Here is a 114435-nt window from a genome sequence, read left to right on the forward strand (position 1 = left end):
AAAAAAAGCCCGCTGCGGCAGCGGGCTGAATCTATCCTTGGAGGAGAATAGAGGAGACAGGTTCATAATGCTGCATCGCAAAAAAGAAATCCAATTTAGATTTTCAATATCCGCCATTGCTTTTATAAATGACTCAACAGTGTCCATCTCAATCGGGACGCTCTTGGTGCAAAAAAGAAAATGTTCTACGATAGCAAAATGTTTAAAGACGCCTTGCTGTCGTTTACGTTCTTTCCGAATTTTCCATCCACGCGGGCCTGCCGCGCGTTGCCATTGTCGACCTTCCCCGGCTATCATCCCGGTGGCGGACGCCGGCCATGTGCGGCGCCGCCGGCGCGGCGTGTGCGATCCGGCCGTTTCGTAGGGTGCGCCCTGCCAACGTTCACTGCCCTGGGTTTGCCTACCGGCCGATGCATCTTCCATTGAACCGATCCACGAACCACGGCCTGCGCCGGACGGTCGCCGTCTGGATGCTGGCCTGCGTGGCCGCGCTGTGCGCGGGCAGGGCGCTCGTGCCGCCCGCGCGCGCGCAAAGCGCCGTACCCGCCGTGCCGCTGGAGCGGCGCGTGAAGGCGGCCTTCCTGTATAAATTCCTCGGCTACACGGAGTTTCCCGCCACCGCCTTCGCCGACGCGGCCGCGCCGCTGACGATCGGCGTGATCGGCGCGGACGACCTGGCCGTCGAGCTGGCGCGCGTCGTGGCCGGGCGCACCGTCAACAACCGACCCATCGAGGTGCGCGAGCTGCGCGAAGCCGACGTGGGCGCGCGCGTGCACCTGCTGTTCGTGGGTGGTGGCGACGCGCAGCGCGTGGGACGCATCGTGCGCCAGGCGAGCGCCGCGATGCTCGTGGTGACCGAGTGCGAGAACGGCTTGCAGCTCGGCAGTGTGATCAATTTCCGCATCGTCGACGAGCGCGTCCGCTTCGACGTCTCCCTCGATGCGGCGGAACGTAATGGCATCAAGCTCAGTTCGCGCCTGCTGACAGTGGCGAACCGGGTGCAGAAAGGAGCGCAGTGATGGTGGTGCGCGACGGCGGCACGGTCCGCGGCAAACTCATATTGATGGCGGTGGCGACCACGTTCGTCGCCTTGCTGGCGGCATCCGTCGCGATGCTGCTGTTCGACCTGCGGGCGTTCCAGCGCTACTGGACGGACGACCTGATGACGCAGGCCGACATCATGGCGCGCGTGACGGCGCCCGCGCTCGCGTTCAACGACGAGGAGACGGCACGCCAGAACCTGGCCGTACTGCGGGTGCGTCCGCAGATCCTCGCGGCCGCGGTCTACACGAGCGATGGCACGCGCTTCGCCACGTATGCGTCCGCGCCGAACCAGACGATCCCCGCGCGGCCGGCGCCGTCCGGGTACCGCATCGAGGCGGGCGAAGTGGCCGTGTTCCGCAACATCGTGGAAAACGGCGAGATGGTGGGCACCGTGTACCTGCGCTCGCGCTACGGCCTGTTCGACCGCCTCGTGAGCTATGGCGCGATCCTCGGCGCCGTGATGCTGGGCGCGCTGCTGATCGCGGGCCTCGTCGCGTCGCGGCTGCAGGCGGCCATCACGCGGCCGCTCGCCGCTGTGACGAACGTCGCGCGCCAGGTGGTGCAGCGGCGCGATTTCACGCTGCGCGTACCCGGCAACGACAGCGGCGAGATCGGCGTGCTCGTTGCCGCGTTCAACGACATGCTGGCCGAGATCGGCCGCCGCTCGCACGCGCTGCAGGAAGCCAACGCGACCTTGGAGCACGAGATGCAGGTGCGCCAGCGCGCGGAAGAGGCGCTGCGCCTGGCCGACCGCCGCAAGGACGAATTCCTCGCCACCCTGGCGCATGAATTGCGCAACCCGCTCGCGCCCATCCGCACGGGCCTGGACATCCTCCGGCTGCGCAGCGGCGACGCCCAGGCCACCCAGCGAGCCACGGACATCATGGAGCGCCAGCTGCGCCAGATGGTGCGCCTCGTCGACGACCTGCTGGACGTCTCGCGCATCAACACGGGCAAGTTCACGATCAAGAGCGGTCGCGTGGAACTGAAGGCCGTCGTCAACGACGCGCTCGAAGTCGTGCGTCCGTACATCGAACTGCACGGCCACGAGCTGACCATCGACCTGCCGGACCGTCCAGTGTTCCTGAACGGCGACGCGACGCGCCTCGCGCAGATCCTGTCGAACCTGCTGAACAACGCCGCCAAGTACACGAACCGCGGCGGCCGCGTGGGGCTGAAGGCGACGGTGGACGACCGCACCTTGAACCTGGTCGTGTCCGACACGGGCATCGGCATCGCGCCCGACATGCTGGACACGGTGTTCGAGATGTTCGTGCAGGTCGATTCCACCTTGGAGCGGTCGAACGCGGGTCTCGGTGTCGGGCTGTCGCTGGCGAGAAAGCTCGTCGAGCTGCACGGCGGCACCATCGAGGCGCACAGCGCCGGCGTCGGTCACGGCAGCCAGTTCGTCGTGCGCCTGCCGATCGTCGTCGAGCCGGAGCTGCCGGCGAAGCCGACGCCGATGTCGTTCATCAGCGCCGAGACGTACCGCATCCTGCTGGCCGACGACAACGTCGACTTCGTCAACAGCATCGGCGCGCTGCTGACGGCGATGGGGCACAGCGTCGTCATCACGCACAACGGCCCCGACGCGCTGGCCGCCGCCAAGCGCTTCTGTCCGGACTACGCCTTCCTCGACATCGGCCTGCCGCAGATGTCCGGTTACGACCTGGCGCGCGGCATCCGCGACCTGTCGTGCTGCACGATGACGGTGATGGTCGCCGTCACGGGGTGGGGCCAGGAAAAGGACCGCCAGCTGGCGTTCGAGGCCGGCTTCGACCACCATATGGTCAAGCCCGTGCGCTTCGAGCAGATCGAGGAAATCCTGGGGAATCGCAGCATTATCAAGAAGCTGCGCACGTGAGCGGCCGGCGCCGCCAATGAAAAAAGGCTCATGAACCGCTTTCGCGTGTCATGAGCCTTTTGTCTGAAAAAGTTGGTGCGGCTGGCAGGAATCGAACCCACGACCCCTTGGTTCGTAGCCAAGTACTCTATCCAGCTGAGCTACAGCCGCCCGAGGCACGCATTATAGCGGGGCTTTGCCGTTTGGAAAAGGTCAATTTGGCTTCCTGGCCAGTGCGATGCGTGCCGGAAAGAATGAAAAAAGGCTCATGAACCGCTTGCACGTGTCATGAGCCTTTTGTCTGAAACAGTTGGTGCGGCTGGCAGGAATCGAACCCACGACCCCTTGGTTCGTAGCCAAGTACTCTATCCAGCTGAGCTACAGCCGCCCGAGGCACGCATTATAGCGGCATTCCGATATTTGGCAAGTCTCGCTTGTGTCTCCGCTTACTTCGACGTGACGACGACCGACGTCGTGCTCGGGTTGCCGCCTTTTGGTAAAAAACGGATGGGCGGATTGATCGGATGAGAAACGGGTTTCCGAAAGAAAAAAGCTCATGAGCGCTTGCGCATTCATGAGCCTTGATCGTGAAACGTTGGTGCGGCTGGCAGGAATCGAACCCACGACCCCTTGGTTCGTAGCCAAGTACTCTATCCAGCTGAGCTACAGCCGCCCGAGCCCTGCATTATAGCAGCCCGTATCTCGAATGGCAAAAGACCAAGGATCACGCGACCATGCATGGCGCATTGACAACACTCGAAGGTGATCCTAAAGTGATATCACTTTCATATAACAACGGGAACCAGCATGTCCACACATACTCGTCAGGAAGCGCAATTCACGTCGATGAACGGTTATGCGGCGTTTGCCTGCGGCCTGCTCGCGGTGCTGGCCGGCGCGTGGATCCTCCACGCCGCCAATATGGGCTCGGCGTCGGGTGGGGCGGCGGTCGGCGGCATCGCGCTCGCCATCGCCGGGCTGTTCGTGTGCGCGGGCGTCTACATGCTCCAGCCCAACGAGACGGCCGTGCTGACCTTGTTCGGACGCTATGTCGGCACGGACCGCGGCGAGGGCCTGCGCTGGGCGTTCCCGCTGTATCGCAAGCGCAAGCTGACGGTGCGGGCGCGCAACCTCAATATGTCGACGCTGAAGGTCAACGACAAGCGGGGCAATCCGGTGGAGCTGGCCGCGGCCGTCGTGTGGCGCGTGCGCGATACGGCGCAGGCGCTGTTCGAAGTCGACGATTTCGAGCGCTACGTCAGCGTGCAGGCCGAGGCCGCACTGCGCCACCTGGCCGCGCAATACGCGTACGACGAAGGCGAGGACCTGGCACCCGGCGAAATGACCTTGCGCGGCGGCGCGAGCGAGGTGGCGCTGGCGCTCAGCGACGAGCTCACGGCGCGCTTCGAGGCGGCCGGCGTGGAAACGCTGGACGCGAAGCTGACGCACCTCGCGTACGCCCCCGAGATCGCCCAGGTGATGCTGCGCCGCCAGCAGGCCCAGGCCATCATCAGCGCCCGGGCCCGCATCGTGCACGGTGCCGTCACGATGGTCGAGGATGCGTTGAAAGGGCTGGCCGAGCGCCAGATCGTCGAGCTGGATGCGGAGCGCAAGGCGTCGATGGTCAGCAACTTGCTGGTGGTGCTGTGCTCCGACCGCGACGCGCAGCCCATCATCAACGCGGGCACGCTGTATAACTGACGCGCGTCGATGGCGAGCCCGGGGAAAAAGTCGTATCCGCTGCGTATCGATCCCGCGCTGTGGGAGCAGTTGCAGCGGCTGGCCGCGAACGATTTGCGCAGCGTGAACGCCGAGATCGAATTCCTGCTGCGCGAGGCGCTGGCGCGGCGCGGCATCCGTGTGGCGTCGGTGCGGGAGGACGGGGAAGGGGGCGATACGCCCTGACGCAATGAAAAAGGCTCATGAGCGCTTGCGCGTCTCATGAGCCTTTTATCGCAATACATTGGTGCGGCTGGCAGGAATCGAACCCACGACCCCTTGGTTCGTAGCCAAGTACTCTATCCAGCTGAGCTACAGCCGCCCGAGCCACGCATTATAGCAGCGGTTTCATGAATGGCAAAGTGCGGCCGGCGCGGTGTTCACAGCTCGTGCGTGTAGACGATGAAGCCCAGGTGCCGGGCGACCTTGTCGTACAGCGCCCGGCCCGCCGCGTTGGTGGTGTGCGTCTGCCAGTACACGCGCGAACTGCCGGCGGCCCGCGCCGCCGCGTACACGCCCTCGATCAGTTGCCGCCCGACGCCGCGGCCGCGCAGCGCCGGTACGGTGAACAGGTCTTGCAGGTAGCAGACGTCGTGCAGCCGCGTCGTGCTGCGATGGAAGAGGTAGTGCGCAAGGCCGACGATGCGGCCGTCTTCCTCGGCCACGAGCGCGTGGACGGGTTCGGCCGGATCGAAGAACCGGTGCCACGTCGCTTGCGTGATGGCGTCGGGAAGGGCCGTCGGGCCGCTGCGCTCGTAAAACGCGTTATAGCCATCCCACAGCGGGCGCCACTGGTCATGGTCGGCGGGGGCGAGTGGGCGAATGATGGGTTGGCTCGGCATGGCGGCGCGTGTTATGGATGAGCAACCGGAGCGGCAATGAAAAAGGCCAGATCTTGCGATCTGGCCTTCCGAAAAACTTGGTGCGGCTGGCAGGAATCGAACCCACGACCCCTTGGTTCGTAGCCAAGTACTCTATCCAGCTGAGCTACAGCCGCCCGATGCACGCATTATAGCAGCGGCATGCCGAATGCGGAAGTCTTAATTTCTCTCAACATTTTCGGGCATTCTGGTAGATTAGGACCTGTGTCCTGGAAACCCGAAATGATGCCGCGCCGCAATCGAGCGCCCCGTTTGCCGGCGCTGTTGCGCATGGCCTGCTGCCTGTTGCTGGCGTGCCTGTGCTCGGCGGCGCTGGCCGCTGCGCCGCGCAGCCTGCGCTTCGAACGCATCGGGCTCGAAGAAGGGTTGTCGCAGGAGTCCGTCCTCGCCATGCTGCAGGACCGCGACGGCTTCATGTGGTTCGGTACGCAGGCGGGCCTGAACCGCTTCGACGGCTACCGCACCCAGGTGTTCCGCAACGATCCCAACGATCCGGCCAGCCTGGCCGACAATTACGTCCGCGCCGCGTACGAGGATGGCCAGGGCCGCTTGTGGTTCGGCACGCGCGGCGGCCTCGCGCGCTTCGATGCCGCCACCCGCACGTTCATCCGCCAGCCCCTGCAGGCCGCCGGCGCGCGCGATACCCGCACGAGCGCCGTCACGGCGATCATCGGCGACGGCGCCGACGGCCTGTGGGTGGGCACCAGCGACGGGATCGTGCACGTCGATCCGGCCACGGGCGGCGTCCTCAAGCTGCGCCACGACAGCCGGGACCCCGGCAGCCTGCGCGACGACCGCGTCACGGCGCTCGCCCTCGATCCGCACGGCGGCCTGTGGGTCGGCAGCGGCGTCGGCCTCGACCACCTGCCGGTGGGCGGCGTCCGCTTCGAGCATGTCGACATCGAGGCCGGCAACGGCAAGCGCAACACGGTTGGCGCGCTGTCGATGGGACCGCGCGACACCTTGTGGATCGGCACCGACGCGGGCCTCGAAGCGTGGCGCATCGGCGACGGTCCGCCGCAGCGCCATCACGTCGGCGCCGACGAGGGCATGGGCGAAGGCCGGGTGCGCGCCTTGTATCACGACCAGGGCAGCAACCTGTGGGTGGGTACGGAACTCGACGGCCTCAAATGGCGCGACCCGGCCAGCGGCCGCTTCGTCGGCTATGTCAGCCAGCCGCTCGACCGCCACTCGCTGTCCGACAACCAGGTCACGTCGGTCTGGGTCGACCGCACGGGGACGCTGTGGGCCGGCACGATGTTCGGCGGCGTCAACCGCGCCGACCTGGCGAGCGGCGGCTTTGCCCGCTTCTCCATGCTGCCGGGCGAAGCGGCCGACCTGCGCAGTGCGCGCAAGATCCGCACGATCGCCATCGGCGCCGACGGCCGCCTGTGGCTCGGCACCACTGCCGGCGGCATCGTGCACTTCGACCCCAACAGCGGCCATGCCGACGTGCTGCGCCACGATCCGGCGAATCCCGCGAGCCTGCCGGACGACATGGTGAACCGCGTGCTGCCGGGGCGCGGCCGCCTGTGGGTGGGCTCCCCCAGCGGCCTGTCATGGCGCGACCCGGCGACGGGCCGGTTCACGCAGGTGCCGCTGGGCCGCGAGGCCGGCGCCAACTGGGTGCAGGACTTGATGCTCGACCGCGCCGGGGCGCTGTGGATCGTCACCCGCGGCGGCCTGTTCATGCTGGCGCCGGACGGCCACACGATGCGCGGCTGGCGCCACGATCCGGCCGTTCCGGGCAGTCTCGGCGAGAACTACGGCTTCGCCGTGCTCGAGGACCGCGCGGGCGCCATCTGGATCGGCACGGAGAATGGCCTCGACCGCTACGACCGCGCGACCGGCCTCTTCACGCACTACCGCCACGATCCGGCCGACCCCACGAGCCTGGGCCACAACCGCGTCTACTACCTGTACGAATCGGCGCGTGGCGACCTCTGGGTCGGTACGGCGGGCGGCCTGCACCGCGTGGAGCGGGGCGCCGGGGGCAACGTCACGTTCCGGCCGTTCCCCGTGACGACCGCGCGCGACCAGGTGCCGATCGGCGGCATCCTCGAGGACGGCAACGGGCAGATCTGGGTCAGCACGACGGTCGGCCTGACCCGCGTCGACCCGGACACGGGGCGCTACAAGAACTACACGGCGAAGGACGGCCTCACGGACGGCTCGTACTTCGTCGGCTCGGCCGCGCGGGGCGCCGACGGCGAGCTGCACTTCGGCGGCATCAGCGGCATGACGTCGTTCCAGCCCGAGGACATCCACGACAATCCGTTCCCGCCTGCCGTCGCCATCACTGATTTCCTCGTGTTCAACCGGCCGCGCGCGCTGCCGGCCGCCATCGAGCGCCTGCGCGACGTGCGCCTCTCCCACCGCGAGTCCGTATTTACCCTGGAATTCGCGGCGCTGCACTACGCCGACCCGCAGGCGAATCGCTACGCCTACCGCCTGCGCGGCTTCGACCAGGACTGGACCGAGACGGACGCCGCCAAGCGCTTCGCCACGTACACGAACCTCGATCCGGGCGACTATGTGTTCGAGGTGCGGGCCGCCAACAAGGACGGCGTGTGGAGCGAGAAGCCGGCCACGCTCGGCATCTCGATCACGCCGCCGTTCTGGATGACGTGGTGGTTCCGCCTGGCCGTGGCGAGCGTGCTGGCGGCGACCGTCGTCGCGCTGTACCGCCTGCGCGTGCGCGTGCTCGTGCAGCAGACCGAGCGTCTCGAGCACCAGGTGGGCGCGCGCACCGCGGAACTCGTGCTGCAGAAGGAGCAGGCCGAACGCCGCAAGCAGGAAGCCGAGGCGCAGAAGGAAGCCGTGGAGCAGGCGCGCCGCAACATCGCCCTGTTGTCCGACATCGGCCGCGAGCTGACGGCGAACCTGGACGGCGAGGCGATCATGGCCAATGTGTACGGCCAGGTGCGCCAGCTGATGGACGCGCCGCTGTTCGCGATCGGTCTCGCGCACGCGGACGGCCTGCTTGCGTATCCGTACGTCGTCGCGGACGGCCGCCGCGTGCCCGAAGCGGGACTGTTCCCCGCGCGCGTGCGCGGGCTTGGCGCGTACTGCCAGGCGACGGGCGAGGAAATCCTGATCGGCGACCTCGCGCGCGACTACGCCCGCTTTGCGGGCCTCGTGCGCGACGTGCTCGGCACGGATCCCGCCGACGCCGACGCGGGCGCGCTGCCGCCACTGCGCTCGCTGCTGTTCGTGCCGATCCTCGTCGGCAGCCGCGTGCTGGGCGTGATCACGGTGCAGAGCGGACGTCCGGGTGCGTACCACAACGTGCAGCTCGACATGCTCAGCACCCTCGCATCGTACGTCGGCGTCGCGCTCGACAACGCGGACGCCTACCGTCAACTGAAGGAAACGCAGGCGCAGCTGGCGGCGCGTGAAAAGCTCGCGTCGCTCGGTTCCCTCGTCGCCGGCGTCGCGCACGAATTGAATACGCCGATCGGCAACAGCCTGCTGATGGCCAGCACCTTGCAGGAAAAGACGGACGCGCTGGCCGACCGGTTCGCGCACAACGCCTTGAAGAAATCGGACCTGGAGACATGGATCGCGGCCGCGCGCGAGGCGGGGAGCCTCATCGTGCGCAGCCTGAACGCGGCGGCGGACCTCGTGAACAGCTTCAAGCAGGTGTCCGTCGACCAGGCCAGCACGCAGCGGCGCCGCTTCGACCTGGGCCAGGCCTGCCACGAGATCGCCGCCACGATGATGAACCAGGTGCGCCGCGCCGGCCACACGCTCGAACTGCGCGTGCCGCCGGGGATCGCGATGGACAGTTATCCGGGGCCGTTCGGCCAGGTCGTCATCAACTTCATCAACAACGCGCTGCTGCACGCGTTCGACGCCCCGGGCGGCCGGATGGTGCTCACGGCCACGCCGATCGACGGCGGCCGCGTGCGCATCGAATTTTCCGACGACGGCCGCGGCATCGCGCCGGAACATTTGTCGCGCATCTTCGACCCGTTCTTCACGACCCGCATGGGGCAGGGCGGCACGGGACTCGGGATGAACATCGCGTACAACCTCGTGACGACCGTGCTGCAGGGGACGATCCGCGTGGAGAGCAGGCCGGACGCGGGTACGGCGTTCATCCTCGAGTTGCCACTGCGGGCGGTGGAGGCGCCCGTACCCGTGCGGGCGGACGGCTAGGCCGCGCGGCTCACACGACGTTGGTCGGCTTCCCCGCCACCCACGCCTCGAGATTGTCGACCAACATATCGGCCAAGGTCTGCATCGCGCCGCCGCTGGCCCACGCCACGTGCGGCGTCAGCACGAAGTTCGGCAGCCGCAGCTGCAGCAGCGGATTGTCGGCGGCGGGCGGCTCCTTGCTCAACACGTCGAAGCCGGCACCGGCGATCGTGCCGTCGGTGAGCGCCTGCGCCAGCGCCGCTTCGTCGACGAGGCCGCCGCGCGCCGTGTTGATCAGGATGGCGTTCTTTTTCATCGCCGCCAGCTCGCGCGCGCCGATCATGTGGCGCGTCGCGTCCGTGAGCGGCAGGTGCAGGCTGACGACGTCCGACGTGGCCAGCAGGTCGTCCAGCGGGAGCGTGGTGACGTCGGTGTCCGCGGCGGGGGAGCGCGACGTGACGGCGACGTCCATCCCGAACGCGCGCCCGATCTGTGCGACGCGCCGGCCCAGCGCACCGTAGCCGACGATGCCCAGGCGGCTGCCCGCGAGGTCGCCGATCGGGTGGTCGAGCAGGCAGAAACGCGTCGACCGTTCCCAGCGGCCCGCTTCGACGTCGACGACGTAGGCGCGCAGGTTGCGGCGCACGGCGAGGATCAGCGCGAAGCAGTGCTCGGGCACGGAGACGAGCGAGTAGTTACGGATGTTGGCGACGACGATGCCGCGCGCGCGGCAGGCGGCGAGATCCACGTTGTCCATGCCGGTGGCGGCCACGGCGACCATCTTCAGGTCGGGCAGTTGCGCGATGGTGTCCGCGCGCAGCGGCACCTTGTTCGTGATGGCGATCGTCGCGCCGCGCAGGCGTTCCACGACCTCGTCCGGCTGCGTGGCCCCGTGGTCGGTCCACGTGTGCGCGAACGCGGGCGTGCGGATGTCGGCGATCAGGCTGTCGCGGTCGAGGAAGACGATCTTGTGCTGAGCAATGTCGTGCATGGCTGTCCCGGGCAAAGAAGGACTGCCATTGTAGAGCGCGGACGAAAAAAAGACAGGGCGGACCCTGTCTTTCGAGGATGGAGGGGCTTGAGCCGGTTCGCGGCGCCTTACTTGGCGGCGTCGGCCTTCTGGTCTGCGTGTGCCTCGGCCTTCTCGGCTGCGGCTTCCGCCTTGGCTTTGGCGGCTTTCTTGTGTGCTTTGGCTTTCTTCTTCGTGGCGTCGGCTTTCGCGACGGCGACGTCTGCATTCGCTTCCGCGGCTTTCTTCTCCAGCTTCGCATCGGCCTTCACGTCGGCCTTTTCTTCCTTGGCTTCGGCTTTCGCGGCTTTCTTGTCTGCCTTGATCTCGGCTTTGGCGGCCGGCGTCGTCGTGGCCGGGGTGGTGGCCGTCTGCGCGAACGCCGCGGTGGCGAACAGGCCTGCGATCAGGGTAGCGACGATTTTGCTCATGGCGATGTTTCCTTCAGGTGTCGTTGAGAGGCGGGAAGATTCCCGAGCTACTGGGCCACAAACGCTGCCGCCGTGCGTCCGGTTGACGGCTCTTTACATCCCGTTACAACTACTTATGCGACCGTGCGGTGTTTGACAGTGGAAATTATTCGAACGATACTCTGGCGGCACTCCCGGCCTACCCGGCCAACACCACAACATCGACACTACCGAGATCGCCCGTGAGAACACCAACCTCCACCCTCCGTACCACCCTGACCGCCATCGCACTCGCCACCGCGGCGCTGGCCGCACAGGCCGCAGACACCGTCCACATCGATACGCAGCGCCTGTCGCAGGACGTCAAGGTGCTGTCGTCCGACGCGTTCGAAGGCCGCGGCCCGAACACGCCCGGCGAAACGAAGACCGTGAACTACCTGATCGAGCAGTTCAAGCTCGCGGGCCTGCAGCCTGGCGGCGACCTCGTCGACGGCAAGCGCGGCTGGACCCAGGACGTGCCGCTGGGCCGCTTCGAGATCCAGGGCCCGGTCGACGTGACGGTGTCCGAGGGCGGCACGACGAAAAAGTTCACGCAAGGCAACGAGATCGCGATCCGCGCGGCCATGACGGGCGCGAAGGCGGTCGACTTCAAGAACGCGCCGCTCGTCTTCGTCGGCTACGGCGTCACCGCGCCGGAGCGCAAGTGGGACGATTTCAAGGGCCAGGATCTGAAGGGCAAGCTGGCCGTCGTGCTGATCAACGACCCGGACTTCGAGACGGGCAAGGGCGACTTCGGCGGCAAGGCCATGACCTACTACGGCCGCTGGACCTATAAATACGAGGAAATGGCACGCCGCGGCGCGATCGGCACGTTGATCGTCCACGAGACGGCACCCGCGTCGTACGGCTGGGCCACGGTGAAGAACTCGAACACGAACGTGCAATACGACATCGTGCGCAAGAATCCGCTGGAATCGCATGCGCCGGTCGAAGCGTGGATCCAGCGCGACGTCGCCGTCGACCTGTTCAAGCATGCGGGCCTCGACTTCGACAAGCTCAAGAAGCAGGCGCAAACGCGCGCGTTCAAGCCCGTCGCGCTGAAGGGCGTGACGATGTCGGCGCACTACGGCGTCGACGCCAAGGTCATCACGTCGAAGAACGTGCTGGCCATCCGTCCGGGCAGCGCGCATCCGGACCAGGTCGTGATGTACAGCGGCCACTGGGACCACCTCGGCGTCGGCGAGCCGGACGCCAAGGGCGACAAGATCTACAACGGCGCCATCGACAACGGCACGGGCATCGCCGCGCTGCTGGAACTGGGCCGCGCCTTCGCGAACGCGCCTGCGCCCAAGCGCAGCGTCGTGTTCCTCGCCGTGACGGCGGAAGAGAAGGGCCTGCTGGGTTCCGAATACTATGCGAGCAATCCCGTCTATCCGCTGGCGAAGACGGTGGGCGTCATCAATATGGACGCGCTGAGCCCGTACGGCCCGGCGCACGACTTCTCGATCTCCGGCAGCGCCAAGCTCGACCTGCTGGACGAGCTGATCGCGAAGGCGAAGCAGGGCGGCCTGCGCTTCTCGCCGGATCCGAAACCGGAGGCGGGCCACTTCTTCCGTTCCGACCACTTCTCGTTCGCCAAGCACGGCGTGCCGGCGGTGTCGTTCGAGTCGGGCCAGGACTGGGAGCAGGGCGGCGTCGCGGCCGGCAAGGCGTCTGAAGAAAAATACGTGAACAACGCCTACCACCAGCCCGCCGACGAGTGGAGCGCGTCGTGGCCGTTCACGGGCATGGCGCATGACCTCGGCATCCTGTACGCGCTGGGGCGCGACCTCGCCGATTCGTCCGTGTGGCCGAACTGGGCGAAGGATTCCGAGTTCCGCGCCGCGCGCGACGCGACGGCGGCCGAGCGCAAGTAACACGCGACGGGTGGCGCGCACCATGCGCGCCACCCACGGTTAGGTGGCGAACAGTCGCGCCCGCACCGCCTGCCTACACTGAGGCAAATCGATGCGGAGGTGATGCCATGCCGGACCCGTTGAAGCTGTACAAGGCCAAGCGCGACTTCCAGATCACGGCCGAGCCCGAAGAAGGCGGCGAAGCGAGCAAGGATGCGCTGACGTTCGTGATCCAGAAGCACTGGGCCACCCGCCTGCACTACGATTTCCGTCTGGAACTGGACGGCGTCATGAAGAGCTGGGCCGTGCCGAAAGGCCCCAGCTACGACACCCACGACCGCCGCATGGCCGTGCACGTGGAAGACCATCCCATCTCGTATTCCGATTTCGAAGGGACGATCCCGCCGCACCAGTACGGCGCCGGCAAGGTCATCATCTGGGACAAGGGCACGTGGGAACCCGTCGGCGATCCGCGCCAGGGCTATAAAAAGGGCGAGATCAAGTTCGAGATGCATGGCCACAAGATGCACGGGCGCTGGGTGCTCGTGCGCCTGCGCGGCCACGACGACGACAAGCAGGAGCCCTGGCTCCTCATCAAGGAAACCGACGAGTACGCGAAGCCGGCAAGCGAATTCTCCGTCGTCGACGAATTTCCCGACAGCGTGAAGGACTTGCCGATGCCCGAGCGGGGCGCGGCCGCGAAGGTGGCGGAATTGAAGGCCGAACGCGACGGCGCGGTGGCCAAGCCCGCGCGCAAATCCGCGGCAAAGACGGCGACAAAGACGGCGACCGCGACCGCGAAGCCGAAGCGCGGCGCCATGCCGGAGGGCGCCGTCAAGGCCGACCTGCCGGAAACGTTGACACCGGAACTGGCGACCCTCGTCGACGGTCCGCCGGCCGATCCGGAAAACTACATCTACGAGATCAAGTTCGACGGCTACCGCATGCTCGCGCGCGTGGAGGGCAAGGACGTCCGCCTCATCACCCGCAACGGCAACGACTGGACGGACAAGCTCGGCCCCCTGCAGCAGGAAATCCGGCGGATGAAGCTGCCGGACGGCTGGTACGACGGCGAGATCGTCGTGCACGACGAGAACGGCAAGCCGAACTTCAATCTGCTGCAGCTCGCGTTCGATGGCTCCAACACGGCGAAGATCGTCTACTTCGTGTTCGACGCGCCGTACTGCAAGGGTTACGACTTGCGCGACGTGCGCCTCGACGCGCGGCGCCCGTTTCTGCAGCAGGTGCTGGAGGATCGGCCGTCCGAGGTCGTGCGGTTCTCCGCCGAGTTCGGGACCGACCCGGCGCAGCTCGTCGACGCGGCGTGCCAGATCGGGCTCGAAGGCGTGATCGGCAAACGGCGCGATTCGCGCTACGTGACGCGCCGCTCGCCCGAGTGGATCAAGCTGAAATGCGGCCTGCGCCAGGAATTCGTCATCGGCGGCTACACCGATCCGCAAGGCTCGCGCACGGGCATCGGCTCGCTGCTGCTGGGCTACCACGACAAGGACGGCGTGCTGCGCTATGCGGGCAACTGCGGCAGCGGCTTCAACGGCGCGTCGCTGCGCCACATGCGCGAGGTGCTCGAAGAGATCGAGACCGACAAGAACCCGTTCCCGCCGCGCGCCGTGCCCGGTCGCACGAACCATTGGGTGAAGCCCGTCCTCGTCGCGGAAGTCAGCTTCTCGGAATGGACGGCGACGGATTCGGTCCGCCACCCCGTGTTCCAGGGCCTGCGCAAGGACAAGCCGGCGAAGAGCGTCGTGCGCGAGCTGCCGAAGCATATGCAGCCTGCGGAGGCTGACGGCGACGCGACACCTGCCGCGAAGCCTGCGCGCAAAACCGCCGCCAAGCGCGCGGCGGCGAAGACCCCGGCGCCGGCGGCGGTGGAGGGCACGCTGCCCGCCACGTTCAAGGTCACGCACGGCGAGCGCGTGGTGGATGCGGAAAGCGGCGTCACGAAGGTCGAGATGGTGCGTTATTACGCGCTGGTCGGCGAACTGATGATGGAACACCTGAAGGGCCGCCCCGTCTCGCTCGTGCGCGCGCCCGAGGGCGTGGGCGGTGAGCTGTTCTTCCAGAAGCACGTCGTCGACACGGCGAAGATGCCCGGCGTCGCGCAGATGGACCAGGCGCTCGACCCGGACCATCCGCGCATGACGCAGATCGCGACGGTCGAGGGGCTGCTGTCGAGTGCGCAGTGGAACGTCGTCGAGATCCACAGCCAGAACGCGACGGCGAAGCACTACGATACGCCGGACCGCATGGTGTTCGACCTCGACCCGGGCGAGGGCATCGACTGGCCCCAGGTGCAGGAGGCCGCCCAGATCATGCGTGTCTTCCTGGAGGAGCTGGGCCTGAAGCCGTTCCTCAAGACGAGCGGCGGCAAGGGGCTGCACGTCGTCGTGCCGCTGAAGCCGAAGCTCGACTGGGACACGGTGAAGGATTTTTCGCGCGCCATCGTGAACCACTTGTCGAAGACGCTGCCGGACCGCTTTTCCGCCAAGAGCGGCGCGAAGAACCGCGTGGGCCGCATCTTCATCGACTACCTGCGCAACGGCCGCGGCGCGACGACCGTCGCCGCATGGTCGGCCCGCGTGCGCCCCGGCCTCGGCATCTCGGTTCCGGTGCGGTGGGAAGAGCTGCCGAAGCTGAAGTCGGGCAGTCACTGGACCGTCAAGACCGTGCACACGCGCCTCGACGAAGGCAACGCGCCGTGGGCCGACTACGACAAGAGCGCCACGACGCTCACGAAGGCGATGAAGGCGCTGGGGTACAAGCCGGGAGACAAGTAAGCGGGCGGCGCAAGCGACGCACGCCGTTCACGTCGACTGTTGTCCGGGGTGGACGCCGTCGTCCGGCGCCGGATCGCCCCGTTCATTGCGGAAAATGGCGCGGACGTTCATCGCGGCGAGCCCCGCCTGCAGCGCGATCAGCGCCCACGCGCCGTCGTGCACGCCCCACACGATCCACAACGCGTTGCTGGCGATGAAGGTCCAGAAGCCGACGATGCGTTTCTTCGCATGGCGGGCACCGACGAGGAACGCGGCCACGAGCGTCACGGCCATCGCGGGCCATTGCAGCAGATCCAGCAGCGTGTCGAGATCCACTCAGGCGGCCTTCCTGCGCCGCGCCGGCGCCGCTTTCGCGGCCGGCTTGGCGGCCGCCTTCGTCGCCGTCTTGGCGCTCGTCGACTTCGCGGCCGTCGTGCGCTTCGCGCTCGCGTGCGTGGCCGCGTGCGCGGGCGCCTTGCGTGCGCGCGGCGCCGGGGTCTCGTCGCTGTCGTCGTCGTCCGCGTGACGCGCAGGTTTGGCGGACTTGCCCGGCGGCGGTTCGTCGTCGTCGTCGTCCGCGGCAGCCTTCGCGGCGGGCTTCTTGCCCAGGCTTGCCTGCAGCAGCGACACGAGGTCGATGACGTTCGCCTTCGCCGGCTTCTCTTCCTCCGGCTCCGGTTCCGTGAGGGTCTTGGTCTGGTTCGCCGCGACCTTCTTCTTGATCAGCGCGAGCACGTCCTCGCGATACGTGTCGTGGTACTGCTGCGGCTTCCATTTCTCGCTCATGCCTTCCACGAGCGCTTTCGCCATCTGCAATTCCTTGTCCGTGACCTGCGCGGCCTTCGAGTCGGCCGCCGGGATCTTGAGCTCGTCGACGGGGCGGATCTCGTCCGGATAGCGCAAGGTGTTCAGCACGATCGTGTCGCCCACGCAGACGAGGGCGGCCAGGTGCTGCTTGACGCGGATGACGACGTTCGCGATGCCGATCTTGCCGACCTCGCGCAACGTCTCGCGCAGCAGCGCATACACCTTGTCGCCGCCCTTGCCGGGCGCGAGGTAGTAGGGCTGCTCGTAGTAGATCAGCGGGACCTGCTCTGCGTTCACGAACGCGAGGATGTCGATGCTCTGCGTCGCTTCCGGGTTCGCGCGGCGCAGGTCCTCGTCGGTCAGCACGACGTATTCGCCGTCGCGGTATTCGTAGCCCTTGACGATGTCGTCCCACGACACTTCCTTGCCGGTCGCCTTGTTGTAGCGCTTGAAGCCGATCGGCGCGAAGTCGCGCCGGTCGAGCATCGTCAGGTCGAGCCCCTGGTCGCTCGCCGCCGGATACATCTCGACCGGGATGTGCACCAGCCCGAAGCTGATCGCACCCTTCCACATGCTTCTCGCCATGATCAGCTCCCCGGTTTATTCGCCGACCGATCCTGTGATCGGCAGCACGACGCCCGTCACGTAACCCGAACAGACGTTGGAGGCCAGGTAGACATAGGCAGGCGACATCTCTTCGGGCTGCGCGGGCCGGCCGAACGTCGTGCTCTGGCCGAATTTCGTGATGTCTTCCGGCGACTGGTCGGCCGGGTTCAGTGGCGTCCACACGGGGCCCGGCGCGACGGCGTTGACGCGGATGCCCTGGTCCAGCAGGTTCGCCGCCAGCGACATCGTGAAGGCGTGAATGGCGCCCTTCGTCGTCGAATAGTCGAGCAGTTTCTTCGAGCCCTTCAGGCCCGTCACGGAACCCGTGTTGATGATGGCCGCGCCCCGCTTCATGTAGGGCAGGCAGGCCTTCGCCATGTGGAAGTAGCCGTAGATATTCGTGCGCATCGTTTCGTCGAAGCGGTCTTCCGTCAGGTCGAGCAGCGATTCGGCGTGCTCCTGGAACGCGGCGTTATTCACGAGCACGTCGAGCCGGCCCCATTTCGCGACGACCTGGTCGACCGCCTGCTGGCAGAATTCCATGTCCTTCACGTCGCCGGCGATGGTGATGCATTTCTGGCCTTCGGCTTCGATGTAGCGCTGGGTCTCGGCCGCGTCCTCGTGCTCGTTCAGGTACAGGATCGCGACGTCGGCGCCTTCGCGCGCGAACAGGATCGCGACCGCGCGCCCGATGCCGGAATCGCCACCCGTCACGATGGCGACCTGGCCTGCCAGCTTGCCGCTGCCCTTGTACTGCTCGGCCATGAACTTGGGCTTGAGCTCCATCTGCGCTTCCAGGCCCGGCTTGGCCAGGTGCTGGGCGGGAAAGTCGCCGCTGGGCTGCTGGACGCCCGTCTGCGCCGCGCCACCTCCGCTGCCCTGGTCACCCTTCTGCATGCTCGCGTCCCGCTGGTCCTGACGGTTCTGGATCGCCTTCTGCTTGTTCGCCGCATCGTCCTGTGTTGCCATGGTGCCCTCCTTGTGCATGATCCCGCCAGTATTCCCGCGTGTGGCGGCCGCTGACGGTGCGGTCCCACACATTGCGTGCATTTGCTGGCCGTTGCAGGTGCTTTGTGGCAAACTTGTCGGCGGAACAAAGCAATGTCGAGGTGAGGATGGCGCAGCAGGCGGGGCAGGAAGCAGGGCGGACGGGCATCTATCTGAGTCCGATGGCGCAGCGGCGCGCGGATTTTTCCGACGCGTGCGCGTCCCTGTTCGCGCGCCTGGATCTCGCCGACAGTGCGGACGTCGCCGCGAGCCTGATGGCGCGCGCGCAGCCCGACCTGCTCATCATCGACCTCGACCGTTTCGAGCCGAGCATCGATCTCGATGCGCTGGCCGACCTCGTCGCCCGCCGCGCCGGTGCGCCCGTGCTGCTGCTGTGTCCCTTCGCGGGCGTCGCCTGGCTGCCCGCGCTGATGGCGTCCGGGCCGCTGCGCTATGCCGTCACGCCGCTGGACGGGGCGGCACTGCGTACGATGGTCGAGACGACGCTCGCCCAGCCGGGCGCCCCGACATGCGATGCGGCCGGCCTGCGCGCCTTGCTCGACCTGCGTACCCGCGTGCAGGCCGCGCTGGACGACGCGGAGGATGCGCACACCTTGGCAGAAAGCCTGTGCGCCGCGCTGTGTGCGTGGCCCGGCGTGCTGCACGCGGGCCTGTTCCTGCTGAGGGAAGGCAACGACCTGCAACTGGTCGCGCAGCAGGGCCCGGACGGCTTGCTGTTGGGCGCGCTGCTGCAGCGCACGGACCGGCTGCTGCAGGCGCCGCTGCGCCACGCGTTCCCCGGCCTGCTGGCGGCCGCCGGCGGGACCGCGGCCCTCATCGAGGCCCCTGAGCAGCCGGGCGAGCCGGCGCTGGCCGACGGCTTGCTCGCGCATGGCGTCGCGATGGCGCTGGGCGTGCCGATTCCGGCGGACGGGCCCGGCGCGCCGCGCGGCGCCTTGTCGCTGCTGTTCGATGCGCCGCGCGCCTTCTCGCTCGACGAGTGGAACACCCTGGCCGACGTGGCCCGCCTGGCCGCCTTCGGCCTGCGGCTCGCGGCGATCGGCCAGGAAAACGAGCACCTGCTCGTGCGCCTGACGTACATCTCGACGATGGACGCGCTGACGGGCGTCGCGAACCGCCGTCACGGCGAGGAATTGCTGGACAAGGAGATCAAGCGCGCCCGCCGCTACCGCGTGCCGCTGGCGCTGCTCGCGTTCGACATCGACCGTTTCAAGGCCGTCAACGACACGTACGGCTATCCGGTCGGCGACGTGGCGCTGCGCACCGTGGCCGACACGGCGCGCGCCGTGCTGCGCGCCAGCGACGTGCTCGTGCGCTCGGGCGGCGAGGAATTCCACATCATCGCGCCGCACACGAGCGCCATCGACGGCCTGCGCATGGCGGAAAAGGTGCGGGTGGCGATCGAGCAGGCGCAGATCCCCGGCTGCGACCACGTGACGGTGAGTCTCGGCGTCGCGCAGCTGGGCGAGCAGGAGAGTGGCGACTCCCTGACGCAGCGCACCGACGCCGCCCTCGCGCGCGCGAAGCGGGCCGGTCGCAATTGCGTCGAGCTGGCGATGCAGTGAGCACGGCCGTCTCTTTTTCAGCACAGCAACCACGCGGATTGTTGACGCACGGCACGGCGTTCGATTGCAAGCGCATCCCAGCTGTGGCAGGATGGAACCACGGTATTAGAGAAAAGGTGGATATCATGCCTCGCCCGAGCACTATCGTTATTCTGTTGTCAACCGTCGTCCTCGTAGTCCTCGGTTTCGCTGCCGCCGCCCCGGCCGGCATCGCCCTGGCCCTGACATTCGAACTGGTCGCATCGAAGCAGGCCGCCGACCGCGAGCGCGCCCTGCGCACCGCCCGCGTGGCCCGGCCGCTGCGCCGCCGCCGCTGACCGGTCCCGGTCGCCATTCGCATGCTTGACCGGCTGTGCGGCCGGCCGAGCGCGCGTCTTCTCCGAGCCGCTTTCCAGCGGCCGTCCGCTTCACCCCTCCGCTTCGCATTCCGGCGCGCACCGCGCTCGTCCCTGACCCCGTCGCGTCCGCACCGTTGCGGTGCCGCCCGTGCCGTACTGGTGCGCGTCATCCCGCGCGGGTAGCGCATGCCCCGGGGCGGTGCCCCGCGCGCACCCGTTTGCAACTGGCATGCATCGTGCTAACTCATCCGGCATGCGCGACTGCACTGCCGACGATCCTCAATCCACTACCTCCTGGCACGCGAGCCTGCACCTGGGCTTTGCGCGCGACGGCGCCTGCACGCGCCTCGTGCGGCGCGAGCACCGCGGGCCGCTGCGCGTTCAGAAGGCGCTGTATCCGGAAGGGCCGGGCGCCTGCCACGTGATCGTCGTGCATCCGCCCGGCGGCATCGTCGGCGGCGACCGCCTCGACATCGCGCTCGATGCGCAGGAAGGCTGCCACGTGCTCGCCACGTCGCCCGGTGCCGCCAAATGGTATCGGGCGAACGGGCGCATGGCGCGCCAGGACGTGCGCCTCGTTGCCGCAGCGGGCGCCGCCATCGAGTGGCTGCCGCAGGAAACGATTTTCTACGACGGCGCCGACGTCGCGCTCGCGCACGACGTGGACCTCGCGCCGGGCGCCGTCTACGTCGGCAGCGAAGTGCTGTGCTTCGGGAGGCAGGCGTCCGGCGAGCGTTTTACGCACGGCCGCGTCGTGCAGCGGACACGCATCCGCATCGCCGGCCGGCCCGTGTGGTGGGAGCAGGGCGCCGTGACGGCGGAAACGCTCGCCAGCCCGCTGGGTATGCAGGGCTGCAGCGTGTGCGCCACGCTGCTCGCCATCGGCAAGCCCGTGCCCGCCGCGCTGCAGAACGTCGTGCGCAGTGTCGACCCGGACCTGGCCGTCAGCCAGGTGAAGCAGGTGTTCGTGGCCCGCTTCCTCGGCGACGACGGCGAACGGGCGCGCGCCGCGCTTGCGCTCGCGTGGCAGGCGCTGCGTCCGCACCTGCTCGACCGGCCGGCGACGCCGCCGCGCATCTGGAACACCTAACGGGAACGCCATGGACCTGACCCCACGCGAAAAAGACAAACTGCTGATCTTCACGGCCGCGCTGCTGGCCGAACGCCGCCGCGCGCGCGGCCTCAAGCTGAACTACCCGGAAGCCGTCGCGCTGATCGCGGCCGCGATCATGGAAGGCGCGCGCGACGGCAGGAGTGTAGCGGAGCTGATGAGCGAGGGCACGGCCGTCCTCGCGCGCGCCGACGTGATGGACGGCGTGCCGGAGATGATCCCGGAAATCCAGGTCGAAGCCACTTTCCCCGACGGCACCAAGCTCGTCACCGTCCACAACCCGATCCCGTGACCCCGCCATGAAAATCCTCCTCCTCGATGCCCAGGCTTGCGCCGTCATGCGCGTCAAGCTGGCCGACCTCCTGCTGGACGCCGTGGCGCACGGCGCGTCACCCGACCCCGCCGCCATCCCCCACGGCCGCCACGTGCAGCGCTACTGGGAAGACGTGGGCGCGGCCATCGCCGCGGGCACGCGCGTGCTGCTGGCGGCCGCGCACGATGGCGCGCTGCTGGGCACCGTGCAGCTGGACCTGTGCCAGCGCCCGGATGACCACCATCTCGCCTTCGTCCGGGCGCTGACGGTACACAGCCGCGCGCGCCGGCGCGGCATCGGCGGGGTGCTGCTGCGTGCGGTCGAAGCGGAGGCGCGCGCGCTGGGGCGCGGCGAATTGCGGCTCGTCGCGCTGGCCGGCACCGGTGCCGAGACGTTGATCCGCGACCTCGGCTACGCGCGCGCGGGCGACGCATCCAGCGCGATGGCCGAGTACACGAAAACCCTGTCGATGCCGGAGGCCGCATGATCCCGGGCGAATACTTCTTGGGCGACGGCGACGTCGTGCTCAACGCGGGCCGGCGCACAGTCACGCTCGTCGTCGCGAACGCGGGCGACCGGCCCGTGCAGGTCGGCTCGCACTATCACTTCCACGAGGCGAACGACGCGCTGCAATTCGACCGCGCCCTGGCCCGCGGCATGCGCCTGAACATTGCGGCCGGCACCGCCGTGCGCTTCGAGCCGGGCCAGCGCCGCACCGTCGAACTGGTCGATCTCGCGGGCGACCGCATCGTGCATGGTTTCCAGGGCCGTATCGGCGGCCCGCTCGACGGAGGCGCGTAAATGGTGACGATCAGCCGCCAGGCCTATGCCGACATGTACGGCCCCACGACGGGCGACCGCATCCGCCTCGCGGACACGGACCTCGTCATCGAGATCGAGAAGGACTACGCCATCTACGGCGAGGAGGTGAAGTTCGGGGGCGGGAAGGTGATCCGCGACGGCATGGGCCAGTCGCAGCGCGTGCGCGCGGACGTGATGGACACGGTGATCACGAACGCCGTCATCGTCGACCACTGGGGCATCGTCAAGGCCGACATCGGCATCAAGGATGGCGTGATCGCCGCCATCGGCAAGGCGGGCAACCCGGACATCCAGCCGGGCGTGACGATCGCCATCGGCGGCGCGACGGAGATCATCGCGGGCGAGGGCATGATCGTCACGGCCGGCGGCGTCGACACGCACATCCATTTCATCTGCCCGCAGCAGATCGAGGACGCGCTGATGTCCGGCATCACGACGATGCTGGGCGGCGGCACGGGCCCGGCCGTCGGCACCGCGGCGACGACGTGCACGCCCGGCGCGTGGCACATCGAGTCCATGCTGCGTGCGGCCGACGCGTTCCCGATGAACCTGGGCTTCTTCGGCAAGGGCAACGTGAGCGCCGCGCGTCCGCTGGAAGAACAGATCGAAGCGGGCGCCGTGGGCCTGAAGCTGCACGAGGACTGGGGCAGCACGCCGGCCGCCATCGACAGCTGCCTGTCCGTGGCCGAGCGCATGGACATCCAGGTCGCCCTGCATTCGGACACGCTGAACGAGGCCGGCTTCCTCGAGTCCACGCTGGCCGCGTTCAAGGACCGCACGATCCACACGTTCCACACGGAAGGCGCGGGCGGCGGGCACGCGCCGGACATCATCGCCGCCGTCGGCCGCGACAACGTCCTGCCGTCGTCGACGAACCCCACGCGCCCGTACACGGTGAACACGCTGGACGAGCACCTGGACATGCTGATGGTGTGCCACCACCTCGACCCGGCGATCGCGGAAGACGTGGCGTTCGCGGAATCGCGCATCCGCCGCGAGACCATCGCCGCCGAGGACATCCTGCACGATATCGGCGCCATCTCGATGATGTCGTCCGACTCGCAGGCGATGGGCCGCGTGGGCGAGACGATCACGCGCACGTGGCAGACGGCGCACAAGATGAAGGTGCAGCGCGGCCCGCTCGACGGCGATTCCTCGCGCAGCGACAACGCGCGCGTAAAACGCTATGTGGCGAAGTACACGATCAATCCCGCCATCACGCACGGCATCGCGCACGCCGTCGGCTCGCTGGAACCGGGCAAGATCGCCGACATCGTGCTGTGGCGACCCGCGTTCTTCGGCGTCAAGCCATCGATGATCCTGAAAGGCGGGATGATCGCCGCGAGCCTGATGGGCGACCCGAATGCGTCGATTCCCACGCCGCAGCCCGTGCATTACCGGCCCATGTTCGGCGCGTTCGGCGGCGGGCTGCGGACGTCGTTCACGTTCGTGTCGCAGGCCGCGTTCGACCTCGGCGTCGCGCAGCGGTTGGCGCTTGCCAAGACCGTGATCCCCGTGCGCGCGACGCGCGGGCTGCGCAAGCGCGACATGATCCACAACGGGGCGGCGCCGCATATGGAAGTCGATCCGGAAACGTACGAGGTGCGCGCGGACGGGCGGCTGCTCGTGTGCGAACCGGCCGCCGTGCTGCCGCTGGCGCAGCGCTACTTTTTGTTTTGATTTCACGTAGGGTGGACAGGTTTCCTGTCCACGCGGTGATCGTTGGCGGTAACCGGACCGCGCACGATACCGGAGCCGTTGGCTATCACCGCGTGGACGGCAAGCCGTCCACCCTACGGATGATTGGAGAAGACATGCTGTCACTGCATACGAAGATCGCACACGCCGACGTCGTCCACGACGAGCTCGTGCTGCCGTACGACCAGCGCGAGCGCTGCCGCCAGCGGGCGCGCCTCGCGTCCGGCGAGGAAGTCGCGCTGTTCCTCGTGCGCGGCACCGTGCTGCGCGACGGCGAGCTGCTGACGGGCGAGGGCGGGCGCGTCGTGCGCGTCGTCGCGGCGCTCGAACCCACGTACGTCGTGCGCTGCGAGACGCCCACGCTGCTCGCGCGCTGCGCGTTCCACCTGGGGAACCGCCACACGCAGGTGCAGGTGGGGCCGGACTGGCTGCGCATCCGCGTCGATCCTGTGCTGAAGGAGATGGTGCTGGGCCTCGGCGCGCGCGTCGACGAGGAATTGGCGAAGTTCGAGCCGGAGCCGGGTGCCTATGCGGGCCACGGACATGGCCACGATGGTCACCACGGCCACGGCGGCGTCCTGCTGGCGCCCGTCCCGGTACGCCAGAAGATCCACCGCCCGGCCGACCTGGCAACGGACGCATGAACGCGGCGAGCCTCCTGCACCTGCTGCAGTTCGCGAGCCCCGCGTTGCCGATCGGCGGCTACAGCTATTCGCAAGGCCTCGAGGCCGCGATCGAGGCCGGCAGCGTGCACGATGCCGCCAGCGCGCACGCGTGGCTCGTGCGCTGCCTCGACGAGGTGCAGGCCCGCTGGGACGGTCCGCTGCTGTGGCGCCTGATGCAGGCATTCGCCGCGCGCGACATGCCCGCCGTCGCCGACTGGAGCGCCTGCTATCTCGCGTCGCGCGACACTGCCGAGCTGCGCGCGGAGACCGTGCAAATGGGCTATTCGCTCACGCGGCTGCTCGCGGACCTGGGTGTCGCGGACGTCGGTCTGCCGGGCGGCGAGGTGCCGCTGCCGGCCGCCTACGCGTGCGCGGTGTGCGCGCTCGGCATCCCGCACGAGGAGGCGCTGCTGGCGCTGCTGTTCGCATGGGCCGAGAACCAGGTGCTCGTGTGCGTGAAGTCCGTGCCGCTGGGGCAGGTGGCGGGACAGCGCCTGCTGCTGGCGCTGCGCCCGGAGCTGGAGCGCGCGGCCGCCACGGCGCGCGGCTTGCCCGACGAGGCGCTGTCGAACTGGGCCCCCGGCCTGTCCGTGCTGTCGATGCGGCACGAGGTGCAGCATGGGCGGTTGTATCGATCCTAAGGAGGCAACATCATGACATCGAATCCCCTGCGCGTGGGCATCGGCGGCCCCGTCGGCTCCGGCAAGACTGCGCTGTGCGAACTGCTGTGCCGGCGCATGCGCGCGCACTACGACATGGCCGTCATCACCAACGACATCTATACGCGCGAAGACATGGAAATTCTGCTGCGCGCCGAGGCGCTGCCGCCGGAGCGGCTGATGGGTGTGGAGACGGGCGGCTGTCCGCACACGGCGATCCGCGAGGATGCGTCGATCAACCTGGAAGCCATCGCCCGGCTGCAGGCCGAGTTTCCGGCGCTGGAACTGGTGCTCGTGGAGTCCGGCGGCGACAACCTGGCCGCCACGTTCAGCCCCGAGCTGTCGGACCTCACGTTGTACGTGATCGACGTGGCCGGTGGCGAGAAGATCCCGCGCAAGGGCGGGCCCGGCATCACTCGCTCCGACCTCCTCATCATCAACAAGACGGACCTGGCGCCGCACGTGGGCGCGAACCTGGACGTGATGGCGGCCGACGCGCGCCGCCAGCGCGGCGAGCGGCCGTTCGTGTTCACGAATCTGCGCACGGGCGACGGCGTGGACGACGTCGTGAAGTTCATCCGCGAGCAGGGATTGCTCGACCAATGACACTGCCATCCATCGAAAGGAACATCATGAACTGGAATCACGACACGGGCCGCAGGGCGGCTGCCACGGCGATCCTGCTCGCGGGCCTGGCCGTCGCGCTGCCCGCCGCGGCGCATCCGGGCCATGCGGAGACCGGCTTCGCGGCCGGCGTGCTGCATCCGCTGACGGGCCTCGATCACCTGCTGGCGCTGCTGGCCGTCGGCTTGTGGAGCCGCACGCAGCGCCATGGGGCCGTCCTGCCGGCCGTATTCCTCGCGCTGATGGCGACGGGTGCGGCGTGCGCGGGCGCCGGCTTCGTGCTGCCGGCGCTGGAGACGTCGATTGCCGCCACGGTGCTGTTGCTGGGCGGGCTGGCCGCGTGCGCGCCCAACTGGCAGCGGCGCATGCCGCCGCAACTGGCGGTCGTCGTCGTGGGAAGCTGTGCCGTGCTGCACGGTCTGGCGCATGGCCGCGAGCTGGCGGGGATGGCGAGCGGCGCCGGCTTCCTGCTCGCGAGCGGCGCGTTGATGCTGGTCGGGGCGTTGCCGGGCGCGCGCGTGCGGCGCTGGGCCGGCGCCGCGATCGGTGCGGCGGGCTTATGCCTGCTGGCGGGACTCGTCTGACGGACTCGCCGGGTCGGCCAGCCGGATAGGCGCGGCCTTCTGCGGATACAGCGCGCGTACGCCTTCGTACGCCTGCGCGACGGCGGCCATGTCGGCCGCTTCGTCGCCCGTCAGCGTCAGGGTGTGCGTGACGTCGACGACTTTCTTGCCGTAGTCCAGTGCGACGAGCAGCACGGGCACGTCGGCGGCCAGCGCGATGCGGTAGAAGCCGCTCTTCCAGTGCGGGCGGTAGCTGCGCGTGCCTTCCGGTGTGATGGCGAGCCAGAACCACGGCGCCGCCCGCATCGTCTGCGCGAGGCGCACGATCGCGCCCTGCGGCGCGCTGCGGTCGACGGCCACGCCGCCCCAGTAGCGCATCAGGGCGCCCATCGGACCGCGGAACAGCGAATCCTTCGCGAGCCAGCGGAATTGCACGCCCACGGCCCACTTGGCCACCAGGCCGATGGGGAAATCCCAGTTCGACGTGTGCGGATACACGACGACGACGCCGTGCGGGCCGGGCAGCGGTTTGAACCGCAGGTTCCAGCCGAGCGCGTTCAGGAGGCGCAGCGCCGCGCGCTGGCCCCAGGTCGGCAGCGCCGCGGGGCGCATCAGGTAGTCGTCCATGTTCTCGTTTCTCAGCAATATCCGTTGTGCCCTGGCAAGCAAACCGGGCATTTTATAGCGCTGCCGGAAGGGGGACAAGCGAAAAAACTGGAAGCGTTGCGGTCCCGTCGGTATCATCCTTGCCTCTCGAACAAGGATTTTCAAGATGGACATCACGATTTTTCACAATACGCGCTGCGGTACCTCGCGCACCACCCTGGACACGATCCGCGCGGCCGGCGTCGAACCGCGCGTCGTCGACTACCTCGCGCAGCCGCCGTCGCGCGACGAATTGAAGGACCTCATCGCGCGCGCGGGCCTGTCCGTGCGCGACGCCGTGCGCAGCAAGGAAGCGCTGTTCGCGGAGCTGGGCCTGGACGATCCGGCCGCGACGGACGACGCGCTGCTGGACGCGATGGTCGCCCATCCGATCCTGATCAACCGGCCGTTCGTCGTGACGCCGAAAGGCGTGCGCCTGTGCCGGCCCGCCGACCTGGTGCGCGAGATCCTCTAGGCCGCGCAGAAAGGAAGAGGGCGGCCGCAGCCGCCCTCGCGCCCGCGCCGTGCTGCGCGGGCGATGCGCGATCAGCCGACCTTAGTTGGAGTACAGCAGGCCGCGGGCCGCACCGGCAACATAGATCCTGCCATAGGTGTTCTGGTCCGCCGCCACGAGGCCGATGCCGCCGAACTGGTGGCTGTCGTCATTGAAACGGATCCAGCTGGCGCCGGCATCGTCGGATTCCCACACGCCCCACTGGCCATTGATCACACCCACGACGTAGACGGCGGCCGAGTACGAGGCGCCGGCGGGTGCCTTGCCGAGCGCGACGACGCTGGCGCCCTGCACGTCGGGCCACGAGTTGGTGCCCCAGATCGACGAGAAGTTGCCGAGCTTGGTCCAGGTGGTGCCGGAGTTGGTCGAGTGGTACACGGCGTTGCCGTCCGCCAGCCAGACGTCACCCTCGACGTTCGGGTTCACTGCCAGCGAGGTGGCGTGGAACGGATTCGGTGCCAGCCCTGCCGACACCGAGCCCTGGCTCAGCGTGAACGTGTGACCGCCGTCCGTCGAGACATAGACCTTGCCCGCGGAACCGCTCCACCATGCGCCACCCGAATCGTAGGCATAGACTTTGTTCGCGTTCTTGCGGTCCGCCGCGAGCCGGTAGCTGCGCGGGACGCCGCCGATCGCCGTCAGCGCGGGCAGGTTCGTCGCAGTCCAGGTCGTCCCGCTGTCGGTGGTGTACGACGGTACGCCATCGGCCGGCGCCCACACTGCCTTGTTGCGCGCGGTGACGGCGATGTTGGACGCGTCGGCGGGGTTCGTGCCGCCGGTCGGCGTCTTGGCGAACTTCGTCCACGTGTTGCCGCTGTCGCCCGACCAGTAGCCATAGCCCGTGTTGTTCGATTCCCCGATGATGGCGATGTAGGTCGAATCAGACCAGGCCACGTCGGCCGAATTGCCGTTGCTGAAGCCCGTCGACGGGCCCTTGGTCGGGGACGTCGTGAGGTCGGTGTGGACCCAGGTGCCGACGTCGCCCGAGCTGTTGACCAGCTTGTACGATGCGCCGGCGGGCGGGGTGACGATGGCCAGCGGGGCGGTCTCCTCGATGTTGTTCACCTTCAGGGTCCAGCTGGGCGAGGCCGCCGACGCGGTCCACGTCTCCCAGATGCCGCCGCCGTACACGTGCATGATGTGGTCACGGTTGCTCGGATCGATCTCGACGTCGTCGATCCAGCCCCAGTACTCGCCGTTGGACGGCGTATGCGGCTTCTGCGACACGATTTCGCGCCAGGTGGTGCCGCCGTCGTCGGACAGCTTCATGATGTTCTGGCCGGCGAAATCGCCCCAGGTGCCGCTCACGCCCAGCGCGATGCGCGTGGTCGAGCCGGTGCCGTAGACCGACAGGCCGCTGTAGCCGCCCCAGCTGTTGGCCGACGTGTTGAGCAGGGTCCAGCTGCCGCCATCGTTATTGCCGCCGAACCGGTACAGGTAGCCGGGACCGCCGGCGCCCGGGCCGGCGTCCTTGTTGAACGCGATGTAGTAATAGCCGTCGGCGGCGCGCACGATGTGCGGGATGTGGTACCCGGTCACGGCGGACGGCACCGGGATCGCCGTCCAGCTGTTGCCGCCGTCGTTGGACTTGAAGAAGGTCGACGTCAGGCCCGCCGCGCTGGCGTAGTCCGGCGCGACGGCCGCGAACATGACCCACGTGCCCTGCGTGCCGCCCGATGTCCCCGTTTCGAACATCAGATGCTCGACGCCAATCGCGCTGGCGGTCATATGGGTGGACGACAGCCCGGTCCTCTGGTACCAGGTCTTGCCCGCGTCCCAGCTGCCCCACAGGCCGTCCCGGCGCGAGGCGTAGAACATCGTCGACGGATTGTGCGGGTCGACCTTCAGGCGCTCGCCGATCGCGCGACCGGAATCGTTGCCGCTCACGACGAACGGCAGGGCGTAATAGTTCCAGCTGTTGCCGCGGTCGGTGGAATAGTACAGCCGGCCGTTGCCGCTCGCGCCGGCGACCATGTAGACCTTCTGGTCGTTTTGCGGATCGAGCGCGATGCTTTCGACAGCGTGGAAGCTGCCGTCGGCCGCACCGAAACCTTTTCCATCGGTGATGGGCACCCACGCCGACGTGGCCGAGTTCCAGCGGTAGGCGCCGCCGACGTCGGTGCGGGCGTACAGGACGTTCGCGGACGTCGGATGATAGATCAGCCCGGTGACATAGCCGACGCCGCCGAATTTCACGCTGTTCCACGTGGTTGCCGCGGACCCGACGGTTGCCAGTAACCGGCTGGTGCCGTTCTGCGCCGGAGTGCTGTCCGACGCCCCGCCACAGGCCGCCACGAGTGCTGCGGCGCCGACGGAAAGCAGGGCGATTCTCGTCCTGAATGCTCTCATACGTGGTTCCTCCAAAAAGAATGCTGTGATTGATATGTAGTCGTGACTTCCGCCTTGCGACCGTCATCGGCCGGACCGGTGCGATCGGCCGCGCCTCTCCGTGCGCCGGGTCATTCTGCGAGCAGCATCGCGCTTCGTTCAATTGCGAAGATCGTCGGCTCGCCAAGAAAATCGCGTGACAATTCGAGAGAATTGTTTGTTCGGAGCAGCAATAGTCGATGCCGGGAAAGCACGCCGTGGGTGCGAGCACCTTTCGTGGGAGGAAGCCGCCGAGCCGGTTTGACACTGCCAAATCCTGAGTGATATAGTCGTCCGATCGCGATTGGGAACGTTTCCAATTCCGCGCACACAACGACGGGAGACACGATGACGACGAGACGGGACGCAATGCGGCTGCTGGGTGCCGCCACCTTCGTGGGCGGGCAGATGGCCGCGGCGGGCCGGTCCGCGGCCGCGCCGGCGGGACAGCAGGGCGCGGCCAGGAAGGACACGGCGTGGCAAGTCGTCACGTCCGCGCCGGGCGCCGAGCGCTTCATGGCGCGTCCGCTCGACGCATTCCAGCCGGCCGCCCAGCCGCCCGAGACGGACATCGACGTGTTCGTGGACACGACCAGGCGCTTCCAGGAAGTGTTCGGCTTCGGCGGCGCCGTCACGGATGCCGTGGCCGAAGTCCACGCGACCCTCGCACCCAGCGCCCAGCAGGCGTTCCTGACCGCGTATTTCGATCCGCGCGCGGGCCTCGGCTACAGCGTGCTGCGCACGACGATCCACAGTTCCGATTTCGGCAGCCGCAGCTACACGTACGTGCGCGACGACGACACGGCGCTCGCATCGTTCAGCATCGCACCGGACTTGCAGCTGCGCGTGCCGCTGCTGCGCGCGGCACTGGCGGCCGGGCGGGCGCACGGCACGGACGTACGCGTGTTCGCGAGCCCGTGGAGCGCGCCCGCATGGATGAAGTCGAACGGCAGCATGGTCGGCGGCGGCACCTTGCTGCCCGCGTATCGCGACACGTGGGCGCGCTACGTCGTGAAATTCGTGCAGGCCTACGAAGGGGCGGGCGTGCCGTTGTGGGGCCTCTCCGTGCAGAACGAGCCGATGGCGAAGCAGACGTGGGAATCGATGGTCTTCACCGCGGAGGACGAGACTCGCTTCCTCGCCGACCACCTGGGACCTGCGCTGCGTGCGGCGGGCCTGGGCAGCCGCAAGATCATCGTGTGGGACCACAACCGCGACCTGCTGCCGCAGCGCGCCGCGCACCTCCTGTCCGACCCGAAGGCGCGGCCGTATGTGTGGGGCGTGGGCTATCACTGGTACGAGACGTGGGCAGGCGGGGAGCCGATGCACGCCAACGTCGCCGCCGTGCACGAGGCGTGGCCGGACGTGAACCTGCTGATGACGGAAGGCTGCATCGAGAAATTCGACGCGGCGCGCCTGCAGGACTGGGCCAACGGCGAGCGCTACGCGAGCCAGATGATCGCCGACCTGAACGCGGGCGCCTGCGGCTGGGTCGACTGGAACATGCTGCTCGACAGCCGCGGCGGCCCGAACCACAAGGACAATTACTGCTTCGCCCCGCTGCACGCGAGTGCCGACGGCCAGCTCGTGTTCACGCCCATCTACACGGCGATCGGCCACTTCAGCCGCTACATCCGCCCGCGCGCGCGCCGCGTGAGCGCCGCCACGAGCCGCAGCACACTGGCCGCGACGGCGTTCCGCAACGCCGACGGCACGCTCGCCGTCGTCGTCATGAACCGCAGCGACGCGCCGCAGCGCTACCGCCTGTTCATCGACCGGCGCGAGGCCGCTGTCGAGATCCCGCCCCGGGCATTCCAGACCGTCGTCGGCTGAGCGGCGATCCATCCTCCGCGCATATTCCTGCCAACGCCTGCACGAAAGCCGCACTTCAGTTACATTGTGCGGCGAGACCCATGCCGGAAGATCGGGCCACGAAAGGCCGGGTCGGCTCTGCCGGCCTTGAAAATATGGGTATATACACTTACATTGGCGTTCCGTATCCACAGGAGATAGCGATGAGCCGTAAGACCCCCATCGAGCGTTACCGCAACATCGGCATCAGTGCCCACATCGATGCCGGCAAAACCACGACCACGGAGCGCATCCTGTTCTACACCGGTGTCAACCACAAGATCGGCGAGGTGCACAACGGCGCGGCGACGATGGACTGGATGGAGCAGGAGCAGGAACGCGGCATCACGATCACGTCGGCCGCGACGACCGCGTTCTGGAAGGGCATGGGCGGCAATTTCGCCGAGCATCGCATCAACATCATCGACACGCCGGGCCACGTCGACTTCACGATCGAGGTCGAGCGCTCGATGCGCGTGCTCGACGGCGCCGTCATGGTCTACGATTCCGTGGGCGGCGTGCAGCCGCAGTCGGAAACCGTGTGGCGCCAGGCGAACAAGTACAAGGTGCCGCGCATCGCGTTCGTCAACAAGATGGACCGCGTGGGCGCCGACTTCTTTCGCGTCCAGCAGCAGATCAAGGACCGCCTGAAGGGCAACGCCGTGCCGATCCAGATCCCGCTCGGCGCGGAAGAGCACTTCGAGGGCGTGATCGACCTCGTCAAGATGCGCGCCATCCGCTGGGACGACGCGAGCCAGGGCGTGCGCTTCACCTATGAAGACATCCCGGCCGACCTGCTTGGGCTGGCGCAGACGTGGCGCGACCACATGATCGAGGCGGCGGCCGACGCGACACCCGAGCTGACGGAGAAGTACCTGAACGGCGAGGAACTCTCGGAAGACGAGATCAAGGCCGCGCTGCGCGCGCGCACGATCGCGGGCGAGATCGTCCCGATGCTGGCCGGCTCCGCCTTCAAGAACAAGGGCGTGCAGGCGATGCTGGACGCCGTCGTCGAATACCTGCCGTCCCCGGTGGACGTGCCGGCGATCGCGGGCCACGACGAGGACGACAACCCGCTGGAGCGGCATCCGTCCGACGACGAGCCGTTCTCCGCGCTCGCCTTCAAGATCATGACCGACCCGTTCGTCGGCCAGCTGACGTTCTTCCGCGTGTACTCGGGCGTCGTGAATTCCGGCGACACCGTCTACAACCCGACCAAGGGCCAGAAGGAGCGCCTGGGCCGCATCCTGCAGATGCACGCGAACGAGCGCAAGGAGATCAAGGAGGTGTTCGCGGGCGACATCGCGGCGGCCGTCGGCCTGAAGGGCGTGACGACGGGCGACACGCTGTCCGATCCGGACAAGGTCATCGTGCTGGAAAAGATGTCGTTCCCGGAACCCGTGATCTCGCAGGCCGTCGAGCCGAAGACGAAGGCCGACCAGGAAAAGATGGGCATCGCCCTGTCGCGCCTCGCGCAGGAAGACCCGTCGTTCCGCGTGCGCACGGACGAGGAATCGGGCCAGACGATCATGTCCGGCATGGGCGAGCTGCACCTGGAGATCCTCGTCGACCGCATGAAGCGCGAGTTCGGCGTCGAGGCGACCGTCGGCAAGCCGCAGGTGGCGTACCGTGAGACGATCCAGAAAACCGTCGAGAACATCGAGGGCAAGTTCGTCAAGCAGTCGGGCGGCAAGGGCCAGTATGGCCACGTGGTGCTGAAGCTCGAACCGATGGAGCCGGGCAAGGGTTACGAGTTCGTCGACGCCATCAAGGGCGGCGTCGTGCCGCGCGAGTACATCCCCGCGGTCGACAAGGGCATCCAGGAGACCTTGCAGGCCGGCGTGTTGGCCGGCTACCCTGTCGTGGACGTGCGCGCGACGCTGACCTTCGGTTCCTACCACGACGTCGACTCGAACGAGAACGCGTTCCGCGTGGCGGCGTCGATGGCGTTCAAGGACGGCATGCGCAAGGCGGCGCCGGAGCTGCTCGAGCCGATGATGCAGGTCGAGGTCGAGACGCCGGAGGAATTCACGGGCAACGTGATGGGCGACTTGTCGACGCGGCGCGGCGTCGTGCAGGGCATGGACGAGATCCCGGGCGGCGGCGGGAAGCTGATCGACGCCGTCGTGCCGCTGGCGGAGATGTTCGGCTACTCGACCACGTTGCGCTCGCTGACGCAGGGCCGCGCCACGTACACGATGGAGTTCAAGCATTACGCGGCGGTGCCCAAGCACATCCTCGATCAGATCGCGACGGCGCGCGCCGCAAAATAGCGGTAGGGTGGACGGCTCCGCCGTCCACCCTACGTTTGCATATATGGAGACGTTGATGAAGACACTGTCACTGCCATCCGGCCGCGCGATCCCCGTCCTCGGCCAGGGCACGTGGAACATGGGCGAAGACCCGTCCGCGCGCCCGGCCGAAGTCGCCGCGCTGCGGCTCGGCCTGGACCTCGGCATGACGCTCGTCGACACGGCCGAGATGTACGGCGAGGGCGGCGCCGAGGAGGTGGTCGGCGAAGCGATCGCCGGCCGGCGCGACGAGGTGTTCCTGGTGAGTAAAGTGTATCCGCACAACGCCTCGCGCGCAGGCGTGCGCGCCGCGTGCGAGCGCAGCCTGCGCCGGCTGCGCACGGACCACCTCGACCTGTACCTGCTGCACTGGCGCGGCGGCGTGCCGCTGGCGGAGACGCTGGAGGCGTTCGGCCGCCTGCGGGATGAGGGCAAGATCCGCGACTACGGCGTCTCGAACTTCGACACGGACGACATGCTGGAAGCGGCGGCGCTGCCGGAAGGAGAAAGGATCGCCGCAAACCAGGTGCTGTACAACCTCGTCAAGCGCGGGATCGAATGGGATCTGCTGCCGTGGTGCCGCGACCGGGGCATCCCGGTGATGGCCTACTCGCCGCTGGAATCGACGCCGGCGGAGCAGCGCGCGCTGCTGGGGCATCCGCAGCTGGCCGAGGTGGCGCGCCGCCACGATGCGACGCCGGCCCAGGTGGCGCTGGCGTGGCTGCTGCGCCAGGACGGCGTCGTCACGATTCCGAAAGCCGTGCAGCCGGCCCACGTGCGCGCCAACCGCGCCGCGCTGGACCTCGCGCCGCGCCTCGGCCCGGACGATCTCGCATTGTTGGACGCGGCCTTTCCGCCGCCGGGACGCCGCCGTCCGCTGGCGATGCGCTGAACGCGGCGTGCGCCGGTCAGTGCGGCGCGCGGCCCGGCGCCCGCGTACCCGCGGCGGGGTCGTCGCGATGGCCGCCCAGCCACACGAGCAGGTCGGGTGATGCGAGCGGGCGGCTGAACAGATAGCCTTGTCCCTTCGCGCACGCCTGCGCGCGCACGGCGGCGGCCTGCGCCTCCGTCTCGATGCCTTCGGCCACCGTGTTCATGCCGAGGCTTTGCGCCACCTTCACGGTCGCCTCGATCAGCACGCGGTGGTGGTGGCTCGTGTCGGCCTGGGCGACGAACGAGCGGTCGATCTTGACCGTGTCGACGGGGAGGAGGTGCAGGCTTGAGAGCGACGAATACCCGGTGCCGAAATCGTCCAGCGCCAACGTGACGCCGATCGCCTTCAGTTCGTGCAACCGCTGCTGCACGTGCTGGTCCTGCGCCGCGAGGCTCTCCGTCACTTCCAGCTGCAGCTGTTCCGGCCTCATGCCGTTCTGCGCGAGCACGTCGCGCACGATCTGCGCGAAACCCGGCTCCGCGAGCTGGGCGCGCGACAGATTCACGGCCAGCAGCCGCGGCGCCTCCTCGCCCAGGGCGCGCTGCCATGCTGCGAAGTCGCTGCAGGCGCGCCGCAGCACGAAGTCGCCCAGCGGGCCGATGAGGCCCGACTCTTCCGCGACGGGGATGAATTCGAACGGCGGCACGACGCCCCGGACCGGGTGCTGCCAGCGCACCAGCGCCTCGACGCCGGCGGCGATGTCGGTGGCGCCGTCCGCACGCAGGCCGACGACCGGCTGGTAGACGACGAACAGCTGGTCTTCCAGCAGCGCGAGGCGCAGTTCCGACTCGATGTCGGCGCGGCGCGCGGCCTTCTCGCGCATCGCCGTCTCGAACGCAACCCAGCGGGCGCCGCCCACGCGCTTCGCTTCGACCATCGCGATGCTGGCGTCGCGCAGCATTTCGCCGGCACCGGCGCCGGCGTCGCCGCTCCACACGAGGCCCATGCTCAGCTTGCACGTGACGTGCTGGCCCGCCAGCGCGTGCGGCCGCGCGAGCGCGTCGAGCAGGCGCGTGGCCACGCGTTCGGCGTCCGCGCGGGCGCGCAGGCCGTCCAGCACGACGGCGAATTCGTCGGCGCCGACGCGGGCCGCCATCTGGCCGCCGGCCGCGTGCGGGTCGATGCGGTCGCTCGGCGGGCGCAAGGTGGCGCGGATGCGTTCGCCGATCTGCACGAGCAGGGCGTCGCCGGTCTCCTGGCCGAGTGCGTCGTTGATCTGGCGGAAGCGGTCGCAATTGAGGAACAGCAGGGCGAAGCCCGCGCCGGCCGCGGCGGGCCGGTCGAGCATCTGCTGCAGCTGTTCCAGCATGGCTTCGCGGTTCGGCATGCGCGTCAGCGCGTCCGTGCGGGCCTGGCGTTCCAGGCGGCGCGCCAACCGGGACTGCTCGCGCCGCATGTCGGCGGTGGCGTCGGTGACGGTCGCCATCAACCGCGTGCCGTCGAGCTTCAGGACGCTGAGCGCCAGCACCTGCGGCCCGCCTTCGACGGCGGCGCTGCCCAGCGCCACGCGCAGGCCGTCGCACACGATGCCGGACGGCTGGTCGAACGCTTCCGTCATCGCGCGAAGTTGCGGAGCCACGTCCTGCAGCACGGTGAACAGGTTGTCCAGGCTGCCGTCGCGCGCGAGCGGCATCAGGAGGTTCGACGACATCGGGTTCAGCATGTCGACCGTGCCGTCCAGGCCCGTCTGCACGAGGCCGATGGGTGCGCGGTACAGGAACTGGACGAGGGCCTCGTAGGCGTCGGATTTGTGCGTATCCATCATGGGGTCGCGGCGTGGGTACGGTGGGTAGGAGGCGAGCCGTCCGCCTGCGCCTTCGTGTCGGCCGCCGTCATTGCTTGCGCTGCACGAGGACGTAACGGACGGGGACGTCCGGCGCGGCCAGCAGCCGCAAGGCCACCTTCACGGGACGCATGCGCAAGGTGAGCACGTAGGCGATCGTGTCGTCGAGCGCCGTGCCGTCGTCCTCGGCATCCTCGAAGCGCTGCGCCACCATGAAATTGTTCAGGCACGGCGCGACGTTCGTGAACAGCGGCTGGCCCAGCACGCGCTCGGGGGCGAGGCCGGCGGCTTCGGCCTCGAAGCGGTTGTAGCGGCAGACGCGGGTCGTGTCGTCGAACCCGATGACGCCGAAGTCCAGGCGGTCGAGGTCGTCCGCGGACAGCGGCGCGAGGCGGGTGAGCAGGTCCGGCGTGGCGAAGGTCAATTCGGTGGCGGTCATCGGGACTCCGCAGACTGTGTCATTGGTGTTGCAAACAAGAAATGCATAGTGACATGGCGTCATGTCTCTGTCAAATCAATCGCATGCATATGTGACATTCGTGCCGCGTTTGACAGGTGAGGCGGCGCCCGTCAAAGTCTGCGCTGACGCCACATCGCGAGACACCATGTCCGAACGAGATCATTCTGCAACAAATCATGCCGGGAGCGGCGCATGGTGGACGCGCGGAAATTTCCTTCAGCGCGTCGTGACGGACTTGCTCGCTGCCGAACTGGGCCGGATGCGGCCCGGCCGCCCGCCGCCGCCCGCACCGTGGGCGCCGGTTGTCGAGTTCGTGCGCGACCTCGGTACCGATTCGCTGGAGCTGATGGGCCTCGGCACGGCGCTGGTCGAAGCGCTGCACCTGGATTCAGGCATCGACGATCGACTGCTGGCGCGGCCTTGCCTTGCCGACTGGGTCGAAAGCGCGCGTGCCGCGCTGGACGCGTCCGACCTTGCGCTGACCTTCCGGACATCCGGCAGCAGCGGCGATCCGAAGCGCTGCACGCACGCGCTCGCGACCTTGGCGCAGGAAGCGGACGCACTGGTCGCGCTCGTGCAGGGCCGGCGCCGCGTCCTCAGCGCCGTGTCCAGCCACCACATCTACGGCTTCCTGTTCACGGTGCTGTTGCCGCAGCGCCTCGGCGGCGGGGTGGACGTGATCGACGTCCGCCAGGCCGCACCGTCCGCACTGGCAGGCCTCGTGCGCGCCGGCGACCTGGTCGTCGCGCATCCGCTGTGGTGGGAAGCGGCCGCGCGGTGCGCGCCCGCGTTCGCGGCGGACGTCGCCGGCGTGACGTCGACGGCGCCGTGTCCGGACGCGCTCGCCGATGCGCTGGCGGCGGCGGGCCTGCGCCTGTTGCAGGTGTACGGCAGCTCGGAAACGGCCGGCGTGGGGTGGCGCGACCGGGCCGACACGCCGTTCGCATTGCTGCCGCACTGGACGCGCGCGGACGAGCCCAATGCCCTGCTGCGCACGCTGCCCGATGGGTCGACGCGCTCCTATCCTCTGCAGGACCGCCTGGATTGGATGGACGGGCGCCACTTCCTGCCGGCCGGCCGCATCGACGCCGCCGTGCAGGTGGGCGGCACGAACGTGTTCCCGGCCTATGTCGCGGACGTGCTGGCGCAGCATCCGCACGTGCGCGAGGCCGCGGTGCGCCTGATGCGGCCGGACGAGGGACGGCGGCTGAAAGCCTATGTCGCGGCTCGACCCGATGCGGACCTCGACGCCTTGCGCGCCGAGCTGCCGGCGTGGGCCGCGCAACGCCTGGCGCCGGCCGAACGGCCCGCCGCGTGGACGTTCGGCCCGCGCCTGCCGCGCCAGGCCAGCGGCAAGCTGGCCGACTGGATCATCGACGCGGAGCCGTGACGGGGACGACGGCCGCCATGTACGCGTCGAGGAAAGCCTGCGGCATGCGGCGCGGGCGGCCGCTGGAGAGTTCGATGCACACGAGATCCCAGCGGCCGCGCAGCACCGTCGCGCCATCGGATTCGCGCACCAGCTGGAAGCGGCGTTCCATGGCGAGCTTGCCGTCGCCCGCGACGAGCCACGTACCCAGCACGAGCGCTTCGCCGGCGAACGTCGGCAGCAGGTAATCGTATTCGCCGCGCCGGATCGCCATCGCGCGGTCCAGCCGGCGGTAGTCGTCCAACGTGAGGCCCAGCGCCTCCGAATGCGCCCATCCCGCCTGTTCGCACCAGCGCACGTAGACGGCGTTGTTCGTGTGATTCAGGCCGTCGATGTCGTCCGCGTGCGGCACGCGGGGCAGCGTGAACGGCTGCGGGTGATCCCAATCCAAGAGGTGTCCTTTCAATCAGGGCGCGTCGCGGTTCCACTCGACGCCTTTCGGGCAGTCGACGTTCATCGCCGCCGGTGCGTCCGGCATGCCTTGCAACAGGATGCCGACGCCGCCCGCGCGGCGGCAGCGCGCCCCGTTCGCCGTGCGGTAGCGGTACATGACGACGCCGTCCGGCGATGTGTAGGTGTCCGTCTGGATCGTCATCGAGCGGTCGACGTGGGCCGATTCGAGACCCCGCCGGAAGCGCGCCGAGGCCGTATCGGCTTCGGTGGGCACACCCGGCTTGCCGTTGCGCAGCTCGCGGTCGATGCGGCCCGCCTGGCGCGCCGCGAGACTGTACGTGAAGCCGCCAGGCGGCGTCCCTTCGCCAGGCGCGGGCGTGTTCGCGGTGGCGCCGGCCGGCACGTCCGTCGGCGCGTCCGGCGCGGCGGCCGAGGCAGTGGACGGCGGCGTGTCGGGCAGGGCTGCAGCCGGTGGGTGCGGCCGCGGCGGGGGCATCACCGGTACGGGGATCCCCGGGGGGAGCGACGACTCGGCCATGGACGTCGCCCGTGCGCCATCCGCTTGCAGCAGGATCGTCACGACGCGCGCCGGCGATGCAGGCGGCGCCTGGCGCCGAGCCTGCGCCCACAGCAACAGCACCAGCAGGTGGACGGCGCACGTGGCGGCGAGCACGGCGCGCCGGTGCGCATCGCGGCCCGTTCGCAGCACGCCCGTGTTCATGCGCGGGAGCTCCCGTGCATCCGTGGTGCCGGCCTGTTGCCCATTGCGGTCAGTGCGCCGTCATGGCCTGCCGGATCGCCACGCAGCGCTGGTCTTCCTGCAGCGTGTCGAGCAGTGCGCGGCGGGTGCCGGCCGACAGGTCCTTGCCGGCATCGGCCGCCGCCTGCAGGCGCTTGACGCGGTCGGCCGTGCAGCCGCCGGGGATCAACGTTGGCCCGTAGGCGCGCATGTACACGGGGCCCGCGGCCTTGTCGAGCTGCGGCAGTCCCGCGAGGCGCGCGGCGGCCGTCTGCTCGCTCAGCAGCCGCTGCTCGGCCGGGTACAGATGCTCCATCGCCGTGCGTACTTTCGAGAACGGCAGCTTCGTCTGCAGGTCGTGCACGGTGTTCAACCATTCCGTCTTGACGGCGGGGTCGGGACGGCTGACGACGGCGGACAGCGCGGCGGCCTGGCCCGAGTCCGACTTGTCGCGCGCCTGCTCGGCTTCGACGAGGGCGGCGGCGCCGGGATAGCCGTAGCGGTTCAGGCGGCCGATGATGGACCAGCGCAGGTCCTGGTTGATCGTCAGGCCGTCGACTTTCTCCTTGCCGTCGAGGAGGGCGGCCAAGCGGTCCAGCGCGGGACGCGAGCTGGCGACCGCGACATAGGCCCCGAACCAGCGGCGCTGGAAGTTGTCGTCGCCCTTGTTCGCCTCCGTGGCGGTCCACGCCATGTCTTCCAGCTGGCGCGTGACGGCCTGCGCGTACGGCGCCTGCGGATCCATCAGGTCGAGGTAGCGCTTCGAGGCGGCGACCTTGCCCAGCACGTCGCCGAGCAGCGTGTAGTCCTTCTCCTGCGGCGCGTTGTTGAGCGCCGTGGCCAGGAAGTCGTTCAGCGGCAGCTTGGCGTCGCGCACGCCGTCCCACAGGCTTTGCCACAGCATCGCGCGCAGCAGCGGGTCGTCGACGGCGGCCAGATGCGTGCGCGCGCTGTCGAACGAGCGCGGATCGAGCTGCACCTTCACGAAGCCCCAGTCGCCGTAGTTCGGGTAGACGAGGTCCGGACACGCGGCACCGTTCATCGCCGGCACGGCCGTTTGGGCGCCCTTGTACGTGACGGCGACGTTGCGTTCGAGCTTGTACGCGTTGCCGTCCAGGCGGAACGCGGCCACCTGCACGCGCTGTTCGCGCAACGTGGGCAGCGCCTTGCTCTGCGCCGTCTGGGTCAACGTAAAGCCGGCGATCTTGCCGCCCTTGCACGTGTAGTTCGCGGCGATCGTATTCACGCCCGGCTCGTACAGCCATTCGCGCGTCCATCCCGTGAGGTCGCGGCCGGCGGCCTGGCCGAGGCTCTTGATGAAGTCGTCCAGCTTCGCGTTGCGGTACTGGTACTTCACGAGATAGTTGTGCACGCCCTTGCGGAATACGTCGGCCCCGAGCAGGTGGCGCAGCTGCATCAAGGTGGAGGCGCCCTTCGAATACGTGATGGCGTCGATGTTGTCGAACGCGTTGCGCGTGGACGGCACCGGCACTTCGATCGGGTGCGTCGTCGTGCGCTGGTCCTGGTTGTACGCGTTCTGCTTGCCCTCGGAGTAAAAGGCGCGCCAGGCGTCCTTGAATTCCGTCGACTCCGCCGTCGCGAGCGTGCCCATGAACGACGCGAAGCTCTCGTTCAGCCACAGGCCGTTCCACCACTGCATCGTGACGAGGTCGCCGAACCACTGGTGGGCCATCTCGTGCATGATGACGTAGGCGAGGCGCGCGCGCTGCTCCGCCGTCATGTCGGCCTTGTACATGAAGCCGCGCTCCGCGAACGTGATCGCGGCCGCGTTTTCCATCGCGCCGTAGAGGAAGTCGGGCACGAGCACCTGGTCGTATTTCTCGAACTGGTAAGGGATGCCGAAGTAATCGTCGAAGAACGCGAGGCCCGCCTTCGTGTACTTGAACCATTCGGCGGGCTTGATCTGCGCCGCGACCGACTGGCGCGCGAACAGGCGCATCGGGTACTTGCCGCTCTTGTCTTCCCACATCGTGTAGGGACCGGCGTGCATCGAGAAGTTATAGGGGCTCAGCTTCCTGGTGCGGGCGAAGGTCCAGCGGCGCAGGTCGCCGGCCGGGGCCACGTTCGTCTCGCGCGTCGTCGAGATCACTTGCCAGTCGGCGGGGACGCTCACCGTGACCTGGTACGTCGCCTTCAGGTCGGGCTGGTCGAACACGGCGAACATCTGGTGCGCGGCGGCCGGTTCGAAATGCGAATACGTGTAGACGCGGCCGTCGACGGGGTCGACCATGCGGTGCAGGCCTTCGCCGTTCGTGCTGTGCAAGCGTTCGTACGCGACGACGACCGTGTTGCGGCCTTTCGCGAGGGCCTGCGCGGGCAGTGTGATGAACCAGCCGTTGTACTGCGGTGCGACCGCCTTGCCGTTGACGCTCAAGGACTTGATCGTGGCCTTGTCCAGGTCGACGGTCAGCGGGCTGTCCGCGTCCTTCAGGTCGAACGTGAGCGTCGTCGTGCCGTTGAACGTTTCCTTGCCGGTCAGCGTGAAGTCGAGCTGGTAGTCGACGTCGGACACGCGCGCGGCGCGGGCGGCCGCATCGGCCTGCGACAGGAAGGCATTCTCGGCGCGCGCCGCGGGTGTGGCGGCCACGGCGTTGGCGGTGGTGGAGGCAAGCGCCAGCGCGGTGGCGATGGCGAGCGGCAGCAGGCGGGGTATGCAGGTCTTCACGGGACTCCTTGCGACGATGAACGAAGGCGGAAGCTCGTGACCTCCGCCCGGTAGGAATCTCGCAAGAATATCATGTCAGCAATAGCATTCGTGCCCGATCGGGACGAAAGGAAGTGATTTTTTACCTGGATATATGCATGAGAGAGGCTGGCGATGCTTCGCACCGCCCGCCGCGTGCATACGCCCGAAGCGGGACGTATGCACGGGACGATGGTGTCAGCCGTTGGCCTGCAGTGCGGGGTAGTCCGTATAGCCTTCGGCGGTGGGCGAGTAGAACTTGTCCGGACGGGCTTCGTTGAGCGGCGCGTTGCGCTTCAGGCGCTCCGGCAGGTCGGGGTTCGCGATGAACCACTGGCCGAATGCGACGGCATCCGCGTCGCCGCTCGTCAGCAGCTGCGCGGCGCTCTCCTTCGTCATCTTTTCGTTGGCGATGTAGACGCCGCCGAAGATGCGCTTGAGTCGTGGGCCCAGGCGATCATCGCCGATCGCTTCGCGCGCGCAGATGAAGGCGATGCCGCGCTTGCCCAGTTCGCGCGCGACGTAGCCGAACGTCTCCAGCGGCGTGGAGTCGCCCATGTCGTGCGCGTCGCGGCGCGGCGCCAGGTGCATGCCGACGCGGTCGGCGCCCCAGACGTCGATGCACGTGTCGGTCACTTCCAGCATCAGGCGTGCGCGGTTCTCGATCGAGCCGCCGTACGCGTCCGTGCGCCGGTTCGTGCCGTCCTGCAGGAACTGGTCGAGCAGATAGCCATTGGCGCCGTGGATTTCCACGCCGTCGAAGCCGGCTTTCTTCGCATTCTCCGCGCCCTTGCGGAAGGCGGCGACGATCCCGGGGATTTCCTCGAGGGCCAGCGCGCGCGGCGTGACGTACGGCTTCGCGGGACGCACGAGACTCACATGGCCCTTCGGTTGCACGGCCGACGGCGCGACGGGCAGGTCGCCATCGAGGAACAGCGGGTCGGAAATCCGCCCCACGTGCCACAGCTGCAGGAAGATGCGGCCGCCGGCCAGGTGCACGGCGTCGGTGACCTGCTTCCAGCCTGCGACCTGTTCGTCGGACCAGATGCCCGGGGTGTCGGCATAGCCCACGCCCATCGGCGTCACCGAGGTCGCTTCCGACAGGATCAGACCGGCCGAGGCACGTTGTGCGTAGTATTCGGCCATCAGGGCATTCGGCACGCGGCCTGCGCCCACGGCGCGCGAGCGGGTCAGCGGCGCCATGATGATACGGTTCGGCAGCTCGAGGCCACCGACCTTGATCGGGTCAAACAAAGTCGTCATCGGTACTCCTGTTTTCAATGATCCGCCGCGGTCTTGCGGCGGAGAGAGGCCATCTTAAAACAGGGTGCGAATTCCTGCAGAGGACGCCCCGATTTCGGCGCGAGCGTGCGGCGCGCTCACGGCGCGTCCGACCAGCGCGCATAGATACGATCGAGCTCGCCGCTGGCCTTCAGCTTGTCCAGCGCGGCGCCCAGCAGCGGCGCGAGCGCGGGATCGGCCTTGTGTCCGACCCAGAAATACGTCGGTTCGTCGCCCAGCACGACGGGCAGCACGCGTACGCGGTCCTGCCAGCCTTCCGTGCGGATCAGGTAGCGCAACGTGAGGTCGTTGACGTAGGCGAAGCGGCCATGGCCGGCGAGGATCTTGCGCACGTTGACGCGGTTGTCGTCCGTCGCGTCGTCGATGCGCACGCCGGCCTCGCGCAGGCGTTCCGTGAACACGGACGCGCGCTGCGTCGTCACGAGGTCGCCCAGCCGTGCGAGGTCGGCCTCCGATTCGATCGTCACGGGGTCGTTGCGGCGCACGGCGAGGTAGTGGCGGACGGGATAGAGCGGCTTGCCGACGGGCTGGCCGATGGCGAGCCGGCGCGGCGACGACACGAGACCGCAGGCGGCGTCCAGCGCGCCCGTGTCCAGCCCGGTCTCGATGGCCGACAGGGAGCGGCTGGCGCGGTGAAAGCCCGTGAAGTGCAGGCGCGGCTCGACCCGTTCGATGGCGGCCATCACGTCGGGACAGATGCCGGTGAGGCGTTCGCCGTCGTGGATCCATTTCGGCTCCAGCGTTTCCTGCGCGGCGACGCGCACGTCGAGCGCCTGCGCGTGCGCGTACGCGCCCGTCAGCGCGCACGCGAGCAGCGCGGCGCGCAGGGCGCACGGCAACGCGGTTGCGTGTTTCCTCATTGGTGTCGGTCGTTCTTATTCGTGTCGTCCGTGCGAACAGCGCGATTGTCGCACGAACCGGCCCCGATTTTGCAAGCCGCGCAGCCGGGTCTTACTCGCGGCCGAACGCGGGGTTCGGACGCGTGAGGTAGTACCACTCGTGGTTCGGCGCCGCGTTCGCGTCCGGGAAGAGGATGCGGCCCGCGAATTCCGCAACGACGGGGGTGCCGTCCGCGCGCACGCCGATCTGCTCGCCCTCCGCGACGGGGTCGAAGCTGGCCCACTGGCGCGTGAAGCGGTCGCCGTCCGCCAGCTTGTCGTGCACGACGACCATCTGCAGCGCTTCCATCTCGTCGAACGGCACGGGCTCCGGCTCCGGTGCGTCGATGATCTTGAGGAAGGCGAGCGTATTCATGATGGCCGTGTACGCGACTTCCGGCGCGCGCGGATCGAGGTGCTGGCCGCATTCGAGGGTCAGCGCGTAGCCGCCCGTGCTGCGCATGTATTCCGTCGTGCCGACGCCGTAGCGCAGCACGGTTTCCAGTTCCTGCGCGTTGCCGCGCGAGCGGCGCTGCACGCCGCCGCCGTACGCGGCCATCCAGCCCGTCACGAAGCGGCGCACGCCCAGGCGGCGCGCGAGCGCGCGCTCCTTGCGCATGTGCGCGAACGGTTCCAGCGGGCCGTCGTTGTCGACCGGGCCCACCATCACGAACGGCTCGCCGTGCGCCGCGTTGAACGAGTGCAGGTCGAGCAGCACGTCGTGCCTGGCCAGCAGGGGGCACAGCCAGTTGGCGACGCGGTCTTCGAAGTCGTGCGGCTCGGCTTTCGGGAACAGGTCGCGGTTCAGGTTGCGGTCGCCCGAGCGCGTGTTTTTCGCGTACGCAAGCGGATTGACGATGGGGACGAACGTCACGCCGCCGTTCACGATTGCGAGCTTGCCCGCGTCGATCTCCGCCATCACTCGCTGGATCGCCTGCGTGCCGCAGATCTCGTTGCCGTGCGTGGCGCCCATGATGATGACGTTGGGGCCCTGGCCCTGGCCGGTGTAATTGACGGACTTGAAATGCAGCTGGTTGGCGGGAATCATGCGGCTATCCAAAAATAAGAAGTGCCGGCATTGTAGCGGAAACGACGGGTGCGCCCGGCGTGCCGCTCAGCCCCGCACGCGCACCGGCGCCTCGATGACGTCGAACGCGGCCGGCATGTCGGCCAGCCAGGCCTGCAGGTGCGCGATGCGCATCGACGGGTCGTAGCCTTCCGTCGACGCCAGCGCGGCGCGCAGGCCGGGTACCGCTTCCGGCGTGCGCGCGTCGTCGCAGGCGTCGATGAGCATGGCGACGAGGTCCGTCGGCGCGGTGCTCCCGCGGCGCAGGCGCGCGTGGATCACGCCCAGCAAGGTGCGCTGCATGCGCGGCGTCGGATGCGTGATGTGGGCGAATACGGCGGGCGTGTTGGCGATGGCGTCGCAGATCGCCGTCTCCATCTGATCCGGCTTCAGGTCGGATGCGATGTCGAAATAGGCGCGGTCCCAGCGGGTGCGCGGGTACTGGTGGCCGGGCGGGAAGGCGTCGACGCTTTCCAGGCCGAGTGCGCGGCTGGCACGCGAGAGCAGGGACGACAGGATGGGGAGCAGCGGCATCGTGGCAGACAACGGAGTGCGATGGCCGCTAGTGTAGACCAAGACGGCGAAACGCGCGGGGGGCTCGCCTGGAAAGGCCGCCCGCCCGCGCGGAAGACGATGCGATTACACGGTCGCCGCGGCCGTGCTGTCCGTGAACTTCCCGTTGCGGAAGTCCTCGACGGCCTGGAAGATCTCGGCCTGCGTGTTCATCACGAACGGGCCGTATTGCGCGATCGGCTCGTTCAGCGGCCGGCCCGCGATGAGCAGCAGGCGCGCAGGAGCGGCCGCCTTGATGCGCACGCCGTCGGCTTGCGGGGCGTTGTCGAGGATCGCCATGCGTCCTTGCGGCACGGCCTTGCCTTCGACGACGACGTCGCCCCGGAACACGTACAGGAAGGCGTTGTGCCCGGCCGGCAGCGGCTGGTCGAACGTGGCGCCGGCGGGCAGCTCGATGTCCAGGTACAGCGGTGCCGTCACGGCGCGCTGTACGGCGCCGTCGATGCCGTGCGTGCTGCCCGCGATCACCTGCACGGTCGCGCCGGCGTCCGTCGTAAAGCGCGGCACGGCGTCGGCCGGGATGTCGCGGTACCAGGGCGCCGTCATCTTGTCCTGCGCGGGCAGGTTGAGCCACAGCTGGAAACCTTCCATCAGGCCCTCGTTCTGTTCCGGCATCTCCGAGTGCACGACGCCGCGGCCCGCCGTCATCCACTGCACGCCGCCGTTCGTGATGAAGCCTTCGTGGCCGGCGCTGTCGCGGTGGCGCATCTTCCCCGTCAACATATACGTGACGGTCTCGAAACCGCGGTGCGGGTGCTCGGGGAAGCCGGCGATGTAGTCGCCCGCCTTGTCGCTGCCGAATGCGTCGAGCATGAGGAACGGGTCGAGGCGGCGCTGCAGCGGCTGCGTCAGCACGCGGTTGATCTTGACGCCCGCGCCGTCCATCACGAACTGGCCGCCGACGAGGCGTTCGACGCCGCGGCTCGTGGCCACGGCCTGTGTTTGCACTTGCTGGGTCATGATCTTCTCCTTACGGTGCCGCCCCGGGACCGTTCCCGGGACGTGTATTGCGACGATTACGCCGGTGTTACGCCAGTTCGGCCACGGCGGCATCCGCCTCGGCCTGGCCCTGCGCGGCCGCTTCCGGCCCCATGGACTGGGCTGCCGAATAGATGAACGTGTGGTCGGTCAGGCCGAGGAAGTTCAGCAAGGTGCGGATGTGCGGCACTTGCGGATCGGCGTCGGCCGGGTAGATGCCGCCGCGCGCCGCGGCCACGATCACCTGCTTGTCCTTCAGCAGGCCTTCCGGACCGTTGGCCGTGTAGCGGAACGTCACGCCGGCACGGGCGATGGCGTCGAACCAGGCCTTCAGCTGGATCGGCATGCCGAAGTTGTACATCGGGGCGCCCAGCACGATCACGTCGGCGGCCTGCGCTTCGGCGATCAGCGTGTCGTCCAGGGCCATGCGGGCTGCCTGCTCGGCCGTGCGCTGGTCGGCTGGGGTGAACAGGGCGCCCAGCGCCGCTTCGTCCAGCACCGGATGCGGGTTCGCGCCCAGGTCGCGCACCGTGACGGTCGCGCCCGGATTGGCGGCGGCCAGTTTCGCGACGACTGCGTTGGCCACGCGGCTCGATTCCGATTGGGTGCCGCGTACGCTCGAGTTGATTTGCAGGATGTTCATGGCGTCTTCCTTCCTTGTCCGTTTGCGTTTCGATGTAGACACTTTAACGGTTCCAAATATCGTTCGGAAGGCAGTAGAATGGATAACATTATTCAACTGATGGAACAATCTATGGACGTCGAACCGAATGATCTGCTGCTGTTCGCGCGCATCGTCGAGGCCGGCAGTTTCAGCAGCGCCGCGCAGCGGCTCGACTTGCCGAAGTCGACCGTGTCGCGCCGTATCGCGCTGCTGGAGGCGAGCGTGGGCGAACGGCTGCTGCAGCGCACGACGCGGCGCCTGATGCTGACGGAGTTCGGCGCGATCTTGCTGGAGCATGCGCGCAAGGTGGCGGAAGAAGTGGAAGCGGCCGGCGCGCTGGCCCAGCACCGCCAGGCCGAGCCGAGCGGCAAGCTGCGCATCTCGATGCCGCAGGATTTCGCCAACGTCGTCATGGCGGACATGATTCCGCGTTTCATGGAGCGCTATCCGGCCGTGTCGCTGGAAATGGATTTGTCGCCGCGCCGCGTGGACCTCGTCGCGGAAAACTTCGACATCGCGATCCGCATGGGCGACCTGCCGGAAGACTCCACCCTGGCCGCGCGCCGCGTGGCCATCCAGCAATTCGGCCTGTATGCGGCGCCGTCCTACCTCGCGCAGCGCGGCTTGCCGGAACAGCCGGACGACCTGCTGCGGCACGACCTGCTGTGCGTCCTCAGCCGAGCGGGCGGGGCGGTGCCGTGGGTCCTGCAGCGAGGCAAGGTGCGCTGGGAAAAGGCGCTGACGGCACGCCTGACGGCGAATTCGCCCCAGCTGCTGGCGCGCATCGCGTGCAGCGGCGCGGGCATCGCGGCGAGCACGGATTTCATCGTCGCGAAGCACGTTGCGCGCGGCCAGCTCGTGCGCGTACTGCCGGAGTGGGAGATGCCCGTCGCGACCGGCTGGGCTGTCTTCCCGGGCCGGCGCCTGATGCCCGCCAAGACACGGGCGTTCCTCGACATGCTGGACGAGATGTTTTGCAAGGACCGGGACAAGGCCGCGTGAGCGGTCAGGCGGAGGCGGGGGTGGCGGCTCGCGCGTTGCGCAGGCCTGCGGCCAGGATGCCGCCGAATGTGATTTCGATGACGGCCCCCGTGAACGCGCCGACGAACGGCGCCGCGTGGCGCGCTGCCAGCAGATAGCCGGCCAGCCCGAGCACGGCGCCGCACACCCGGAACAGCTTCCGGCCGAACAGCGTGGCGAACGTCAGGTAGCGCCCGCCGATCACGAACAGCATGGCGGGGAAGAACAGCTCGATGCGCCACAGAGAAATCCCGTAGGCGAGGGGCAGTATCATGATCATCCAGATCGTCGTCGCGAGCGCCAGCGTGCCGAGCGGATTACCGGCCGCGTGACGGCCCGAGCTGCCCAGCAGGCGGGTCAGCAGGCCGGCGACCGGATGGATCAGCGCGCCGCCGACGTACAGCGCCCAGACGGCCGTTTGCGGCGAGCGCATCAGGCAAACGACGCCCGCGATGGCCCAGACGAAGCCGGACACGAACAAGCCGGGCGCGCCGCCCAGGTAGGCGGTGCGCATGTCCTGCTGTGCGGCGGCGATGGTCGGCGATGCGGAAGATGTTGTGTCGAGCATGGTTGCCTCCGTGAAAGGATGCGCCATGCTGACACGAAATACTTGTCAGTACAATATCTTTTTGACGGGTCAGGCCGGCCGGTTGCCCATCATCTCGCCGAGGCGTACCGAACGTTCCGGCGCCCAGTCCGGGTTGAAGCGGATCGTGCCAGGGCGGAACAGCATGACGATCGTCGAGCCGAGCAGGAAGCGGCCCATCTCCTCGCCTTTCTTGAGGAGGATGTCGCGGTCGGCGTACGTCCATTCCGTCACTTTTTCCAGACGCGGCGGATTGACGACGCCGTGCCAGACGGTCGCCATGCTGCCGACGATCGTGGCGCCCACGAGCACCATCACGAACGTCCCGTGCTCCGGGGATTCGAACACGCAGACGACGCGCTCGTTGCGCGCGAACAGGTTCGGCACGCCGCGCGCCGTCGTCGGGTTGACGGAGAACAGGGCGCCCGGCACGTAGATCATTCTCGTGAGCTTGCCGTCGCACGGCATGTGCAGGCGGTGGTAATCCTTCGGCGACAGATACAGGTTCGCGAAGCCGCCGTGCTGGAATTGCGCGGCTAGCGCGGCGTCGCCGCCGACCAGCTCCGTCGTCGTGAAGCGGTGGCCCTTCGCCTGCAGGATGTGGTGGTCGTCGATGGCGCCGAACTGGCTGATGGCACCGTCGACGGGGCAGACGAAGTCGGCGTCGGCCAGCGGGCGGACGCCGGCTTTCAGCGGGCGTGTGAAGAAGTCGTTGAAGCTCTTGTAGCTGGCGATGTCGGCATTTTCGGCCTCCGCCATGTTGACGCCGTATTTCGCGACGAACCAGCGGATCAGGCGCGTCGTGATCGTGCCACCCTTGGCACCGGCGACGCGGCCGGCGAAGGTTGTCAGGCGCCGCTTCGGCAGCAGATACTGGGGCAGGACTTTAAGGCGATCGGACACGGTGAACCTCGATAGGAAGACGCGCAATTATAGCGGCACGGCCATGCGCGGAAATGGTTTTGCTTAAAAGCATTTATTCTTCGGCAAAACTGCCAAAATCTTCACGTTTTTTGTGTGTTTCCTCTGCGGCAACGGCCCGTCCGCGATGTCCGGAACAATGGTACCTGTGCCATTTTTGCCATTCTGGCATGGGTGAGCGAGGACGCCAATCCGATTGGCGGGCGCCGCCGCCGGCACATCAGCGAAGGCGACCGGCCCGATAGCCGTTCCGATGTCGACCGACTCGCGGTTGTTTTCGAATTCTGCCGTCCGTGATGGTTCGTGATATTTCCAAGGCGGCAAGCTGGTATGCTGCTGATCAGGCCGGGTTGGGCGGGCAAGGGCCCTTATGCCGTCATTCGACTCATCGGTTTTGGAGTTTATAAATGCGTTTAAAATTAGTTACTTGTTTTGCACTGATTGCAACATTGCTTGGTGGTTGTGCCACTCGATCGATTTCCGATTCGGGCTACGCCAAGGAGTCGTACTACGGCGCCAAAACTTCCACTAATCCTTTGTACAAAGGCGAATTGAGCGAGTTTGAAGTGCTGGGGATCGACGCGCAGGCAAAGGTTACAACAGAAGAGATTGCCAAGGCTTTCGAGCAAAAACAGGTACTCAAGCTATCTAAGGGCTCATCCATCATGCTGGTGCAATCCGGCGCGTTGATTCCGGACGAGCCGATGGTCAAGGCTCTCGAAAAGTACTACAACGTTTCGGTTTTTTCGGGCGTCCCGACGTCGGGAGGCACCGCCAACTACTCGATGCCTCTCCGCCTTGCCGCGGCAAAGGGCGGGTTTGAAAAAATCGTCGTTTGTTGGGGCTTGCTGGAAACGGCGCAGAAGGGGCTGGGATCGAAAGCGGTCTCGTGGGTGCCGTTTGTCGGCGGTAACATCCGGGACGAATCGCAGGAAATGCGAGTCCGCCTGAAAGTCGCTGTCGTCGACGTCAAGACGGGACAGTGGGATATGTTTTCGCCGGAGCCGTTCCAGGACACCGCGACGAGCGCTCGCTATAGCCGGGAATCCTCTGACCAGGCGCAAGTCGCAGTGTTGAAGATGAAATCGTATGAGGCCGCCGCTGAAGACCTGGTCAAGCGGTACTCGCGGTGACAGCCGTAAAGGAAGCGCATGACTAGCGAATTCATCACCTCTGTTCCATACCTTCACACGCAGCGGCTCGCGCTTCGCGCATATCGACCGGAGGACTTCGACGCATTCGCAGCGCATTTGGCCGACCCCGTCAGTTCGGCTCATCTGGCCTCCGCCGACCGCCAGACCGCATGGCGAATCTTCTGTTCACAAGCGGGACAATGGCTCATTTACGGCGCCGGTTGGTGGGCGGTCGAAGAAAAGGAGACGGGGCAACTCGTCGGGAACGTGGGCGCGTTCTTTCGCGAGGAATCCACTGTGATGGAGTTAGGCTGGAATACCTATCGCGCCTTTTGGGGCAAGGGATTCGCAAACGAAGCGGCCGCGGCAGTCCTGCACCATGCGTTCGAGATTCGACGCGAACCGAAAGTCCGGGCCCTGATCGCTTCAGCCAATGAATCGTCGCTGCGCGTGGCCAGGCGCCTTGGCCTGACTTATGAAGCGGAAACCGAGATATACGGAAAAGCAGCCGGCATTTATACGCGCGTGCGGACCTGACACTGGTCGTTTGTATCGGCGTCTATGTATCGGCGTCTATTGTTCAAGACTGGCCAACGCCCAGCACTGAGTCCAGGAAAAGATCGCGTGCCGCTGCTCGTCGCTGAGTCCGTCGACGAGGATATCGCTCAAGAATTTCGCGACGTGAAGGCGGACGGTACGCGGCAGGAAAGCGGCCGTCGCGACCGAAGATTCGACGTCGGGGTGCACGCTCGACATGACAATATGCACGATAAGCTCGGCCTGCTCGGTCCATCCAGCATCGTCAACGTAGGCCATCAGCGTCACAACGCTGTCGGGAAGGTGTATTTGGTCTCGCACGGGCAGAGCATTCGTCGGGGTCTCGAAGTCATCGAGAATACAGTAGCCGCGTCACCACCGGACAAAATCTTGAACATCGGCGCTCATCGATGATAAGCCTGACAACGACAGCGTGGCGCGGCTGGTACACCGATGGTTTTGAAGCAATCAAATAGCCTGAAGCGATCGTGTCGATTCTGCCGTTCCCCGCACGTCGTATGGCAATAACACCATTTCTTCATGAGCGCAGGAGATTCAAATGGCTGCATCCGTACTATTCATGTCGATGTCGCTCGACGGCTATATTGCTGGTCCGAACGACGAAGTCGGCAATCCCGGCGGCGATGCCATCGACCGGCTGCACGACTGGTATGGGGACTTCTCCCGGCCGCCCGGGGCCGTCGGAGAATTGTGGGACGAGTGGAACACGCCCGGCTCGATATTGGCCGGTCGGCGGACCGTGGAGCAAATCGACCACTGGGGCGGTGACAATCACGGTGTCCCGATCTTCGTACCGAGCCACCGGCCGCCTGGCCCATCCGTCGCGAACTATCCGTCAGTGACGTATGTGCGCGACGGCATCGAGAACGCGATGGCGCAGGCGAAGGCCGCCGCCGGCAACCTGAACGTGCTGGTGCTGGGGGCGTACACGGCTCAACGGGCACTCGAGGCCGGTGTGCTGGATGAGTTGCAGATCCATCAGATCCCGGTGCTGTTCGGTGGCGGACGTCGGCTGTTCGAGGTGTTGCCTGCGCGGATCGAGCTGGAGATCGTTCGGGTGATCGACACACCGGATGCCACGCACATCCGCTATCGCGTTCGACGCTGAGCGGGTCGACAGCCTGCGGCCGATCACGTCCTGGCGGCTGACCGATCGCGTGCGCCCGGCGACGCCGGTGCCGGGTCCGCCCCGCCGCCCGCCTGCTCCATCAGTGAGAGCAGCAACTGGTGGTAGCTGCGCGGCGACTCCTTCTTCAACCGCGTGAGCGCGTCCGTCGCGTCGGCGAGGGCGCTCGACGCATGAATGGCCTTCAGCGCTTCGACCTGCCGGACGGTCTCGCGCATGCGGCCGACCGTGGCCGCGTCAGGCGTCCTCTCCTCGGCCAGTGCCAGCACGACGTCGTTGAGCCAGCCGATCTGCCGGCCATAGCTGGCCACGCTTTCGACGACCTGTTTCTCGATCGTGGCATTGCCCGCGAAATTGTAGGTGACGGCCGGCGAGAACCAGTGATCCAGCAAGTCCTGGGTGACGGGGCCGGACCACGGCAGCGGGAAGAACGAGAACGGATTGTTCGGCATGATCGGCCTCGGCAGTGAGCGGGCTGCAGGAACTTCGTACTCTAGCTTTGATAAAAATCAAAGGACACTAGCAGTTCAGGGAGTCGCATCATGCGAGTCGCATCGCGATGGCGCCGCAGGCGATCATCACGACGGCTGCGATGCGCGTGGGCCCGATCCGTTCGCGCAGCACGAAAGCGGCAATGGCCGTCGCGAACAGTATCGACGTCTCGCGCAGCGCGGCGACGGCCGCGACCGGAGCTAGCGTCATCGCCCACAACGCGATGCCGTACGAACCGGCCGACGCCAGCCCGCCGAGCGGCGCCACGAGCGGGTGCGCGCGCGCGAATGCGGCCAGCGCCCGCACGCGGCCGCGCACGGTGCACGCGCAGACGGCGAGCCCGGTCAGCAGGAAGATCCACAACGTGTAGGCGGCCGGGGCGCCGGACCGGCGCACGCCCTGGCCGTCGATCAGCGTGTAGGCCGCGATGACGCCCGCCGTCAGCAGCGCGAAGCCGGTCGTGCGGCGCGCGCCGGCGCCGGGTGTCGCGAGCCACTGCCCGAGCATGCCGCCGCAGATCAGCAGCATGCCGGTCCACTGGCCGGGGCTCAGCCGGTCGCCCGTCAACGGACCGCTCGCCAGCGCGACGATGAGGGGCGCGCAGCCGCGCATCAGCGGATAGGCGTGGCTGATCTCCCCATCACGGTACGTCGCGATGAGCAGCAGGTAATAGTTCGTCTGCACGACGCTCGATGCGGCGATATAGCCCCAGCTCGCGCGCGCGGGCGCGGGCAGGAAGGGCAGCAGCACGGCGGCCACGCAGGCCGAGCCGGCCACGACGAGGACGGCCGCGAGCAGCGGTTCGCCGCGCCGCTTGAGCAGGGCGTTCCAGCTCGCGTGCAGCAGCGCGGCGCCCAGCACCGCGAGCAGCACGGGCGGGGTGATGGCGCTGCCGGGTGTCACGCCTGTTCGGCGGCCGGCGCCGTCTCCGGGATGCCGTGGCTGCGGAAATAGCGGTGGGCGACGAAGAGGGCGGTGGCTTGCATCGCGGCGCACACGAAGAACGGCCCGCCCACGCGCCAGTCCAGCGGGGGCAAATGGCTGGTGGCGCGCAACAGCTCCCCGCCGATCATGGGCATGATGACGAAGCCGATGCTGCTGGCCGATTGCAGCGAGCCCATCAGCTCGCCCTGTTCGCGGCTGGACGACGATTTCGAGAGGATGCCCTGCAGCGCCGGCCCGGCCGCGAACGACAGCAGGTTGCACAGGATGAACACGTACATCATCCAGCCGTGCGTCGCGAGCGCGTACAGGAAATAGGTCACGGCGCCCGAGGCGATGCCGATCAGCGACAGCCGCACTTCGCCGAAGCGCTTGATCAGCCGCGGGAGCAGCCCGGCCTGCACGACGATCGAGCACACGCCCACGCAGAACAGGGCGATGCCGTTGTCACGCGGCGTCCAGTCGAAGCGGAACGTCGTGAACAGCACCCACGTCGTCTGCAGCATCATCTGTGCGAACGACACGAGCATGTAGACGACGATGAGGCCGCGGATGTCGCCCCGCCGCGCCAGGCGCAGCAGCGCGCCGAACGGGTTGACGCGGTTCCACTTGAACGGCGTGCGGCGCTCGCGGGGCAGCGATTCCGGCACGGCGACGTAGCCGTACACGAAATTCGCCGCGGACAGCGTGCCCGCCACGTAGAACGGCAGGTGCAGGCCCACATTGCCCAGCAGGCCGCCGAGGACGGGGCCGCACACGAAGCCGAAGCCGAACGCGGCGCCGATCTTGCCGAAGCTTTTCGCGCGGTTCTCCGGCGTCGACACGTCGGATGCATACGCCGCCGCCACCGACATGCTGGCCGACGACGCCCCGCCGACCACACGCCCGATGAACAGGCAGGCGAGGTTCGGGGCCCACGCCGTCGCGAGGAAGTTGATGCACATGCCGCCCATCGAATACAGCAGCACGGGACGGCGCCCGATGCGGTCGGAGATCGCGCCGACCATCGGCATGAACAGGAATTGCATCAGGCCGAACGTGGCGCTCAGCAGGCTGTACCAGTGCGCTTGTTGTCCGGGGTCGGTGACGAATTCCCCCACGAGGCCCGGCAGCACGGGCACGATCAGGCCGATGCCGAGCATGTCGACGAAGACGCTGATGAGGACGAAATTCAGATTGCCGGCTCGGGGTTTGGCAAGCGTGGCACTCGTGGTCATGGGTTTCCCGTGAAGAGGCGGAAAACTTCTATGGTAGCACTAGTGCCGTGGTGACAACAGTGACGCCAGCCTTCAGTCCGTCCCGGTCCACTCGGCGGCAAACGCGGCGCGAAAATCCGTCAGCGTGGCGAGCCGCTGCTCCGCCAGCGCGCGGCCGGCGTCCGTCTGCATCATGCCGGGCAGGCGCGCCAGCTTGGCGTCGATGTGGTCGAGCGCATACGTCTTGTCGTCCAGCGGGCGCGCGCGCGCGAGCGGGTCGAGGCCGTGGGCGAGGGCGCTGCCCATGCGGCCCGCGATGTAGAACATGCGGGCGAGGCCCACGGCGCCGAGGCCGTCGAGACGGTCGGCGTCCTGGACGATGCGCGCTTCCACCGTGGTCGCGGGCACGGCGGCGGAAAAGCTGTGCGCCTCGATCGCGTGCGCAACGCCGGCCAGCTTGTCCGTGGGGAAGTCGAGCGCGGCAAGGCGTTCGCGCGCCAGTTCGGCGGACAGGCGCGACGCGCTGCTGCGGCGCGCGTCGTCCTTCGGCACGTTGACGAGGTCGTGCAGATAGCACGCGGCCAGCACGACGAGCGGGTCCGCTTGCGGGTAATCCACGAGCAGGGCCTGGGCGTTGCGCCACACGCGGTCGAAGTGGTTCAGGTCGTGGGCGCCGTCGGGGCCTTGTTCGGCGAGCGCGGCGGCGGCGAGTTGGGCGAGGCGCGGGCGCCAGGCGTCGAGTTCAGGAGGCAGGGATCGTGTCGTTGCTTGCATCGGTGTGGTCGAGAGGGAGGGCGCCGAGCGCGCGTTGCGACAGCGCATCGGCGTCAAGATTCTTGTGACGCGGCACCCAGCGCAGGCGCACGTCGGGCAGGAGCGCGAGCAGCGCCAGGACGCGGGCGCGGTACGGAGCGAGCGCCGGTGCGGCGTGCAGGTCGGGGCCGTTGACGTCGTCGATGACGACGCGACTGTCGCCGTACAGCGTGAGGTCGTGCGCGCCATGGGTGACGGCCGCTTCCAGCACGGCGATCAGCGCGCGGTACTCCGCCTCGCTGCTGTTGCCGTGGCCGGCCGGCTGTGCGATTTCGACCCGTACGCCGTCCGGTCCGCTGAGCAGGGCGCCGATGCCGCAGCGGCCCGGGTTCGGCCGCGCCGAGCCGTCGAACCAGCCGCGCCAGGCGCTGGGCCGGCCGTCGTGGCGGGCGGCACGGCGCGCGTTCGCCGCCGCTTGCTCGGCGGCTCTGGCCAGGTCGCGCGCCGCTTGCGCGGCCAGTTGGCTGGAGCGGGCCGCGACGAGAGCATCGAGGCCTTGCGTGCCGGCTGCCAGCGCGAGGGTGCGGCGCAGCGCGTCTTCGGCGGACAGTCCTTCGTTGCGCACGAGGCGGCGGCTGGCGGCGCGCTCGGCCTTGTAGGCGATGCGGTCCAGGTCGGGGAAGTCGTTCATGCCGTCAGGATACCCGCTTTTGGCTGGCGCTGTAGCCGCAAAGAAAAACAGCGCCGGGTGCGGCGCTGTCGTTGTGCGGTTAGCGGCGGTACGGATTGTCCGGCCGGCGATCCCACCGGTTCGGCACACCGTCGCCGTCGCGGTCGCGGTCGTAGCGGTTCGGGATGCCGTCGCGATCCTCGTCCCAGCGGCGATGGCCGTGTTCGTAGCGGTCGGGGATGCCGTCGCGGTCGCGGTCGCGGTAGTACGGACGTTCGCCATACCCGCCGCGCTCGTACTGGCGCTCGCGATACCCGTCGCGCTCGTATTGGCGCTCATAGCGCGCCGGACCGTACGGCGTCCAGGCGGCGGGCTGCAGATACCAGCCGCCGTTGCCCTGGTACCAGGCAGGGGCGCGGTAGACGAACCCCGGGCGCTCGGCCATCCAGTAGCCGGGTGCCCACACGTGGCGATAACCATCCCATTCCCAGTGGCCGGGCGCCCACACATAGCCGTAGCGTGGCGACGGGACACGTTCGTACAGGGGAGCAGGCGGCGCGGTCCTGATGACCACGCTGACATTGCTGTAAGCCATGGAAGGCAGGGGTGCGGCGGCGCCGAGGGCGATCAAAGCGGCAAGGGCGAGGTGTTTCATGTCGGTCTCCAAAATCCGGACTGCGGATGGGACCAATATAGCGCGGGCCGTTCGTGGATTCAGCAGTTGAAGCAGACTCTTACATGTGAAACAAATTACGTCGAGAAATGACTCGGAAGTCGACGCTTGGACGGCAGCACGCGTGCAGCCGTCCGCGGCGCATCATGCGCGGCTCCGCACGCGCTCCAGCGCCAGCATCTGCTGTTTCTCGGCCGGCGTCAGGCGCTTCGCGGTGACGTGCACGACGGGGATGCCGGCCGTCGTGGCGAGGGCTTGCGTCGTGGCCTGCGCGGGCTGCATGCGGTCGACGGCGACGCTCGAGACGGCGGCCAGGCTCAGTGCGACCAGGAAGGCGGCTTCCATGTGTTTGATGACGTTCATGATGTTCTCCTCGGGTTGGTGTCCTGACCGCTTCACCGTGAAGCGTTCGTCGATGTGTGTACTGTAGTCGCGGCCCGCGCACGTCTCCACCGGTGTGCGACGGACCGCGCAAAACGCGGGACGAAGCGCATAAAACCGCGACCGGCGCACGCTTTCCGCCGCCCCCCGCTAGGTGTGCGCGGACACCCACGCAAAGAGGACAGGATGATCGGAGTGCTCGTCGAGGCCGTTGCGGCCAACCGGACGCGCCTGCGGCGCGCGCGCAACCTGCGGGCCGGCACGCGCACGCGGCCGTCCGCGCCCGCGCACGTGCGGGGGCTGGCGCCGCTGCGCTGGCTGACGGCCGGCTGCGTACTGCTGGCCGGCGCGGGCGCCGCGCTCATCGTCGTGCACGCGCGCTGGCTCGCTGCGGACGCCGACGTGCCGGCAGGCGACGGCGCCGTACGCCTGCAGGCCGTCGTGCCGGGCCTCGCGTTCACGGTGCCGGACTCGCCCGGCGCGACCGTGGTCACGCAGGGTGGCGCGGCCGTGCTCGTGCTGTCGGGACTGCGCGCCGGCGTCGTGCATCACGTCGACTTGTGCGACCAGCTCGCCGACCGGGCGCGGCCGGATCGCCTGCTGCCGCTGCGCATCGGCTGGACGTTCGCCGACGTCGCGCGCCTTGATGGGCCGCGCAATGTGCTTCTGGCCGAGCAGGCGATGCCGCGCGTGCGCATCGACGGCCGCGTTGCGTCGGACCTTGGCGTGCGCTGGGAGGGCGAAGCGCGCTGGACGGCCGCAGGTACGTCGCAAGTGGCGCGCAACGACGGCGCGGCCACGCTGCGCGGCGAGGGATGGCTGACGTGGCCCGGCGGTGCGTTGCGCCTCGTGCGCCGGCCGGCTGCTGCGTGTCCAGCCGTGGGTGAACTCGCCGTGCAGCTGTACCAGCCCGCGCCCGTATCGCGCGCGCTCGCCGTCGCGCTGCCGGCGCAAGGCCCGAGCGTCGAGGCGTTGTTGGCGCCGGGCGCCTACCGCGTGCCGGCCAACGGGGCGCCCGCGCTGGAGGACGAGCAGCTGTTCGATCAGTTGCAGGCACGGGGCCTCGTGCGCTTGGGCACGAACGGCCTGGCCGAGCTTGCCCCGCCGGATCTCGCCGCGTGGCGCGCGGCCGGCAAGACGCCGTGGGATGCCGTCGTGCTCGACGGCGATGCGCTGCGCCTGCTCGAGCGCCTGTACCGCCGCGCCGACGGCGATTTCGTGCGCGAGCAGGTGCGCATCTTCAATGCCGAGCGCCGGCTGCTCGCGTGGCGCGTCGGCACCGGCACCGCGGGCACGTGGCACGCCGAGGCGCTGCTGGACGGCGGCACCGCGCCGGTGCCGCTGGCGGACGACATGCCGCCCGCCGGCGCCCGGCTGTTCGCCCACCTGCCGCAGGGCTGGGCGCCGTGGCAGCGCATCGGTGCGTGGCCGGATGGCGGCGGCGCCGCGCGGCTGCACTTGCGCCTCGTGGCGCCGCTGCGGGACGGGGCCACCGTCAAGCTCATGGTCGCGGGACGCGTGCAGCGCGTCAGCGGCGCGCAGCTCGTCCGCGCACCGCAGCCCGCCTGCGATGGCCGCGCGTGCCGCGCCGCCGACGAGGTGCAGATACTCGAGCTGCTGCCCGACCGCGCCGCGCCGGAGATCGTGCTGGACGCGGCGCCGCTGAGCACCGACGCGCTGGCGACGCCGGGCGACGCGCGCTACCGTCACCTCGTCGTGCGCGACGGCCGGCTCGCGTGGCAGGCGTTGGGCCCGTCCACGGCGCGGCCGGCGGCGCCGCTGGGCGACGTCGTGCTGGCCGACCGTACCGGCATACCGCTGTGGCGCGACGGCGCCCCGACGGAGGCGGCGCGCGCGGCCGGTCTCGCCACGTTGCTGGGCGTGCGCGCGAACCAGGCCGGCAGCGTGGCCGCGATGCTGGGCAGGCTGCCCGGCGCCAGCCACGCGGCGCGGCTCACGCTGGACCTGGGCCTGCAGGCGACCGCACAGGCGGCGCTCGATTGCATCGCCATGCGCCGCGGCCGCTGGGACGGCACGGCGTGCAGCGGCGGCACGCCCGCGCCGGCGGGACGCCAGGCCGGCGTCGTGCTGCTGGACACGGAGACGGGCGCCATCCTCGCGGCAGCCGGCGCGGGCATGCCGGCCGTCGATGCGGCCAACTGGCGCGAGGCGCGCGACGCCGACCGCATCGACCCGGCCGCGAGCCCCTTGCGCCTGCCGGCGCTGCAGCACGACGGCGGCGCGGAACGGGCGCCGGGGTCGACGTTCAAGATCGTCAGCGCCCTCGGCCTGGAACGGGCGGCGCAATCCGACCGCCAGCTGGATGCGTTGCTGGACGGCTTGCCGCTGGCGGCCATCAACGCGCAGGCGTCGGCGCGCGGCTTTGCATTCCGCACGGATGCGGCGACTTACCCCGTCGACGCGCGCGCCCGCATCACGAATTTCCGCGACCAGGGCCTGGACCGGCGCGCCCAGGATGGCCGCCTGGGCCTCGCGCAGGCACTGACGTACAGCCTGAACACGTGGTTCGCGTGGACCGGGGAGCTGTCCGACGAGAGCCTCCTCGGCCGTCCCGAGGGCGGCGTGCCGGACCTGCAGCCGCTGGAACCGGGCGCGCTCGACGCCGTGCGTCCGATCGTCGCGATGGCGCGCCGGCTCGGCTTCGGCACGGCGCTGCGCCTCGACGGCGGCCTGCTGCCGGCGGATTATCCGTGGTCGACGTGGGACGCGCTGCAAGCCACGCCGGCCGGCATCGACCCCGTCCATACGCGCCACGAACTGCGCCAGATGGCGATCGGGCTGCGCATGCAGGCGACGCCGCTGCAGATGGCCCTCGTGGCGGGCGCCGTCGGCCAGGGGCGCGTGATCGTGCCGCATCTGCTGGCGGAACTGGACGGCAGGGCAGCCGCGCCTGCGGCCGGCCCGGTGCTGGGCGTGCGCCTGGACCGCATCCGCGCCGGCATGAAGGGCGTCGTCGATGTGGGCACGGCGTCCGCCGCGTTCCGCGCGCCGGCGCTCGCCGGCATCCGGCGGGGCCTGTCCGGCAAGACGGGGACGGCGCCGACCGGCGACGGGACTCGGGCCACCGTCTGGTTCACGGGGTGGCTGGAGCCGCACAGCGTGCCGGGGCAGGACCACCGGCTGGCCGTCGCCGTCTTCGCCAGCCGCTCGGAGGCGACGGGCGGCGAGCATGCGGCACCCGTCGCTGCCGCCGTGCTGGAAGCGGTCGCCCGGCGCGGCGCCGCCAACGCGTCGAATTGAGGGGTGTTTTCCGCTCAGCTGCGCGCCTCCGCGATGTGTTTCTATGGCATGATCTGTTACGGTCCTGTCATTGTGGACCAGCCATCGAAGAGGATTTATGCGTTTGCCGGGAACCCGGTACCAGGAACCGGGGTGGGAGGAAGTGCGCAAGCTGCTGGGACAGTGCTCGCTCGCCGCGCTGCGCGGCGCCGCTGGCGCTGCCGCTGCTGTGCGCCCCGGTCCCGACGCCCTGGAAGACTACGTCGACCGCATGGCCGCGCTGCTGCTGGCCCAGCGGCACGGCGCGCGCGCCCGCGCGGCCGGCAACGGCTATGGCGACACCGTGTACGAGCTGGCCGTGGCCCTCGTCGTGGAATTGCGCGTGCGGCCGGCCGACTGGGACGCGTTCTGCGCGGCGGTGGCGTCGGGTCCCGCAGGGGACGCGCTGCTGCGCAAGAAGGTGAATGACATGTACGCCGTGCTGCGCGACCGCGTCGACGCCGACAATTACCAGGCCGCCTGCGGCCGCCCGTGCAGCCCGAACCGCATTTACGCCTATCGCATGCTGGACACCGCGTACCACGACGTGGCGCGCCTGTTCGGCAACTGGCGCGCGCACCGGGAGCAGGTCGGCGCGATCCTCGGGCGCGCCATCGACGACGGCGCCGCGCCCATCGAAGTGCGCCAGTTGCGCACGATCGGGGACTGTCGCCCGGAGTGGATCCTGCGCTGGAGCGCGTCGCTCGAGTCGTTCGGCGGCGGCCCGGGCCCGCTGCACACGCGCTCGAAACGCTTCGCGGGCTTGAAGGACAGTCCGGACAAGATCGGCGCCATGCTGCGTGAGATCGGCGATTACGAACAACTGTCCGGCAACCGCGACGAAGACTGGCTGCAGGACCAGGACGACGCGTCGGCCTGGGTCGAGGATTACTGGCGCGTACTGCAGGAATCGGAACTGGCTGCGACGCCGGGCCCGGACCGCATCCTGGAAGCGCGCGAGGATGCCCTCGACGCCGAGGCGCAGGAACCGGATGACGTACCGGCCGAGGATTGGAACGACCCGCGGCTGGAAGCGCTGGCGCTGGCTGTTTCACTGCCCCCCGGCTATGCAAGGGAAGCGGCGGCGGCCGACCCGGCGGACGGCAAGGTTGCGCGCCTGCTGGCGCACGACGGGCTGCCCGTGCGGCTGGCCGTGTACGCGCGGCTGCTCGGGCAGGACGACGACACGTATCCGGACGCCTGGCGCGACCCGGCCACCGGTGCGCTGCCGACGATGCACCAGCTGGCGGCGCTGGCCGAGGTCTCGCTGCCGACGTTGCGCCGGCGGCGCGACGCCGCGATCGCCCGGCTGGGTGAGGCCTTCAACGACAAGCGAGGAAGCGATGCATAGCGACGACACGACGTTCCGACGGCTGCAGGAAGCCCGATTGCTCGACGCCCGCACGCCGGGCGACCGGCTGATGCTGGACGACGCCACGCTGGCCGCCGCGCTGAACGGCAGCCGGCCGCTGACGGCGGGCGAACGGGCCGCACTGCAAGCGTCGCCGCTGACCGTACGCCGGCTGCGCCACCTGGCGCTCGAGCGGCGCGCGGCGACCGCCCCATGGCGCGGTAGCCGCGGCGTGCTGCGCGCCGCCAGCAGCGGAACGCTCGACGCCGTCGTCACGGAAGACGGCTGGTGGACCTTGCACTTCGTCGCCGCGGACGGCAACTGGCGCGCCGTGTTGCAACTGGCGCCGCAAGCGCCGTTCGCGCCCGCGCTGCTCGCGGCGCGCGCGCCGCTGCGCGTGCTGGACGGCGCCGGCGCCGAGATCCTCGCCGGCCAACTCGATGCCGATGGCGAATGCGAGGCCGCCTGGCCCTTCGCGGCCGCCCCCGGCGCACACCTGCAGGCGCACGGCGCCCGCTTCACCGTCGAACCGCGGGAGACCGGTACGCCATGATGGGATTTTTTAAGCGCCCCGCGCCCGCCACCGACGCCTGCGCCCTGGGCAGCACCGCCGTCGCCGTGCCCCTGCAGCCGGACTGCGGCGTGCCGCCGGGCTGCCCCGTCGTCATCGTCGACGGCGACGGCCGTCCGCGCCGCGCCACGACGCCGGCCGGGCGCAAGGTCGAGCTGCGTCCGGGCGAACTGGCCTGGGCCTTCCACCCGGGGCCGTACACGATCACGATCGTCCCGTATGCGCAGGCGCCGGAGATCGGCCTGCGCACGACGTTCGCCATCGACCCGCTCGACCCGGCGCCGGCCGGCAAGCGCTTCGACCTGTACCTGGCCGCCGAAGGGGAAGGCCGCATCGACGTGGGCCTGCTCGCGGCCGCCGTGCAGGACGCCGTGCGCGCGGCGCTCGCACAGGGCTCGCTGGACTTGCCGCCGTGCTGCGGCATCGACGAGTGGAATGCGTTCCGCCTGGGCTTGAACCAGTTGCTGTACCTGCGCTTCGGCCTGACGGTGGACGATTGCGTGCCCGCGGAGCTGGACGACGTCGACTACGCGGCCCAACTGGCTGCCCGCGCGTCCGGGACGTCGGTGCTCGCAGCGCAGCCGGCCGCCGTCGAAGCGGTGGAACCCGCGCTGGCGGACGCGAAGGCGCTGCGCCGTCTGTTCCTGGAACTGCCGTGCGTGATGTGTGGCCTGCGCCTCGGCGCGCTGCCGTCCGGCCAGGACCAGTTCCGCCGTCAGCAGGCCTTGTTGCAGCGCCTGGACCGCGTGTCCGTCGAGATCACGACGATGCCCGCGCTCGTGCTGGCGGCGCCGGGCCAGCCGCTGGCGGCCGACGAGCAACTGCGCCGCATGCGCCACAGCCGGCGCGCCGCGGCCGCACTGGACGAAGCGTGGGCCCTGCTGGCCCGCCTCGACGGCGCGGACGACGACAAACTGGCGGCGCTGTACGACGAGGCCGAGCGCATCGTCGCGAACCTCGAAGCGGAGTGCGCCGGCCGGCGTGCCGCCGCCGTTGCGCGGGAGGCGGCATGACGGCCCCGCAGCAGGCGATCCGCCGCAGCCGCCTGCCGGACGGCACGCTGCTCACGGTGACGGCGACGCGGCGCGAGCGCGCGGGCCGCGCGGACGTCAAGTGCACGGTGCCTGGCGACCCGGGCTGCGCCGAGCGCATGCAGCAGGTCGTGCGCCTCGCGCGCCACACGGAAGCGACGCTCGACAGCCGCGATCAGGTGGTGCTGAGTGTCGACCGGACACCCGCCGGACGCGATTGGGAACTGGCCGCCGTGCTGGCCGACCGCATCGTGCGCGGCGTGTGGCACGGGCGCGGCGACGTCGTCGCCAACGGGTGGTCCGATGCGTGGCAGCTTGGACGTGTGGACGGCCACGACGTGGCGGACGCGTCGCCGGACGCCTTGCTGGGCGGGCCGGACGGCCTCGCGCACCTGGGTCAACTGGATGGCCATCCGGACCCCGGCGCGCGCGTGTCCAGCGCGCGCGCATGGTTCCCGCTGCACGGCGGCGGCGCGGACGACGGTCTCGGCTGGGTCGAGGTGAGCGTCCATCCGCTCGCGCCGGACGCCGCGCCCGTCGACGAGGAACAGACGATCGCCGTGCCGGGCGCGGACGCGGCGCGCCAGCTCGCCGTCCGTCAGGCGCTGGCCGGCGCACGCCATTTCGACGGCCGGGCCTTGGGCCGCTGGCGCACGACGGTGAAGTTCAGCGAGGCCGCGTTCGCGGGCCGCTCGTACGAGCTGGCGCTCGTACTGGCGGACCGCATCGCGCGCGGCCGCGAATTCCTGCCCCGCGCGCGCCTGTTCGCGACCGGGTCATCGGACGCTTGGCACACGGGCCGTGTCGACGCCGTCGACGGCATCGTCCCGAAATGCGCGCTGCTGCTGCGCGAGATCGGGCCGGGCGACCGCATCGTGCTGCCGCAGGCGTGGCAGGCCGGGTTGCCGGAGGGGTTCGTGGACGAGGTCCGGGCGCGTGGCGCGAGTGTCGCCTGCGTCGAGCGGATCGGGATCATTTGAGGTAGGCTTTGGGAACTGGGAAGGAGTCGACGATGTTGCGGATGTTCGGCACGAAAGAGGCACGCTGCCCGCGCTGCGCGCACGCGTATGCGGCCGCCGACGGCTATTGCGCCGCCTGCGGGTTGATGCTGGGGACGCCGCGTCATGCCCCGGTACTGGTCGAGAACCGCTGGGTGCCCGGCCCGGACGAACTCGCGGTGTTCTTCGGCGTGCGCGCGCTGTCCGGCGTGTTCGTCAAGACCCTGCGCGTACCCGCCACGGCGCGCGCCTACATCCTGCAGGGCGACCAGGCCACAGAAGTGCCGCAGGGCGAATACGAGATCGAGGGTTTCTTCACGCGGCTGAATCACCTGCTGCGCGACCAGCACGCGGAAATCCTCGTCACGCGCAGCGGCGCGCTGCCGGTGGAATTCGCGCTGGACGGCCTCGCGAGCAGCGAGCACCTTGCCGTGTCGGCGCAGCTCGTGCTGTCCGTGCGCATCGAGAGCGTGCCCGCGTTCGCGCGCCATTTCATGACGATGCCCGGCACCGTCAAGGCGGAGCACCTGCGCGAGCTGCTGCAGGAACCCGTGCGCCAGCTCGCCGCCGAATTCGTCGCCGCGCGCTCCCTGCGCGAGATGGCGGGCCGGCGCGAACTGCGGCCGGAGCTCGACCAGCATCTGCAGGGCGGCCTCGCCGCGTTGCTGGCCGAGTATGGCCTCGCGATCGTGCGCGTGGACACGCTCGCGCTCCGGCACGACCGTTTCGACGCGAACCGCACGCGTCTGGGTACCCTGTGGCTCGCCGCGGACGAGCAGCGGGTGAAGGTCGAGCATGCGCGCCAGCTGGACGAGTTGTACACGGCGGACGAGTGGCGCCGCATCGCCCGCGAGGAAAGCGACGCGCGCGTTGCCAACCGGCGCGCCGCGCTGCGCCAGGAAGCTGGGCTGGAGCGTGCGGAGACGACGTTGCAGAACGCCGAGCGTGCGCACGCGCTGCGCGCGCGAGAGATCGAGCTGTATGGCCGCATCGTGGAGTCGCGCACGCGCAAGCAGGCGATCGAGCGCGGCGCGCAAGACCTCGTCGCGGAACTCGAGCACGAACTGGCGGCCAAGCGTGGCGCCCGTGCGGACAAGGACGCGGAATGGGCCCACCTGCGCGAACTGGCGGCCGTGCGCATGCAGGAGGAAGTGGCCGTCGCGCGCGAGGACGCCGCGCAGGCGCGCACCGTGGCGGCGCAGCGCTTCGCGCACCAGCTGCTGCAGCAGCAGATCCGCAACAAGATCGAGCAGGCCCGCGGCATCGAGGACGCGGCGCGCCAGCGTGCGGAACTGGCACGGCTGCACCTGGTCGAGGAAGACGCGGCCCGGCGCGCGCGCGAGATCGATGCGGAGGAACACGCGGGCCGCTTGCGACTCCTCGAACTGGCGAATGCGGCCCGCCGCCGCAGCGCGGAACGGTCGCTCGAATGGGACGACGCGCAGGGCGCGGCGCGCATAGGCTCCCTGCGCCGCGAAGGGGACCAGGCCGACGCGCTGGCCCAGCACCAGAAACTGCTGCGCACGATCGAGGCCGACGCCGCGCTGGCGCGCTCGCACCAGCAGGTCGCGCTGGAAGGCGAGGAGGCGCGGGCCGAATTGGACGCCGCGCGCCTGGCCGCCGAGCGCGCGCACGAGCTGCGCCGCATGGAGGCTCTGGGCGCCGTCGACGACGCGGCGAAGCTCGTGCTGGCGCCGGCACCGAATGCGGCGCTGCTGGCCGACGTGCTGAAGGTCCGTACGCAGGCCGACATGAGCGCGGACCAGCTGGCCGCGCAGGCGTCGATGTCGCCGCAGGAGGCGCTGCGGCTGGCCGAGGACCACGTGGCGCGCGAACGCGAGCGCCGCGACGCCGAGCTGGAACGGGAACGCCGCCACCAGCTCGACCTGCTCACGTTGCAGAACGACGTCAACAAGACGGCGCTGGCCACGCAGGCGCAGCTCGGCACTAGCCTCGTCGCGGGCGCGGCCGCGCTGGCGGCGGGACAATCATGCCGGCATGCGGACGCCCAGCCGGGCGACCGCTTCTGCGGCACCTGCGGCGCGCCGCTGCCGGCGCGGGGATGATGCACACGGCGATCGACAAGCTGCGCGAACTGCGCGCGCTGCACGAGGACGGCCTGCTGAGCCGCCAGGAGTTCGACAGCCGCAAGAACGCGATCCTCGACGTCGCCTATCCGGCCGACGCGCCGGTGGACACCGCCACCCCCGCGCGCGCCGGCACGGAAATCGGCCTGATGGCCACGCAGGAAGTGGGACCGGCGCATCGGCGCTACCGGCTGGAACGCCTGATCGCGCAGGGTGGCATGGGCGAGGTGTGGCAGGCGACGGACCTCGCCACGCACGCCGAACTGGGCCACAGCGCGCAGGTGGCGCTGAAGATCCTGCCGCCGCGGTTCACGGAAAATGCGCTGCACGCGAAGCTCTTGATCGAGGAGGCGGCGCGCGCGCGCCAGCTCGCGCACCAGCACATCGTGCGTGTCTACGACTGGGCGCAGGACCCTGCGACGGGCAGCTATTTCATCATCATGGAATGCCTCGACGGCGAGGACCTCGACACGGTGCTTGCACGCGAAGGGCCGCTGGAACTCGGCCGGGCGCTCGCCGTGCTGACACCGGTCGCATCCGCGCTCGACTACGCGTGGGAACGGCACGGCCTCGTGCACCGCGACATCAAGCCTGCCAACGTCTTCGTCGCGCGCGGCGGCGACGTCAAGCTGCTGGACTTCGGCATCGCGGCGCGGGCGCGGGCGGGCGGCGCCGCGCTGGAGGCGCCCGCGACGTCCGGCACGGCGGGCTATCGCGCACCGGAGGCCGGCGGCGGCGCACCGACGCGGGGGCTCGACGTGTACGCCGTCGCCGTGATGCTGTACCGGATGCTGACGGGCGCGCTGCCCGACGCCGCGCCGGCGCGGCCGGATGCATTGAACGCGGCCCAGTGGGGCGTGCTGCGGGCCGGGTTCGCGGCGCGGCCCGACGACCGTCCCGCCAGCGTGACGGAACTGCTGTCCCGGCTCCGTGCGGCGCAGGGACCGAGCGCGGACGAGATGCGTGCGCAGGCCGAGGCGGCGCAACGGGCGGAAGCGGATGCGGCCCGTGCACGCGCCGAGCAGGCCACGCGCGACGCACAGGCACGCAAGGTCGCGCAAGCGCAGGCGGAGCAGCGCGCACGGCTCGATGCGGCGGCCAAGGCGGAGCTGGAACGCCAGCGCCGTGAACAGGAACGGGCGGCGAAGGCGGAGGCCGAGGCGGCGCGGGCGGCCCGCAAGGAAGCGCTGCGCCGGCAATTGCTGGAACGGCGCGCGGCCGAAGTCGAGAAGGCGCGGCTGGAACGGGAAGAGGAACAGCGCAAGGTCGCGCAGGCCAAGGCCGCCGCCGCGTACATCGCGGAACAGAAGCGCGCGCGCCAGGAACAGGCGGCGCGCGCGCAGGCCGAGCTCACGCAGCTGATGCCCACACCCGCGAGTCCCGTGGCCGACACGGACGGCGTGCTGCGCGACCGCTTCGGCGACGCCGGGCAGAAGGGGCCGGAACTCGTGCTGCTGCCGACGGGACGCTTCCAGATGGGTTCTCCCGAGCACGAGCGCAAGATCGCGATGGCGGCGGGCTCCCAGCCGGCGTGGCTCGCACGCGAGCTGCCGCAGCACTGGGTCGGCATCGAGAAGCCCATCGCGATGGGCCGCTATCCCGTCACGGTGGGCGAGTGGCGCCTGTTCGTCGCCGCGACGGGCTGGCGCTCGAGCGGGGAAGTCGACTGGGACGCGCCCGGCTTCGCGCAGACGGACCGGCATCCCGTCGTCGGCGTCAACTGGTTCGACGCGATCCGCTACGTGCGCTGGTTGTCGGAGGTGACGGGCAAGTCGTACCGGCTGCCCAGCGAGGCCGAGTGGGAATACGCGTGCCGCGCCGGGACGAAGACGGCGTTTTCGTTCGGCGACACGATCGCGCCGGACCAGGCCAACTACGACGGCAACTTCACGTACAACGGCGGCCCGCGCGGCGAGTACCGCCGCGGCACGACGCCGGTCGGGGCGTTCGCCGCGAATCCGTGGGGCCTGTTCGACATGCACGGCAATGTGTGGGAATGGGTGCAGGACGTCGTGCACGACAATTACGACGGTGCGCCGCTGGACGGCAGCGCGTGGGAAGACGGCGGCGACCAGGCGCGCCGCGTGCTGCGCGGCGGCTCGTGGCTGTACACGCCGCGCTACCTGCGCTCGGCATTGCGCAACGGCTTTTCGGCCGCGTTGTCGAACGACATCGTGGGCTTCCGGGTCGTGCGCGACCTGATGTAGCGGCGGCGCACGATACACGCGCACAAGGCCGGGCACGGGCGCATAATGCCGATGTGGCGCCGCGGCGTCGCGGCGCCGCGCCATTCAGGAGGCTGTCATGCGTATCCCGAAGGACATCCAGATCCCGTTCATCGTGCTGTCGCTGGAAGCGGTGCTGCTGACCGGCGCGGCCCTGATCTTCCTGATCCTGCGCCCGGGTTGATCCGGGCAAGCGTGATCCGATCGTTCAGGACGCGGCCAGGCGGGCCGCCGCGCGGCGGCGCTCGCCCGCGCGGCGTTGCGCCGTTGCGTCTTCGGGGCGCGGCTCGGCAGTGAATCGCACGCGGCCCGTGAAGCGGGCGAGGCGCTCGAGCGCCGTCGCCGGGCTCAGTGCGCTCTGCTGGCCGCTGGCCGGGTCGATGTGCCAGAAGCCGCCGTCGCGGTGGAACAGCATGGGCATGCCGGCCGCGCGCGGCAGCGTACCGCCCGTGCCGACCGGCGCCGGCGCCACGCCGGGCGCCAGCAGCACGAAGCATTCGGCGGCGCCGCCCGCGTCCACCCGGTGCAAGGTCACGGCATGCGGGTACAGCGCCGTGACGACGAACGTCGCGACACCGCGTATGCTGGCCGTCAACTCGATGCGCATGCCGAGCCTGAGCGGCACGGGCACGTGCTTGCCGGGCCAGACGCCGTCCAGCAGCAGGCCATAGCGCGACACGTCCTCGATGTCGAAGCCGCCGCGCGCCGGGCGGATGATGGCGTGACGCGCGGACAGGCGGCGCGTGAGGCCGTCCCGCTCGGGACCGTGCTCGCCATAGTGTTCCAGCAGCAAGTCTGCCTCGGCCCCGGACGGTTCCCAGCGTCCGAGCACGCACTCGTCCAGCGCGAACAGGCGCACGTGCCGCTGCGCACCGGCATCCGGTTCCGCGTACACGAGGCAGGCGGCGCTAGCGGGGCAAGGATGCGTCGCGCGCTCGGCGGGGATGTCGATTTCGATCAGGTCCTCGTCCCACGCGATCGTCGGCAGCGCGACGGCGACCTTGCCGCCGGCCGCCGCGTCCAGGTGCAGCTGGGCGATCGACCCATTGCGCGCGTGGATGTCGATGTCCATCGCGCCGCCGCCGGCCAGGCCGTGCACGCGGGCGATGGCGGCGTCGTCGGCGCTGATGCGCACGTTCTTGTGCGTGGCGAGATAGGTCTGGTGGATTTCGCCCAGCGACGCGTCCGGGCGCGGCACCAGCAGTACGAGCGTCGCCACCCACGTCCGCGCGAGCGCCGGCTGTTCCGGATGGCGCGCGTGCAGCTCGACGTCGACGCGGTACTGGCCGTGCTCGCGGCCGCGCGACGAGAATTCCACGAACACGGGCCGCCAGTCGCCGCGGAGTGTCCGGTGGAATTGCAGGCGGCCGCCGTCGTCCGGCAACAGTTTCGAGTCGAGCAGCACCGTCAGTTGTGGGGGCACGTCGTCCGGCATGCCGCGCAATTCCAGCTTGATGGCCTGGCGGCCGCCGGCCGCGCGCGGGTCGAAGCCGCTGACGTGCAGGTGCGGGCGCGGCGCCGTGCGCGGCACTTCCGGCGTAACCACGGACGGATGGGCGGTGCGCACCCGTTGCAGCAGGTCGTAGCTGGAGCCGAGCAGGTCGATCGCGCCCGCGTGCTGCCGGTGACCGTGCGCGCACGTGGCGTCGCCAGGGGCGACCCAGACGGTGCAATGCGGATGGTCGGGACTGCTGCAACGCTTCATGGGCTTATTGGCTCAACAGTAAAGGGATGCCGTGGACGGTGGTGGCGGCGCCAGCTTACGCGATTGTAGCCGAGCGCGGCGCGCGGAATTCAGTTTCTGGCAAGACTTTTTTCCTATATGCATCATTTGCAACGATCAGGTGGCCGGCAATGCCGTCTCGTCATGCGGGTGGGCGGCGCCCGGAACCCGCAGCAGGATCGCCGTCACGTTGTCCGGATAAAAGAACGCGGCCGGATGGGCGTCATAGGCCGCCAGCAGTGCCCGCAGCATCGTCGCCGCGTCGGTGCTGCCTTCCAGCAGCTGCGGCCATTGTCCGACCCAGCCCCACGGGTCGGAACACGACCATAACCCGTCCGTCGCCAGCAGGTACGAGCAGCCGGGGCGCAGTTCGATGGGGCGGCGGTCCGCGAGGCGGCACAGCCAGGACGGCAGGTTCAGCGGCGACAATTCGAACAGCGGGTCGTTCAGCCGCGAGGGATCGGCGAACGCATTCCCGAGCAGGAAGGCTTGCGCGACCTGCGGCCGGTGTTCGCCGTGCACTTGCTGCCACCAGTCGGCTTCGCCCACGAGGCCCGCCATCGCGTAGGCGGTGGCCGGCACGTGGTCGACCGTCAGCGGCGTGGCCCGTGCCGGCGTGATCTCGTACAGGCGCGAATCGCCCACGTGGTACAGCAGCGGCGGCGCGTCCGGACGGCATTCCAGCAAGGTCAGCGTGGTGCCGGGACGGGGACCGGGCGCGTCGGCGAAATGGCGCTGCAGGTCGGCGTGCAGGGCGTCCAGTCGCCGCGCGAGGTCGGCACCGTCCGCGCATGGCGGCATCGCGAGCAGGCCCGCGACGACGGCTTCCGCCGCCTCGCGCCCGTGGCCATGGCCGCCCATCCCGTCCAGCACGGCGAGCCGCGCGTGGCCGGCGCGCCAGCCGGGCAGGCGGCGCCGCTGCGGGACCTGGTCGTGCAGCCATGCGGCCTGGCCGTCGACGTCGATCAGCAGCAGGTTGTCCTGGTTTTCCGCGCGCAGGCGGGGGCCCGCGCCCAGGCGCGAGCAGGCGGCCACGTCGAGGCCGGGAAAGCGCAGGCCGGTGATCCAGGCGGGGACGGAAACGGAAGGGGACGATGTCGGCATGCCGCTAGTTTAACCGGACATGCCATTTCGCTAAGCATCGATTAGATGGAGTTTTTGCGTCCACCCGTGAGTAATACGGCCGCGTTCACGAGCACGCAGGCGCCCGCCGCCGCCATGGCGAAGCGCACGCCCATCGCGTCCGCGATGCGGCCCCAGACCAGGCTGCCGGCCGTGTAGCCGCCCGCCATCACGACGAGGTAGATGGCCAGGGTGCGGGCCCGCACGGCGACCGGGAACGACAACTGCGCGGCGGCGTTCAACGTCGAGACGACGGCGGACCAGGCCATGCCCCCGGCCACGATCAGCGGCACGAGCAGCGCGAGCGTGTGCAGGAACGGCATCGCGGCCAGCATCGTGCCGTACACGACGAGGGCGCCGGCGAGAATGCTCGTCTTGTCGACGCGGGCGCGGATGGCGGGCAGGAAGAAGGCGGCGATGACGGCGCCGCCACCCAGGCTGCCCATCAAGGTGCCGAACACGCTGGCGTCCATGTGCAGCACGTCGCGCACGAACACGGGCAGCAGCCCGGCGAAGGCGATGGTGGCGAAGAACACGGTCGCCACGTTGCGCAGGATGCGGCGGTAGCGCGGGCAGCCGAGCGCGATGGCCAAGCCTTCGCGCAGGCGTGCCGCATAGCCCGCGCACGGTCGCACGTGGTCGCCGCCTTCGCGCCACCACGCGCGGTAGATCGCGAGCAGGCCGACGAACGACAAGGCGTTCACGAGGAACAGCGGACCGGGGCCGACCAGCTTGAACAGCACGCCGCCCAGCGCCGGGCCGATGATGGCGGCCGTGTTGTACGACAGGTTGTTCAGCGTGGCCGCCGCCTCGACCTCGTCCGGTTCGACGAGCCCGGACAGCGCGGCCTGCCACGCGGGCCACATGAACGCCGACCCGCAGCCGAGGCAGAACACGAGCGCCAGCACGACAGTGTGCGGCGCATGGCCGCTCGCGACGAGGCCTGCCATCGTGCACGCGCACGCGGCCATGAACAGATTGCAGAAGAACAGGAACTTCGGCCGGTGCACGGCGTCGGCGACGACGCCGGCGAACAGCGCGAACAGGAAGATCGGGATGTACGTCGACGTCTGCACGAGCGTCGTCATGGACGCGGAGTGCGAGCTGGATGCGATGAGCCAGGCCGATGCGAACGTCTGGATCCACGTGCCGAGGTTCGAGACCAGATTGGCGCACCACAGCCGCCGATAGCGGGCGTGGCGCAGCGGCTGCGTCAGCGGGACCTTGCGCCGGGCCGGGGCCGCGGTGCCCGCGTGGGCCGGGGCGGGAGAGGCGAGGCTAGGTTTCGTCATCACAACAGTCTACGGGCGCCACCGGGCCGGGTCAACGCGACGGCACGCGGCGCGTCGTTTTCCCAACGTGACGGTTCGACAAGGCCATGCTATCTTGCCGTTTCGACCACGCTGACCGCACCATGCACATCCGACTCTTCGAACCCGCCGACATCCCCGCCGCCGCGGCCGTGCTGCGCCGCGCCGCCGAAGCCTTCATCCTGCACGAGTCGGCGCCCGCCGACGCGGCGCACTTCCTCGCCGAACACGACGCGGCCGGCCTGCGCCGCAACCTGGACGCCGGCTTCGTCTACCACGCGGCCATCGTGGACGGCGTGCTGGCCGGATTCATCGGCGTGCGCGGCGGTACCCACGTGTTCCACTTGTTCGTCGACCTAGCGTACCAGCGGCGCGGCATCGCGCGGGCGCTGTGGCAGGCCGCGCGCGCGGCCGCGCTGACGCCCGGCCATGCCGGCATCTTCACCGTGAACGCATCGAACGTGTCCGTGGCGTTTTACGAGGCGCTCGGGTTCGAGCGCACGGCGCCGATGCAGGTGGCGCAGGTGCGCTACAACCCGATGCGCCTCGTCGTTCCTGCGTCATTGCCCCTCGTCGGTACGGCGTAGCCACAGGCTGCTGGCCCAGCCTTCCACGTCGTGCCCGCCGACCTTGGCGCGCACGCGCCACCAGTCGCCATCCGTCGCGCCCGTCGTGCTGACGATCGTACCGGCCGGCAGCACCCGCATGCGCGCGGCGCGCACGCCGCGGTCTTCGCGCAGATTCAGGTCGTCGGCGACGCGGTAGCGTGCGCCCTGCGCCGGCCCCGCCACCGGTGGCGCTAGGGCCAGCGGGACGGGGGCGTGCGTCGGCGCGGCGGGCAGCAGCGCGGACAAGAGCAGCCCGAAAGCCGCCGTGCCTCCGGCCACCACGGCCAGCGCCCGCAGATTGGGCCTGCGCCACCATCCGCGCGGCGTGCACCATGCGGCCAGCACGAGCGCCGCGGCCAACGCGGCACCCCACACGAGCGTCGTGAGCATCCACGGTGGCATGGTCACCTCAGGCATCGAAGCGCAACACGTAATGGCCCGCGACGAGGTGGTGCCCGGCCGGCAGGCGGTACGGCTGCTCCGGCGTGGCGTCCTCGATGGCGGCGACGAATGCCAGCTGCTCGTCCAGGTGGTACAAGGCCTGCGTGGGCGACTGGCGTGCGATGCGCCAGCCGTCCGGCCCCGCTTCGAAGCTGAACGCGGCGCGCGACAGGCCGAGGCGGTCGGCGCTCGAAGGCGGCGTGCCGGCGGCGTGCTTCAGGAAGCGGGGCGAGTCGAGCACGCGCAGCGCGGCCAGCATGGGCGCGGCGCGGCCGAACGTGAAGCGGGCGCCGGCGGCGACCGGCAGCACGGGCGGTTGCGGCAGCCGCAGCAGCGCGCAATAGCGGTCGGCCAGCGCGGGCGCGCAGGCGGCCAGTTCCAGGCGCACGCCGTCGACGGGGCTGAACGTCGCGGGCACCGCGATCTGTTCGCGGCCGGCCGGCGTGATCGCCTGCAGCGAGTCCTGGTCGTCGATGGCGAACGCGATGACGGCGTCGCGCGCAAGCGGTGCGGGCATGAAGGCGCGGTTCAAGCCGATCTCCAGTGCCTGCGCGCCCGTCTCTCGGTAGCGCGACAGCCGCGGCAGCGCCAGCGCGACGAGGGCCACGCGCTGGCGCGGCACGGGGGCGTACGTTGCGTCGAGCTCCGCGCCGGCCGGTTGCTCCGCGGGCGCGCGTGCGAGCGGGACGGCAGTCAGTTCGGGGTCGGGCACGGTGCGCGGCTTCCAGACGGCGGGGCGCGCACCGGCTGCGCCGGAAGGAGAGCCCGCGCCGGCCGACACCGCGGCCGCCGGCGCCGCGGCCGCCGGAACGGCGGCCGTCGTTGCCATGGCGCTCGCCATCGCGGCAGCCGATGCGGCCTTCGTCGTCCGCGCCGCGACCGGGCGTGCGGCGCTCGGCTCAGGCGCGGCCGGCAACGGTGCAGTCGGCCGGGCCGGGGTGCTTTGTGCCGCACACGCCCGCATCGGGGTCACGCGCAGCAGCAGGCGCACGGCGGCGCCGTTCGCGTCGACGGCGCCGCGGCGCGACCTGATCGTCCAGTAGCCGGCGTTCGCATCCCAGCTGCAGTCGAACGCATCCTTCGGGCGCACCTGCACTTCGAGCGGCGCGTCGGGCCCGTCGTTGATGAGGAGGACGGCGCCTTCCTCGCCGAACGGCCACCCCGGCGCGGCATACGTCGCCTCGTGCTCGTCGTGGCCGATCAATGTGAGGCGCTGGTTCGGGTAGATGGGGCAGACGGTTTTCCACACGGCGCTGTCGCGCGACACGCTGACGGTGTACTGCACGGCCTCGCCCGGCGCCGGCAGGTAGACGGCATGGCCGAACTTGACCTCGACTTCGCCGGGTTCCAGGCGGTCGGCGCCGACGACCTGGTAACGCACGTCCTCGCCGTGCAGCAGGTCGCCGAAGTCCTTCTGGTGCAGCGTGGCCAGGCCCTGGGCGAGGTCGCGCACGCGGGCGCCGCGCGTGAGGTGGCGGTCGTCGTCGACTTCTTCCTGCGGCAGCACGAGCGTGATGTGAGAAAAGCAGCGGGTGGCGGCGTGGCCGCGGTGTTCGCGCGGCGAGCGCTCCAGCAGGTCGCGCAGCAGCGGGCGGCGCGCGAACAGCGCGAGGCCGGGCGACTGCCAGATGGCGTGGGCATCGAAGACGTCGCCCACCTTGCCTAGGGCTTCATGTTGGACGTAGACCGGCATGATTCGTTCTCCTCTAAAGATTGGCTGCTGGCGGCAGCGGCACCTAGCAGGGGGCAGATGAAAAACAGCAGGTGCGAGCCGCCCGCGGACAGGAAGCTCATGGGCTGGCCCATCACGGGGAAGATCGCGAGATTCGTCCCCCACGACAGCAGGAAGTGGCCGAACGCGAACGCGGCGCCGCCGGCCAGGAAGAAGCAGCGCAGGCGCGCGAGCCACGCGATGCGGAAGTCGCGCGCGCGGCCCGCCATCAGCCAGCAGCGCACGGCCAGGTGCAGCAGCGCCGCGAGGAACAGCGCCTGCAGCAGCCACAGGCCGACGGCAGCGACAAGGCCGTGGCGCTGCAGGAAGAACGACGCGGCGAAGTCGTCCTGCACGGCCGGGATGCGCAGTGCGAAGCCCGGGCCCTGGCCCAGTGCCGCGAGGCCGAACGCGCCGTCCGCGCCGCGCCAGCCCCCTTGCGCGATGGCCCGCGCGCCCAACAGCAATTGCTGGCCCGTGTGCGGATGCGTGCCGGGGTCGAGCCAGACGAGGAAGCGGTCGGCATAGAAGTCCCAGCGCGCGATGCCATCGGCGCCCGCGCCGCGCAGCAGCGCCACGGCCAGCACGGCACAGACGGCGCCGCCGGCCAGGACAAGCGCCGTGCCGCGACGGCGCGTCGCGAGCGACTGCGCCAGCATCATCGTGCCGACCCACAGCGCCAGCAGGACGAGGGGAGAATAGTCGTCGACCTGCACGAGCGCCACCACGAGCAGCAGCATGAACAGCACGACGGGTGCCGCGAGCCGCACGGCGCGCCGCCATGCGCCGCCGGGCGCGGGCCCGTCCGCGCACGCGAGCGCGAGGCAGTGCGCGGACAGCGCGGCCAGTGCCAGCTTGGCGAATTCGACGGGCTGCAAGTCGAACACGCCCGTCTCGTCGCCGTACGCGACCTGCAGCAGCAGCGCGACGAGCGCGGCGCACGTCAGCACCAGAAGCGCCGCTTCGATGTGCGCTTGCGCCGGCGGACGGGCGGGACGGGCGATCTGTGCCAGGGCGGCGCCGCCCGTGCCCAGCGCCAGCAGCGCGGCCGTCTTGTGGAAGTGACGCAGCCAGGCGGTGTCCGGCGCGCCGAGGCCCAGGTCCAGCTGCGCCAGCAGACCGACGGCCAGCAGCGGCAGCGCCGCGGCCAGTACGGGGGCGAGGCGGCGTGGTGCCAGCAGCGCGAATGCGAGTGCGGCCCATGCGACGGCGAGGCCGATGCCCGCACCCGCGGGCGCGCCGCCGCGCTGCAGCCAGAACAGCACGGCACCGGCGCCGACCAGCAGCAGTGCGGCGCCGGCCGCTGCGGCTGCGCGTACCCGTGCCCGCGCGTTCGCGAGCATGGCGGCCGCCAACGCGCCTGCACCGGCGAGGCCAGCGACGGCCAGCAGCGGCGTCCACGCCTGCCGGGGCAACGTCCACGACGCGCGTGCGACCCACGTCCACGTCACGCCGGGCGGCAGGCGCCGCTGCGCGTCCGGGTAGATACCGACGTGGCTGCCCGGATGCAGGCGCAGGACGTCGCCCGCCTCCGCGATCGCGAGGCGTGTGCGGCCGGCGACGAGCGTCTGTCCCGCGGCGAGGTGCACCGGGCGGCCGGCCAGCAGATCTTCACGACCGCCGTCCGTCAGCAGCAGCGGCACGCCGGGCGTCGCAGCGAGCACGACGCCGCCGTCGTCGCGGCTGCGCGCGACGGTCGCGGCGTGCAGAGGGAGGCCGGCGATGGCGATGCGGTTGCCGCAATCGAGATTGCCGCCGAAGAGCAGGGGACGGTCCGATGCGAGTGCGCGGGGCGCGATGCGGTTCCATAGCCCGGCGAGACGCGTGCCCAGGTGGGCGTCGGGGCAGGTCGGCTGCGCTACGCCGTCGCGGCGCAGCACGGCGCCGTCGTAGTGCCACGCGGTGCGGCCGGCCGTGAAGGACACACCGTCGGCATCGGCTGCGCGCACGTCGGCCTGCAGGACGCCCAGCTGGAAGCGCTGTCCCGGCGCCAGCACGACGCTGCCGCTGCGGCGCCGGCGCTCGCCGTCCAGTACGAGCAGCGGACGTCCCGTGCCGTCGTCGGCCGTCCACCAGCTGCCGTCCGCGGCGCGGCTGATGCGCAACTGGCCGCCGTCGCCTCCGGGCGCGCCCAGTGCGGCGTGGTCGAGAGTGACGCCGGCGCCATGGGCCAGCGCGACGTCGACCTGCGCGGGCATCCACGCGGCGGGCGCGCGCAGCAGCGCCAGCGCCTGCAGCGCGCACAGGGCGGCGAGTGCCGCGCCGGCGAGCGCGCGGGTCATGCCGCGCTCCGCATGGGCGCTGACACTCCGTCGATGCCGGCCGCGGCACGCGCGAGCAGGCGGCTGATCTCGAGCGCGTGGCGTGGTCTTCCTTCGGGCCGCGACGCCAGGAGAGTGCGCAGCAGGGCTAGCGCCGCGTCGTGGCCGCCCGCCCCCGCGTGGCCGGCGAACCGCGCGGCTTCGTCGGGAGCGAGGATCGCGGGCAGCGCGCCGCCGTGCCGGGCGCGTAACGCGGTGGCGCCCGCCGGGCCGTGCGTGCGATAGGCGTCGGCGCAGGCCGCGCAGAACCGCAGCGGGACGCCGGCGACCATCGAATAGAGCAGGGCACCCAGCGCGAAATAATCGCTGCGCGCATCCGTCCGGTACCGGCCCGCATCGTCGGGAAAGAACTGTTCCGGCGCTTGCCACGCGGCCGTGCCGGCATACGCGTGGGCGGCGCTGTCCTGCAGCGTGCGGTTGGTGCCGAAGTCGGCCAGTTTCAGCGTGGTGCCGTGGGCATCGACGAGGAGATTCGCCGGCTTCAGGTCCAGGTAGCGCCAGCCGTATTGATGGACTTTCGCCAGCGCGGCGTTGACCTGCGCCGTCCACGCCAGCGCCTGCGCGAGACCGGGGCCGGCGCCGCGCGCACGGCGCCGAGCGAGGTGGCCGGCGAGGTCGCCGTCCAGCAATTCCAGCGCCAGCGCGGGCTGGCCGTCGTGGGCGCCACTGTCGAGCAGGCGCACGATGTGGCGCTGGTCCCACGGTTGCAGCGCGCGCAGGAAGTTTATCTCCGCTTCGAAGGCAGCGCGCCATGCGGCCCGCTGCGGTTGCGGCGCGAGATCCATCTGCGTGCGGTTGACAAGTTTGACGGCGGCCGGCGTGCCGTCCAGCACGGACGCGGCGCGCCACACCTGCCCGTAGCTCGAACCGCCCAGCGGCGCCTGCAGGCGCCAGCTGCCTGCCGTCAACGTGATGATGTCCCCTGCTTCGACCATGTGTCCTCCGATGGCGGCGACGCCGCGTGCCGGGGCTTAGCGGGGGGCAGGAAAAAGCGGGACGGCACGCCGCGATGGTATGCTTGCGCCATGACTACCGATTCCGACATTGAGCTGTCCGGCCCGTTCCAGGCCAAGGACAGCAACGGCCGTACCCTCGACGTCAAGGCGATCCGCATCTTCGACGAGGGTTACGGGATCATCGACGTGTACGTGGAATTTGCCGCCAGGCTCGATCCCGGCGCATACAAGGACGCCGTGCTCGTGCGCCAGATCATCGACCGGCTGCGCAGCGTCGGCTACAAGGGGCCGGACTTCGGCCACAGCGACCCCGGTTTGCAGGAAAGCCGCCTGATCGTGCTCGAGGCGCCCGAGGAGTTTGCCGTGTTTGCCAAGAGCCGGGGCTGGAAGAATCTTGCCGAGGATTTCGACGATTGAGCAGGCCGCACGAAGCGGCGCGACATACCGCGAAGCGACGGGCGGGCTGGGCAACGAGAGGAAAGCCTGGAGGGTGCCCGTCCGTCGCTCAGGCGGCATGCGCAAGCGTGAGATGTTCCTCGAGGCTGACGGCCTATCACTCAGTTGCCATAGCTGAGCGAGACGCCTGCAGCGGAATGCGATTGCAGGAATACCCTGGCGGCCCCGAGACCGTTCAGATGCAGCTTCGAGTCAGTGCGCCACTCAACCTTCAACGGTACGGATCCACCGAGGATGAGGGTATGTCCTGCCGCGCCGTCCTCTGAACTCAGGGGCGGATTCGTCAAGTCATTTCGACCCGCCGCGCCGGACGCGCCGCAATGCAAGTCCGAAGACAGTCAGTCCAACTGCCAGCGCTGGCACGGAAGTAACGACGAGGTTGCCATCTGGTGTGGACCATGACACCACACCCGCTGTGATCAAGGCAGCGACAGATCCGAGGAGGATGGGTACGACTGGCGACTTGGGTGACAAGCGTTCGCCCTGATCTTCATGATTCACAGCCTTGTCCTCCAGCGTGCTTCAGGCGGCCGCGCCTGGCCGAACCAGGTCGTTCGTAAGACGCAGCGTACGGCCCGTAGTGCTCTCCTGGCAAGCCGGGTTTTGATAGACCAAGCAATCTCGTCGACCGTGCGCGATCGACCGAGGTCCAGTCCGCGACACGTATGAAAAAACCGCGCACGAGGCGCGGTTTGTTCGATTGCCGGCGATGGTCAGCGGCGCCAGCCGCCGTGGCCCCCGCCGTGATGCCAGCCGCGGTCGTGGTCGTAATAGCCGCGACGTTCGACGACGACGACGTCTGGACGGTTGTCGTAGTAATAACGCTGCGGTTCGACGTACACGGGGCGCGACTCGACGTACACCGGACGCGATTCCACGTAGACTGGCTGCGACTCGACATAGGCCGGTGCCTGCTGGTAATACCCGTTGGAATAACCGCCGCCCGAGTAGGCGTAGCCGCGGTTATTGTTGTAGTAATAATCGTCGCGCGTGCGGGCGGAGTTGCCGACCGCGGCACCGATGACGCCGCCGACGATGGCACCGTTGCGGCCACCCACGCCACCACCGATGGCGGCGCCCGCGAGCGCGCCCACGACCGTGTTCACTCCCCGATCGTCAGCCATTGCCGTGGAGGACACGGCAGCTGCGGCCAGGAGCATGGCACCAATGCATTTGTTCTTCAACATGGCTTGTTCCTTGCGCCTCAACGGGGGATCGGGATGATCACGACTACGCCAGGCATGCAAGCATCATAGATCGGGCGCAGAACAGTGCCACGGGTTAATACAGATTATTACATCTGCTTCCGCGACGGTAACATTGGGGCTTGCACTCGCCGCAGCCCACCCCATCTTGGAAGAATCATCGACTGTCCCGACTCACCATGGCGCGCCGACGTTCCTTCGTTTCCATTCTTGCCATTCTCGTCCTGTTGCACGCGTACATCGGCCTGCGGCTGTTGCCCGGGCTCGGCGCGGGGCCGGTCGAGATGCTGGCGGGGACGGTGCTGCTGGCCGCGTCCGCCGTGCTCGTGCGCATCGGTCTCGTCGCACCCAGCTTGCGGCGCACTCGCTGGTCGGAATCGCTGACGTGGGCCGGCTTGCTCGCGATGGGCTTGTTTTCGTCGCTGTTCGTGCTGACGCTCGTGCGCGACGTCGTGCTGCTCGTGGCGCTGGTCGCGGGCGCCGGCGGCCCGGCACTCACGCACGGCAGCGCCGTCGCCGTGCCCTTGCTGGCGCTCGCCGTCACGTTCGTCGGCTTCATCAATGCCCGCCGCGTGGCGCGCGTCGTCAAGGTCGAGGTGCCGATCGACGGCCTGCCCGAGGACTTGCACGGCTATTCGATCGCGCAGATTTCCGACATCCACGTCGGGCCGACGATCCGCCGCCCCTACTTGAACGCCATCGTCACGAAGGTCAATGCGCTGAAGCCGGACGCCATCGCCATCACGGGCGACCTCGTCGACGGCAGCGTGCAGCGCCTCGCGCCGCACACGGCGCCGCTCGCGCGCCTGTCCGCACCGGACGGCACATTCTTCGTGACCGGCAACCACGAGTATTATTCCGGCGTCGAGCAATGGGTGGCCGAGGTGCGCCGCCTGGGCCTGCGCGTGCTGATGAACGAGCACGTGATCCGGCGCCGGGGCCGTGCCACCCTCATGATCGCCGGGGTGACGGATTACACGGCGCAGCACTTCGAGCCCACGCACAAGAGCGATCCGCACCAGGCCGCGGCCGGTGCGCCGGACGACGTCGCGGTGCGCATCCTGCTGGCTCACCAGCCGCGCAGCGCGCCGGCCGCCGCCGACGCGGGCTTTCACCTGCAATTGTCCGGGCACACGCACGGCGGCCAGTTCTTCCCGTGGAATCTGTTCGTGCCGCTGCAGCAGCCGTTCGTGGCCGGCCTGAACCGTGTGCGCTCGCTGTGGGTGTACACGAGCCGCGGGACGGGGTACTGGGGACCGCCGAAGCGCTTCGGCGCGCCGTCCGAGATCACGCTCGTGCGCCTCGTGCCCGGCCGGGTGTGACGGCGCCGGCCGCGGCCGCTGCGGCATATATGTACGACAATATATTCCCCCAAAAACATGCGGATGCGTTATCGTTTTGGTTTTTCCACCGACCAAAGGATCGCAAGCATGAACCGCCTCCGTTTCCCCGCCTTGAGCCTGATCGCCGCCTGCCTGCTGGGCAGTACCGCGAACGCCGCCACTCCCGGTAATGACCCGGCCGCGCTCGCCAAGGTGCGCGACACGGCGCTGCAGAGCGATTACGCCTACCGGCAACTGGAGGACTTGACGGACCTCGTGGGCCCGCGCCTGACCGGTTCGCCCGGCGCGGCCGCCGCCGTGACGCAGGTCGCCGACGCGCTGCGCAAGCTGGGTGCGAAGGTCACGCTGCAGCCGATCAAGGTACCGCACTGGGTCCGTGGCGAAGAGACGGCATCGCTCGTCGATTACCAGGGGCGGCCGGCCGGCGTGGCGCAGAAAATCGTGCTGACGGCGCTGGGCGGCTCGGGCGCGACCCCGGCCGGCGGCATCACGGCACCCGTGATCGTCGTGCACAGCTTCGAAGAGCTGAAGGCGCACGCGGCCGAGGTGAAGGGCCGCATCGTGCTGATCGACGTGCCGTTCGACCAGAACATGGCGGACCGCGGCCTCGCGGGCACGGCATATGGCCAGGCCGTCGCTTTCCGCGGGGCCGGCCCGCGCATGGCGGCCGAGATGGGCGCCGCGGCGGCCCTCGTGCGTGCCGTTGGCGGCGCCGCGTACCGGATTCCGCATACGGGCCTCACCCTGCTGAAGGACGATGCGCGCATCCCGGCGGCGGCCGTCACGATCGAAGACGCGCTGCTGATCGGCCGCCTGGCCAAGCGCGGCCCCGTCACGATGCACCTGACCTTGACGCCGCAGATCCTGCCGGACGCCGACAGCTATAACGTGATCGCGGACTGGCCGGGCACGGACAAGGCGGACGAAATCGTCCTCGTGTCGGGCCACCTCGATTCCTGGGACCTGGCGACGGGCGCCAATGACGACGGTTCCGGCGTCGTGACGGCGATGGCGGTGATCGACACCTTGCGCAAGCTCGACTATCACGCGCACCGCACGATCCGCGTCGTGGCCTGGATGAGCGAGGAAAACGGCGGCGCCGGCGGGCGTACGTACGACGCCGTGTACAAGAAGGGCGTCGAGAAGCATTTCGCCGCGTACGAGGATGATGGCGGCTCCGGTCGCCCGTTTGGCCTGCGCGCGGGCATCGGCATGGCCGGCGCCAAGCTGCTGGCACCGCTGCAGGCCGCGCTGTATCCGATGGGGGCAGGCGCGTTCCAGCGCGAAGACGTGATCGGCGCCGGCGACCTGCACTTCCTGGAAGATTCCGGCGTGCCCAGCTTCGAGCCGTGGATCGACGCTTCCGATTACTTCAATTATCACCATACCCCCGCCGATACGTTCGATAAGGTCAATCCGGAAAACCTGCGCCGCCATGCCGCCGTGATGGCGACGACGGCCTGGTTCCTCGCGAATATGGAGCAGCCGCTCGGCCGCGCCAACGTCGCGACCGAGGCAAAGGGCACGAAGTAAGCCGCCCGCGTCACCCGACGTCGATGCGCCGGACCGCGCGCGCATGGCCCCGGAACGGCCTGCCATACACGGTCTGGATGCCGCTGGCAAAGTTCTGACCCCAGACGAGCGGGGGCCGCGTCTCGTGCGGCTCGCTCGACCAGTACCAGACACGGTCGAAACGTTCTCGCTGGTTGGCGAACAGCAGCGCGAGTTCGCGCCGCGTCGGTAATTCGCCGGCGAGCGCGGATGCCCATTCGCGCGCGGCGGGCCAGCTGACCTCGGATGCTTCGTCCGCCAGCAGCACCAGGTGGTAGTCGGGCTCGCCGTTCTTGCCGAGTATCACGCCGGCATAGGCTTCGCCCTCCTTCAGCATTTCTTGGATCCTCAGGTAATCACCCATCGCGCAACCCTTTCGTCATGTCTTCCGGTCTCGTAAGACCATCGATCGCCGCGCTTGGTTGCGTCGTGCGATACGACATAGCTCATAACGGAGTGCGCAACAGTCGATCTCGCTTTTCGTGTCGCCGCGATGTCGCGGGTCAGTCGTCCAGCGGCTTGGTGATCTGGGGGCCGTCGGCGCCGGCGCGGTTCACGGCCGTGCTCACCTTGTACCACTCGAACGCGTCGGGGGGCGCGGCGGCGTGGCGTGCCAGCTCGATCGCCTGCTGGGGCGACAGGTCGGGGTCGAGCCACAGCTGCGCGTCCTCGGCGTCGAGCACGACGGGGCGGCGGTCGTGGATGTCGAGCATGCCGCCGGACGCGTCGTCCGTCACGATGACGAAGCCCGCTTCCGCGCGGTTTTCCTCGAAGGGGCCGAAGTTGGCGACGGCCAGCATGAACAGCGGGCGGTGATCCTTGCGATGGATGTGCCACGGCTGCTTGTGGCCTTTCTCGCCCGTCCATTCGTACCAGCCCTCGGCCGGCACGATGCCGCGTCCGTTCTTGACGAGGCGCGACCAGTAGCGGTTGGCCAGCTTTTCCAGGCGCGCGTTGATGACGATGGGCACCTTGCCTTCGGCCCACTTGGCGCGGTAGCTCCAGAACACGTCGTCCACGCGCCGTTCGCCGTCCTGCACGTGCATGACGGGGCGATAGGTGCCGGGCGCCGCGTTCGTCGTCGGCCTGGACTCGCTGTCGAATACGGCGTCCGTCCACCCGATCAGGTTGGCGTAATGACGCGCCGTCTGGCTTTGGTCGAATCGTCCACACATGGGGCGATGGTAGCGCAGATGGGCGAGGGCGGTCGTCCGCCAGGGCACGGCCACCCGGGAGCGCCGCACCGGCGCTTTTTATGTTGTTTCGACAACGATTCGATTGCCGGGGATGCGGTGTGTCTGTAACATCGCTTCTTTGTCCGCAACCCCTTATTGCTGCAATGACCGACGTGTCCACAGTTGCCCCGCCCGCCGCGCCGACAGTCCAAGGCGCCACCAGCCGTGAGTTCCGGCATGACATCAACGGGCTGCGTGCCTGGGCGATCGTGCCCGTCGTCCTCTTCCATTTCGGCGTGCCCGGCTTCAGCGGCGGTTTCGCCGGCGTCGACGTCTTCTTCGTCATCTCCGGCTTCCTGATGACGCAGATGATTTGCCGCGCGTTGTGGAACGGCGATTTCTCGCTGATCGGGTTTTATCTGGCGCGCGCCGTGCGCATCGTGCCGGCGCTCGTCGTCGTGTGTGCCGTGCTGCTGGCCGCAGGCTGGTTCGCGCTGCTGCCGCCCGACTACAAGATGCTGGGCGCCCACACGGCGTACAGCCTGACCTTCCTGTCGGACATCGCGTTTTGGCGCGAGGCCGGCTACTTCGATACCAGCTCCCACGAGAAATGGCTGCTGCACACGTGGTCGCTGGCGGTCGAGTGGCAGTTCTACCTGCTGCTGCCCCTCGTCCTCATGGGCCTCGCGCGCGTGACGCGCAGCGCGCGCGCGTGGGGCAGGGCGCTGGCCGTGCTGGCCGCCGTATCGCTGGCGGCGTGCGTCTGGACGACGGCAAGCAACCCGTCGGCCGCGTTCTTCCTGATCCATACGCGGGCCTGGGAAATGCTGGCCGGCGGCCTCGTATTCCTGGCCGCACGCACGGCCACATATTCGCCCGGCCAGCGCCGCCTGATCGAAGGCGTCGGCCTCGTCCTCATCGCGGCGGCCATCCTCGCGTTCGACGCGGAGTCCGCGTGGCCCGGGTGGCGCGCCGTCGTTCCGGTGGCCGGCGCGGCGCTCGTGCTGCTGGCCTCACGCGAGTCCATGTGGACGGGCAACCGTTTTGCCCAATGGATCGGCCTCCGCTCGTATTCGCTGTACCTGTGGCATTGGCCCGTCTATGTGTTCCTCGCGTACATCGGCTTGCGGTTCAACGCGCTGGCGCTCGCGGCCGGCGTGCTTGCCTCGGTCGTACTCGGCGCCTTGTCGTACACGTTCGTGGAAAACCCGTCGCGCCTGGCGCTGCGCAAGCCCCGCCTCGACGCGCGCATCGCCACGCTGGTCGGCGCGGCCGCCTGCGTGGCGCTGTGCGCGGCCGGCGTGTGGCGGTCGAACGGCGTGAGCGGACGGTTCGCGCCGGGCGTCGAGCTGGCGGCCGCCGCGGCGACCGACGTCAACCCCGAGCGCGCCCGCTGCCACCAGAGCGCCGGTGCCACGTCGCCGGCCTGCCTGTTCGGGGGCACGGAGCGCAAGCTGTTCGTTGTCGGCGACAGCCACGTGGCCGCGATCATTTCCAGCGTCGTGGACGCGGGGCCAAGTGGCGCGGCCGGTGTCGTGCAATTGTCGTACGACGGCTGCGTGTTCATCCCGGGCATGCTCCAGATCCGCCCGCATCGTTTCGGCGCGCACGCCGATTGCAAGGGCTTCACCGACTGGGCCGCCAAGCAACTGGATGCGGCGCCGGCCTTGCCCGTGCTGCTCGCCGGACGGTATGCCCGCTACGCGTTCGGCCCGTTCGAGCTCGATCCGGACGTCGCCAAGCCGGAAGTGTATTTCGGCGGCCGGCCCCAAGAGTCGACCACGCCGGCCTTCCTGCGCGAGTTCGGACAGCATTTGACGGAGACCGCGTGCAAGCTGGCGCAAACCCGCACCGTCTACATGATGCGGCCGATTCCCGAGATGCCGGCCAGCGTCCCGCAATACGTGGCACGGCGGATGGCGTGGGGACTGGACTCGAGCCTGTCCGTCACGATGGCGCAGTACATGCAGCGTAACGGCTGGGTTTGGCAAGCACAGAACGAGGCGCGCGACCGGTGCGGCATCGTCATCCTCGACCCGACCGCGACCTTGTGCCATGACGGCGTGTGCAAGGCCACGCGCGACGGGCGTCCGCTGTATTCCGACTACGGCCACCTGGACGAGTTCGGCGCGCATCTGCTCGTCCCCGTCTTCGCGCGGATGTATCAGCCGGCGGCGCCGGGTCACAGCGGCGGCACGACGTTCTCCGCCCGGTAGCGCGTCACGAAGGCCGCGAGCTGCTTCGAATGGTAGCCCTGTGCCAGGGCGTCGAGGCGGTTCGCGAACGCTGCGTAGGCCGGATCGCGTTCGCGGAGGTACGCGGCGTGCTCGCGCACCTGGCGCATATTGCCGACGCGTGCCAGCTGCCACAGCGCCTCGATCTCCTCGGCCGGCGGGACGGCCACGCCCGCATCCTCGTCGGCCTGCGGCGCCGCTGCCTGCGCCGTGATCCACTTGAGTGACAACAGCTCGCCGACGGTGCGCAGCAGGGCGTCGTGGTCGATGGGCTTCGCGAGGAAAGCGTTGGCGCCGGCATCGCGGCTCCGGTGTTCGTCTTCCGGGCCGGCGCTGGCGGTCACGGCCACGATGGGGACGTTGCTCCAGCCCGGCAAGCGGCGGATCCGCCGCGTCGTCTCGTTGCCGTCCATCACCGGCATCATGATGTCCATCAGGATCAGGTCCGGCTTGAAGCTGTCGAGGAGGACGAGGCACTCCAGGCCGTTCGTCGCGGACGCGACGATGAAGCCGGCGTCCTGCAGCAGGTCGAGCAACATCGCGCGGTTCTGCGGCACGTCGTCGACAACCAGCAGGCGCTTGCGTTCGCCCTCGTAGCCGATCACCGTTTCCTGCGGCTGGGCGGCGACCGGCCCGCCGGTGGCCACCGGCACGTCGATCTCGAACGAGAACGTGCTGCCCTTGCTCGGCTCGCTGACGACGGCGATCTCGCCACCCATCAGGCGCACCAGTTGCTGGCTGATGGCGAGACCCAGCCCCGTGCCGCCTTCGCGCCGCTGGATGGACGCGACCTGTTCGAACGGCTGGAAGATGCGCCCAAGCTGCGGCGCGCTCATGCCGATGCCGCTGTCGCACACCTCGAAGCGCAAGCGCGCGATCGTTTCTCCGGTCTCGCCTGGCGGCGCCTCCGGCGGTGACGCGGGCAGGACGCGCAGGCACACCTTGCCGCTGTCGGTGAATTTCACGGCATTTCCAAGCAGATTGAGCAGCACCTGGCGCAGCCGCGTCTCGTCGACCGTCACGGCCGCCGGCACGCCTGGCGCGAGTTCGCAGCTGAAGGCGAGGCCTTTCTCTTCGGCCTTGACGCGCATGATGTTCGCGACGACCTGCACGAACGTGCCGAGGTGGACGGTGGCCGGATACAAGACCATCTTGCCGGCCTCGACGCGGGCCAGATCGAGGATGTCGTTGATGAGGGTGAGCAGGTGCTGCCCGCTGTCCTGGATGCTCGCCAGGCCGGCCGCTTGCCGTTCCGTGAGCTGTTCGCGGTCACGTCCCAGCAGGCGGGCGTACCCGATGATGGCGTTGAGCGGCGTGCGCAATTCGTGGCTCATCTGTGCCAGGAAATTGCTCCTTTGCCGCGCCAGGGCGACCGCCTCCGCCAGCGCCTTCTCGCGCGCCGCCGCCGCTTCCTTGCGTTCCCTGTCGACGGCCGCGAGTTTTTCCAGGCGCGTCTTGCTCGCTTGCAGGTCGGAGCGGAAGTGCAGCAGGCCCAGCGACAGACTGATCATGCCCGCGACGATCCACGCGGACACCAGCCAACTCAGCAGGGTCGTCTTCGACAGCCATTTTTTGCGGAACTCGATCTTCCGCACTTCGAACGTGACATCGTGGCCGATGCCGCTGCGGTCGTCCAGCTGCAGTTCCACGGCCGTGACATGGTCGAGGCGGGTATAGCTCTTTGCCAACGGAATCTGGCGCGAGAACAGCCACCAGTCCGCGGTGCGCAAGGCATTCATCGGGATCGCGAACGGAGGCTCGGACGGAACATCGATGAGCGCTTCGTTGAACCGCTGCGCATCCCAGCCGCCCCGCGCGGAATACTCCGGTTCGAAATTCATCAGGTGCAGCTTGAACACATGCCGTCCACCGCCCGAATAGCGCACGTCGAGGCCGATCGTGTCGTACCCGCTCAGGTCGAGCCCGTTGGCCGGATCGCCCAGCTCGAACAGCAAGTTACAGTATGGATATTGCGCCACGTCGGCCAGCACGCAACGCACGACGTAGGCGTCCTTGGTGACGGTGAGCGACGCCACCGACTTGCCGAACCCACGATTGCCGCGCTTCACCGCGCGGTCATCGCTCACGACGACGCGTGCCGGGTGCCGCGGGGAGATTTCCAGCGTGCGCGTCATCCCGAAATGCTGCCAGACCAACGAGATGGGCGTCGTCAGTACCAGGAGGATGATCAGGATGTGACTGATCCTCGTCGAGCGGGAAAGCCACTGGTTCATGTGCGTTCCGATCGGAAATCGGACAAGTGGATCCAGTATATACCCAAGCAATACATGAGTTGCACTAATTCGGTGCGTCACGCCGGCGGGACGGCGTCCGCGGCGCGGAAGCGCGCCACGAAGGCGGCCAGGTGCTTCGAATGGTAGCCCTGCGCCAGCGCGTCCAGGCGGTTCGCGAACGGCGCGTAGGCCGGGTCGAGCTCACGCAGGTACGCGGCGCGCGCGCGGATCTGCCGCATATTGCCGATCTGCGCCATCTGCCACAATTCCTCGACCTCCTCGGCCGGCGGGGCGACCAGGGCTGTGTCGTCCACGTCTGCCGGGGTGGCTGCCGCCGCGGCGGGTTGTTCCGTGACCCACTTCAGCCCCAGCAGTGCGCCGATGGTGCGCAGCAGGCGGTTGTGATCGAGCGGCTTGGCGAGGAAGGCGCTGGCACCGGCGTCGCGGCTTTTTCGTTCGTCTTCCGCGGCGGCACTGGCCGTCACGGCGACGATCGGCATGCCGGCCCAGCCCGGCATCCGGCGGATCTGGCGCATCGTCTCGTTGCCGTCCATCACAGGCATCATGACGTCCATGAGGATCAGGTCAGGCTTGAACGTGTCGAGCAGAACCAGGCACTCCAGGCCGTTCGTGGCGGCGGCCACGACGAAGCCGGCGTCCTGCAGCAAGTCCTGCAGCATCGCGCGGTTCTGAGGCACGTCGTCGACGACCAGCAGGCGCTTGCGCTCGCCTTCATAGCTCACCGGCGTTTCCTGCGGCGCCGCCGACGCCGGACCGGCGGCGGCGACCGATACGTCGATGTCGAACCAGAACGTGCTGCCTTTGCCGGGCGCGCTGACGACGTCGATCCTGCCGCCCATGAGGCGCACCAGTTGCTGGCTGATGGCGAGCCCGAGGCCCGTGCCGCCCTCGCGCCGCTGCGCCGTCGCCACCTGCTCGAAGGGCTGGAAGATGCGCGCGAGCTGTTCGGGGCTCATGCCGATGCCGCTGTCGGTCACTTCGAAGCGTAACCGCGCGGTGCTAGCGCCAGGATCGCCGGCTCCCGGTGCCGGCTGCACGCGCAGGGCGACTTTGCCGCTGTCGGTGAATTTCACCGCATTGCCCAGCAGGTTCAGCAGCACCTGGCGCAGGCGGGTTTCGTCGATCGTCACCGCGCTCGGCAGGCCGGGTGCGAGTTCATAGCCGAACGCCAGGCCTTTTTCCTCGGCCTTGACGCGCATGATGTCGGCCACGACCTGCAGGAACGTACCGAGATCGACGGCGGCCTGATGCAGCACCATCTTGCCCGCTTCGACCCGCGCCAGGTCGAGGATGTCGTCGATCAAGGTGAGCAGGTGCTGGCCGCTCTCGTGGATTGTCGCCAGGCCGGACGCTTGCCGGTCGCTCAGGTGGCTGCGGTCGCGTCCGAGCAAGTGCGCATAGCCCATGATGGCATTGAGCGGCGTGCGCAACTCGTGGCTCATCTGCGCCAGGAAGCTGCTCCTCTGCTGCGCCAGCGCGACGGCCTCGGCCAATGCCATTTCGCGCGCGGCCTCCGCTTCCTTGCGTTCGCGGTCGATGGCGGCCAGCTGTTCCAGGCGCGTATTGTTGGCTTGCAGGTCGGAGCGGAAGTGCAGCAGGCTGAGCGCCAAGCCGAGAATGCCGCAGGCGATCCACCCGCCCACCAGCCAGCTGAGCAAGGTCGTCTTCGACATCCACTTGCCGCGGAACTCGATCTTGCGCAGCACGACCGTGAGCACCTGCCCGGTGGCGCTGTAGTCGTCCGTCGACAGTTCCACCGATGTGACGTGGTCGAGGCGCGCATAGCTCTTGGCTAACGGGATCTGACGCGAGAACTGCCACCAGTCCGCGGTGCGCACGGCACTCATCGGGATCGTGAACCGGGGCTGGTCGGGGAGGTCGATCAGCAATTCGTTGAAGCGCTGGGAATTCCAGTCGCTCAGCGTGGAAAACTCGGGTTCGAAATTCGTCAGGTGCAGTTTGACGACGCGGCGGCTTTTGCCCGAATACGACATGTCGAGGGTGACCGTGTCGTACCCGCTCAGATCCATGCCCTTGACCGGATCGCCCATCATGAATTGCAGTTTGCAGAACGGATAAGCGGCCGCCGAACCCAAATGGCAACGCATCGTGAACGCATCCCTGGTGACGGTCAGCGTGCCGACCGAATTGCCGTTCGAGTGGTTGCCACGCGTGTTGTCGCGGTCGTCCGTCACGCGGACGTTATACGGATGCTGCGGGGAGATCTCGAGGGTGCGCGTCATCCCATAGTGCTGCCAGACCAGCAGGATGGGGGTCGCCAGCACCAGCACGATGACCAGAGCGTAGCGGATCCTGGTCGAGTGGGAGAGCCACTGATTCATGGGCGTACCGATCGGAAATCGGACAGATGGATTCAGTATATACCCAGGCAATGCCTTTCCGTAATGGTTCCGGGGAGACGTCCCTCGACCTGTTGCCACGTGGAGGAATTTCGCACTTTTTTTGTGCATCCGAATGACAGGCGCAGTATCGTGGGACGTGACGCCGTCGCATCGGTGCCGGATCGCCTGCCAATGCCTTCGGGCAGCTCGACCAGACAAAAAGGAGGCACAGGGAAACCGAAGGAGACAACCATGAAACAGTTCCAGAGAACGGCTATTGCCGTCGGCGTGACCCAGCTCGCGGTCGCGGCCGGTGGCGTGGCGTGCGTGCAGGGCGCGCGCGCGCAGGAAGCCAAGCCAAACATCGCCACCGTCGTCGTCGTGGGCCAGCGCGCCGCGCTGGAATCGGCGGCGGCGCGCAAGAAGAGTGCGGACGAGATCGTCGATTCGGTCGTCGAAGTCGACATCGGCAAGCTGCCGGACAAGTCCGTGACGGAAGTGCTGCAGCGCGTGGTCGGCGTGACCATCGACCGCACGATGAACGTGGCCGACCCGCTGCAAAGTGTGCACGATGGCATCAACCACTTCGCGGCCGAAGGGACGGGCGTCTCGGTGCGTGGCCTGTCGTACGTGCGTTCGGAATTGAACGGCCGCGACGCGTTCTCCGCCAACGGCGGCCGCTCGCTCAGCTTCGAGGACGTGCCGCCCGAGCTGATGGCCGGCGTCGACGTGTACAAGAACCCGTCGGCCGAGCAGATCGAAGGCGGCATCGGTGGCCTGGTGAACCTGCGTACCCACCTGCCGTTCGACTTCAAGGGCCGCAACGGCGCGGTGTCCATCGAAGAGTCTCGCTCGCAACTGCGCGGGAAGTATGCGCCGTCGTTTTCCGGCCTGCTGTCGAATCGCTGGAAGACGGGGTTCGGCGAGTTCGGCGCATTGATCGACATCGCGCGCTCGCGCATCGACACGCGCAGCGATGGCCTGCAGATTTCGCCGTACATTCCGCGCACCGACGCCGTGACGGGCGACACGAGCGGCGCCCGACGCTGGATATCGAACGGCGGCAGCTGGACGACGAACAACTTCGAACGCGAGCGCGACGGCCTGTACGGCGCGCTGCAGTGGAAGAAGGACACGCTCTCGTCATACCTCACGTATTTCCGGTCGAAGTACGACATGCACACGTCGGAACACTCGCTCGCGGCGGGCGCTAACCCGGCCACGATCATGCTCGATCCGGGGGCGACGTTCAATGATCAGGGCGCGCTGCTGGCGGGCACGATCCGGGCGCCGCAGGATCCCGGTGTCGGGTTCGGCGTCCAGAGCCGCACCGCCGGCCGCACGTCCGACACGCGCGACGTCGCCTGGAACCTGCAGTGGCGCGCTACCGACCGCTGGACCTTGACGGGCGACCTGCAGCACACGCGGGCGACGACGTTCGGCTACGACAACCTCGTCAGCCTGGGCGGCTACATGCCGAAAGAGGGCGTCGATTTCCGCACGTCGCCGCCCACGCTGACGTTCGACGCGGCCGACCGCGCCTACCTGGCCGACCCGAACAATTATTATTGGAACTCGGCGCAGGAGCACCGCGACGATGCCGTCTCGACCCAGAACGCGGCCCGCCTGGATGCGAAGTACACGTTCGACGGCCCGGTGCTGAACGACGTCCGTTTCGGCGTCCGCTTCACCAACCGCGACGCCGACACGCGCGCGACGCACGGCAACAGCCAATGGCACGAGATCACGGCGCCCTGGGCCGTCGGCCACGACGGCTGGCAGCCGTTCAGCCAGCTGGCGTACCTGAGCGACCCGCGCTTCGCCGGCGACAAGGTGGCGCCGCTGCAGTTCAACGACTTCTTCGGCGGGAAGACGGCGCCGCCGCCGGCCATCGTCGCGGCGAACATGGCGTTGTCGGCCGGCGCGCCGCCCCCAGGCTTCGCCCAGTTGCACGAGATGGTGAAAGTGCTCTGCAATATGCCATGCTCGGGCGACGCGCTGTGGGAGTATGCGAAGTTCGGCGACCCCGAGAGCCTGAACCAGCAGCACGAGAAGACCAAGGCCGCCTACGCCCAGCTGCGCTTCGGCTTCGACGACCTGCGCTACCCGGTCGACGGCAACGTGGGCGTGCGCGTCGTGCGCACGGACATGTCGGCGGCCGGCTATCTGCTGTTCTCGCCGCCGGATTCGTCCAAGGTGCCCGGCGTGCCGTCGATCGCCCCGCTGTCCAATCGGACCAGTTTCGAGCACAAGTACACGAATGTGCTGCCCAGCCTGAACCTGCGCATGAAGGCCAGCGACGGCCTGCAGTTCCGCGCCGCGTTCTCGAAAGGGATGACGCGTCCGGACTTCTGGCAGATGCAGACCTACACGACATTGAGCCAGAACGTGCACACGCACACGGACAACGCGACGAACGCGACGGTCCTCGACAGCATCGACTACACGGGCACGGCCGTGGGCAACCCGATGCTCAAGCCGACGCGCTCGAACAACATCGACCTGACGGCCGAGTACTACTTCGGCCACGGCGGCCAGGTGACGCTCGCATTGTTCAACAAGCGCCTGTCGGACATCATCATCGGCAAGACGTCGGTCGTCACGCTTAACGATTCGACAGGGCAGCCGCACGACTTCGCCGTCACGTCGCCCGTCAACGGCGCGACCGGCCGGGCGAGCGGGGCCGAGATCGGTTACTCGCAGTACTTCGACAAGCTGCCGGGCCTGTGGTCGGGCTTCGGCGTGTCGGCGAACTACACGTACATCGACAGCCGCCAGGACCTGGGCAAGCCCCTGGCGCAGGTCTGGTGCACGCCGCAGGACACGAACGCGTTCATCGCACGCGATCTGTCCGGGTGTGATACGGATGGTCGGCTGCTGAATGTGGGGAGCGTGCCGCTGACGGGGCTGTCGAAGAATGCGTTCAACGTCGCGCTGCTGTACGACAAGGGGCCTGTTTCCGCGCGCCTGGCGTATGGCTGGCGATCGAAATATCTGCAGGCCGTCAATGCCTACGGCACGAACGGCGGGGACGGCATCGACGCGAATCCCGCCAGTCCGCGTTTCGGCCAGCCATACTCGGTGCAGTATGCGTTGCCGACGTGGGGCGGGGCGTATGGGCAGCTCGATGCGAGCTTGCAGTACAAGTTCACGGACAACCTGAACCTGTCGGTGCAGGCGACGAATCTCACCAATGCGTTGTACAAGCAGTACATGCAGCAGGGGATCGGGTTGATGGAGAGGGGGGCGTTCTATACGGGGCGGCGGTATTCGGTCCGGTTGGGATACTCGTTCTGACGCGCGCCGCATTGCTGCGGCTTTGGACGTACCGCGGGCAGGCGCCGCCCGCGGTACGGGTCGATCACTCATTCCGCGACGTCGAAGCCCAGTTTTCTCAGGGCGCGTTCGGCGGCCTGCTGGTCCTGCACCGCGTTGCCGCCGGAGATGCCGATGCCGCCGATGAGCTTGCCGTCCTTCACGATCGGCACGCCGCCGCCGACCGGCACCAGGCGCGGACGGTGCGCCAGCTGCGCCACCGTGCTGTCGGCGAGGATCGCATTCCACACGTGGGTCGCGAGGCCGAACGAGGCCGCGGTCCAGGCCTTGTCGATGGCGACGTCCACCGTGAGGAAGGGTGCGTCGTCGGCACGGTCGAAGACCTTCAGGTGGCCGCCTGCGTCGGTGACGGCAATCGTGACGTTGATGCCCAGTTCGGCGGCCTCGGCGCGGGCCTCGGCGACGAGTGCGCGGGCGGCCTCGGTGGAGATGGTCGGCTGGTTGATGGTGGCGGTGATGTTAGCAATGGACATGGCGTTTTCCTCGGTCGTTGGGCCGATCGTCGTCGGCAGGTGGTGATACTGTAGCGGGCTGCATCTGGTTTGATAATCCGGTCGCGACTACAATGATCTTCAAATGAAACTTGAAAATACGGACGACCTGAGGGTCTTGATCCACACTGCGCGCACGGGGTCGCTGACGCGGGCGGCGGTGGCGCTGGGCGTGACCGCGTCGGCGGCGAGCGCCGCGCTGAAGCGCCTGGAATCGCAGTTGAACGCGCGGCTGTTCGAGCGCTCGACGCGCGCGATGCGTCTGACGGAACAGGGCCGCGTCATGCTCGACTATGCGCAGCGCGCATTCGACCTGCTGGACGAGGCCGAGGCGCAGGTGGGCGCAGACCAGGCCGCACTTGTGGGCACGGTGCGGATCGCGGCACCGTCGGACCTGGCGCGCAACGTGCTGCTGCCCTGGTTCGACGACTTCCTGGCGCTGCATCCTGGCGTGCAATTGCAAGTGCACGTCGGCGACCGCCCGAAGGACGTGGTGCGTGACGAGGTCGACATCGCACTGCGCTACGGTGCGCTGGCCGATTCGCAACTGGTGGCGCGCACGCTCGCGACGCCGCGCACGGTGCTGTGTGCGGCGCCGGCCTACCTGGCTCGGCGCGGCACGCCGGCGACGCCGCACGATCTCGCCGCGCACAACTGCCTCGTCTTCATGCGCGGCGACCGGCACCACCGGACCTGGCATTTCTCGAAGGGCGGCGAACGTGTGGACGTGCGTGTGAGCGGCGATCGCAGCGTGGACGATGCTTCGCTGGCGCACGACTGGGCACGCGCGGGCCACGGCATCCTGCTCAAGACAGGGATCGAACTGCAAGGCGACCTGGACAGCGGGGCGCTCGTGCCGCTGCTTGCCGAGTGGGAAACGGACGTCTATCCGCTGCACGCGCTGCTGCCGAGCGGGCGCTTTATCCCGGCGCGCGTGCGGGCGTTGGCCGACTTTCTGGCGCAGCGCTTTACGACTGATCCGACGAATTCGTTCAGTCCGCGCTGAACCGCGTTTCCAGCCCGTCACACCGTGATCCGATCATTTCGGCGCTGATCGGGATTTCGATTTTTAAATATCCTCGTTCCCCGGGATGTTACGATCCTGTTGGGGTTGGATAGATTTTGCGTAAATTTGCTGCTGTAAAATTTGACTTCCCAAACTCTCGAACACCATGATGAAGTCAAAATTATTTGGCGCCTGCCTGATTTCTACGATTTGCTGCGCAGCATACGTCTACGATGTATGAAGCGCACCGACGAAAATCACCGAGGTATTTTCGTATAATCAGGTTGGAGGGGGCGACGTTGCCTTCAGTGTCGCGAACCCGACCACTAATTGTCTGGCGGGTTATTGGCTGACAAAATCCAACCCCGGGTTCAGCGCGAATTATGCGATCATTTTGGGGGCTTACTGGTCGCAAAATTCGGTCAAGGTCGTCGGGCTGCCTGATCAAAAGTGGACCGGCAGTTCGTCCACTTTTTGCAAGGTATATGTGATTTCTCCCGCCTAGGAAGTTCCGGCGGGATATTCGCGATAAGTTTCGTGCGGCTGTCCGGACAATTCAATTATTCGTAAAATGAAAGATAAGATCGTCGCGTTTGTCGGCGTTATTCTTAGCTGGTCGGTGATGGCGCAAGTGGGGTACAGCCAGGACGCGGGACAGATCGCTGAACTGTTCGCGGGTCAAAACGGGTCGATCGCGATCCGTGTAAGCAACGGCTATAAAAATGCGATCGCCGCAGGCCAGTGCCCGTCCAGTGACGGTACCTGGGCGGGACTCGTTGCTTCGAATTCGTCGATCAAGGCGGCAATCGCCCTGCTCAACTGCCTCGGTTCTGAAAACCTATAGAAGGGGTAGGCAATTCCACAAAATGCACTTTGCACCGTTACAGTTCAGATGGTGCATGAATCGGGGCTCAACGCGTATCACGTCGATGCTCCAGTTGAGCGAAACGCCATGCCTCGGCCGTCGACACATCGCCGCGTTCCCTGATGTGATATTCAGCGCTCCCGCGAGCCTTGAGCGATACGCCGCGTTCCGCCCTCGAGGTGGCATTCGCCTCGATCCCGCGAGCGCGAAGCTCCGCAGCGAATTGCGCCTCCCATCAGTCGTGTGACGGTATACGACTTTATTCATCTGGCGTCGACCGCCACGGATACCGTCAAAGCTCTGCGCTGGACAGCGCCGACCTGAGACAAACTGAACAATGAAATTTGCGCTGTCATAGGGAAGACGACAGGTTTGGGGACAGCAGGGAAGGGCGAGAGATAAATCGATGGTGCCCGGAGCCGGGATTGAATCGCCTAGATTTACAGAGGCACCAAGGTCTGCTTAACGGAGATATTGAACAAAATATACCGTCAAAAATACCGTCAAGTTGACTCGTGTCATCGGTTCGGTCCCACTGTCCCGCATTTCGGTCCCACTGTCTCGCGTAAATACTACCATGCGAATGCTATTGGTGACGGCGATTGAGAGTGTAGCGCGGGTGGACGAACAGAGAGTCAGCAGCTCAGACACGATACCAGAAGGAATGAGAGGCTCGAAGCAGGCGAGGCGCGTATATCGCTGCGTGACCGCTTACGTCCAGCTGGCGCACGTTTGAACCCTAAGCGTTGGTCCGGGCATACAGGGGCCGTTATCCATTCGGGACACTGCAATACCATTCTCGCCTCTTCTTATACGGTGACATGCGCGGTCGCGGCGGACGTTGCCCGTTCGTGCAAGCGAAGCCGCTTTGGGCTGGACCCGTCGATCGTCAAGGGGATTCGCGATTTGCTGCAGGGCGAGATTCGGACGCGTGCCAAGGAGACGACAGAGGGTTGCAGGTCGACGTCAGGGTGCCCCTTGCAGTTATCGGCACGTCAGCATGACTGCGGGCAGTAAATTGCCGCCGAACAGGTCATCAATGTAGCGACGAGAAGAGGGCCATCATTTAGCGAGATATAAGTAAACTACTTTGTCCGCGGAAAAATAGACAGCGCCATGAGGATTAGTTAACGCATACTTGCCATTGCCAAAGGACTTAATTGCTCCCCTAACCTTGTCGTCGTTCACAAATGCTACATTCCAAATGGTCTGACCATTTTCCGCTGAATGCTTGTGCTGTTCAAGCGCTGCCTCAACGATATCTATCATGCGAAGCCTTAACAACTTGTGGATGAATACTTGGCGCAATCAATCACGGAACGGAATCGGCCGGTTCACCTGTATTCCCGCGTCACATCATCAATTCGTTATCACAGTGCTCGTTTTGGTTTTAGTTCATAGAGCATAGGATCCCTTTTGGCGCAAGAAACGGTCTTTGGAAATCAAACTATCAATTACTCTCGCAATTTCCGGGAGACAGGTTTCGGCTCCATTCATGATATCGCCACTTTCACTGTACGTACATTACCACTTGGTTAGTTTACGCAGTTGTAATGTTCGAAGTAGCATGTTTCGGTAACCGGTGCTCGCTTCGATGGCGTAAAACAGAATGGCCGGGGCTCATGAAGGCAGTTGTGACGAAAAGTTATTATGTGGTCCTTGAAGCATGCAACACAGGACTTTCCTCATACTCGGACTCAAATCCATTTGTCTGTAAGTCAGCCAGTCCTTAGTGCAATCGTCAGACTTCTTCGACGAGCTTTTTCTCAGTTTGGGTGCGGCAGGATTTTCTCCTACAGATGCGCAGCCTTTGTGGATACGCGCTGGGCTATCATTGAAGGCGGATCCAGCGTTCTGGTGATCGTCGGCTCAGGCCGCGGACGTGGTCAAGATTCCTTCTGGAATCTCTACAGGCACGTATGCGAGTTCGTGTTCCTTGCACGAGCCTGAAAAGGGTAGGGCCACGGCCCCGTCTGCCGATATTCGCCGTCAAAAGATATAGGCGATAGCCGCGCTGGAGCTTGACGAGACACGTTTGGCCACAACTGGGCTAACAGCCACTTTTCCAGCGTAATAGGTTCCGGTTAGCTGGAGCGTCCACGCCCAGTGACTGTCGAGGTGGTGTTCCCAGCCTACGCCCGGCACCAACCCATACAGCCCGGCGCCTAGCCTGTAGACGGGGTGGGTCGTCCGTGCCGCCTGAGGCGGCGTTACGCCGAAGTAGGCCTGGTTGTAGCGACCATCGCCCCACCAGGCATCGAGGTCGATGGTGACGGTGTCCGGGGCGGTCTTGATCGGCGTGAGTTCGACGCCAAGCCTGTAGCGGTTGCGGCGTGCGCCCTCATGCAGGGCGGCTTCAGTTTCAGCGCTTACCAGGAGCGATGGCGTCAATTGTTGCGCGAGGATAGTGTGAGACGTGGGTGAGCCGGGCACCTCTCCCATACCTGCAAGTCGGTCCGATCCGGGACGCCAGCGGTTGTCCCTGTCGAGTCGACCGAAGTCATAGTAAACCGACTGCGAAACATAGAGCCCCGAGCTCGATTGGAACTGTAGGCCGATCCCACGCAACGTATCCGCAAACAGGACGCCACGCTGGATAGCCAGGACCGGGACAGGCAGAACGTGCGCGATGGCTGCGCCCGGATAGCGTGCCGCGTACCCAAGCCCTATGCCGACCGTCAATTCGGTGCGTTCACCGAATATGCTGGGTTCACGTGGCGTCGACGCTTCGGACTGCGAATTCAAGGTGGGCACGTCCGCGTATGCGTGGAGGCAACATATCGCGATGCTAGTTGTGATTACAGCATGCCGCTGGAAGTTCGGTGTCATCTGGGATTATTGTTTGGGAGGTGCTTTTGAACTTTGGGCATGTACCAGGGGCGCGCGCGGCGCGATCCCTGTTAGCTGTGACACACATATGGCTTCGCGCAGCCGGCCACCTGTGAGTGCGCACGCCGGTTCGGTGTCATGGCAAGAATGCCGAGGCTGCTGCGCCTACGCCAACCAGCGCGGCGCTGGCGGCGCCCCACAATAGCCATCGGCGCCGAGTCAGCACAGTGATCGCGGCAAGCGCGATGCCAATCTGGAGGAAGCCCAACGACAAAGCGAGACGCTCGTGCGGGCGCAGCTTGGCGTCGGACTCGTGTGCCAGGCGCTGTGATTCCACCTCCAGCCGTCTTGCTTCCCTCTGCACCTCAAGACGCTGTTTGTTCTCGAGATCGCGTTCATCGGCGAAGCGCTGGCGCACCGCCGGATCCGTCGCTAGCGCCGCCATGCCGTTGGCAATGTGGGACTTAGTCGATTTCGACTGGTAATACGCCCACTGGTCGCTGGCACGCGTCTGCAAGAGAATGCTCTGGTTCTTCAATACCAGGGCTTCCGTCTGCGCATTGCCGCTTGCATAGTTGACGATTGCGCCGACGGTCGAGAGTACTGCCGTCATCAATGCAATCCGTTGGGCCAGCGGGTCGCGCTGTTCTACCGCATGTTCGATGGCGTGGTCGTGTGGGCCTTCAATTTCGAAATCGTCATCCATGTATATCGCGCGTGTGAGTTGCCGGAGCGTGATCTCGCTCGGCTGGAAACGAAAATTTGTTCAGCTTGGAGAAAAAATGGACTGAAATTGGCATGCAATGGACAAGTCGGCGCGTGCGCTTGTGATTAGAGTGCGGCAGCGCCATGTGGCAATTGATCTCACCTAAGGGAAAAATGCCTTAATTGATTCGACCAATAATGCCGGTGCGGGCAAAAGCTCGGTCATCGTTCGACCGTGCCGCAAGTGAAAAACCGCAACCGCCATAACGAAGTCGCCGCGTTTGGCGTGGCGTTCCAACGATGTGCCTGATCCTCGTTTATGCCCTGCATGTCGCAATCGCCTGCGTGCCGCCCCTTCATATAACTGACTACCAAAATCGGCGGCGCTTATCAGTCAAACCCGTCAATCAAGTCCTCGGCTCTTGCGCTGGTATGTCCATCGCTCCGGTTGAAATAAACCACCAAGTATAGCCGCGTAGTTTCGCGTCCATCATTACAGTTCAGCAAACTGTATGAATCACATCTGTTTGAATTACGAGTTCGCAATGATTACTTGATCGCAATGTTAATACGTGCGTCCCTGCCTATGATTGCCACCGATACGCGCACGGTGTCGTGCGCAGCGTTTTTAATGGGACAAATTATGTGCATTCGTCGAGTCATGGCTGCGCCGATTATCGTATCGGTCGTGTGCATTCTCCTGTCGTCCTGCGCCCAGCCATTGGGCAAGGGTACCGTTGACTGGGATCACGGAGCTCGTCGAGGTCATGTGCTCGAGGTACTGAGCCCCGATGCTGCCCGGTCCGTCGTGCAAGCTTGCACTGCGCAAGCCGATGGCGTGGACGCACCTCAGCGCTTCGCGAAGGTGAGGTACCGTGGCACACGTCTGCATCATACGGTGGTGGCCGCACTGCCCAGCAATGTCGAAGCACACGTTGGTGACGAGGTCGAGCTGTGGCCAGCAAATTGCGCGGAAAAGCGTATGGCACGCGTCGAACGCGTGCTCGCGGAACCCGTCGCACCTTAAGGTTTGATGATGCCGTCGATTTTACGTCTCCGGCTCGCGCCGGTGCTGCTCATCTCCCTGCTGGCTGCATCCGCGAACGCCCAAGTGCTTCGACTGGAGCAGGCGATCTCGCTGGCCGAGCAGCACAATCGGGACTTGAAGCTTGCCGCCATCGGCGTAGACAGCGCGGGGGCCGCAGTGACAAGTGCAGCGGCGGCTCCCAACCCGATCTTGACGCTGCAGACCATGAATATCAATCCCGCGGCCGGCATCGGCGCGGGCACCTTGCGTAGCAAGACCGTTGACAGTACCGTGCGCATCGACCAGGTGATCGAACGCGGCGGCAAACGCGGCCTTCGTACGGCAGCCGCCGTTCGGCTCCAGGACGCGGCGCGTGCCGACCTCGATGACGCGCGTCGCCAGTTGCGCCGCGATGTCGCTGCGGCTTACTACGACCTACTTGCGGCCCAGGAGCGTCAATCGATCAGCGCCGATGCGGCCATGTTGGCGGAGAAGGCGGTGGCTGCGGCGGAACAGCGCCACAAGGCCGGGGACCTGGCGGGCAGTGACAGTGCACGGTTGCGAATCGATGCGCTACGTGCGCGCAACGATGCGGACGATGCGGCCTCCGCCCTCGACGAAGCGAAACGTGCGCTTGCGCTCCTGCTCGGCCAGGACAGCGCGGTCAGCCTCAGCGCAACTGGGCCTTGGCCGGACACGCTCCCGGCACGAGTCGCCGACGACGCGGCGCTTGTCGACGCGCGTCCGGACGTACAGGCTGCGCTCGCACGCGTCCGGGCCGCCGAAGCGTCACGCGATCTGGCTCGGGCGGGCCGCACGCGCGACGTCACGGTCGGCGTGCAGTTTGAACACTATCCAGCCAGTACAGCCAATCCGCAAGGGAGCGGCAACAGCGTTGGCATCGCTGTGCAGGTACCGCTGTTTGTGCGCTACACGATGCAGGGTGAGATTCGCAGTGCCGAGTCGGCGCTCGATGCGGCGCACGAAAACCTCGACAAGGCCCGCCAGGCCGCCCGCGCCGACGTGGCGCGCGCCCGCGCGCAGGTCGAGGCTGCGGCGCGGAGGGTCGCGCGCTACGACCGCGACATCCTGCCCGCCACGCGCAAAGCCGCTGACGATGCCGAATTTGCGTTCGCCCACGGTGCGCTCGGCGTCATGGACGTGTTAGACGTGCGCCGCGCGTGGCGTGCCGCCCAGTTGGACGCGCTTGCCGCGCGCGCCGACTTTGCCAAGGCCGTGGCGGCGTTGGAAGCAGTGTTGCCCCGAAATCCCACTTGATGAGCCTGCAACCATGAAGACCCTGACGTATGCCGCCGCAAGCGGCCTGCTGCTTACCGCAATCGCTGGCGCCTGTTGGACCTGGCGCAGCCACTCCACGCAGCCCGTAGCGCCAGCGCCGCGTACACGGACTGTCGAAGGCCCGATCGCGTTCGCTGCAGACGATCCCCGGCTGTCCTATCTGAAGATCGCGACTGTGGACGCCGGCATGCTGCCGGTGGCGGAGCCGGTCGCCGGCCGCATCGCCTACGACGAGACGCGTACGAGTCGCATCGCGTCGCCCGTCCTGGGGCGCGTGACGGGCCAGCGCGTGGAGATCGGCGACAGCGTACGCGCCGGCGACCTGCTCGCCGAACTCGATTCGCCCGAGCTGGCCGCTGCGCAGGCCGATGCGCGCAAGGCCGACGCCGACGAGGAGCGCAAGCGCCTGGCGCTGGCCCGCGCCCGTATGCTGCTCGACGCCGACGTCCTCGCGCGCAAGGATTACGAAAGCGCCGACGCGGACTACCGCCAGGCTGACGCCGAGGCACGGCGCGCGCGCCAGCGCATCGCGAATCTGCACGCGCGCGCAGCCGTCGACGGCCGCTTCGGGCTGCGCGCGCCGATCGCGGGCATCGTCGCCGACAAGCAGATTAATGTAGGGCAGGAAGTGCGGCCGGACCAGCCGAATCCCCTTCTGGTCATCAGCGACCTGCGTCACGTCTGGGCCATCGCCGACGTGCCCGAGCGCGTGGCTGCGGGGCTGAAGCGGGGGCAAGCCGTCTCCGTCGCGACGGACGCTTGGCCGGGCCAGGCCATGCGCGGCACGATCGACCGCATCGGCGTTGCCGTCGATCCGGTCACGCGCCGCGTGCAGGTGCGCTGCGCCCTGGACAACGCGGACGGCCGCCTGAAACCGGACATGTTCGCGCGCATCGCCTTCCTGCAGGACGGCGGTGCGGCCAATGCGCTGGCGCTGCCTAACACCGCGCTGTTCACGGACGGCGACGATACCTATGTCTATGTCCAGCGCGCCGCCGGCACGTTCGAAAAACGGCGCGTGCACGTGGCGCTGGGTGGCGCGCAACGCTCCTTCGTCGATGCCGGCCTGCGTCCGCGCGAACGCATCGTGACGGAAGGTGCCCTGCTGCTGAATGCGGAAGGCGAGAACCATGCTGGCTAGGCTGATCGACGCCGTCCTCGCGCAGCGCGTGCTTGTGTTGTTCCTGACCGGCTGCCTCGCTGCCGTCGGCTGGCATGCCCTGGACGACCTGCCCATCGAAGCGTTCCCCGACGTACAGGACGTGCAGGTGCAGGTGGTGACGCAGTTGCCCGGCCAGGCGGCCGAGGAAGTGGAACGGGTCGTCACGCTGCCCATCGAACGGGAACTGGCGGGTGTTCCGCGCCAGACGCAGCTGCGTTCCGTGAGCATCGGCGCGCTGTCCGTCGTGACGCTGACGTTCGCCGACGGCACTGACGATTATTTCGCGCGCCAGCAGGTGACCGAGCGGCTGCAGAACGTCGTGCTGCCGCCCGGTGTGCAGCCGTCGCTGGCGCCGCTGTCCACCGCGGTCGGCGAGATCTACCGCTACGTGGTGGAAGCGCCCGGCATGGACGAGAGCGAGGTGCGCGCGCTGCAGGACTGGGTGCTGCGTCCTGCGCTGCGCGCCGTGCCCGGCGTGGCCGACGTCGTCAGCTTCGGGGGCACCGTCAAGGAATACCAGGTGCGGGTCGACCCGCTGCTGCTCAACCGCTACGGCGTCACGCTGGACCAGGTGCGCCAGGCACTGACGAACGCCAGCGCCAACACAGGCGGTGGCCTCGTCAAGCGCGGCGACGAGGCGCTCGTCGTGCGCGGCATCGGCATCTTCGACCGCATCGACGACATCGGCCGCACCGTTGTCACCGCCAGCAACGGCCGCACGGTGCTCGTGGGCGACGTCGGCGAGGTCACTATCGGTCACCGGCCGCGCTCCGGCGTCGTCGCGTTCAACCAGCAGGGCAGCGTCGTCGAGGGCATCGTGCAGATGACGAAGGGCGCGAACGCATCGAAGGTCGTGGCCGCCGTGCGCGCCGCCGTCGACGCCCAGGGGCGCAAGTTGCCGTCGGGTGTGCGCATCCGTACGATCTACGATCGCAGCGACCTCATTGGTCATACGGTGCGTACGGTCGCGGAAAACCTTGCGCTTGGCGCCGCGCTCGTGATCGCGATCCTTGTCGTCTTCCTCGGCAACTGGCGCGCAGCGCTGATCGTGGCCGCCGTGATTCCGCTGTCGCTTCTGTGCGCGTTCATCGTGCTGGACGCGCGCGGTATTCCCGCGAACCTGATCTCGCTGGGTGCTGTCGACTTCGGCATCATCATCGACAGCGCCGTCGTGCTGGTCGAGGCCCTGCTCGTGCGCCTGCACCTCCAGTCGCACGCGGCACGTCCGCGTCCAGCCGAGGCCACGATCAAGGAGACGCTGCTGGCGCTGGGCCGCCCGATCCTGTTCGCCAAGGCGATCATCATCGTCGCCTTCATCCCCATCTACACGTTCCAGCGCGTGGAGGGCAAGATATTCGCGCCCGTCGCGTTTACGCTGAGCTTCGCGATGCTGGGCGCGCTGCTGCTCACGATGACCCTGATGCCGGCGCTGCTCGCGTGGGCCCAGCGTGTGCAGCCGCTGCGCGAGCGTCCGAACACGTGGCTGCCGCGCCTGCAGGCCGCGTACGAACGCCTGCTGCGGCGCGCCCGCGCGCACCGACGCGCTGTGTTCGGCGTCTCGGCCGCGCTGCTGGCGCTGACGGTGCTGCTCACGCCGCTGCTCGGCAGCGAATTCCTGCCCAAGCTGGACGAAGGCAACCTGTGGCTGACTATCGAATTGCCGACGTCGAGCGCCTTGGAAAACACGCGCGCCGTCGAGAACCGCGTGCGCGCGATCCTGCAGCGCTACCGCGAGGTGGGCAACGTCGTGTCGCACGTGGGCCGACCCGACGACGGCACCGACCCTAAAGGCCCGAACAACATCGAGATCCTGGCCGACCTGAATCCGCGCACGGATTGGTCGTTCCCCGACAAGGACGCACTGGTGGCGGACATCGCGCGCCGCATCCACGCGCTGCCTGGCGTACCGACCAATTTTTCACAGGTCATCGAAGACAACGTGGAAGAAGCGCTGTCCGGCGTGAAGGGCGAAATCGCCATCAAGATCTACGGACCGGACCTGGCGGTGCTCGGCCGCACCGGAGACCGCATCGCGGCCATCCTGCGCACGATTCCGGGCGCGGCCGATGTGGAAGCCGTGCGCATCGGCGGCCAGAGCGAGCTCGATATCGCCGTCGACCGTGACCGCGCCGCCCGCCTTGGCCTGAACGTGGGCGACGTCAACGCGGCGATCCAGGCCGCACTTGGCGGCATCGCCGTCAGCCAATACTATGAAGGCGACCGCCGCTTCGACCTCACGCTGCGCCTGGCGGAAAAGGACCGCACTTCGCTGGACAGCATCGGGGCCCTGCAGATCGGCCTGCCCGGCGGGGCGGGCAGCGTGCGCCTCGCGGACGTCGCACGCATCGAAACGCGCCAGGGCGCCGCTCGCATCGCGCGCGAGGACGGCCAGCGCAACGCATCGGTGAAAGCCAACCTGCTGGGCCGCGACCAGGGCAGCTTCGTCGCGGAGGCGCAGGCCAAGGTTGCCGAGCAGGTGCATCTGCCGCCGGGCTACCAGATCGCCTGGGGCGGGCAGTTCGAAAACCAGCAGCGCGCCGCCCGCCGGCTGCGCGTGATCGTGCCGCTCACGGCCTTCCTCATCTTCGCCCTGCTGTTCGGCGCGTTCCGCTCGATGGCGCGCGCCCTGCTCGTGCTGGCGATCGTGCCGTTCACGCTCGTCGGCGCCGTGGCCGGCCTCGCGCTGGCCGGGCTGCACTTCTCGATCTCGGCGGCCGTCGGGCTGATCGCCGTGGCTGGCATCTCCGTGCAGAACGGCGTGATCATGGTCGAACAGATCGTCGAGGCGGCGCAAACGGGCCAGTCCCCGTGGGACAGTGCCGTCGACGGCGCCGTGGCGCGCCTGCGGCCGATCCTCATGACAGCGCTGATGGCAGGCCTCGGCCTGCTTCCAGCCGCCATGTCGCACGGCGTCGGTTCAGAAACGCAGCGGCCCTTCGCGGTCGTCATCGTGGGAGGCGTCGTGTCGGCCACCGTGTTCACGTTGTTGCTGCTGCCGCTGGCCTACCCGTGGTTCGCGGCGCGCGGGGCGGCGCCTGCGCATCCCCATCCGAAGAATGAAGGTGCCGCCATCGACGCGGATGGTGCACGCGAATGCGTACACTGAGGGTTGTCCGGCCTGGACTCGGGGGCCAGGCGGTTCCCGGTGCTAAGCCGCGCGCTTGAAAACCAAAGTGGTGTTTGTTCCGCCGAATGCGAACGAGTTGCTGATCGCGGCATGGAGTGCCGGCGCCACGTGGCCGGGATGGCGCACCAGTGTGACCTTGCAGTCGGGGTCTTGCTGCTCGCAATGCATATTGGGCGGTATCGCGCCGCGGTATATCGCCAACACGGTGACGATGGCTTCGAGCGCCCCTGCGGCACCCAGCAGGTGCCCATGCATGGATTTCGTCGAGCTCACTGCGAGGCTGCCAATCGTATCGCCCCAGACGCGTTCGAGCGCCGTGCACTCCACCACGTCGCCGATGCGTGTCGCGGTGCCATGCGCGTTGCAGTAGCCAATGTCGCGGGGGGTGAGGCCGCTGTTGAGCAAGGCTTTCGTCATGGCCTTGACCTGTCCGCCAGCGTCAGGTTTGGTAAGGTGGTTTGCGTCGCACGAGACACCGCTCCCGGCGAATTCCGCATAGATGCGTGCGCCGCGGGCAAGGGCGTCATCGTAAGGCTCGAGTACCACAAAGCCCGCTCCCTCGCCGAGGACTAGTCCGGTACGATCGCTGCTGAACGGACGGCACGCACGCGAGGGCTCGTCATCGACCCGGGCGAGAGTTTGCAATGCATGCCAGGCTCGGATCGCCCCTGGGACCAGCAGTGCTTCAGCCCCACCCGCGATTGCGCAATCGATCTCGCCGTATGCGATCGCTTTGGCGGCTTCGGCAAGTGCAATGGCCGATGACGCGCACGCGACGGAGTAGGTGTATACCGGACCATGGAGTTTTTCGCGCATTGCCACGTGTGCCGCCGGCGCGTTTGGCATGAAGGCGGGCACCGACAATGGCGGCACGCGGCCGGATTCGTAATGACTGCGGAACGATTCTTCGACTGCCGCGGCGCCCCCCATGCCGGTACCGACATACACGCCAGTCGACGCGTCAAGAACACTCATTCCAGAATCGTCGCGTGCCATTTGTGCAGCCGCTACGGCGATCTGGCTGACCCTGTCCACGCCAGCCAGTTGCAGCCGTGTGAACCAGCGAGATGCGTCGAAAGGCGCTCGTGCCACCGGGGTCGCTGGTGCGTTGTCAGCCTCCCACAGCGTGACAGCCGAGCGACCGGCGAGCAAGGCATCGAAGACATCCATCGGGTTATTGCCGTGTGGCGACACCAGTCCGATGCCAGTGATCGCAATCCTGCGTTTCATGCTTGCTGGGACAGCCGCAGGTCGTTGATTGCCGCCGAAAGTTCCGCCAGCGTATCGATGTTTTCCGGCCGATCGGGAAACTTGACGTCGAACTCCTCTTCGATCGTGAAGAGCAGTTCGGCCAGTGCCAGAGAGTCCAGTCCGTATTCGGCCAAAGGACGGTCGGGTAAAAGCGACGTCTTGTCGATGTCGAACTTGTCCTGAAGCAGCTGCGTGAGTTGGTCTAGTGTAGTCATTTTAGAATTCGAAAAGATGTTCTGGTGATACGGATCGGCGCGCATTTTTCTAAAGGACGAGCACCGGCTCGCCCCTCGAGGCAACAACGACTTCGGCCGAGACGCGCCGGCAAAACCGGTCGAGCAGGGCGGGGATCTGCTGACGCTCGTTATCGATAGTGATCATGTGATAGCTGTTTTCCAGGACGACAAGTTCCTTGTCGATCTGTGGTAACGCGTCAAACAGGCGCCTGACACCGCCGAGGCTGCTGATCTCGTCCTCGCGTGCATGGATCATCAATATGGGGCAGGTCAGTTCGTGCAAACGAGCCCTGACAACTCTTACCATGCGCTCGGCCTCGCGTAATGCGCGCAGCGGTATACGTGCCGGGCCTGCTGCCGACTGGTGTCGTTCGTGGAGCTCACGTGCGATCCATTCACGGATCCGCGCGTTCTTTACGCCATACGGCTCACGCTCGGCCACGGAAAAAAAGCGGTCCAGTCCAGTCCAGTACCCGATGTTGCGCAAATGACGAAGGGGAGACACCCCCCAACCGTCAAACTCGAAGCTCGGTGACATCAGCACCAGCCCTGCAACTCGCTCAGGCGCTCGGAGCGCCAGCGCGGCGGCCAGGACACCGCCCATGCATAACCCGCCGAGTACCACTGGAGCGTTGCCTGGCGCCTCGGTATCGAGGACGCTGGTCGCAGCGGTAAGCCAGTGTCGCCAGTCGGGTACAAGTCCGCTCGCAAGGGTGTACCCCGGCACCGTTACCGCTTCGTACGGTAAGCCTTTGTTACGAATGGAGTGCGCGATCAGCCCGAACTCTTGCGGCGAGGAGACCAAGCCGTGAAATAACAAGAGTTTGGCAAGCGAAAGATTTTCCGGTGATCTCATTCGACGACGTCAGATTGTTGCGGTGTTGGCGAGATGCCAACATTCTCAACACAGTATCGCAGATCGCATAGCGGATGGAATTCGTCGCAAGGAGGTTTATCATTACGGATTTGTAATGCTACGCGCCGGTGCGCGACTCGATTCAATGAGATTGAAGGGCAGGCGGCCGCCTGCAGGCCAACGGGCCGCTGCGGGCGCCCGGCAGAGCGCTCATTCGTGCACCGCGTGTGTCACCGGGATCTGCAGCGGGACGAACTGGCCCGCGTCGTAGGCGGTGGCATAGGTCTGCCAGTCGGCCGCTACTTGGGTAGCCATCCTGGCCGCCGCCTCCGCGACTTGGCGGCGCCATTTCTTGCGGCCGGCAAAGGCAATCAGGGCGTCCGCCGTCGCGGACTGCTGACGACCGCTGCTGCGCAGTTGCGCCCAGGCCAGACACTGGCCCATCATGTCGAGCGCGCCGTCGAACAGCTCGCGTTGGGTGCAAATATGGTCGAAAGGCAAACGATCCTCGCTGGGCTGCAGGGAGCGAAGCACAAACGCCTCGCCGGCATGTATGAGCGGATGCAGAGCCGCGGCGGAGACTGCCTGCATGCGCTGCTGGATGCTGGTCACCCGCTTGGCTTCGTCGCCCCAACGCGGCTGGAGCTTCGGGAACTGGCGCCCTAGCGATGATGACTGCATCTGCTTCAGGTCGAACAGATAATTACCATCTGGAGAGCCTCGTCCTTCGACCAGTACGACATAGCGGCTCAGGCCCAAGCTGCCCGTACCCGCGATCCGGCGGGCGACGTCGAGGACGCGGAAGAATTCCGGATTCTCCTGGGCTGCCCCGAAGCGATGCACGGTCGCAGCCACGATTTCGCGTTCCGCAGGAGGTATCGCGAGTGCGCGCCGGCCGTCGGTCAGGAGGCGCCGGCGGCGCCGTGCCAGCCGGGTGCGGCTGTCCAGGTACGCCACGCGTGTGCGGTCACGCAACTGATCCAGGAGATGGCGAACTACGCCACGCGCTGCGTCGCGCTCGATCCATCGTGCCTTGCCACAGACCAGCGCCTGTCCATATGCGCCGACCAGCCGAGCGACCGCCGCGCCTGCGGCTTCCTTGTCCAGGCCCAGCGCATCGAGCCCGACATGCAGGCTGGAACACAGGCGTACGAGTTCCCAGGTAAAAGGTGCCAGCGCGGCTTCGTCGAAATCATTGATATCGAAGTAGACGAGACGATTGTCGCCCTTGTAGCTGCCAAAATTTTCAAGGTGCAGGTCGCCGCAACACCAGGCCGACGGTGCATCGACGTCAAAGCCGGATTCCGCCAGCCGGTCATAGAACAGGTGGCAGGTGCCGCGAAAGAACGAAAAAGCATTATCGCGCAGTAGGCGATATTTCATGACGAGACGTTCGGGCTCGCGGCCAAGGTTCGCCCGCTGGATACGCTTGACGATGTTCATCAGTTTTTCCTATCTCCCATCGGCCGGACGTCGACCCGGGTGTCGCATTGAGCCACCACGAGATGCAAACCTCGATCATGTCAAACGATGCGTAGCTGATCAATGACCCTTTCCAAAAATTAATACGCTTCAGGCATTCGCGCGCCGCCCGTTGGCAGCACCAAAGGGCCTTCCGGCAAGTGCGGTCCTACGCGCCGCACTGGCTCGTGGCGAGCACATTCGGCCGAAACCCAGCTATTCGTGGGAAGCTTGCTGCAAACACCATCTGCTGGTGGATCAGGGGGGGCTCCAATCGCAACCTTCAGCCTGCCGCCGGCAATGTGATCAACGCTGTCTAACGGACGCCGCCGCTGATCAGGTCCAAGGGTGTGGCCGGATTTATTCGGTGGAAAAGTTGCTGATTGAACAGCAAAATGCATCGATCTCTCATCGCGTCGGGTTTGGCTTTGCAAATCGCTGCCGTGCCCAGCTGATCAGGCCTGGCAGGATAGACAGGACAACGACGCCAAGCAATACCGCTGAAAGATGCGCGTGTATCCATGCGACGTTTCCCAATTCATACCCGCCGCCGACCAGCAGCACGGCCCAAAGTATGCCGCCGCACACGTTGTAGGTAATGAAGCGCCCAAAGTGCATGTTACCGAGCGCCGCCACGAACGGCGCAAAGGTCCGCACCACAGGTACGAAGCGAGCCAGGATGATCGTCCGCGGTCCGCGACGCTGAAAAAATTTTTGCGTGCGCGTCAAATGGTCCTGGTTGATGAAGCGACGCTCACCCGTGCCCCCAGCCAAGTGCTTACGCAACATCGTCCCCATCGCGAAGTTTGCCATGTCGCCGCCGATCGCAGCGGCCACGACCGCAGCAAGTAGAAGTGCCAGATGCAGCGCCCCGCCGGCGGCCAGCGTGCCCGCCACGAAAAGTAACGAATCGCCCGGCAGGAAAGGCAGCACGACGACCCCGGTCTCGACGAAGATGAAAGCGAAGATGATCACTACATCCAAGTTTTACCTGGTTATCGAGACCGGACGAGTTCTCAAGAAATGGACTCGTCTCCACATCGCTCGCATTTCGTCAAAGCCTGTTGCGCCGTTTCCCATGTCGGCGGTCGATTCCGCGATCTCCTGGTGGCTGCCTTGTATGCGCTACTGTACAGCTTGCAATGGACATTAATCGCTGCTGGCGTCCATTTTCTACGCCGGGCAATGGACAACGCCGAAAACCGCTATCGCAAACATATCAGGGGCTTTAGTACGGTTCGATTTGTTGCACCAGTTATAGACGATCGTCTCCTCGACTATCGCTCTACTTTCATTTCTCATTTGCCACATTGCTAGGCTAATAAATGTTTACGGCAGATGCGACAACTCAAGAATTGTAAAAATATGTAGCGTTATAATTCGATAGATTTCACACAAAAATTACTGTTAGCATAAGGCTAGCTGCACGAGTTCAGATGTCGTAGTTAGCTTCAGGCAACCATGAAATTTTATCGCGGAAGCATATTTGATACGTCATTGAGTTCTAATTGTCTAGGGGAGAAAAATTGAGTAAAAAACTTGCTTTTTTGCTAGGGGCAGCTATTTTTTCGTCAACTTGTTTGGCCGAAGACCGCTTGGAAGCGGGTCAGGCGCTTGCTTCTGGCGCGTTTTTAATGTCCGCCTCAGGGGCATACCTGCTTTCGATGCAAAGCGGCGGAACGCTGGTCTTATTACGGCAAGATGGATCCACGGTGCGCACCTTTGCTAATGGAGGAACAGGAACAATTTTACTTATGGCTGTAGACGGCAACTTGGTTGAGGTTACACCCACTGGAAAAGTTGTATGGAGCACGAAAACGAATGGAGCTTGCCCTTGCCAGCATCCTCCTGCACTTACCTTATTGGATTCTGGAAACATGATTATATGGGCGGGCCAACCGCCTTTGTTGAATCCTAAATTTATTTGGCAACTGGGAGACGATCCCTCGCCCCTTCCCGTTAATAACGCTATG

97 protein-coding genes and 5 tRNA genes (1 of these 102 only partly in view) are annotated in these 114435 nt (G+C 67.8%); 46 read left to right on the forward strand and 56 right to left on the reverse strand.

Translation table 11 applies throughout. The annotated features are described in order from the left end of the window. A partial coding sequence (locus NX784_RS21955; RefSeq protein ID WP_258818825.1) for a hypothetical protein occupies nucleotides 1–423 on the reverse strand: 423 nt, incomplete at its 3' end. Between NX784_RS21955 and NX784_RS21960 the strand changes: the two genes are divergently transcribed. Both NX784_RS21960 and NX784_RS21965 read left to right on the forward strand, forming a co-directional pair. Further along, a complete protein-coding gene (locus tag NX784_RS21960; RefSeq protein ID WP_258818826.1) occupies nucleotides 423–1019 on the forward strand; it encodes a TOL_0243 family YfiR-like periplasmic protein in 597 nt (198 codons plus the stop codon). The two genes, NX784_RS21955 and NX784_RS21960, sit on opposite strands and share 1 nt — an antisense overlap. Next, nucleotides 1019–2908: a sensor histidine kinase, YfiR-like protein-associated gene (locus NX784_RS21965; protein ID WP_258818827.1), complete on the forward strand. Its 1890-nt coding sequence runs from the start codon at nucleotides 1019–1021 to the stop codon at nucleotides 2906–2908. Before NX784_RS21960 ends, NX784_RS21965 begins: the two co-directional genes overlap by 1 nt. A 73-nt stretch (nucleotides 2909–2981) precedes the next feature. Here the strand turns inward: NX784_RS21965 and NX784_RS21970 are convergent. The 3 genes from NX784_RS21970 to NX784_RS21980 form a co-directional block, all read right to left on the reverse strand. Next, nucleotides 2982–3058 (reverse strand) — tRNA-Arg (locus tag NX784_RS21970). A 140-nt stretch (nucleotides 3059–3198) separates the two neighbouring features. Continuing rightward, nucleotides 3199–3275 (reverse strand) — tRNA-Arg (locus NX784_RS21975). A 208-nt stretch (nucleotides 3276–3483) separates the two neighbouring features. Next, a tRNA-Arg gene (locus NX784_RS21980) sits at nucleotides 3484–3560 on the reverse strand. Between the two features lie 134 nt (nucleotides 3561–3694). On the opposite strand from NX784_RS21980, the gene NX784_RS21985 reads away from it, so the two are divergent. Both NX784_RS21985 and NX784_RS21990 read left to right on the forward strand, forming a co-directional pair. Then, nucleotides 3695–4588 (forward strand): SPFH domain-containing protein, encoded by an 894-nt coding sequence (locus NX784_RS21985; protein WP_258818828.1) that lies wholly within the window; start codon nucleotides 3695–3697, stop codon nucleotides 4586–4588. Between the two features lie 9 nt (nucleotides 4589–4597). Beyond that, nucleotides 4598–4792 carry a type II toxin-antitoxin system antitoxin gene (locus NX784_RS21990; protein ID WP_258818829.1) on the forward strand — a complete coding sequence of 65 codons (195 nt, stop codon included), beginning with the start codon at nucleotides 4598–4600 and terminating at the stop codon, nucleotides 4790–4792. A gap of 59 nt (nucleotides 4793–4851) precedes the next feature. Here NX784_RS21990 and NX784_RS21995 read toward each other — a convergent pair. From NX784_RS21995 to NX784_RS22005, 3 genes are all read right to left on the reverse strand, one after another. Next, nucleotides 4852–4928 (reverse strand) — tRNA-Arg (locus tag NX784_RS21995). A gap of 58 nt (nucleotides 4929–4986) precedes the next feature. Beyond that, nucleotides 4987–5448 (reverse strand): GNAT family N-acetyltransferase, encoded by a 462-nt coding sequence (locus NX784_RS22000; RefSeq protein WP_258818830.1) that lies wholly within the window; start codon nucleotides 5446–5448, stop codon nucleotides 4987–4989. A gap of 78 nt (nucleotides 5449–5526) precedes the next feature. Beyond that, nucleotides 5527–5603: transfer RNA gene (locus NX784_RS22005), tRNA-Arg, on the reverse strand. A gap of 106 nt (nucleotides 5604–5709) precedes the next feature. Between NX784_RS22005 and NX784_RS22010 the strand changes: the two genes are divergently transcribed. Continuing rightward, a complete protein-coding gene (locus tag NX784_RS22010; RefSeq protein ID WP_258818831.1) occupies nucleotides 5710–9648 on the forward strand; it encodes a sensor histidine kinase in 3939 nt (1312 codons plus the stop codon). 10 nt (nucleotides 9649–9658) lie between these two features. Here NX784_RS22010 and NX784_RS22015 read toward each other — a convergent pair whose 3' ends face one another. Beyond that, nucleotides 9659–10618 (reverse strand): D-2-hydroxyacid dehydrogenase, encoded by a 960-nt coding sequence (locus NX784_RS22015; protein ID WP_258818832.1) that lies wholly within the window; start codon nucleotides 10616–10618, stop codon nucleotides 9659–9661. A gap of 107 nt (nucleotides 10619–10725) precedes the next feature. Then, complete coding sequence (locus NX784_RS22020) at nucleotides 10726–11067, reverse strand: hypothetical protein (RefSeq protein WP_258818833.1); 342 nt, start codon at nucleotides 11065–11067, stop codon at nucleotides 10726–10728. 221 nt (nucleotides 11068–11288) lie between these two features. Between NX784_RS22020 and NX784_RS22025 the strand changes: the two genes are divergently transcribed. Next, nucleotides 11289–12962 carry a M28 family metallopeptidase gene (locus NX784_RS22025; protein WP_258818834.1) on the forward strand — a complete coding sequence of 558 codons (1674 nt, stop codon included), beginning with the start codon at nucleotides 11289–11291 and terminating at the stop codon, nucleotides 12960–12962. A 107-nt stretch (nucleotides 12963–13069) separates the two neighbouring features. Further along, the gene (gene ligD, locus NX784_RS22030) at nucleotides 13070–15736 is read left to right on the forward strand and encodes a DNA ligase D (protein ID WP_258818835.1); all 2667 of its coding nucleotides are present in this window, start codon (nucleotides 13070–13072) and stop codon (nucleotides 15734–15736) included. A gap of 27 nt (nucleotides 15737–15763) precedes the next feature. Here ligD and NX784_RS22035 read toward each other — a convergent pair whose 3' ends face one another. The 3 genes from NX784_RS22035 to NX784_RS22045 are packed head-to-tail and all read right to left on the reverse strand — an operon-like array spanning nucleotide 15764 to nucleotide 18097. Beyond that, nucleotides 15764–16051 (reverse strand): hypothetical protein, encoded by a 288-nt coding sequence (locus NX784_RS22035; protein WP_370662961.1) that lies wholly within the window; start codon nucleotides 16049–16051, stop codon nucleotides 15764–15766. Next, the gene (ku, locus tag NX784_RS22040; RefSeq protein ID WP_258818836.1) at nucleotides 16052–17107 is read right to left on the reverse strand and encodes a non-homologous end joining protein Ku; all 1056 of its coding nucleotides are present in this window, start codon (nucleotides 17105–17107) and stop codon (nucleotides 16052–16054) included. A gap of 15 nt (nucleotides 17108–17122) precedes the next feature. After that, a complete protein-coding gene (locus NX784_RS22045; RefSeq protein ID WP_258818837.1) occupies nucleotides 17123–18097 on the reverse strand; it encodes an SDR family oxidoreductase in 975 nt (324 codons plus the stop codon). 104 nt (nucleotides 18098–18201) lie between these two features. Here NX784_RS22045 and NX784_RS22050 point away from each other — a divergent pair, with 104 nt between their 5' ends. From NX784_RS22050 to NX784_RS22100, 11 genes are all read left to right on the forward strand, one after another. After that, nucleotides 18202–19701 (forward strand): diguanylate cyclase, encoded by a 1500-nt coding sequence (locus NX784_RS22050; protein WP_258818838.1) that lies wholly within the window; start codon nucleotides 18202–18204, stop codon nucleotides 19699–19701. A gap of 155 nt (nucleotides 19702–19856) precedes the next feature. Further along, complete coding sequence (locus tag NX784_RS22055) at nucleotides 19857–20018, forward strand: hypothetical protein (protein WP_258818839.1); 162 nt, start codon at nucleotides 19857–19859, stop codon at nucleotides 20016–20018. 250 nt (nucleotides 20019–20268) lie between these two features. After that, entirely contained in the window at nucleotides 20269–21129 is an 861-nt protein-coding gene (locus NX784_RS22060) for an urease accessory protein UreD (RefSeq protein ID WP_258818840.1), read from the forward strand. A 10-nt stretch (nucleotides 21130–21139) separates the two neighbouring features. Continuing rightward, nucleotides 21140–21442, forward strand: a complete 303-nt coding sequence (locus NX784_RS22065; protein ID WP_258818841.1) for an urease subunit gamma — start codon at nucleotides 21140–21142, stop codon at nucleotides 21440–21442. 7 nt (nucleotides 21443–21449) lie between these two features. Further along, nucleotides 21450–21950: a GNAT family N-acetyltransferase gene (locus tag NX784_RS22070; RefSeq protein WP_258818842.1), complete on the forward strand. Its 501-nt coding sequence runs from the start codon at nucleotides 21450–21452 to the stop codon at nucleotides 21948–21950. Next, nucleotides 21947–22264, forward strand: a complete 318-nt coding sequence (locus NX784_RS22075; protein ID WP_258818843.1) for an urease subunit beta — start codon at nucleotides 21947–21949, stop codon at nucleotides 22262–22264. Before NX784_RS22070 ends, NX784_RS22075 begins: the two co-directional genes overlap by 4 nt. After that, the gene (gene ureC / locus NX784_RS22080; RefSeq protein ID WP_258818844.1) at nucleotides 22265–23965 is read left to right on the forward strand and encodes an urease subunit alpha; all 1701 of its coding nucleotides are present in this window, start codon (nucleotides 22265–22267) and stop codon (nucleotides 23963–23965) included. A gap of 134 nt (nucleotides 23966–24099) precedes the next feature. Beyond that, nucleotides 24100–24627, forward strand: a complete 528-nt coding sequence (ureE, locus tag NX784_RS22085; protein WP_258818845.1) for an urease accessory protein UreE — start codon at nucleotides 24100–24102, stop codon at nucleotides 24625–24627. Next, nucleotides 24624–25289, forward strand: a complete 666-nt coding sequence (locus NX784_RS22090; RefSeq protein WP_258818846.1) for an urease accessory protein UreF — start codon at nucleotides 24624–24626, stop codon at nucleotides 25287–25289. The genes ureE and NX784_RS22090 overlap by 4 nt, the downstream gene beginning before the upstream one ends. 12 nt (nucleotides 25290–25301) lie before the next feature. Continuing rightward, complete coding sequence (gene ureG / locus NX784_RS22095) at nucleotides 25302–25913, forward strand: urease accessory protein UreG (RefSeq protein ID WP_258818847.1); 612 nt, start codon at nucleotides 25302–25304, stop codon at nucleotides 25911–25913. A gap of 26 nt (nucleotides 25914–25939) precedes the next feature. Continuing rightward, on the forward strand, nucleotides 25940–26515 hold the full coding sequence (locus NX784_RS22100; RefSeq protein WP_258818848.1) for a HupE/UreJ family protein: 576 nt from the start codon (nucleotides 25940–25942) through the stop codon (nucleotides 26513–26515). Here NX784_RS22100 and NX784_RS22105 read toward each other — a convergent pair. Then, nucleotides 26489–27121 carry a 1-acyl-sn-glycerol-3-phosphate acyltransferase gene (locus NX784_RS22105; RefSeq protein WP_258818849.1) on the reverse strand — a complete coding sequence of 211 codons (633 nt, stop codon included), beginning with the start codon at nucleotides 27119–27121 and terminating at the stop codon, nucleotides 26489–26491. The two genes, NX784_RS22100 and NX784_RS22105, sit on opposite strands and share 27 nt — an antisense overlap. Nucleotides 27122–27266: 145 nt before the next feature. Between NX784_RS22105 and arsC the strand changes: the two genes are divergently transcribed. Further along, nucleotides 27267–27614 (forward strand): arsenate reductase (glutaredoxin), encoded by a 348-nt coding sequence (gene arsC / locus NX784_RS22110; protein WP_258818850.1) that lies wholly within the window; start codon nucleotides 27267–27269, stop codon nucleotides 27612–27614. An 81-nt stretch (nucleotides 27615–27695) separates the two neighbouring features. On the opposite strand, the gene NX784_RS22115 is transcribed toward arsC, so the two are convergent. Beyond that, nucleotides 27696–30002 (reverse strand): exo-alpha-sialidase, encoded by a 2307-nt coding sequence (locus NX784_RS22115; RefSeq protein ID WP_258818851.1) that lies wholly within the window; start codon nucleotides 30000–30002, stop codon nucleotides 27696–27698. Between the two features lie 366 nt (nucleotides 30003–30368). On the opposite strand from NX784_RS22115, the gene NX784_RS22120 reads away from it, so the two are divergent. The 3 genes from NX784_RS22120 (at nucleotide 30369) to NX784_RS22130 (ending at nucleotide 35054) form a co-directional block, all read left to right on the forward strand. Continuing rightward, entirely contained in the window at nucleotides 30369–31853 is a 1485-nt protein-coding gene (locus NX784_RS22120) for a glycoside hydrolase family 30 protein (protein ID WP_258818852.1), read from the forward strand. A gap of 182 nt (nucleotides 31854–32035) precedes the next feature. Then, entirely contained in the window at nucleotides 32036–34144 is a 2109-nt protein-coding gene (fusA, locus tag NX784_RS22125) for an elongation factor G (RefSeq protein WP_258818853.1), read from the forward strand. Nucleotides 34145–34199: 55 nt separating this feature from the next. Continuing rightward, complete coding sequence (locus NX784_RS22130) at nucleotides 34200–35054, forward strand: aldo/keto reductase (protein ID WP_258818854.1); 855 nt, start codon at nucleotides 34200–34202, stop codon at nucleotides 35052–35054. A gap of 16 nt (nucleotides 35055–35070) precedes the next feature. Here NX784_RS22130 and NX784_RS22135 read toward each other — a convergent pair whose 3' ends face one another. Both NX784_RS22135 and NX784_RS22140 read right to left on the reverse strand, forming a co-directional pair. After that, nucleotides 35071–36861, reverse strand: a complete 1791-nt coding sequence (locus tag NX784_RS22135) for a putative bifunctional diguanylate cyclase/phosphodiesterase (RefSeq protein WP_258818855.1) — start codon at nucleotides 36859–36861, stop codon at nucleotides 35071–35073. A 67-nt stretch (nucleotides 36862–36928) separates the two neighbouring features. Beyond that, complete coding sequence (locus NX784_RS22140) at nucleotides 36929–37318, reverse strand: phosphonate transporter (RefSeq protein ID WP_258818856.1); 390 nt, start codon at nucleotides 37316–37318, stop codon at nucleotides 36929–36931. 247 nt (nucleotides 37319–37565) lie between these two features. On the opposite strand from NX784_RS22140, the gene NX784_RS22145 reads away from it, so the two are divergent. After that, a complete protein-coding gene (locus tag NX784_RS22145; RefSeq protein WP_258818857.1) occupies nucleotides 37566–38729 on the forward strand; it encodes an AMP-binding protein in 1164 nt (387 codons plus the stop codon). On the opposite strand, the gene NX784_RS22150 is transcribed toward NX784_RS22145, so the two are convergent. From NX784_RS22150 to NX784_RS22190, 9 genes are all read right to left on the reverse strand, one after another. Further along, entirely contained in the window at nucleotides 38710–39159 is a 450-nt protein-coding gene (locus tag NX784_RS22150; RefSeq protein ID WP_258818858.1) for an acyl-CoA thioesterase, read from the reverse strand. The two genes, NX784_RS22145 and NX784_RS22150, sit on opposite strands and share 20 nt — an antisense overlap. Nucleotides 39160–39174: 15 nt before the next feature. Beyond that, nucleotides 39175–39882 carry a hypothetical protein gene (locus NX784_RS22155; protein WP_258818859.1) on the reverse strand — a complete coding sequence of 236 codons (708 nt, stop codon included), beginning with the start codon at nucleotides 39880–39882 and terminating at the stop codon, nucleotides 39175–39177. Between the two features lie 49 nt (nucleotides 39883–39931). Beyond that, nucleotides 39932–42586 (reverse strand): aminopeptidase N, encoded by a 2655-nt coding sequence (gene pepN / locus NX784_RS22160; RefSeq protein WP_258818860.1) that lies wholly within the window; start codon nucleotides 42584–42586, stop codon nucleotides 39932–39934. 216 nt (nucleotides 42587–42802) lie between these two features. After that, nucleotides 42803–43867, reverse strand: a complete 1065-nt coding sequence (locus NX784_RS22165) for an alkene reductase (protein ID WP_258818861.1) — start codon at nucleotides 43865–43867, stop codon at nucleotides 42803–42805. Nucleotides 43868–43983: 116 nt separating this feature from the next. Continuing rightward, nucleotides 43984–44766, reverse strand: coding sequence for a substrate-binding periplasmic protein (locus NX784_RS22170; protein ID WP_258818862.1), 783 nt, complete (start codon nucleotides 44764–44766; stop codon nucleotides 43984–43986). 91 nt (nucleotides 44767–44857) lie between these two features. Next, nucleotides 44858–45832, reverse strand: a complete 975-nt coding sequence (locus NX784_RS22175; RefSeq protein ID WP_258818863.1) for a M14 family metallopeptidase — start codon at nucleotides 45830–45832, stop codon at nucleotides 44858–44860. Nucleotides 45833–45898: 66 nt separating this feature from the next. Then, nucleotides 45899–46396 (reverse strand): hypothetical protein, encoded by a 498-nt coding sequence (locus NX784_RS22180; RefSeq protein ID WP_258818864.1) that lies wholly within the window; start codon nucleotides 46394–46396, stop codon nucleotides 45899–45901. Between the two features lie 93 nt (nucleotides 46397–46489). Next, nucleotides 46490–47383 (reverse strand): pirin family protein, encoded by an 894-nt coding sequence (locus NX784_RS22185; RefSeq protein ID WP_258818865.1) that lies wholly within the window; start codon nucleotides 47381–47383, stop codon nucleotides 46490–46492. Between the two features lie 67 nt (nucleotides 47384–47450). Continuing rightward, nucleotides 47451–48044: an FMN-dependent NADH-azoreductase gene (locus NX784_RS22190; protein ID WP_258818866.1), complete on the reverse strand. Its 594-nt coding sequence runs from the start codon at nucleotides 48042–48044 to the stop codon at nucleotides 47451–47453. A gap of 111 nt (nucleotides 48045–48155) precedes the next feature. On the opposite strand from NX784_RS22190, the gene NX784_RS22195 reads away from it, so the two are divergent. Beyond that, complete coding sequence (locus NX784_RS22195; protein WP_258818867.1) at nucleotides 48156–49067, forward strand: LysR family transcriptional regulator; 912 nt, start codon at nucleotides 48156–48158, stop codon at nucleotides 49065–49067. 4 nt (nucleotides 49068–49071) lie between these two features. On the opposite strand, the gene NX784_RS22200 is transcribed toward NX784_RS22195, so the two are convergent. Then, on the reverse strand, nucleotides 49072–49653 hold the full coding sequence (locus NX784_RS22200; protein ID WP_258818868.1) for a DUF7010 family protein: 582 nt from the start codon (nucleotides 49651–49653) through the stop codon (nucleotides 49072–49074). A gap of 69 nt (nucleotides 49654–49722) precedes the next feature. Further along, the gene (gene asd, locus NX784_RS22205; RefSeq protein ID WP_258818869.1) at nucleotides 49723–50574 is read right to left on the reverse strand and encodes an archaetidylserine decarboxylase; all 852 of its coding nucleotides are present in this window, start codon (nucleotides 50572–50574) and stop codon (nucleotides 49723–49725) included. Between the two features lie 425 nt (nucleotides 50575–50999). Between asd and NX784_RS22210 the strand changes: the two genes are divergently transcribed. Both NX784_RS22210 and NX784_RS22215 read left to right on the forward strand, forming a co-directional pair. Beyond that, nucleotides 51000–51725, forward strand: a complete 726-nt coding sequence (locus NX784_RS22210; RefSeq protein ID WP_258818870.1) for a lipoprotein YafT — start codon at nucleotides 51000–51002, stop codon at nucleotides 51723–51725. Between the two features lie 18 nt (nucleotides 51726–51743). Beyond that, nucleotides 51744–52262, forward strand: a complete 519-nt coding sequence (locus NX784_RS22215; protein WP_258818871.1) for a GNAT family N-acetyltransferase — start codon at nucleotides 51744–51746, stop codon at nucleotides 52260–52262. Between the two features lie 36 nt (nucleotides 52263–52298). Here the strand turns inward: NX784_RS22215 and NX784_RS22220 are convergent, their stop codons facing one another. After that, entirely contained in the window at nucleotides 52299–52550 is a 252-nt protein-coding gene (locus tag NX784_RS22220) for a hypothetical protein (protein WP_258818872.1), read from the reverse strand. 271 nt (nucleotides 52551–52821) lie between these two features. Between NX784_RS22220 and NX784_RS22225 the strand changes: the two genes are divergently transcribed. After that, a complete protein-coding gene (locus NX784_RS22225) occupies nucleotides 52822–53391 on the forward strand; it encodes a dihydrofolate reductase family protein (RefSeq protein WP_258818873.1) in 570 nt (189 codons plus the stop codon). Nucleotides 53392–53414: 23 nt separating this feature from the next. On the opposite strand, the gene NX784_RS22230 is transcribed toward NX784_RS22225, so the two are convergent. The 7 genes from NX784_RS22230 to NX784_RS22260 form a co-directional block, all read right to left on the reverse strand. Continuing rightward, on the reverse strand, nucleotides 53415–53861 hold the full coding sequence (locus NX784_RS22230) for a hypothetical protein (RefSeq protein WP_258818874.1): 447 nt from the start codon (nucleotides 53859–53861) through the stop codon (nucleotides 53415–53417). 88 nt (nucleotides 53862–53949) lie between these two features. Next, nucleotides 53950–54804: an EamA family transporter gene (locus NX784_RS22235; protein ID WP_258818875.1), complete on the reverse strand. Its 855-nt coding sequence runs from the start codon at nucleotides 54802–54804 to the stop codon at nucleotides 53950–53952. Further along, nucleotides 54801–56060, reverse strand: coding sequence for an MFS transporter (locus NX784_RS22240; RefSeq protein ID WP_258818876.1), 1260 nt, complete (start codon nucleotides 56058–56060; stop codon nucleotides 54801–54803). Before NX784_RS22240 ends, NX784_RS22235 begins: the two co-directional genes overlap by 4 nt. Before the next feature lie 72 nt (nucleotides 56061–56132). Next, nucleotides 56133–56813, reverse strand: coding sequence for an HD domain-containing protein (locus NX784_RS22245; protein WP_258818877.1), 681 nt, complete (start codon nucleotides 56811–56813; stop codon nucleotides 56133–56135). Next, nucleotides 56782–57483 carry a ribonuclease HI family protein gene (locus NX784_RS22250; RefSeq protein WP_258818878.1) on the reverse strand — a complete coding sequence of 234 codons (702 nt, stop codon included), beginning with the start codon at nucleotides 57481–57483 and terminating at the stop codon, nucleotides 56782–56784. Before NX784_RS22250 ends, NX784_RS22245 begins: the two co-directional genes overlap by 32 nt. Before the next feature lie 79 nt (nucleotides 57484–57562). After that, on the reverse strand, nucleotides 57563–58117 hold the full coding sequence (locus NX784_RS22255) for a thrombospondin type 3 repeat-containing protein (protein ID WP_258818879.1): 555 nt from the start codon (nucleotides 58115–58117) through the stop codon (nucleotides 57563–57565). 162 nt (nucleotides 58118–58279) lie between these two features. Continuing rightward, entirely contained in the window at nucleotides 58280–58498 is a 219-nt protein-coding gene (locus NX784_RS22260; RefSeq protein WP_258818880.1) for a hypothetical protein, read from the reverse strand. Between the two features lie 204 nt (nucleotides 58499–58702). Here NX784_RS22260 and NX784_RS22265 point away from each other — a divergent pair, with 204 nt between their 5' ends. The 7 genes from NX784_RS22265 to NX784_RS22295 all read left to right on the forward strand — a co-directional run bounded on the left by NX784_RS22265 (nucleotide 58703) and on the right by NX784_RS22295 (nucleotide 70040). Further along, entirely contained in the window at nucleotides 58703–61777 is a 3075-nt protein-coding gene (locus NX784_RS22265; protein ID WP_258818881.1) for a penicillin-binding transpeptidase domain-containing protein, read from the forward strand. A 97-nt stretch (nucleotides 61778–61874) separates the two neighbouring features. Beyond that, complete coding sequence (locus NX784_RS22270; RefSeq protein ID WP_258818882.1) at nucleotides 61875–63146, forward strand: hypothetical protein; 1272 nt, start codon at nucleotides 61875–61877, stop codon at nucleotides 63144–63146. Then, nucleotides 63139–63699: a hypothetical protein gene (locus NX784_RS22275; RefSeq protein WP_258818883.1), complete on the forward strand. Its 561-nt coding sequence runs from the start codon at nucleotides 63139–63141 to the stop codon at nucleotides 63697–63699. Before NX784_RS22270 ends, NX784_RS22275 begins: the two co-directional genes overlap by 8 nt. Further along, on the forward strand, nucleotides 63696–64730 hold the full coding sequence (locus NX784_RS22280) for a hypothetical protein (protein WP_258818884.1): 1035 nt from the start codon (nucleotides 63696–63698) through the stop codon (nucleotides 64728–64730). Before NX784_RS22275 ends, NX784_RS22280 begins: the two co-directional genes overlap by 4 nt. Then, nucleotides 64727–65728, forward strand: a complete 1002-nt coding sequence (locus NX784_RS22285; protein ID WP_258818885.1) for a hypothetical protein — start codon at nucleotides 64727–64729, stop codon at nucleotides 65726–65728. Before NX784_RS22280 ends, NX784_RS22285 begins: the two co-directional genes overlap by 4 nt. Before the next feature lie 32 nt (nucleotides 65729–65760). Then, on the forward strand, nucleotides 65761–67812 hold the full coding sequence (locus NX784_RS22290) for a hypothetical protein (protein WP_258818886.1): 2052 nt from the start codon (nucleotides 65761–65763) through the stop codon (nucleotides 67810–67812). Then, on the forward strand, nucleotides 67809–70040 hold the full coding sequence (locus NX784_RS22295) for a bifunctional serine/threonine-protein kinase/formylglycine-generating enzyme family protein (RefSeq protein WP_307736092.1): 2232 nt from the start codon (nucleotides 67809–67811) through the stop codon (nucleotides 70038–70040). Before NX784_RS22290 ends, NX784_RS22295 begins: the two co-directional genes overlap by 4 nt. A gap of 226 nt (nucleotides 70041–70266) precedes the next feature. Here NX784_RS22295 and NX784_RS22300 read toward each other — a convergent pair whose 3' ends face one another. The 3 genes from NX784_RS22300 to NX784_RS22310 form a co-directional block, all read right to left on the reverse strand. After that, nucleotides 70267–71763: an FHA domain-containing protein gene (locus NX784_RS22300; RefSeq protein WP_258818887.1), complete on the reverse strand. Its 1497-nt coding sequence runs from the start codon at nucleotides 71761–71763 to the stop codon at nucleotides 70267–70269. 135 nt (nucleotides 71764–71898) lie between these two features. After that, nucleotides 71899–72885, reverse strand: a complete 987-nt coding sequence (locus NX784_RS22305; RefSeq protein WP_258818888.1) for a PP2C family protein-serine/threonine phosphatase — start codon at nucleotides 72883–72885, stop codon at nucleotides 71899–71901. A gap of 41 nt (nucleotides 72886–72926) precedes the next feature. Then, nucleotides 72927–74195, reverse strand: a complete 1269-nt coding sequence (locus tag NX784_RS22310) for an MFS transporter (RefSeq protein ID WP_258818889.1) — start codon at nucleotides 74193–74195, stop codon at nucleotides 72927–72929. A 122-nt stretch (nucleotides 74196–74317) separates the two neighbouring features. On the opposite strand from NX784_RS22310, the gene NX784_RS22315 reads away from it, so the two are divergent. Continuing rightward, nucleotides 74318–74800, forward strand: a complete 483-nt coding sequence (locus NX784_RS22315; RefSeq protein WP_258818890.1) for a GNAT family N-acetyltransferase — start codon at nucleotides 74318–74320, stop codon at nucleotides 74798–74800. Here the strand turns inward: NX784_RS22315 and NX784_RS22320 are convergent. Genes NX784_RS22320 through NX784_RS22335 form a run of 4 tightly spaced genes read right to left on the reverse strand, consistent with a single transcriptional unit; the run spans nucleotide 74774 to nucleotide 80229 of the window. After that, complete coding sequence (locus NX784_RS22320) at nucleotides 74774–75223, reverse strand: SH3 domain-containing protein (protein WP_258818891.1); 450 nt, start codon at nucleotides 75221–75223, stop codon at nucleotides 74774–74776. The two genes, NX784_RS22315 and NX784_RS22320, sit on opposite strands and share 27 nt — an antisense overlap. Nucleotides 75224–75230: 7 nt before the next feature. Next, a complete protein-coding gene (locus NX784_RS22325) occupies nucleotides 75231–76955 on the reverse strand; it encodes a hypothetical protein (protein WP_258818892.1) in 1725 nt (574 codons plus the stop codon). After that, nucleotides 76925–79255: an FtsW/RodA/SpoVE family cell cycle protein gene (locus NX784_RS22330; protein ID WP_258818893.1), complete on the reverse strand. Its 2331-nt coding sequence runs from the start codon at nucleotides 79253–79255 to the stop codon at nucleotides 76925–76927. The genes NX784_RS22325 and NX784_RS22330 overlap by 31 nt, the downstream gene beginning before the upstream one ends. Then, on the reverse strand, nucleotides 79252–80229 hold the full coding sequence (locus NX784_RS22335; protein WP_258818894.1) for a protein kinase domain-containing protein: 978 nt from the start codon (nucleotides 80227–80229) through the stop codon (nucleotides 79252–79254). The genes NX784_RS22330 and NX784_RS22335 overlap by 4 nt, the downstream gene beginning before the upstream one ends. A 90-nt stretch (nucleotides 80230–80319) precedes the next feature. On the opposite strand from NX784_RS22335, the gene NX784_RS22340 reads away from it, so the two are divergent. Further along, nucleotides 80320–80667, forward strand: coding sequence for a hypothetical protein (locus NX784_RS22340; protein WP_258818895.1), 348 nt, complete (start codon nucleotides 80320–80322; stop codon nucleotides 80665–80667). Between the two features lie 752 nt (nucleotides 80668–81419). On the opposite strand, the gene NX784_RS22345 is transcribed toward NX784_RS22340, so the two are convergent. Then, complete coding sequence (locus tag NX784_RS22345; protein WP_258818896.1) at nucleotides 81420–81893, reverse strand: glycine zipper domain-containing protein; 474 nt, start codon at nucleotides 81891–81893, stop codon at nucleotides 81420–81422. Between the two features lie 197 nt (nucleotides 81894–82090). On the opposite strand from NX784_RS22345, the gene NX784_RS22350 reads away from it, so the two are divergent. Together NX784_RS22350 and NX784_RS22355 are read left to right on the forward strand one after the other, a co-directional pair. Then, nucleotides 82091–83233, forward strand: coding sequence for a metallophosphoesterase (locus tag NX784_RS22350; RefSeq protein WP_258818897.1), 1143 nt, complete (start codon nucleotides 82091–82093; stop codon nucleotides 83231–83233). Between the two features lie 108 nt (nucleotides 83234–83341). Next, nucleotides 83342–84787, forward strand: a complete 1446-nt coding sequence (locus tag NX784_RS22355; protein ID WP_258818898.1) for a M28 family peptidase — start codon at nucleotides 83342–83344, stop codon at nucleotides 84785–84787. Between the two features lie 10 nt (nucleotides 84788–84797). Here NX784_RS22355 and NX784_RS22360 read toward each other — a convergent pair whose 3' ends face one another. Both NX784_RS22360 and NX784_RS22365 read right to left on the reverse strand, forming a co-directional pair. After that, complete coding sequence (locus NX784_RS22360; protein WP_258818899.1) at nucleotides 84798–85169, reverse strand: Lcl C-terminal domain-containing protein; 372 nt, start codon at nucleotides 85167–85169, stop codon at nucleotides 84798–84800. 139 nt (nucleotides 85170–85308) lie between these two features. Further along, a complete protein-coding gene (locus NX784_RS22365) occupies nucleotides 85309–85980 on the reverse strand; it encodes an SOS response-associated peptidase (RefSeq protein WP_258818900.1) in 672 nt (223 codons plus the stop codon). Between the two features lie 173 nt (nucleotides 85981–86153). On the opposite strand from NX784_RS22365, the gene NX784_RS22370 reads away from it, so the two are divergent. Next, nucleotides 86154–88196, forward strand: a complete 2043-nt coding sequence (locus NX784_RS22370; RefSeq protein WP_258818901.1) for an acyltransferase family protein — start codon at nucleotides 86154–86156, stop codon at nucleotides 88194–88196. Here NX784_RS22370 and NX784_RS22375 read toward each other — a convergent pair. Next, nucleotides 88163–90448, reverse strand: coding sequence for an ATP-binding protein (locus tag NX784_RS22375; protein WP_258818902.1), 2286 nt, complete (start codon nucleotides 90446–90448; stop codon nucleotides 88163–88165). The two genes, NX784_RS22370 and NX784_RS22375, sit on opposite strands and share 34 nt — an antisense overlap. 77 nt (nucleotides 90449–90525) lie before the next feature. Then, nucleotides 90526–92811 (reverse strand): ATP-binding protein, encoded by a 2286-nt coding sequence (locus tag NX784_RS22380; RefSeq protein WP_258818903.1) that lies wholly within the window; start codon nucleotides 92809–92811, stop codon nucleotides 90526–90528. Nucleotides 92812–93063: 252 nt separating this feature from the next. Here NX784_RS22380 and NX784_RS22385 point away from each other — a divergent pair, with 252 nt between their 5' ends. Further along, entirely contained in the window at nucleotides 93064–96108 is a 3045-nt protein-coding gene (locus tag NX784_RS22385; protein ID WP_258818904.1) for a TonB-dependent receptor, read from the forward strand. Between the two features lie 68 nt (nucleotides 96109–96176). Here NX784_RS22385 and NX784_RS22390 read toward each other — a convergent pair whose 3' ends face one another. Next, nucleotides 96177–96620 carry a GlcG/HbpS family heme-binding protein gene (locus tag NX784_RS22390; RefSeq protein ID WP_258818905.1) on the reverse strand — a complete coding sequence of 148 codons (444 nt, stop codon included), beginning with the start codon at nucleotides 96618–96620 and terminating at the stop codon, nucleotides 96177–96179. 103 nt (nucleotides 96621–96723) lie between these two features. Here NX784_RS22390 and NX784_RS22395 point away from each other — a divergent pair, with 103 nt between their 5' ends. Together NX784_RS22395 and NX784_RS22400 are read left to right on the forward strand one after the other, a co-directional pair. Beyond that, complete coding sequence (locus tag NX784_RS22395) at nucleotides 96724–97644, forward strand: LysR family transcriptional regulator (protein WP_258818906.1); 921 nt, start codon at nucleotides 96724–96726, stop codon at nucleotides 97642–97644. 571 nt (nucleotides 97645–98215) lie between these two features. Continuing rightward, nucleotides 98216–98488 carry a hypothetical protein gene (locus NX784_RS22400; protein ID WP_258818907.1) on the forward strand — a complete coding sequence of 91 codons (273 nt, stop codon included), beginning with the start codon at nucleotides 98216–98218 and terminating at the stop codon, nucleotides 98486–98488. 1083 nt (nucleotides 98489–99571) lie between these two features. Here NX784_RS22400 and NX784_RS22405 read toward each other — a convergent pair. The 3 genes from NX784_RS22405 to NX784_RS22415 all read right to left on the reverse strand — a co-directional run bounded on the left by NX784_RS22405 (nucleotide 99572) and on the right by NX784_RS22415 (nucleotide 102044). Beyond that, a complete protein-coding gene (locus NX784_RS22405; protein WP_258818908.1) occupies nucleotides 99572–99778 on the reverse strand; it encodes a hypothetical protein in 207 nt (68 codons plus the stop codon). A 720-nt stretch (nucleotides 99779–100498) separates the two neighbouring features. Continuing rightward, nucleotides 100499–101338: a MipA/OmpV family protein gene (locus tag NX784_RS22410; protein WP_258818909.1), complete on the reverse strand. Its 840-nt coding sequence runs from the start codon at nucleotides 101336–101338 to the stop codon at nucleotides 100499–100501. A gap of 136 nt (nucleotides 101339–101474) precedes the next feature. Continuing rightward, a complete protein-coding gene (locus NX784_RS22415; RefSeq protein ID WP_258818910.1) occupies nucleotides 101475–102044 on the reverse strand; it encodes a DUF4337 domain-containing protein in 570 nt (189 codons plus the stop codon). Nucleotides 102045–103076: 1032 nt separating this feature from the next. Here NX784_RS22415 and NX784_RS22420 point away from each other — a divergent pair. From NX784_RS22420 to NX784_RS22430, 3 genes are read left to right on the forward strand one after another with little or no spacing between them, the layout of a single operon-like run. Beyond that, on the forward strand, nucleotides 103077–104348 hold the full coding sequence (locus NX784_RS22420; protein WP_258818911.1) for a TolC family protein: 1272 nt from the start codon (nucleotides 103077–103079) through the stop codon (nucleotides 104346–104348). 13 nt (nucleotides 104349–104361) lie between these two features. Then, the gene (locus NX784_RS22425) at nucleotides 104362–105510 is read left to right on the forward strand and encodes an efflux RND transporter periplasmic adaptor subunit (protein WP_258818912.1); all 1149 of its coding nucleotides are present in this window, start codon (nucleotides 104362–104364) and stop codon (nucleotides 105508–105510) included. Further along, nucleotides 105500–108637, forward strand: coding sequence for an efflux RND transporter permease subunit (locus tag NX784_RS22430; protein ID WP_258818913.1), 3138 nt, complete (start codon nucleotides 105500–105502; stop codon nucleotides 108635–108637). The genes NX784_RS22425 and NX784_RS22430 overlap by 11 nt, the downstream gene beginning before the upstream one ends. Before the next feature lie 42 nt (nucleotides 108638–108679). Here the strand turns inward: NX784_RS22430 and NX784_RS22435 are convergent, their stop codons facing one another. From NX784_RS22435 to NX784_RS22455, 5 genes are all read right to left on the reverse strand, one after another. Beyond that, the gene (locus NX784_RS22435; protein ID WP_258818914.1) at nucleotides 108680–109888 is read right to left on the reverse strand and encodes a beta-ketoacyl-[acyl-carrier-protein] synthase family protein; all 1209 of its coding nucleotides are present in this window, start codon (nucleotides 109886–109888) and stop codon (nucleotides 108680–108682) included. After that, a complete protein-coding gene (locus tag NX784_RS22440) occupies nucleotides 109885–110124 on the reverse strand; it encodes an acyl carrier protein (protein WP_258818915.1) in 240 nt (79 codons plus the stop codon). Before NX784_RS22440 ends, NX784_RS22435 begins: the two co-directional genes overlap by 4 nt. 49 nt (nucleotides 110125–110173) lie before the next feature. Continuing rightward, nucleotides 110174–111001 carry an alpha/beta hydrolase gene (locus NX784_RS22445; protein WP_258818916.1) on the reverse strand — a complete coding sequence of 276 codons (828 nt, stop codon included), beginning with the start codon at nucleotides 110999–111001 and terminating at the stop codon, nucleotides 110174–110176. Between the two features lie 210 nt (nucleotides 111002–111211). Next, the gene (locus NX784_RS22450; RefSeq protein WP_307736094.1) at nucleotides 111212–112444 is read right to left on the reverse strand and encodes a DUF2252 domain-containing protein; all 1233 of its coding nucleotides are present in this window, start codon (nucleotides 112442–112444) and stop codon (nucleotides 111212–111214) included. Between the two features lie 426 nt (nucleotides 112445–112870). After that, nucleotides 112871–113437, reverse strand: a complete 567-nt coding sequence (locus NX784_RS22455; RefSeq protein WP_258818932.1) for a VTT domain-containing protein — start codon at nucleotides 113435–113437, stop codon at nucleotides 112871–112873. A gap of 551 nt (nucleotides 113438–113988) precedes the next feature. Here NX784_RS22455 and NX784_RS22460 point away from each other — a divergent pair. After that, nucleotides 113989–114435, forward strand: the 5' portion of a protein-coding gene (locus tag NX784_RS22460) for a hypothetical protein (protein ID WP_258818917.1). 69 nt of this gene lie beyond the right edge of the window; the window shows 447 of its 516 coding nt (coding positions 1–447); its start codon is at nucleotides 113989–113991; its stop codon lies beyond the right edge, outside the window.

Source organism: Massilia pinisoli (assembly GCF_024753285.1).
Lineage (GTDB): Bacteria > Pseudomonadota > Gammaproteobacteria > Burkholderiales > Burkholderiaceae_D > Telluria > Telluria pinisoli.

Bases quoted from the DNA above. Each gene is read 5' to 3' on its own strand.
- NX784_RS21965 (WP_258818827.1), top strand. From the start codon at position 1,019: ATGGTGGTGCGCGACGGCGGCACGGTCCGCGGCAAACTCATATTGATG.
- NX784_RS21985 (WP_258818828.1), top strand. From the start codon at position 3,695: ATGTCCACACATACTCGTCAGGAAGCGCAATTCACGTCGATGAACGGT.
- NX784_RS21990 (WP_258818829.1), top strand. From the start codon at position 4,598: ATGGCGAGCCCGGGGAAAAAGTCGTATCCGCTGCGTATCGATCCCGCG.
- NX784_RS22000 (WP_258818830.1), bottom strand. From the start codon at position 5,448: ATGCCGAGCCAACCCATCATTCGCCCACTCGCCCCCGCCGACCATGAC.
- NX784_RS22010 (WP_258818831.1), top strand. From the start codon at position 5,710: ATGATGCCGCGCCGCAATCGAGCGCCCCGTTTGCCGGCGCTGTTGCGC.
- NX784_RS22015 (WP_258818832.1), bottom strand. From the start codon at position 10,618: ATGCACGACATTGCTCAGCACAAGATCGTCTTCCTCGACCGCGACAGC.
- NX784_RS22020 (WP_258818833.1), bottom strand. From the start codon at position 11,067: ATGAGCAAAATCGTCGCTACCCTGATCGCAGGCCTGTTCGCCACCGCG.
- ligD (WP_258818835.1), top strand. From the start codon at position 13,070: ATGCCGGACCCGTTGAAGCTGTACAAGGCCAAGCGCGACTTCCAGATC.
- ku (WP_258818836.1), bottom strand. From the start codon at position 17,107: ATGGCGAGAAGCATGTGGAAGGGTGCGATCAGCTTCGGGCTGGTGCAC.
- NX784_RS22045 (WP_258818837.1), bottom strand. From the start codon at position 18,097: ATGGCAACACAGGACGATGCGGCGAACAAGCAGAAGGCGATCCAGAAC.
- NX784_RS22060 (WP_258818840.1), top strand. From the start codon at position 20,269: ATGCATCGTGCTAACTCATCCGGCATGCGCGACTGCACTGCCGACGAT.
- NX784_RS22065 (WP_258818841.1), top strand. From the start codon at position 21,140: ATGGACCTGACCCCACGCGAAAAAGACAAACTGCTGATCTTCACGGCC.
- NX784_RS22070 (WP_258818842.1), top strand. From the start codon at position 21,450: ATGAAAATCCTCCTCCTCGATGCCCAGGCTTGCGCCGTCATGCGCGTC.
- NX784_RS22075 (WP_258818843.1), top strand. From the start codon at position 21,947: ATGATCCCGGGCGAATACTTCTTGGGCGACGGCGACGTCGTGCTCAAC.
- ureC (WP_258818844.1), top strand. From the start codon at position 22,265: ATGGTGACGATCAGCCGCCAGGCCTATGCCGACATGTACGGCCCCACG.
- ureE (WP_258818845.1), top strand. From the start codon at position 24,100: ATGCTGTCACTGCATACGAAGATCGCACACGCCGACGTCGTCCACGAC.
- NX784_RS22090 (WP_258818846.1), top strand. From the start codon at position 24,624: ATGAACGCGGCGAGCCTCCTGCACCTGCTGCAGTTCGCGAGCCCCGCG.
- ureG (WP_258818847.1), top strand. From the start codon at position 25,302: ATGACATCGAATCCCCTGCGCGTGGGCATCGGCGGCCCCGTCGGCTCC.
- NX784_RS22100 (WP_258818848.1), top strand. From the start codon at position 25,940: ATGAACTGGAATCACGACACGGGCCGCAGGGCGGCTGCCACGGCGATC.
- NX784_RS22105 (WP_258818849.1), bottom strand. From the start codon at position 27,121: ATGGACGACTACCTGATGCGCCCCGCGGCGCTGCCGACCTGGGGCCAG.
- arsC (WP_258818850.1), top strand. From the start codon at position 27,267: ATGGACATCACGATTTTTCACAATACGCGCTGCGGTACCTCGCGCACC.
- NX784_RS22115 (WP_258818851.1), bottom strand. From the start codon at position 30,002: ATGAGAGCATTCAGGACGAGAATCGCCCTGCTTTCCGTCGGCGCCGCA.
- NX784_RS22120 (WP_258818852.1), top strand. From the start codon at position 30,369: ATGACGACGAGACGGGACGCAATGCGGCTGCTGGGTGCCGCCACCTTC.
- fusA (WP_258818853.1), top strand. From the start codon at position 32,036: ATGAGCCGTAAGACCCCCATCGAGCGTTACCGCAACATCGGCATCAGT.
- NX784_RS22130 (WP_258818854.1), top strand. From the start codon at position 34,200: ATGAAGACACTGTCACTGCCATCCGGCCGCGCGATCCCCGTCCTCGGC.
- NX784_RS22135 (WP_258818855.1), bottom strand. From the start codon at position 36,861: ATGATGGATACGCACAAATCCGACGCCTACGAGGCCCTCGTCCAGTTC.
- NX784_RS22140 (WP_258818856.1), bottom strand. From the start codon at position 37,318: ATGACCGCCACCGAATTGACCTTCGCCACGCCGGACCTGCTCACCCGC.
- NX784_RS22155 (WP_258818859.1), bottom strand. From the start codon at position 39,882: ATGAACACGGGCGTGCTGCGAACGGGCCGCGATGCGCACCGGCGCGCC.
- NX784_RS22165 (WP_258818861.1), bottom strand. From the start codon at position 43,867: ATGACGACTTTGTTTGACCCGATCAAGGTCGGTGGCCTCGAGCTGCCG.
- NX784_RS22170 (WP_258818862.1), bottom strand. From the start codon at position 44,766: ATGAGGAAACACGCAACCGCGTTGCCGTGCGCCCTGCGCGCCGCGCTG.
- NX784_RS22175 (WP_258818863.1), bottom strand. From the start codon at position 45,832: ATGATTCCCGCCAACCAGCTGCATTTCAAGTCCGTCAATTACACCGGC.
- NX784_RS22185 (WP_258818865.1), bottom strand. From the start codon at position 47,383: ATGACCCAGCAAGTGCAAACACAGGCCGTGGCCACGAGCCGCGGCGTC.
- NX784_RS22190 (WP_258818866.1), bottom strand. From the start codon at position 48,044: ATGAACATCCTGCAAATCAACTCGAGCGTACGCGGCACCCAATCGGAA.
- NX784_RS22195 (WP_258818867.1), top strand. From the start codon at position 48,156: ATGGACGTCGAACCGAATGATCTGCTGCTGTTCGCGCGCATCGTCGAG.
- NX784_RS22200 (WP_258818868.1), bottom strand. From the start codon at position 49,653: ATGCTCGACACAACATCTTCCGCATCGCCGACCATCGCCGCCGCACAG.
- NX784_RS22210 (WP_258818870.1), top strand. From the start codon at position 51,000: ATGCGTTTAAAATTAGTTACTTGTTTTGCACTGATTGCAACATTGCTT.
- NX784_RS22215 (WP_258818871.1), top strand. From the start codon at position 51,744: ATGACTAGCGAATTCATCACCTCTGTTCCATACCTTCACACGCAGCGG.
- NX784_RS22225 (WP_258818873.1), top strand. From the start codon at position 52,822: ATGGCTGCATCCGTACTATTCATGTCGATGTCGCTCGACGGCTATATT.
- NX784_RS22230 (WP_258818874.1), bottom strand. From the start codon at position 53,861: ATGCCGAACAATCCGTTCTCGTTCTTCCCGCTGCCGTGGTCCGGCCCC.
- NX784_RS22240 (WP_258818876.1), bottom strand. From the start codon at position 56,060: ATGACCACGAGTGCCACGCTTGCCAAACCCCGAGCCGGCAATCTGAAT.
- NX784_RS22245 (WP_258818877.1), bottom strand. From the start codon at position 56,813: ATGCAAGCAACGACACGATCCCTGCCTCCTGAACTCGACGCCTGGCGC.
- NX784_RS22250 (WP_258818878.1), bottom strand. From the start codon at position 57,483: ATGAACGACTTCCCCGACCTGGACCGCATCGCCTACAAGGCCGAGCGC.
- NX784_RS22255 (WP_258818879.1), bottom strand. From the start codon at position 58,117: ATGAAACACCTCGCCCTTGCCGCTTTGATCGCCCTCGGCGCCGCCGCA.
- NX784_RS22260 (WP_258818880.1), bottom strand. From the start codon at position 58,498: ATGAACGTCATCAAACACATGGAAGCCGCCTTCCTGGTCGCACTGAGC.
- NX784_RS22265 (WP_258818881.1), top strand. From the start codon at position 58,703: ATGATCGGAGTGCTCGTCGAGGCCGTTGCGGCCAACCGGACGCGCCTG.
- NX784_RS22270 (WP_258818882.1), top strand. From the start codon at position 61,875: ATGCGTTTGCCGGGAACCCGGTACCAGGAACCGGGGTGGGAGGAAGTG.
- NX784_RS22275 (WP_258818883.1), top strand. From the start codon at position 63,139: ATGCATAGCGACGACACGACGTTCCGACGGCTGCAGGAAGCCCGATTG.
- NX784_RS22280 (WP_258818884.1), top strand. From the start codon at position 63,696: ATGATGGGATTTTTTAAGCGCCCCGCGCCCGCCACCGACGCCTGCGCC.
- NX784_RS22285 (WP_258818885.1), top strand. From the start codon at position 64,727: ATGACGGCCCCGCAGCAGGCGATCCGCCGCAGCCGCCTGCCGGACGGC.
- NX784_RS22290 (WP_258818886.1), top strand. From the start codon at position 65,761: ATGTTGCGGATGTTCGGCACGAAAGAGGCACGCTGCCCGCGCTGCGCG.
- NX784_RS22295 (WP_307736092.1), top strand. From the start codon at position 67,809: ATGATGCACACGGCGATCGACAAGCTGCGCGAACTGCGCGCGCTGCAC.
- NX784_RS22300 (WP_258818887.1), bottom strand. From the start codon at position 71,763: ATGAAGCGTTGCAGCAGTCCCGACCATCCGCATTGCACCGTCTGGGTC.
- NX784_RS22305 (WP_258818888.1), bottom strand. From the start codon at position 72,885: ATGCCGACATCGTCCCCTTCCGTTTCCGTCCCCGCCTGGATCACCGGC.
- NX784_RS22310 (WP_258818889.1), bottom strand. From the start codon at position 74,195: ATGACGAAACCTAGCCTCGCCTCTCCCGCCCCGGCCCACGCGGGCACC.
- NX784_RS22315 (WP_258818890.1), top strand. From the start codon at position 74,318: ATGCACATCCGACTCTTCGAACCCGCCGACATCCCCGCCGCCGCGGCC.
- NX784_RS22320 (WP_258818891.1), bottom strand. From the start codon at position 75,223: ATGCCACCGTGGATGCTCACGACGCTCGTGTGGGGTGCCGCGTTGGCC.
- NX784_RS22325 (WP_258818892.1), bottom strand. From the start codon at position 76,955: ATGCCGGTCTACGTCCAACATGAAGCCCTAGGCAAGGTGGGCGACGTC.
- NX784_RS22330 (WP_258818893.1), bottom strand. From the start codon at position 79,255: ATGACCCGCGCGCTCGCCGGCGCGGCACTCGCCGCCCTGTGCGCGCTG.
- NX784_RS22335 (WP_258818894.1), bottom strand. From the start codon at position 80,229: ATGGTCGAAGCAGGGGACATCATCACGTTGACGGCAGGCAGCTGGCGC.
- NX784_RS22340 (WP_258818895.1), top strand. From the start codon at position 80,320: ATGACTACCGATTCCGACATTGAGCTGTCCGGCCCGTTCCAGGCCAAG.
- NX784_RS22345 (WP_258818896.1), bottom strand. From the start codon at position 81,893: ATGTTGAAGAACAAATGCATTGGTGCCATGCTCCTGGCCGCAGCTGCC.
- NX784_RS22350 (WP_258818897.1), top strand. From the start codon at position 82,091: ATGGCGCGCCGACGTTCCTTCGTTTCCATTCTTGCCATTCTCGTCCTG.
- NX784_RS22355 (WP_258818898.1), top strand. From the start codon at position 83,342: ATGAACCGCCTCCGTTTCCCCGCCTTGAGCCTGATCGCCGCCTGCCTG.
- NX784_RS22360 (WP_258818899.1), bottom strand. From the start codon at position 85,169: ATGGGTGATTACCTGAGGATCCAAGAAATGCTGAAGGAGGGCGAAGCC.
- NX784_RS22365 (WP_258818900.1), bottom strand. From the start codon at position 85,980: ATGTGTGGACGATTCGACCAAAGCCAGACGGCGCGTCATTACGCCAAC.
- NX784_RS22375 (WP_258818902.1), bottom strand. From the start codon at position 90,448: ATGAACCAGTGGCTTTCCCGCTCGACGAGGATCAGTCACATCCTGATC.
- NX784_RS22380 (WP_258818903.1), bottom strand. From the start codon at position 92,811: ATGAATCAGTGGCTCTCCCACTCGACCAGGATCCGCTACGCTCTGGTC.
- NX784_RS22385 (WP_258818904.1), top strand. From the start codon at position 93,064: ATGAAACAGTTCCAGAGAACGGCTATTGCCGTCGGCGTGACCCAGCTC.
- NX784_RS22390 (WP_258818905.1), bottom strand. From the start codon at position 96,620: ATGTCCATTGCTAACATCACCGCCACCATCAACCAGCCGACCATCTCC.
- NX784_RS22395 (WP_258818906.1), top strand. From the start codon at position 96,724: ATGAAACTTGAAAATACGGACGACCTGAGGGTCTTGATCCACACTGCG.
- NX784_RS22400 (WP_258818907.1), top strand. From the start codon at position 98,216: ATGAAAGATAAGATCGTCGCGTTTGTCGGCGTTATTCTTAGCTGGTCG.
- NX784_RS22405 (WP_258818908.1), bottom strand. From the start codon at position 99,778: ATGATAGATATCGTTGAGGCAGCGCTTGAACAGCACAAGCATTCAGCG.
- NX784_RS22410 (WP_258818909.1), bottom strand. From the start codon at position 101,338: ATGACACCGAACTTCCAGCGGCATGCTGTAATCACAACTAGCATCGCG.
- NX784_RS22415 (WP_258818910.1), bottom strand. From the start codon at position 102,044: ATGGATGACGATTTCGAAATTGAAGGCCCACACGACCACGCCATCGAA.
- NX784_RS22420 (WP_258818911.1), top strand. From the start codon at position 103,077: ATGATGCCGTCGATTTTACGTCTCCGGCTCGCGCCGGTGCTGCTCATC.
- NX784_RS22425 (WP_258818912.1), top strand. From the start codon at position 104,362: ATGAAGACCCTGACGTATGCCGCCGCAAGCGGCCTGCTGCTTACCGCA.
- NX784_RS22430 (WP_258818913.1), top strand. From the start codon at position 105,500: ATGCTGGCTAGGCTGATCGACGCCGTCCTCGCGCAGCGCGTGCTTGTG.
- NX784_RS22435 (WP_258818914.1), bottom strand. From the start codon at position 109,888: ATGAAACGCAGGATTGCGATCACTGGCATCGGACTGGTGTCGCCACAC.
- NX784_RS22440 (WP_258818915.1), bottom strand. From the start codon at position 110,124: ATGACTACACTAGACCAACTCACGCAGCTGCTTCAGGACAAGTTCGAC.
- NX784_RS22445 (WP_258818916.1), bottom strand. From the start codon at position 111,001: ATGAGATCACCGGAAAATCTTTCGCTTGCCAAACTCTTGTTATTTCAC.
- NX784_RS22450 (WP_307736094.1), bottom strand. From the start codon at position 112,444: ATGAACATCGTCAAGCGTATCCAGCGGGCGAACCTTGGCCGCGAGCCC.